This is a genomic window from Streptomyces sp. NPDC060028 (assembly GCF_042736725.1).
Taxonomy (GTDB): Bacteria; Actinomycetota; Actinomycetes; order Streptomycetales; family Streptomycetaceae; genus Streptomyces.
Genome location: NZ_JBHWVJ010000003.1, coordinates 52,737 through 133,758, shown reverse-complemented (window position 1 = coordinate 133,758; position 81,022 = coordinate 52,737). Strand labels below are relative to the sequence as shown.

At 73.3% G+C, this 81,022-nt stretch carries 72 protein-coding genes, 1 tRNA gene and 7 pseudogenes (1 of these 80 running past the window's edge); 35 read left to right on the top strand and 45 right to left on the bottom strand.

The window, feature by feature from the left end; genetic code table 11:
- Nucleotides 1-141: 141 nt before the first annotated feature.
- Nucleotides 142-363 (bottom strand): annotated as a pseudogene (rpsN, locus tag ACFWBF_RS02895) (30S ribosomal protein S14); the annotation flags it as partial.
- On the opposite strand from rpsN, the pseudogene ACFWBF_RS02890 reads away from it, so the two are divergent.
- Nucleotides 359-610: pseudogene (locus tag ACFWBF_RS02890) on the top strand (GTP-binding protein); the annotation flags it as partial. The pseudogenes rpsN and ACFWBF_RS02890 sit on opposite strands and share 5 nt — an antisense overlap.
- 77 nt (nt 611-687) lie before the next feature.
- Here ACFWBF_RS02890 and ACFWBF_RS02885 read toward each other — a convergent pair.
- Nucleotides 688-888: a hypothetical protein gene (locus ACFWBF_RS02885; RefSeq protein ID WP_385594152.1), complete on the bottom strand. Its 201-nt coding sequence runs from the start codon at nt 886-888 to the stop codon at nt 688-690.
- A 155-nt stretch (nt 889-1,043) separates the two neighbouring features.
- Between ACFWBF_RS02885 and ACFWBF_RS02880 the strand changes: the two genes are divergently transcribed.
- The 3 genes from ACFWBF_RS02880 to ACFWBF_RS02870 all read left to right on the top strand — a co-directional run bounded on the left by ACFWBF_RS02880 (nt 1,044) and on the right by ACFWBF_RS02870 (nt 3,250).
- Nucleotides 1,044-1,475, top strand: coding sequence for a GNAT family N-acetyltransferase (locus ACFWBF_RS02880; RefSeq protein ID WP_385594149.1), 432 nt, complete (start codon nt 1,044-1,046; stop codon nt 1,473-1,475).
- Between the two features lie 85 nt (nt 1,476-1,560).
- Nucleotides 1,561-2,415 (top strand): PhzF family phenazine biosynthesis protein, encoded by an 855-nt coding sequence (locus tag ACFWBF_RS02875; RefSeq protein ID WP_385594146.1) that lies wholly within the window; start codon nt 1,561-1,563, stop codon nt 2,413-2,415.
- Between the two features lie 100 nt (nt 2,416-2,515).
- Entirely contained in the window at nt 2,516-3,250 is a 735-nt protein-coding gene (locus ACFWBF_RS02870; RefSeq protein WP_385594143.1) for a hypothetical protein, read from the top strand.
- A 66-nt stretch (nt 3,251-3,316) separates the two neighbouring features.
- Here the strand turns inward: ACFWBF_RS02870 and ACFWBF_RS02865 are convergent, their stop codons facing one another.
- Nucleotides 3,317-3,994, bottom strand: coding sequence for a lysophospholipid acyltransferase family protein (locus ACFWBF_RS02865; RefSeq protein ID WP_385594138.1), 678 nt, complete (start codon nt 3,992-3,994; stop codon nt 3,317-3,319).
- Nucleotides 3,995-4,309: 315 nt separating this feature from the next.
- Between ACFWBF_RS02865 and ACFWBF_RS02860 the strand changes: the two are divergent.
- Together ACFWBF_RS02860 and ACFWBF_RS02855 are read left to right on the top strand one after the other, a co-directional pair.
- Nucleotides 4,310-6,364, top strand: a pseudogene (locus tag ACFWBF_RS02860) (discoidin domain-containing protein).
- Nucleotides 6,365-6,485: 121 nt separating this feature from the next.
- The gene (locus tag ACFWBF_RS02855) at nt 6,486-7,346 is read left to right on the top strand and encodes an NAD(P)-dependent oxidoreductase (RefSeq protein WP_385594133.1); all 861 of its coding nucleotides are present in this window, start codon (nt 6,486-6,488) and stop codon (nt 7,344-7,346) included.
- A 56-nt stretch (nt 7,347-7,402) separates the two neighbouring features.
- Here the strand turns inward: ACFWBF_RS02855 and ACFWBF_RS02850 are convergent, their stop codons facing one another.
- Nucleotides 7,403-8,113, bottom strand: a complete 711-nt coding sequence (locus tag ACFWBF_RS02850) for a FadR/GntR family transcriptional regulator (RefSeq protein WP_385594128.1) — start codon at nt 8,111-8,113, stop codon at nt 7,403-7,405.
- Nucleotides 8,114-8,251: 138 nt separating this feature from the next.
- On the opposite strand from ACFWBF_RS02850, the gene ACFWBF_RS02845 reads away from it, so the two are divergent.
- Nucleotides 8,252-8,758, top strand: a complete 507-nt coding sequence (locus ACFWBF_RS02845) for a gluconokinase (RefSeq protein WP_385594124.1) — start codon at nt 8,252-8,254, stop codon at nt 8,756-8,758.
- A 40-nt stretch (nt 8,759-8,798) separates the two neighbouring features.
- Entirely contained in the window at nt 8,799-10,196 is a 1,398-nt protein-coding gene (locus ACFWBF_RS02840; RefSeq protein WP_385594121.1) for a gluconate:H+ symporter, read from the top strand.
- On the opposite strand, the gene ACFWBF_RS02835 is transcribed toward ACFWBF_RS02840, so the two are convergent.
- The 6 genes from ACFWBF_RS02835 to ACFWBF_RS02810 form a co-directional block, all read right to left on the bottom strand.
- Complete coding sequence (locus ACFWBF_RS02835; RefSeq protein ID WP_385594118.1) at nt 10,182-11,855, bottom strand: FAD-dependent monooxygenase; 1,674 nt, start codon at nt 11,853-11,855, stop codon at nt 10,182-10,184. The two genes, ACFWBF_RS02840 and ACFWBF_RS02835, sit on opposite strands and share 15 nt — an antisense overlap.
- 39 nt (nt 11,856-11,894) lie before the next feature.
- A complete protein-coding gene (locus ACFWBF_RS02830) occupies nt 11,895-12,866 on the bottom strand; it encodes a hypothetical protein (RefSeq protein ID WP_385594115.1) in 972 nt (323 codons plus the stop codon).
- Nucleotides 12,867-12,924: 58 nt separating this feature from the next.
- On the bottom strand, nt 12,925-14,187 hold the full coding sequence (locus ACFWBF_RS02825; protein ID WP_385594113.1) for a cytochrome P450: 1,263 nt from the start codon (nt 14,185-14,187) through the stop codon (nt 12,925-12,927).
- A gap of 85 nt (nt 14,188-14,272) precedes the next feature.
- The gene (locus ACFWBF_RS02820) at nt 14,273-14,788 is read right to left on the bottom strand and encodes a protein phosphatase (RefSeq protein ID WP_385594110.1); all 516 of its coding nucleotides are present in this window, start codon (nt 14,786-14,788) and stop codon (nt 14,273-14,275) included.
- 53 nt (nt 14,789-14,841) lie between these two features.
- Entirely contained in the window at nt 14,842-15,579 is a 738-nt protein-coding gene (locus ACFWBF_RS02815; protein WP_385594107.1) for a hypothetical protein, read from the bottom strand.
- A 114-nt stretch (nt 15,580-15,693) separates the two neighbouring features.
- Complete coding sequence (locus ACFWBF_RS02810) at nt 15,694-19,263, bottom strand: S8 family serine peptidase (protein WP_385594104.1); 3,570 nt, start codon at nt 19,261-19,263, stop codon at nt 15,694-15,696.
- 159 nt (nt 19,264-19,422) lie between these two features.
- Between ACFWBF_RS02810 and ACFWBF_RS02805 the strand changes: the two genes are divergently transcribed.
- The 5 genes and pseudogenes from ACFWBF_RS02805 (at nt 19,423) to ACFWBF_RS02785 (ending at nt 24,691) form a co-directional block, all read left to right on the top strand.
- On the top strand, nt 19,423-20,955 hold the full coding sequence (locus ACFWBF_RS02805; protein ID WP_385594102.1) for an MFS transporter: 1,533 nt from the start codon (nt 19,423-19,425) through the stop codon (nt 20,953-20,955).
- 417 nt (nt 20,956-21,372) lie between these two features.
- Nucleotides 21,373-22,512, top strand: coding sequence for an agmatine/peptidylarginine deiminase (locus ACFWBF_RS02800; RefSeq protein ID WP_385594099.1), 1,140 nt, complete (start codon nt 21,373-21,375; stop codon nt 22,510-22,512).
- 20 nt (nt 22,513-22,532) lie between these two features.
- Nucleotides 22,533-22,607, top strand: a pseudogene (locus ACFWBF_RS02795) (DUF6629 family protein); the annotation flags it as partial.
- A 58-nt stretch (nt 22,608-22,665) separates the two neighbouring features.
- On the top strand, nt 22,666-22,947 hold the full coding sequence (locus ACFWBF_RS02790; RefSeq protein ID WP_385594096.1) for a DUF6629 family protein: 282 nt from the start codon (nt 22,666-22,668) through the stop codon (nt 22,945-22,947).
- A gap of 91 nt (nt 22,948-23,038) precedes the next feature.
- On the top strand, nt 23,039-24,691 hold the full coding sequence (locus ACFWBF_RS02785; RefSeq protein WP_385594093.1) for a GMC oxidoreductase: 1,653 nt from the start codon (nt 23,039-23,041) through the stop codon (nt 24,689-24,691).
- Between the two features lie 83 nt (nt 24,692-24,774).
- Here ACFWBF_RS02785 and ACFWBF_RS02780 read toward each other — a convergent pair whose 3' ends face one another.
- The 4 genes from ACFWBF_RS02780 to ACFWBF_RS02765 are packed head-to-tail and all read right to left on the bottom strand — an operon-like array spanning nt 24,775 to nt 27,252.
- Entirely contained in the window at nt 24,775-25,254 is a 480-nt protein-coding gene (locus ACFWBF_RS02780) for a carboxymuconolactone decarboxylase family protein (RefSeq protein WP_385594090.1), read from the bottom strand.
- Nucleotides 25,251-26,333, bottom strand: a complete 1,083-nt coding sequence (locus ACFWBF_RS02775; protein WP_385594087.1) for a dihydrodipicolinate reductase — start codon at nt 26,331-26,333, stop codon at nt 25,251-25,253. Before ACFWBF_RS02775 ends, ACFWBF_RS02780 begins: the two co-directional genes overlap by 4 nt.
- Nucleotides 26,334-26,387: 54 nt before the next feature.
- Nucleotides 26,388-26,606 carry a DUF6126 family protein gene (locus ACFWBF_RS02770; protein WP_385594084.1) on the bottom strand — a complete coding sequence of 73 codons (219 nt, stop codon included), beginning with the start codon at nt 26,604-26,606 and terminating at the stop codon, nt 26,388-26,390.
- A gap of 16 nt (nt 26,607-26,622) precedes the next feature.
- Complete coding sequence (locus ACFWBF_RS02765; protein ID WP_385594081.1) at nt 26,623-27,252, bottom strand: helix-turn-helix domain-containing protein; 630 nt, start codon at nt 27,250-27,252, stop codon at nt 26,623-26,625.
- Between the two features lie 83 nt (nt 27,253-27,335).
- On the opposite strand from ACFWBF_RS02765, the gene ACFWBF_RS02760 reads away from it, so the two are divergent.
- The gene (locus ACFWBF_RS02760; protein ID WP_385594078.1) at nt 27,336-27,710 is read left to right on the top strand and encodes a DUF1801 domain-containing protein; all 375 of its coding nucleotides are present in this window, start codon (nt 27,336-27,338) and stop codon (nt 27,708-27,710) included.
- Between the two features lie 18 nt (nt 27,711-27,728).
- Here the strand turns inward: ACFWBF_RS02760 and ACFWBF_RS02755 are convergent, their stop codons facing one another.
- Nucleotides 27,729-29,258 (bottom strand): ATP-dependent DNA ligase, encoded by a 1,530-nt coding sequence (locus ACFWBF_RS02755; protein ID WP_385594075.1) that lies wholly within the window; start codon nt 29,256-29,258, stop codon nt 27,729-27,731.
- Between the two features lie 201 nt (nt 29,259-29,459).
- Here ACFWBF_RS02755 and ACFWBF_RS02750 point away from each other — a divergent pair, with 201 nt between their 5' ends.
- Entirely contained in the window at nt 29,460-32,180 is a 2,721-nt protein-coding gene (locus ACFWBF_RS02750; protein ID WP_385594071.1) for an alpha/beta fold hydrolase, read from the top strand.
- Nucleotides 32,181-32,236: 56 nt separating this feature from the next.
- On the top strand, nt 32,237-33,100 hold the full coding sequence (locus ACFWBF_RS02745) for an ABC transporter permease (RefSeq protein WP_385594068.1): 864 nt from the start codon (nt 32,237-32,239) through the stop codon (nt 33,098-33,100).
- Nucleotides 33,101-33,156: 56 nt separating this feature from the next.
- Here the strand turns inward: ACFWBF_RS02745 and ACFWBF_RS02740 are convergent, their stop codons facing one another.
- The gene (locus ACFWBF_RS02740; RefSeq protein ID WP_385594065.1) at nt 33,157-34,104 is read right to left on the bottom strand and encodes an aldo/keto reductase; all 948 of its coding nucleotides are present in this window, start codon (nt 34,102-34,104) and stop codon (nt 33,157-33,159) included.
- A gap of 120 nt (nt 34,105-34,224) precedes the next feature.
- Nucleotides 34,225-34,377, bottom strand: coding sequence for a hypothetical protein (locus ACFWBF_RS02735; RefSeq protein WP_385594062.1), 153 nt, complete (start codon nt 34,375-34,377; stop codon nt 34,225-34,227).
- A gap of 23 nt (nt 34,378-34,400) precedes the next feature.
- Here ACFWBF_RS02735 and ACFWBF_RS02730 point away from each other — a divergent pair, with 23 nt between their 5' ends.
- Nucleotides 34,401-35,507, top strand: coding sequence for a substrate-binding domain-containing protein (locus ACFWBF_RS02730; RefSeq protein WP_385594059.1), 1,107 nt, complete (start codon nt 34,401-34,403; stop codon nt 35,505-35,507).
- Between the two features lie 47 nt (nt 35,508-35,554).
- Here the strand turns inward: ACFWBF_RS02730 and ACFWBF_RS02725 are convergent, their stop codons facing one another.
- Together ACFWBF_RS02725 and ACFWBF_RS02720 are read right to left on the bottom strand one after the other, a co-directional pair.
- Entirely contained in the window at nt 35,555-36,349 is a 795-nt protein-coding gene (locus ACFWBF_RS02725) for a sugar phosphate isomerase/epimerase family protein (protein ID WP_385594056.1), read from the bottom strand.
- Complete coding sequence (locus ACFWBF_RS02720) at nt 36,346-36,630, bottom strand: hypothetical protein (protein ID WP_385594053.1); 285 nt, start codon at nt 36,628-36,630, stop codon at nt 36,346-36,348. The genes ACFWBF_RS02725 and ACFWBF_RS02720 overlap by 4 nt, the downstream gene beginning before the upstream one ends.
- 132 nt (nt 36,631-36,762) lie before the next feature.
- Here ACFWBF_RS02720 and cpt point away from each other — a divergent pair, with 132 nt between their 5' ends.
- The 3 genes from cpt (at nt 36,763) to ACFWBF_RS02705 (ending at nt 39,532) form a co-directional block, all read left to right on the top strand.
- A complete protein-coding gene (gene cpt, locus ACFWBF_RS02715; protein WP_385594050.1) occupies nt 36,763-37,296 on the top strand; it encodes a chloramphenicol phosphotransferase CPT in 534 nt (177 codons plus the stop codon).
- 90 nt (nt 37,297-37,386) lie between these two features.
- Nucleotides 37,387-39,009, top strand: a complete 1,623-nt coding sequence (locus ACFWBF_RS02710; RefSeq protein WP_385594047.1) for a N,N-dimethylformamidase beta subunit family domain-containing protein — start codon at nt 37,387-37,389, stop codon at nt 39,007-39,009.
- 124 nt (nt 39,010-39,133) lie between these two features.
- A complete protein-coding gene (locus ACFWBF_RS02705) occupies nt 39,134-39,532 on the top strand; it encodes a VOC family protein (RefSeq protein WP_385594044.1) in 399 nt (132 codons plus the stop codon).
- A 77-nt stretch (nt 39,533-39,609) separates the two neighbouring features.
- Here the strand turns inward: ACFWBF_RS02705 and ACFWBF_RS02700 are convergent.
- Nucleotides 39,610-39,843, bottom strand: a pseudogene (locus ACFWBF_RS02700) (histidinol phosphatase); the annotation flags it as partial.
- Between the two features lie 37 nt (nt 39,844-39,880).
- Between ACFWBF_RS02700 and ACFWBF_RS02695 the strand changes: the two are divergent.
- Nucleotides 39,881-40,093 (top strand): hypothetical protein, encoded by a 213-nt coding sequence (locus ACFWBF_RS02695; protein ID WP_385594041.1) that lies wholly within the window; start codon nt 39,881-39,883, stop codon nt 40,091-40,093.
- A 55-nt stretch (nt 40,094-40,148) separates the two neighbouring features.
- On the opposite strand, the pseudogene ACFWBF_RS02690 reads toward ACFWBF_RS02695, so the two are convergent.
- The 4 genes and pseudogenes from ACFWBF_RS02690 to ACFWBF_RS02675 form a co-directional block, all read right to left on the bottom strand.
- Nucleotides 40,149-40,457 (bottom strand): annotated as a pseudogene (locus ACFWBF_RS02690) (HD domain-containing protein); the annotation flags it as partial.
- Nucleotides 40,458-40,471: 14 nt separating this feature from the next.
- A pseudogene (locus ACFWBF_RS02685) lies at nt 40,472-40,979 on the bottom strand (transcriptional regulator); the annotation flags it as partial.
- 101 nt (nt 40,980-41,080) lie between these two features.
- A tRNA-Trp gene (locus ACFWBF_RS02680) sits at nt 41,081-41,154 on the bottom strand.
- A 54-nt stretch (nt 41,155-41,208) separates the two neighbouring features.
- Nucleotides 41,209-41,943, bottom strand: a complete 735-nt coding sequence (locus ACFWBF_RS02675) for an ankyrin repeat domain-containing protein (protein WP_385594038.1) — start codon at nt 41,941-41,943, stop codon at nt 41,209-41,211.
- Between the two features lie 73 nt (nt 41,944-42,016).
- Between ACFWBF_RS02675 and ACFWBF_RS02670 the strand changes: the two genes are divergently transcribed.
- The 3 genes from ACFWBF_RS02670 (at nt 42,017) to ACFWBF_RS02660 (ending at nt 45,079) form a co-directional block, all read left to right on the top strand.
- Entirely contained in the window at nt 42,017-42,547 is a 531-nt protein-coding gene (locus ACFWBF_RS02670; protein ID WP_385594035.1) for a hypothetical protein, read from the top strand.
- A gap of 152 nt (nt 42,548-42,699) precedes the next feature.
- Nucleotides 42,700-44,013, top strand: coding sequence for a glycoside hydrolase family 18 protein (locus ACFWBF_RS02665; RefSeq protein WP_385594033.1), 1,314 nt, complete (start codon nt 42,700-42,702; stop codon nt 44,011-44,013).
- A 181-nt stretch (nt 44,014-44,194) separates the two neighbouring features.
- Nucleotides 44,195-45,079 (top strand): aldo/keto reductase, encoded by an 885-nt coding sequence (locus tag ACFWBF_RS02660; RefSeq protein WP_385594029.1) that lies wholly within the window; start codon nt 44,195-44,197, stop codon nt 45,077-45,079.
- A 30-nt stretch (nt 45,080-45,109) separates the two neighbouring features.
- Here ACFWBF_RS02660 and ACFWBF_RS02655 read toward each other — a convergent pair whose 3' ends face one another.
- Nucleotides 45,110-46,102: a PfkB family carbohydrate kinase gene (locus tag ACFWBF_RS02655; protein ID WP_385594026.1), complete on the bottom strand. Its 993-nt coding sequence runs from the start codon at nt 46,100-46,102 to the stop codon at nt 45,110-45,112.
- Complete coding sequence (locus tag ACFWBF_RS02650; RefSeq protein WP_385594023.1) at nt 46,099-46,725, bottom strand: bifunctional 4-hydroxy-2-oxoglutarate aldolase/2-dehydro-3-deoxy-phosphogluconate aldolase; 627 nt, start codon at nt 46,723-46,725, stop codon at nt 46,099-46,101. The genes ACFWBF_RS02655 and ACFWBF_RS02650 overlap by 4 nt, the downstream gene beginning before the upstream one ends.
- A gap of 147 nt (nt 46,726-46,872) precedes the next feature.
- On the opposite strand from ACFWBF_RS02650, the gene ACFWBF_RS02645 reads away from it, so the two are divergent.
- Entirely contained in the window at nt 46,873-47,655 is a 783-nt protein-coding gene (locus ACFWBF_RS02645) for an IclR family transcriptional regulator (RefSeq protein ID WP_385594021.1), read from the top strand.
- Here the strand turns inward: ACFWBF_RS02645 and ACFWBF_RS02640 are convergent.
- Nucleotides 47,652-49,760, bottom strand: a complete 2,109-nt coding sequence (locus ACFWBF_RS02640; protein WP_385594018.1) for a tetratricopeptide repeat protein — start codon at nt 49,758-49,760, stop codon at nt 47,652-47,654. The genes ACFWBF_RS02645 and ACFWBF_RS02640 overlap by 4 nt on opposite strands.
- A 458-nt stretch (nt 49,761-50,218) precedes the next feature.
- On the opposite strand from ACFWBF_RS02640, the gene ACFWBF_RS02635 reads away from it, so the two are divergent.
- Both ACFWBF_RS02635 and ACFWBF_RS02630 read left to right on the top strand, forming a co-directional pair.
- Nucleotides 50,219-51,886 carry a sigma-70 family RNA polymerase sigma factor gene (locus tag ACFWBF_RS02635; RefSeq protein WP_385594015.1) on the top strand — a complete coding sequence of 556 codons (1,668 nt, stop codon included), beginning with the start codon at nt 50,219-50,221 and terminating at the stop codon, nt 51,884-51,886.
- A gap of 149 nt (nt 51,887-52,035) precedes the next feature.
- Nucleotides 52,036-54,456 (top strand): Helicase associated domain protein, encoded by a 2,421-nt coding sequence (locus tag ACFWBF_RS02630; protein ID WP_385594011.1) that lies wholly within the window; start codon nt 52,036-52,038, stop codon nt 54,454-54,456.
- A 6-nt stretch (nt 54,457-54,462) separates the two neighbouring features.
- Here the strand turns inward: ACFWBF_RS02630 and ACFWBF_RS02625 are convergent, their stop codons facing one another.
- On the bottom strand, nt 54,463-55,854 hold the full coding sequence (locus tag ACFWBF_RS02625) for a glutamate decarboxylase (protein ID WP_385594008.1): 1,392 nt from the start codon (nt 55,852-55,854) through the stop codon (nt 54,463-54,465).
- A gap of 256 nt (nt 55,855-56,110) precedes the next feature.
- Here ACFWBF_RS02625 and ACFWBF_RS02620 point away from each other — a divergent pair, with 256 nt between their 5' ends.
- Nucleotides 56,111-56,515 (top strand): tyrosinase family oxidase copper chaperone, encoded by a 405-nt coding sequence (locus tag ACFWBF_RS02620; RefSeq protein ID WP_385594005.1) that lies wholly within the window; start codon nt 56,111-56,113, stop codon nt 56,513-56,515.
- Nucleotides 56,512-57,357, top strand: coding sequence for a tyrosinase family protein (locus ACFWBF_RS02615; protein ID WP_385594002.1), 846 nt, complete (start codon nt 56,512-56,514; stop codon nt 57,355-57,357). The genes ACFWBF_RS02620 and ACFWBF_RS02615 overlap by 4 nt, the downstream gene beginning before the upstream one ends.
- On the opposite strand, the gene ACFWBF_RS02610 is transcribed toward ACFWBF_RS02615, so the two are convergent.
- Both ACFWBF_RS02610 and ACFWBF_RS02605 read right to left on the bottom strand, forming a co-directional pair.
- Nucleotides 57,315-58,019 (bottom strand): response regulator, encoded by a 705-nt coding sequence (locus ACFWBF_RS02610; RefSeq protein WP_385593999.1) that lies wholly within the window; start codon nt 58,017-58,019, stop codon nt 57,315-57,317. The genes ACFWBF_RS02615 and ACFWBF_RS02610 overlap by 43 nt on opposite strands.
- Entirely contained in the window at nt 58,016-59,632 is a 1,617-nt protein-coding gene (locus ACFWBF_RS02605; RefSeq protein WP_385593996.1) for an ATP-binding protein, read from the bottom strand. Before ACFWBF_RS02605 ends, ACFWBF_RS02610 begins: the two co-directional genes overlap by 4 nt.
- A 105-nt stretch (nt 59,633-59,737) precedes the next feature.
- Between ACFWBF_RS02605 and ACFWBF_RS02600 the strand changes: the two genes are divergently transcribed.
- Together ACFWBF_RS02600 and ACFWBF_RS02595 are read left to right on the top strand one after the other, a co-directional pair.
- On the top strand, nt 59,738-61,117 hold the full coding sequence (locus ACFWBF_RS02600) for a cation:dicarboxylate symporter family transporter (RefSeq protein WP_385593993.1): 1,380 nt from the start codon (nt 59,738-59,740) through the stop codon (nt 61,115-61,117).
- Between the two features lie 284 nt (nt 61,118-61,401).
- A complete protein-coding gene (locus ACFWBF_RS02595) occupies nt 61,402-63,168 on the top strand; it encodes a S8 family serine peptidase (RefSeq protein ID WP_385593990.1) in 1,767 nt (588 codons plus the stop codon).
- A 5-nt stretch (nt 63,169-63,173) separates the two neighbouring features.
- Here ACFWBF_RS02595 and ACFWBF_RS02590 read toward each other — a convergent pair whose 3' ends face one another.
- From ACFWBF_RS02590 to ACFWBF_RS02575, 4 genes are all read right to left on the bottom strand, one after another.
- Nucleotides 63,174-64,598, bottom strand: a complete 1,425-nt coding sequence (locus tag ACFWBF_RS02590; protein ID WP_385593987.1) for an alpha/beta hydrolase family protein — start codon at nt 64,596-64,598, stop codon at nt 63,174-63,176.
- Nucleotides 64,599-64,679: 81 nt separating this feature from the next.
- A complete protein-coding gene (locus ACFWBF_RS02585; RefSeq protein ID WP_385593984.1) occupies nt 64,680-65,348 on the bottom strand; it encodes a (2Fe-2S)-binding protein in 669 nt (222 codons plus the stop codon).
- A gap of 45 nt (nt 65,349-65,393) precedes the next feature.
- Nucleotides 65,394-66,623, bottom strand: a complete 1,230-nt coding sequence (locus ACFWBF_RS02580) for an MFS transporter (protein ID WP_385593981.1) — start codon at nt 66,621-66,623, stop codon at nt 65,394-65,396.
- Nucleotides 66,624-66,710: 87 nt separating this feature from the next.
- On the bottom strand, nt 66,711-67,511 hold the full coding sequence (locus ACFWBF_RS02575; RefSeq protein ID WP_385593977.1) for an alpha/beta fold hydrolase: 801 nt from the start codon (nt 67,509-67,511) through the stop codon (nt 66,711-66,713).
- Between the two features lie 140 nt (nt 67,512-67,651).
- On the opposite strand from ACFWBF_RS02575, the gene ACFWBF_RS02570 reads away from it, so the two are divergent.
- Nucleotides 67,652-68,338 (top strand): GNAT family N-acetyltransferase, encoded by a 687-nt coding sequence (locus ACFWBF_RS02570; RefSeq protein WP_385593974.1) that lies wholly within the window; start codon nt 67,652-67,654, stop codon nt 68,336-68,338.
- A gap of 42 nt (nt 68,339-68,380) precedes the next feature.
- Here the strand turns inward: ACFWBF_RS02570 and ACFWBF_RS02565 are convergent, their stop codons facing one another.
- From ACFWBF_RS02565 to ACFWBF_RS02555, 3 genes are read right to left on the bottom strand one after another with little or no spacing between them, the layout of a single operon-like run.
- Nucleotides 68,381-69,409 (bottom strand): TolB family protein, encoded by a 1,029-nt coding sequence (locus tag ACFWBF_RS02565; RefSeq protein ID WP_385593971.1) that lies wholly within the window; start codon nt 69,407-69,409, stop codon nt 68,381-68,383.
- A 40-nt stretch (nt 69,410-69,449) separates the two neighbouring features.
- Entirely contained in the window at nt 69,450-70,745 is a 1,296-nt protein-coding gene (locus ACFWBF_RS02560) for an MFS transporter (RefSeq protein ID WP_385593969.1), read from the bottom strand.
- 2 nt (nt 70,746-70,747) lie between these two features.
- A complete protein-coding gene (locus ACFWBF_RS02555; protein WP_385593966.1) occupies nt 70,748-71,629 on the bottom strand; it encodes an alkaline phosphatase family protein in 882 nt (293 codons plus the stop codon).
- A gap of 263 nt (nt 71,630-71,892) precedes the next feature.
- Here ACFWBF_RS02555 and ACFWBF_RS02550 point away from each other — a divergent pair, with 263 nt between their 5' ends.
- Nucleotides 71,893-73,149 (top strand): alpha/beta hydrolase, encoded by a 1,257-nt coding sequence (locus ACFWBF_RS02550; RefSeq protein ID WP_385593963.1) that lies wholly within the window; start codon nt 71,893-71,895, stop codon nt 73,147-73,149.
- On the opposite strand, the gene ACFWBF_RS02545 is transcribed toward ACFWBF_RS02550, so the two are convergent.
- Nucleotides 73,127-74,590: a carboxylesterase/lipase family protein gene (locus ACFWBF_RS02545; RefSeq protein ID WP_385593960.1), complete on the bottom strand. Its 1,464-nt coding sequence runs from the start codon at nt 74,588-74,590 to the stop codon at nt 73,127-73,129. The two genes, ACFWBF_RS02550 and ACFWBF_RS02545, sit on opposite strands and share 23 nt — an antisense overlap.
- Before the next feature lie 124 nt (nt 74,591-74,714).
- On the opposite strand from ACFWBF_RS02545, the gene ACFWBF_RS02540 reads away from it, so the two are divergent.
- Nucleotides 74,715-75,074, top strand: coding sequence for a hypothetical protein (locus tag ACFWBF_RS02540; protein WP_385593957.1), 360 nt, complete (start codon nt 74,715-74,717; stop codon nt 75,072-75,074).
- A gap of 103 nt (nt 75,075-75,177) precedes the next feature.
- Nucleotides 75,178-75,465 (top strand): chaplin, encoded by a 288-nt coding sequence (locus tag ACFWBF_RS02535; RefSeq protein WP_385593954.1) that lies wholly within the window; start codon nt 75,178-75,180, stop codon nt 75,463-75,465.
- 103 nt (nt 75,466-75,568) lie between these two features.
- Here the strand turns inward: ACFWBF_RS02535 and ACFWBF_RS02530 are convergent, their stop codons facing one another.
- The 7 genes from ACFWBF_RS02530 to ACFWBF_RS02500 all read right to left on the bottom strand — a co-directional run.
- Nucleotides 75,569-76,432: a tyrosinase family protein gene (locus ACFWBF_RS02530; protein ID WP_385593952.1), complete on the bottom strand. Its 864-nt coding sequence runs from the start codon at nt 76,430-76,432 to the stop codon at nt 75,569-75,571.
- A gap of 6 nt (nt 76,433-76,438) precedes the next feature.
- Nucleotides 76,439-76,819, bottom strand: coding sequence for a tyrosinase family oxidase copper chaperone (locus ACFWBF_RS02525; protein WP_385593949.1), 381 nt, complete (start codon nt 76,817-76,819; stop codon nt 76,439-76,441).
- 71 nt (nt 76,820-76,890) lie between these two features.
- Nucleotides 76,891-77,427, bottom strand: coding sequence for a GNAT family N-acetyltransferase (locus ACFWBF_RS02520; protein WP_385593946.1), 537 nt, complete (start codon nt 77,425-77,427; stop codon nt 76,891-76,893).
- Between the two features lie 161 nt (nt 77,428-77,588).
- Nucleotides 77,589-78,389 (bottom strand): hypothetical protein, encoded by an 801-nt coding sequence (locus ACFWBF_RS02515; RefSeq protein WP_385593943.1) that lies wholly within the window; start codon nt 78,387-78,389, stop codon nt 77,589-77,591.
- A 30-nt stretch (nt 78,390-78,419) separates the two neighbouring features.
- On the bottom strand, nt 78,420-79,595 hold the full coding sequence (locus ACFWBF_RS02510) for an acyl-CoA dehydrogenase family protein (RefSeq protein ID WP_385593940.1): 1,176 nt from the start codon (nt 79,593-79,595) through the stop codon (nt 78,420-78,422).
- Complete coding sequence (locus ACFWBF_RS02505; protein ID WP_385593939.1) at nt 79,592-80,791, bottom strand: acyl-CoA dehydrogenase family protein; 1,200 nt, start codon at nt 80,789-80,791, stop codon at nt 79,592-79,594. The genes ACFWBF_RS02510 and ACFWBF_RS02505 overlap by 4 nt, the downstream gene beginning before the upstream one ends.
- Nucleotides 80,788-81,022, bottom strand: the 3' portion of a protein-coding gene (locus tag ACFWBF_RS02500) for an NADPH:quinone oxidoreductase family protein (protein ID WP_385593937.1). Its footprint extends 770 nt past the window's final position; 235 of the gene's 1,005 nt are visible here — the last part of the coding sequence; its start codon lies off the right edge, out of view — the gene reads right to left on this strand; its stop codon occupies nt 80,788-80,790. The genes ACFWBF_RS02505 and ACFWBF_RS02500 overlap by 4 nt, the downstream gene beginning before the upstream one ends.

Genomic DNA, 81,022 nt, shown 5'->3' with positions numbered 1-81,022 from the left:
CGCCCCGGGGGGCGGCCCCCCCCCCCCCCCGCGGGGCCCGGGGCGGGTGGCGCGGGGTCCCCGTCCGGCGGCGGGGGGGGGGGGGGCCCCCCCCCCCCCGGGGGGGGGGGCCCGCCTGCATTCCCGGGTGGTACGCGGGTGCTACCAGGACGACTTGGTGACTCCGGGGAGGTGTCCGGCGTGGGCCTGCTCGCGTATCCGGACCCGCGAGAGCCCGAACCTGCGCAGAGACCCGCGGGGGCGGCCGTCCACACCGTCGCGGTTGCGCACCCGGGTCGCGCTGGCGTCGCGGGGCTGCCCGCGCAGCTGTGCCCAGGCGGTGCGGCGCTCGGCCTCGGTCGAGGACGGCCGCCGCACCGCCTGGGACGCCGCGGGCGGGGCCCTGTGCGTGGAGAATGCCGGGCCCTGGCTGCCGGACGCCGCCTGGGAGTTGGTGCCGCCCATGCGCAGGGCGGCCGCATCGCTGGACTGGCACCCCGAGCACGGCGACTGCTGCCAGCACCTCGTCTTCACCTCGCCGGGCCTCGACCGGCAGGGCCTGGCGCGGCTCCTGGAGTCCTGCCTGCTGACCGACGCCGAGTACGGCTCGGGACCGGAGGCCTGGAAGAGTCCCGCCCCAACCCGCTGGACGCGGCGACCCGGCCCTCCGGCAGCGGCTGCCGGAGGGGCGGGGGCCGCCGCGAGGGCTCAGTTGTTGGAGCCGACCATGTTGTCGTGGCCCGCGTTGAAGATGTCGTCGAGGGCGAACTGGGACCAGTCGCCGAAGACGATCACGTACGAGTTCTCGGCCGGGGCGTTGACGGTCACGTCGGCAACGGCCGCGGACGCGCCACCGAGGACGATGGCGCCGACGGCCAGGACGGTGAGCACGGAACGCACGGAACGCATGGATGCACCTTTCGCGGAGGGAGGGGGCATCCCCGAACCTAGAGAGGAGTCCGCGCGCTGTCCCGCAGCACGGCCGGGCGCGCTCAACACCAAGCCGATTGGCCGACGCCCACCACGGGCCCGGCCACCCCGCACGGGCACATTAGGCTGACGCCATGAAGATCATCGACCTTGAGCCCGGCGACCCCCGGCTGACCGGCGACCTGCTCCCCGTACTGCTGGAGCTGCGCACCCACCTCGACGAGGAGCTGTTCCTGCGGATCCTGGAGGAGGGGCACGGCCAGGGGCTGCGCTTCACCGCCGCCTACGACGACGCCGGCGTGTGCGTCGGCGCGGCCGGCTGGCGGATCGTCGCCAACACCTACCTGATCCGCAAGCTCTACGTCGACGACCTCGTCACCGCCGCCGCCTCCCGCTCCACGGGTGTGGGCCACGCGCTGCTCGCACACCTGGAGCGGCACGCCCGGGCGGCCGGCTGCACCGCGCTGACGCTCGACTCCGGCACCCAGCGGACCGACGCCCACCGCTTCTACTTCCGTGAGCGGATGGCAGTGACCGCCTTCAACTTCGAGAAGCCGCTGGTCTGACACCGGACGGCGGGCGCATCGGGGTAGTCCACTTTCATGGAATTGGCCTTGCCGCGGACATGATTGGCCTCGGTACCTTCGCCGCATGCGCATCCAGATCGTAGACGCCTTCACCACGAGCCCCTTCGCCGGAAACCCCGCCGGCGTCTGTCTGCTCCCCGCCGGACAGTGGCCGGACGACTCCCGGTTGCGGCAGGTCGCGGCCGAGCTGAACCACTCGGAGACCGCCTTCGCCCTGCCCCTCCCGGCCGGGGTGGAAAGCGGCGGGGAGATGGTGGAGGGGACCGACTGGGAGATCCGGTGGTTCACTCCGCTCGTCGAGACCAATCTGTGCGGCCATGCCACTTTGGCCACGGCCCACACACTGCGCCGTGAGGGGCTGCTGACCGGACCGGTGAGGTTCCACAGCAGGTTCAGCGGCGTCCTCACCGCCCGGGGCGAGGACGACGGGTCCATCACCCTGGACTTCCCCGCCGCACCGCCCACCGAGGTGCCCGTACCGGCGGGACTGGCCGAAGCCCTCGGGGTGCGGCCCCAAGCCGCTTACCGTACGGGCGCCCTGGGCGACCTGCTCACGGTGCTGCCCGACGAGGCGGCCGTCCGGGCGGTGCGGCCGGACCTCGGGGCGGTGGCCGCGCTGACCCGTCGTGAGGGGCTGCGCGGGGTCATCGTCACCGCGCCGGCCGCCTCGGCGGGGCTGGAGTACGACTTCGTGTCCCGCTTCTTCTCCCCCGCCGAGGGCATCCCCGAGGACCCGGTCACCGGCAGTGCGCACACCGCTCTGGCCCCCTACTGGTCGGCGCGGCTGGGCCGCCCCGACGGGGTCACGGGCCTGCAGGCATCGGCTCGGACCGGCCTGGTCGCCACCTCGCTCCACGGTGACCGCGTCCATCTGTCCGGGCACGCGGTGACGGTGCTGGAGGCGACCCTGCACGCCTGACCCGTGACCGAACCGTCTCCGCCCCGACGCCCGCCCGAACTCGTCCGTGGGTCGGCTGCTTGCTACGTTCTTGCGACAGCCGACCTCGGGGGACCCGCTCATGCCTGCACCTGCCAGACCCGGCCGGGTCCTGTCCGCCGTGGCCGTGGCCGCCGTCCTGCTCGCCGGGTCCACCGGGTGCGAGGACGAGGACGGGACCGCTGCGAAGGCGTCGGCGACCGTCTCGCCGTCGGCTTCGACGGCGCCTTCCGCGTCGGCTTCGGTGTCGCCTCCACCGTCGGCTTCCGCTTCGGCTTCGGCTTCGGCTTCGGCCTCCGCGTCCGCCACCCCCGCGGCTGCCGTCTCATCCTCCGCGCCCCAGCCGCCGGCCGCGGCCCCGCCGCCCGCTCCGACCCGGTTGCAGGCGTCGGTCGACACCCGGGGCGGGGGGCTCGCCCTGGTACGGGGCGGGGCCGCACAGGAGTTCACCGTCACCCTGCGGAACGGGAACTCCGCCGCGTACGGGCACCTGCGGGTCGCCTTCCAGATGGAGTTCCTCGTCGGCGAACCCGGCGACGCGCCGGGCAGCGGGCCGGGCTTCGCCCTGGAGCACTTCGACGCGCCCTCGGGCACCTGGAAAGCGGCCGCACTGCGCATCGCCAACGACCACGAGCCCGAGTCCATGTACACGGGGGGTGCCCCGCTCGCCCGCGAGGCCGTGCGCGTGGAGCGCTACCGGCTGCGCGCGACGGCCGGCGGGCCGACCGGCAGCACCCCGCTGATGGTGTACTTCATCGACACGGACGCCGACGGGTCGGCGGCCACCTCCGTGTACCTTCCGCACGCCACCCGCTGAGGCTCGCTCAGCCGGACGCCGCTGGTGCTCGGTGGAACGCTGCGGGAACCCCGCGAAGATCGCCGGTTACCGATCCCGCGCCCTCGGCGGCTCCTGACCGGGCTCGGACAGGGCGAGCACCGCGGTCCGCCACGCCGCGGTGACCGCCGAGCGGGCCCGGTCCGTGGCCTGCGGCACCCGGTCGGGGAGGTGGAGCGGTGCGCCGATGTGGACGTGCAGGCGGGGCCGCCGCAGCGGGGCGGTGACGGCTCCGGCGAGCTGCTTGCCCCGGCTGCCGGAGCACAGTCGGCGGGCGCCGGCCTGGCCGACGGGCACGAGGGGGGCTCCCGTCGCGGCCGCGAGCCGGGCGAGCCCGCTACGGAAGGGTCCGGGGGCGGACTCCCCCGAGTCGAGGCGGCCCGGCAGTCGGCCTTCGCCGTAGATGAGCACACTGTGGCCGGCGGCGAGGACCGCGGCCGCGGCGTCCAGGGACTCGCGGGCGCGGGAGGTGCCGCGGTGGACGGCGATGTGCCCGTCGCGGCGCAGCGCGGCCCCGAGCAGGGGCACCCGCCAAAGGCCTCCGGTGGCCAGGATGACGGGTTCGATCCCGTACCGCCGCAGGGCCGCGACCACCACGACGGGGTCGGCGAGCGAGGTGTGGTTGGCGACGATGATGCTGCCGGCGGCGGGCCGCGCCACGGCGTCGGCGGTGACCGTCAGCCTCCCGACGGCGGGCAGGACGGCGGCGGCGATTCGGCTGAGCATGGACGGCCCCGTTCGGGTGGCGCTGCGGTGATGCGGTGGTGCTGTCCATGGTCGGGCCGGGCGGCTTCGCGGGCATGAGTAGCCGTACTCACCCCGTATGGGGACCGGAACCGGGTCGCGGTCCCGCTGGACCGGCAGCGGCGGATGCTCCGATTTTCGGCGGCGCGGAACCGATAGACGTCACGCTACGCATATATTGCGGACTCACGTCTGGTTCTTGCGTCGGTTCATAAACTTCCTTCCATCGGAGTCGTAGCCTCCTGCGTTGAGCCGACTCACTCCCCCGCCGATCGAGCCGCAAGGACGTGCGTGCCCGTGTCACATCTGCCGCAAAGCCACGCCCCGACCCCCGAGCAGGTCCACGGGATCAGACGGCGCGGCGCCGCCGTCTTCCTGGCCCTGGCCCTGACCGCGCTGACCCTCGGCAGCGCCCCCGCCGCGTACGCCGCCGGGGTGCCCGCCCCTTCGCCCATCGGCATACCGGGGCGCGGCGCGGCCGTGCCGTTCACGGAGTCGGAGGCGGAGTACGCGGCCTCCAACGGCACGCTCGCAGGCCCCGACCGTTACTACGGCCCCGGCCACCGCCAGGCCGGCCGGCGCGCTCGACGCGGTGGCGGACTTCGGCGCCGACCCCACCGGCGCCACCGATTCCACCGCCCGGATGCAGGCCGCGGTCGACGCCGGACACGCCCAGGGCAAGACGGTCTCCGTCCCTCCGGGCAACTACACGCTCTACGACCACGTCGTGGTGGACGGGGTCACCGTCCAGGGCGCGGGCCCCTGGCACAGGGTCTTCGGCGGGCGTGACGCGGTGAACCGCAACCGCGCGGCCGGCTTTTACGGCAAGTACGTCCCCGGTGGCGGCTACACCGGCCCGGTACGGGCGCACGAGGCGAACGGGCCGAGCAGAAACGTGACGCTGAAGGACTTCGCGATCATCGGCGACATCCGCGAGCGGATCGACGACGACCAGGTCAACGCCATCGGCGGCGCGATGTCGGACTCGACGGTGGACAACCTGTGGGTCCAGCACGTCAAGGTCGCCGCGTGGATGGACGGCCCGATGGACCGCTTCACCATCAAGAACAGCCGGTTCCTCGACATGACGGCCGATGGCGTGAACTTCCACACCGGTGTCACGAATTCGCGCGTCACCAACACCTTCGTGCGCAGCTCCGGTGACGACGGACTCGCTTCCTGGCCCCTGGACAGGCCGAACACCGACATCAGCTTCGACCACAACACGGTCGTCCTGCCGATCCTGGCCAACAACATCGTCACGTACGGCGGCAGGGACTTCACCCTCTCGGACAACGTCATGTCCGACACCGTCAGCAACGGCGGCGGGCTGCACATCGCCAACCGCTACCCGGGGGTGAACTCCGGCAAGGGCACCGCGGTCGCGGGTACCATCACCGCCGCGCGCAACACCCTGATCCGGGCCGGGAACAGCGACTTCAACTGGAACTTCGGCGTCGGCGCGATCTGGTTCTCCGGCCTCAACGAACAGACGTCACCATCGACGGCGCCGGGACCTACGCCATCCAGGCCCAGGCCGGCATCGCGATGAAGCTCACCAACGTCACCGCGAAGAACATCGCGCAGGCAGCGACCCCGGTCCACAACTGCATCGGCACCGGGCTCCAGATCACCGACGGCGGCGGCAACTCCGGCTGGAACACCGGCCAGACCTGCTCGGGCGTGTGGCCGGCGCCGGTGTGGACCAACGGCGGCGTGCCCTCCGGCGGCGGCACCACGCCTCCCACGACCCCTCCGACCGGCAACCTGGCTGCCGCCGTCCACGGACTGGGCGACGCGCACTGAGACCCTCTCGGTCCTCGGCTCCGCCGACAACGACACCTGGTCCACCCTGAAGGGCTCCGCCGCGGTCACCTTCAACCCCGCGTCGGGCAACAGCGCGACGCTCACCTTCGACGCGGCCTCCGCCCGTTACGTCCGGCTGAACATCACCGGAAACACCGGCTGGGCGGCGGGCCAGGTCTCGGAGTTCGAGGTCTACGCGCCCGACGGCGGCCCGACGACCCCGCCGACCACTCCCCCTACGACGCCTCCGACGACACCTCCGGCGAACTCCAACCTCGCCGCCGAGCGGACCGTCGGCCGCCTGGTGCTGAAGCTCCCGCCCGCATGGGGCACCCGTACCCAGACCCTGTCCGTACTCGGATCGGGCGACAACACCGGCTGGTCGACGCTGAAGGCCTCTGCCGGTTACACCTTCACGGAGGGGACCAACACCGTCACCGTCTCGCTGCCCGCCGCCGGAGCGCGCGCTATCTGCGCCTGGTCTTCACCGCCAACACCGGCTGGCCCGCGGGCCAGCTGTCCGAGCTGGAGGCGTACGCCTCGTAACGCGGACGCGGCCATCCCCGTCGGCGCGAAGGCCCCGCCGGCCATCGCGAGTTGAACCCCCTTGCCGGGTCCGGCAGTCGACACTGGGCGTACTGGACTCTTCCGGAAGGGAAGTGACGCCGTGAGCGCAGTCGCGCTGCTGGGGACCGGGATCATGGGCTCGGGGATGGCCCGGAACCTGCTCCGAGCCGGGCACGGGCTACGGGTGTGGAACCGGACCCGGGAGAAGGCGGCTTCGCTGGCCGCCGAGGGGGCGGTGGTCGCGGACACGCCGGCCGAGGCGGTGGCCGGGGCCGAGGTGGTGCTCACCATGCTCAACGACGGGGCCGCGGTGGCCCGGGCCATGACCGCGGCCGTACCGGGGCTGCGCGCCGGGCAGGTGTGGGCCCAGATGGGCACGGTCGGCGTGGCCGCGCTCGACGAACTGGGCGGATTCGCCCGGGAGCAGGGGCTCGTCTTCGTGGACGCCCCGGTCCAGGGCACCCGGCAGCCCGCCGAGGCGGGGACCCTGGTGGTGCTGGTCTCGGGGCCGGCGGAGCCACGGCTGGACCCCGTCTTCGACGCCGTCGGCAGCAGGATCGTGCGCGTCGGGGACGAGGCGGGCGCGGCGACCCGGCTGAAGCTGGCGACCGTCGGGTACGCGATCACGGTGACTGCGGCGGTCGGCGAGGCCCTGGCGCTGGCGGAGGGCCTCGGGGTGGACCCGGAGCTCTTCGCGCAGGCGGTGACCGGCGGCCCGATGGACAGCCCGTACCTCCAGGCCAAGATGCGGGCGGTCCTGGACCGGGACTTCGCCCCGAACTTCACGGTCCGCGGCGCGGCGAAGGACACCGCCCTCATCGCCGAGGCCGCCGGCGCGGCAGGCGTCGCGGTGGACCTGGCGGTCGCCGCCCGGGCCCGCTTCGAGCGGGCCGACGCCCAGGGCCACGGCGCCGAGGACATGGCGGCGGGCTACTTCGCGGGCTTCTCCGACACCCCGTAGCCGGGCCGGTCGCCCGGTCGCTCGGCCTGCGGGTCGGCCGGCCGGTCGGCCGGTCCCTACGGAGCGAGGACGTCGAGCTCCTCAAGCGCGCCGGCCGCGATCCGCCGGGTCAGCGCCTGCGCGCGGGCCGCGTCCCCCTCCCGTACGGCCTCGGCCACCTGTACGTGCAGGGTGACGGCGGCGGGATCGGGGTCGTGGAACATCACCTCGTGCTCGGTGCGGCCGGTCAGGACCTCGGCCACCACGTCGCCGAGCCGGGCGAACATCTCGTTGCCGGAAGCGTCGAGCACGATCCGGTGGAAGGCGATGTCGTGCCGGAGGTAGCCCTCCAGTTGGTGGCCGCGCGAGGTGCGGACCATGCCGAGGGCCGCCTCCGTCAGCGCGGCGCACTGCTCGGGGGTGGCCCGGGCGGCGGCGAGCCCGGCCGCGACGGGCTCGATCGCGGAGCGCAGCACGGTGAGGGAGCGCAGCTGGCGCGGCCGGTCGCTCCCGGCGAGGCGCCAGCGGATGACGCGCGGGTCGTAGACGTTCCACTCCTCGGTGGGGCGCACGGTGACGCCGACTCGGCGCCGCGACTCGACCAGGTGCATCGATTCCAGGACCCGGACCACCTCCCTGACCACCGTGCGGGAGGCCTCGAACTCCTCGGCGATCTCGTCGGTGCGCAGCACGCTGCCCGGCGGATGCGCGCCCGCCGTGATGGCGAGGCCGAGGGTGTCCAGCACGCGGGAGTGAAGCCCCTGCACAGGACTGCCTTCTGTGGTCATGGCGTAAGCGTACGGTGACCGCCCGATCGAACAAAAGATGTGATTTTTTCTGACCAACCTCTTGAATAAGTACTACTTAATGGGCTTCAGTGGTGCCCGCACGAACCGAGGTCGACGAGGACAGCGAGGTGCGCGGTGATGCGCGTCATTGTGGTGATGGGCGTGGCCGGCACGGGCAAGACGACCGTGGGCGCACTGCTCGCGGACGCGCTCGGCATCCCGTACGCGGAGGGCGACGCCTTCCACCCGGCGGCCAACGTGGCCAAGATGTCCGCCGGAACCCCGCTGGACGACGCGGACCGCGGGCCCTGGCTCGACGCCATCGGCGAATGGATCCGCAACCGGGCCGGGGCCCGCGGCGGAGTGGTTTCGGCCTCCTCGCTCAAGCGCGCCTACCGCGACCGGCTGCGCGCCACCGCTCCGGGCGCGGTGTTCGTGCACCTCACCGGTGAGCGCCCGCTGATCGAGAAGCGGATGGCGGCCCGCCGGGGCCACTTCATGCCCACGACACTGCTGGATTCGCAGTTCGCGACGCTCGAGCCGCTCCAGCCAGACGAAGCCGGCGTCGCCGTGGACGTGTCGGGGACCCCGGAAGAGATCACCGAGCGGGCGCTGGCGGCCCTGCGCCGGCTCCTCACACCCTGACAGCCCTCACCCAAGACCGAACGAGAACGAAGGAACCACCGTGACCGGTCTCAGCGTCGAGACACTGGCAGCGGCCGCGACCGAACCGATCACCTCGGCAGGCACCACCCAGTTGGGCATCGCCGTCCTCGCGGGCATCGCCGTCATCGTCCTGCTCATCACCCGTTTCAAGCTCCACGCCTTCCTGGCGCTGACGCTCGGCTCGCTCGCCCTCGGGGTGTTCGCGGGCGCGCCGCTCGCCAAGACCATCGCCAGCTTCACCGCCGGGCTCGGCGCGACCGTCGCCGGGGTGGGCGTACTGATCGCGCTCGGCGCGATACTCGGGAAGCTGCTCGCGGACTCGGGCGGGGCCGACGAGATCGTGGACACGATCCTCGCCCGCGCCAAGGGCCGGGCCATGCCCTGGGCGATGGTGCTCATCGCCTCCGTGATCGGACTCCCGCTCTTCTTCGAGGTCGGCATCGTGCTGCTGATCCCGGTGGTGCTGCTGGTCGCCAAGCGGGGCAACTACTCGCTGATGCGGATCGGCATCCCGGCGCTCGCCGGCCTGTCGGTGATGCACGGGCTGGTCCCGCCGCACCCCGGCCCCCTGGTCGCCATCGACGCGCTCCACGCCAACCTGGGCGTCACCCTCGCGCTGGGCGTGCTCGTCGCGATCCCGACCGTGGTGATCGCCGGTCCGCTGTTCTCCCGGTACGCGGCCCGGTGGGTCGACATCCCGGCGCCGGAGGACATGATCACGCAGCGGCCGTCGGCAGAGCTGGAGCACCGCCCGCGGTTCGGGGCGACGGTCTTCACCGTACTGCTGCCCGTCGCCTTGATGCTGGTCAAGGCCCTGGTCGACATCGTGGTCGACGACCCGGCCAACGCGGTGCAGAAGGTCACGGACGTCGCCGGCTCCCCGCTGATCGCCCTGCTCGCGGCCGTGCTCGTGGGCATGTTCACCCTCGGCCGGGCCGCCGGATTCACCCGGGCGCGACTGTCCTCGACGGTGGAGAAGTCCCTGGCTCCGATCGCGGGCATCCTGCTGATCGTGGGCGCGGGCGGCGGCTTCAAGCAGACCCTGATCGACGCGGGCGTGGGCGGGATGATCCTGGACCTGTCGGAGAACTGGGCCGTCCCGGCCCTGCTGTTGGCCTGGCTGATCGCGGTGGCCATCCGGCTGGCCACGGGCTCGGCGACGGTCGCCACCATCTCGGCGGCCGGTCTCGTCGCACCCCTCGCCGCGGGCATGTCCACGACGGAGACCGCCCTGCTGGTGCTCGCCATCGGCGCGGGCTCACTCTTCTTCAGCCATGTGAACGACGCGGGATTCTGGCTGGTCAAGGAGTACTTCGGCATGACGGTCGGCCAGACCCTCAAGACCTGGTCGGTGATGGAGACCATCATCTCGGTGGTCGGCCTGGGCTTCGTGCTCCTGCTGTCACTGGTCCTCTAGTGCTGTGGCCGGCACCTCGCCGAAGGTCTCCGCCAGGTACGCCGCCAAGGCAGCGGACGTCGGCGGGGAGGAGCGGGCCCCCAGATAGCCGTCCGGGCGCACCGCGAACAGGGTCGGGCCCTGCGGCCGGTAGATCCTGCCGAACTCCCCGCGGGCGTCCCGGTACACGGGAAGCGGCCCCGCGGACCCGTCCGGTGCGCCGTCGGCGAGCAGGACGCAGGTCTCCACCCGGCCGCCCGACAAGGCCCGGGCCGTGGCGGCCAGTTCGACGGATCCCACCGCCCCGGCCTGGTCCGCGTAGAGCAGCAGCACATGGCCGTCGCGGTCGCGCAGCAGGTCGTGGAGCCGGAGCGGGTAGGTGCTGACGGCGCCGCTCAGTCCCTCGCAGTCCGGTGCCCGGTCACCGGCCTGCGGGCCCTGCGGCGCGACCCCCGCGACCGGGCCCACGATCGGGCTGCCGCGGTAGCCGACGAGGAGTTGCGCCTCCCGCATCGTCATCACCGCCGCGTCCGCCGGATCGGCCTGTACGCCGCCTTGCGTCGCGTGCCGGACGGTGCGGCCGACGACCTCCTCGCCGACCGGCCGGCGTTCCGCGTCGTAGCTCGCCGTCAGCTGCGGATGGGCGGCGCCCCCGACGGCGAGCGCCAGCTTCCAGGCCAGGTTGTACGCGTCCTGGATCCCGGTGTTCATGCCCTGCGCGCCCGTCGGCGGGTGGATGTGCGCCGCGTCCCCGGCGACGAAGACCCGCCCCTGCCCGTACCGGTCCACGATGCGGTGGCTGATGCGGAACACGGAGGACCAGCGCAGCGCGGAGGCGAGGGTCGGCTGCGGCGACAGACGGTCGAGCACCTTTTGGATGTCGGCCAGTTCGGGGCCGCGGCCCGTGTCCAGCCCGTGGGCGATGCCGTCCGCGGCCGCGCCGTCCTGCCCGCCGCGGACGGACAGCTCGGGGGCGACCAGCATCGACACCCGGTACCGGCCGGGGCCGGGCAGCGGGATGAACACCAGCACGTCGTCGACGACACCGTCCGCGTCGCGGTGCATGGCCCGTACGCCGTAGCCGCGCGGCATGTCCCAGTCGACCTGCACGTCCGCCAGCATGTACTCCTCGGGGAAGGCGCCGCCCTCGAAGGTGAGCCCGAGCCCCTTGCGGACCGCGCTGTGCGCCCCGTCGCAGCCCACCAGGAACGCGGAACGGACCTCCTCCTGCGCCCCGGAGGCCGTCGTCAGCAGGCTGGTGACGCCGGTGGCGTCCTGGGTGAAGGAGACGAGCTCGGTGCCGCGTTCGATCCGCGCCCCGAAGCGGGCCAGGTGCTCCTCCAGGATCCGCTCCGTCTCGTACTGCGGCAGTGCGGCGAAGCCGTACGGCACCTCGGCCGGGAGCGGCATGTCCATCCGCGGCTGCTCGACGCCGTTCACGTACACCAGTTGCCCGAGCATCGGAACGGCGGCTTCCAGGGCGGTACGGATCAGGCCCATCCGGTCCCAGATCTCCAGGGTGCGGGGCATGATGCCGACGGCCTTCGCGTACGGCAGCCGCGCCGGGAGCCGGTCGACCAGGCGGCAGTCCACGCCGCGACGGCTCAACTCCACCGCCGCGGTGAGGCCGACCGGGCCGGCGCCCGCGATCAGTACGCTCCGAGTGTCGGTGTGCGTCATGGACGTCGCCTCCGCATCCATCCTCGCGTGGCGTTGCCCTTACGGCGACCCGGCCGCGTCGAGCTGGTTCGCGGCCAGCGCGAAGCCGTTCGCGGCGACGGCGCAGCGGTCGGCGAAGCCGCGCACCTCGCTGCGGAACGCCTCGCCCTTCGGACCCGGCCAGCGCAGGTGGACCACGGCCGCGCGCAGCCGTACGGCGTGCGAGCGCAGACCGGCGGCGTGCGAGCGCAGCGCCGAGGCGGGCGCCTGAACGGGGGGCCGGGTGGGCGCGGGGGCGGGGGCGGGGGCGGGCGCCGCGGCCAGGACGACGGTGGCAGCGACCCTCCGGGCGGGCGACGGCGGGGCGGGCTCGCCGCGGCCCGGGCCGCGGTCGAAGAAGGCCAGGCAGGCGGCGCCGAACCCGAGGAGCGGGTCCGCGGTCATGACCCGGCCGGTGGCCACCTGCCAGCCGGCGTGGTCGTTGAACGGGTTCTCGTCGGTCAGCGCGTGCCAGGCGAGCAGGTCGGCGAAGGCCGGGGAGAGCAACGCGAAGGCGTACGCGGAGCCCCGGCTGCGCATGAGCGCGCGGAACGCGCGGACGGCCTCGCCCTGCCGGTCCTCCTCGACGGCCTTGAAGACGGCGGCGGCGTCCGGGTGCGCCGCCAGCTCGGGGCGGCCGGCGCTCGCGGCCCGGATCCGGGCCTTGAGCCCGCACACGGCGATGCTGACGGCGAGGCTCTCCCGGCCGGTGAGGATCCCGGCGAGCCGGCCCGCCGCCGCGACTCCCCGGCCACGCGGGGCCCAGCCCAGGCCCGCCGGGTCGGTGAGCGTGCGCAGCAAGGTGCGCCAGGCGGGTCTGCGGCGCCCGCCCCGGGCGAGGGCGGCTGCGGGCAGGCGGGCGCCGAGCGCCAGTGCGGAGGCGTGCCGGGCGGCTTCGCCGACGGCGTCGGCGGCCTCGGCGAGCTCGCGGCACACGGCGCCCAACAGGGCGACGTCCGGGTCGGTGGACGCGGAGGTCACGGCGTCGGACATGGCTTCCTCGCCTTGCATCGGGGTTTCGGGGGCGGCGGTCAGCGGGGGCGGCGGGCGGTCAGCGGTGGCCGAGCAGGAGCCGGATGCCCTGCGGGTCCAGCGTCATGGGCAGCGGGCCCGTCGGGTTGAGAACCGGCCGGGCCGACTCGACGCGGTGGCCGCGCAGCACCTCGGCGCAGAGCGCGGAGGTGAGCAGCAGCCCGAGCCGGCTGCCGGGGCAGCGGCCCGCGCCGTGGCCGAAGGGGGCCATCCGCATGTCGTGGTCGGATGCGGGGGCCTTCCAGCGGCCCGGTACGAAGACGTGCGCGGCCGGTACGTGCTCCGGATCCCGCTGATGGAAGGCTGCGGGCGCCAGGAGGGTGGTGCCCGGCGGGTGGCGCTCGCCCTGCCACTCGGTCTCGGTACGGGTGACGCGGACCAGGTCGGGCACCACCGGGAAGAGCCGCAGCGACTCCCGTACGCAGGCCCGCAGCCGGGGCAGTTCGGCGCGGGCATCGCAGGCTCCGCCTCCGGCTTCGGCGGCGGCCGCGTCCTGCTCGGCGGGGTGGGCGCCGAGGAGCAGCAGGGTGCGCAGCAGGGTCGCGGGGACGGCGTCCATGGCCGCCAGCCAGTCCTGGGCGGGGCCGACGGGGTCGCCGTGGCGGGCGGCCCGGCCGACGAGGGTGTGCGGGGCGGCCTGCGCGGCGTACTGCCGGATCCGGGCCACGGCCTTGTCGTGCAGGGTCCGGACGGTACGGGCGTTGCGGGCGCGGCCGCCGCGCAGCTGGCCGAGCAGGGAGGTGAGTTCCTCGTCGCCGGCGGCGGCGTCGCCGAGCACGATGCGCCGCCCGATGCGGGCCACGGTGTGGCGGGCGCGGGTGAGTTCGAGGCTGCCGGCGGCCGTCAGGAGCGGGGCCTCGGCGGCGACGGCGGCCAGGAAGGGCCCGCAGGAGGGGTGCACGGGGGCCTCGGCGGCCAGTACCTCGTCGTGGATCCACCGGCGTGCCCCACGGGGCTCGCCGGACGGTTCGGTGTGGAAGCGGCGCAGGTCCTGCGGGTCCAGCAGGAGCAGTGCGGTCCCGGCGGGGCCGCGTACCTGGACGGGCGCGCTCCCGTGCCGTTCCCGCAGCGCACGCAGCGCGGCGGCGGACCAGCGCGGCCGGGCGGGGGCGGCGCAGGGGTGCGTGCCTTGGCCCCGGGCGCCGCCGCTCACGAAGCCGCGGACGAGGACGGGCAGGGTGTGGGTGGCGGCGAAGCGCACGGCCTCGGCCCGCCCGCCGCCGCCCCGGGCGCCGGAACCGCTTCGCAGGGGGTCGAGAGCGGCCTCGTGGACCGTACGCATCGGGGTACCTCCGCGCAGCCGTGGACGACGTTCGGTGACATCGGGATCACCGTACGTCGCTCCCGCGGGGCGCGCGCCCCGAGGACTACGGCAGGGGGTCGAGCTCCGCGAGCAGGGCGGCCGTGTCCAGTCCGGCGGCGAGATAAGCGGCGAAGGTCTCGTTGTGCAGGGCCCACGGGGAGCGCCGGCGGCGCACGAGCGCGATCGCCTCGGCGGCCGGGAGTCCACGCTCGACGAGGCACTGGGCGACGACGAGCCCGGACCGGTTGTACCCGGAATGGCAGCGCACCAGGATGACGAGCCCGGAGTCGAGGCCGAGCGAGGCGGCCCGGGCGAGCCGCTGGACCGTACGGAGCTGATCGGCCGTGAGCGCGGCGTCGGGCACTTCACCGACGACGTGCTCCGCACGCGGGCCGGGCCCGTGACCGGAGCGGGTGAAGAGGCTGATGACGAGGTCGAACTCGTCCTCGACCACGACGGGGCGCAGCTCGCCGGCGGCATCGGTCCAGTAGTGGCCGCCCATCCAGAGCCCGGGGGCGATCTCGTCCCAGGGACTTTGCGGGCCGGGTACGTCGCGGTCCCGCCGGCGCGTCTTCCTCATTCGGAGCCACGGCTCCCCTGGTCGCGCCGACGCCTCGACACGTCAACTGGGGCTCAAGGATAGGCAGTCGCGAAGAGCGCCGCGTCGCGGAAGGTCTTGCGGAGCGGGCCGGGGGGGCGGGTGGGGAGGAGGAGGGCCCAGCGGTGGTGGCGGGGGGCGATCCACAGGGCCGGGGTGTCGCCGTGGGACCAGGCGCCGTGCGGGGCCGGGTGCCAGAGGAGGCCGCGGGCGGGGGTGAGCTCGCCGGTGCGGATGCGCAGCGAGTCGGCGGTCCAGGAGCGGGTGATGGGGCGCTCCGCCGGGGAGAGCAGGTGGTGCGCGAAGCGGACGAGGTCGGCGAGGGGCGCGTGCAGGGTGCCGTCGGCGGCGAAGCGGGTCCGGGTCATGCCGAGCGGGGTCCAGATCCGGTCGGCGGCGCACTGGGCGAGCGGGCTGCCGGTGAGGTGTTCCGCGAGGCGGGTGAGCGTGCCCGGTGGCGCCGCCGTGTCCCGGGTGAGCAGGTGGTGGGCGGTGGTCCCGGCGGGGGCGGCTTCGGCGAGGCCGTCGCCGTAGGCGGACAGCGGGGTGTGCAGGCTCAGTTCCCCCGCCTCGACCAGGGTCCCGATGACGGGCCACAGCGCCAGCACGGCCGCGAGCCCGCCCACCTCGTACGTGCGGTCGGGTGGGGCGTCGGCGCCTTCGGAGGACGCGTGCACCCCGTCGGGGCCGCCGACCGCCCAGGCGGCGCCGGGGTCGGTGGACCGTACGAGTGCGTGGATGGGGTCGGTCCGGTCGTCGCTCTGGAGCGTCATGTTCAGCCACGCTACGACGCTCCGTGCGCCGTCCGCCGCGCGTCGCACGGCGTAGTCACCCCGCGCCACCCGATTGCCGGTACGACAATCCGAGTGGAGCGGGGTGACGTCCGGCTAGCTCTTGTCGGGGCGGTCCGTCACGCGCAGGGTGTTCAGCAAGGGCTTGCCGAAGCCGCTGTGGGTGACGAAGCGGATGTTGAGCACCCCGTCCGTGACCGTCACCGTGTACGTACGGTTCACGGCCGTGTACGGGCCCGCCTCCAGGGAGATGTCCAGGGAGGGCAGGACCTGCGCACCCTCCGCCAGGACGTCGAAGACACGCTTGTTCGGCTTGGTGGAGGAGAGCTCCGCGAAGCCCAGCTCCACCGTGTAGGTCCCGTTCGGGACGTTGTCGAAGCGGTACTCGTACATGCCCTCGCGGGCGTTGCGGAACAGCCGCTGGTCGTCCGTGCCCGCGATCGTGCGGCCGGTGGACTGGACCGAGCTGCTGCCCTGGTAGCCGTACGAGCCGGCCGTGTACTTGCGGTCAGGGGACCAGCCGTCCCCGAGCACGTCCGTGCCCGCGTAGTCGGAGCCCGCGTCCAGGGCGACCTGGTAGCGCGGGACGACGACCTTGACCGGGACGCTGAGCACCGGCGAGCGGCCGCTCGCGGACGCGATCTTCAGATCGGCCGTCAGTACCGTCCCCGGGGTGAGGCCCGCGGTGTCCACCGTGAGGGTGATCGGGGACTTGCCGCCCGTCGGGAGGTTCCCGCTGCCGGGCGTGGCCGTCAGCCAGGCCGCGTCCTCGGTCACCGTGAAGTCCGTGCCCAGCCCGGGGTTGGTGAGTTCCAGGGTCCGGGTCCGCTTCTGGTTCGGCGGGAGGACCGCCTCCACGGCGGGCTTGGAGGCCGTGACCTTGCCGGTGCGCAGGGACTGCGTCACCGCCGTGACGTCGGCCGGCTTGATGTCGACGGTCGCGGTGGCGGACTCGTACGAGGGCGCCGACAGGGCCACCGCCCGCGAGCCCGACGGGCTCTGGACGACGTAGCCGCCGTCCGCGGCCGTGGTCGCGGACACCGCCGTGTCGCCGGCGCCGACTGTGACCGTGGCGCCCGCGACGCCCTTGCCGTCGTTCGCGTCGAGGACGCGTCCGGCGACGACACCGCTCTTGGTGGTCCGGAAGGCGACGGACAGGCCGTCCGTGATGACCGCGGTGTTGAAGGAGTACTTGAAGGCGTCGCTGCCGGTCGCGTTCTCGACGCCCACGGTGGCCGTGGAGCCGCCCTTGATGCCGGTGCCGCCCGTCCCCTTGTAGGAGTACGTCACGGTGCCGTCCTCGCCGATGGCCGCCGAGAAGGAGAACTTGTCGTTCTGCGCGGACCAGTGGGCGACCTCGCGCCACTCGATCACGTAGCTGCGGTGCGGCGCGGTGCCGGTGACCGCCGTGAAGACGCCCGAGCCGCTGCCGGCCGCGCCGACGACGAGATCGTCCCAGAAGGGGTAGAGGGCCGCGTTCGGCGTACCGGCGCTCGGGATGTCCCCGTTGATGTCACCGGTGTTGTTGCCGCCGAAGCTGACCGTGCCGTTCGTGCCGATCCACGCCTGGCCGTACGTCTTGCCGTACAGCGGCAGCGGGAAGGGCAGCTCGACGCGCTCGGTGGTGTTGTCACCGGTCAGGGCGAGCTGCCGGTCCCCCGCCGGGTACGGGCGGTCGCCCGCGGCGGCGCAGGCGTAGCCGTAGCCGTCCGTGCGCTCGGGCAGGTTCACCGCGACGGTGGTGTCCCCGGCGACGGTGACCTTGGCCGTGCCACCGGTGAGGCAGCGCGAGGAGTGGGTGGCGTTCACGTCGTACGTGCCGTACGGCAGCGTGACCTCGAAGCGGCCCTGCGCGTCGGCGGTCGCGGTCACCGGGGTGTCCGCGATGGTGACGGCGGCGCCCGCGGCGGGTCCTGCGGCCGAGGAGACCGTGCCGGTCAGCTTGCCGGAGGCCGCCTGGGCGAGGGTGAAGTCACCCGTGGCGGTGGCGTTCTCGGTCACCGTGGCCGTTGCGGTCTGCTGCCCGAAGCCGAACTTCGACGCGGTCAGGGCGTACGCGCCCACCGACAGGGAGCGGAAGCTGTACGTGCCGTCGGCCGCGGTGGTCGTCGTACGGTCGATCGGGCCGTCCGCGGTGATCTTGACGCCGGCGACGGGGTCGCCGGAGCCGGAACGGACGGTGCCGCCGAGGGCGCCGATCGCGCCGCGCGGGGCGCCCGTCACGGCGGCCAGCGCGTCGAGCTTGCCCTCGCCGAAGACGTTGTTGTCGGCGGCGGTGCCGCCGCACTGGCTGCTGTCGGTGTCCTGCGCGGTGCCGTCGAGCAGCGCCTCGGTCTGCGCGATGTCCCCCTCGAGGGCGGGGGCGGCGGACCAGAGCAGCGCCACGGTCGCCGCGGTGTGCGGCGAGGCCATGGAGGTGCCGGAGAAGGACTCGTACCCGCCGCCCGGGACGGAGGAGCGCACGTTCACGCCGGGGGCCGCGATGTTCGGCTTGACGATGCCGCCGGGGCCGGCTCCGCGCGAGGAGAAGGAGGCGATGGCGCCGTTGACGTCGAAGGCGCCGGAGCTGTAGGAGCTCGCGTAGTCGCCGGGCGAACCGCTGGTCGCGCAGCTCGGGCCGGAGTTGCCGTTCGAGAAGGCCGGGAAGATGCCGGCCGCGCGCCAGGCGTCGACGATCTGCTGGTACCAGTCGTCGTGCGCCGCGCTGCCCCACGAGTTGTTCACGACGTGCGGGGCGAGGTCGGGACGCGGGTTCTGGCCGTTCAGGTCGGTCGGGGCGACGATCCACTGGCCGGAGGCGAGCAGCGAGGCCTCGGAGCAGGAGCCGGTCTCGCAGCCCTTGGCCGCGATCCACTTGGCCCCCGGGGCGACGCCGGTCTTGTTGGCCCCGCCGTCGTCACCGACCATGGTGCCCATCGTGTGGGTTCCGTGGTCGTTGTTGTCGCAGGGCGCCGCGGTGGGGCAGACGCCGCCGGGGTCGAACCAGTTGTAGTTGTGGTCGTACGACCCGTCCGCGTTCTTGCCGCGGTACTGGTTGTTGACGGCCGGGTGCGTGTAGTCCACGCCGCTGTCGATGTTGGCGACGACGATGCCCTCGCCGCGCACCCCGAGCTGGTCCCACACCTGCGGGGCCTTGATCCGGTCGATGTTCCACTCGACCGCGTCGGCGCCGACCTGCTCGCGCCGGCCCTCGGCGGGCTTGGGGAGGGTGACCTTGTCGTCGGCGTCGATCCGGGAGACCTCGGGGCGCTGGGCGAGGGTCCCGGCGAGCTTCTCGCTGCCGACGACGCGCACCGCGTTGACGATCCAGTACGAGGTGTACTCGGCCTTCGCACCGTCCAGGGCCTTGATCACCTCGGCCTGGGTGCGTGCGGCGTGGTCCTTCTTGAGCCGCAGCACCGTCTCGGCCTTCGCCGCGCGGGTCTGCTGCCTCTCCGCGGAGCCGAGGTCGGCGGCGCTGTCGAGGTAGACCCAGAAGACGGCTTTGGCGGAGTCGTCGAGCTGGGCGCGGAGCTTGGGCTCGATCTTGCGCGCGGCGGCCGCGCCGGGGGTCGGGCCCGGTTCCGGCGCCGCCGCGGCGATGCCCGCGCCGAGGGGCAGGAGCAGGAGCGAGGTGAGCGCGGCGAGCGCCGTGCGTAAGGATCGTCGTCTGTTGCGTTGTGCCACGTGTGGTCTCCTCGTACGCCGTGTGCAGGTTGTGCGGGAAGGGAGTGCGTGACGTGCGCGGGTCATGGTGAAGGAGTAGTCATGGCCATTACAAGAGGGCCTCATGAGCCACGCCCCCGTCCGGTGGCCCTTCCCGGCCGCGCACCCCAGCCTGGAGGCATGACCGCGTCACCCGGCGAGCCCGCGTCAACCCCCGACGAGCCCGCGTCCACCCCCGGCAAGCCCGCGTCCACCCCCGACGTGCGGCTCGGTACCGCGCAGGGCCGCTGGATCGTGCTGACCACCGTGCTCGGGTCGAGCATGGCGCTGCTCGACTCGACCGTGGTCAACGTGGCCCTTCCCCGGATCGGGCGGGACCTCGGCGCCGATCTGGCCGTCCTGCAATGGACGGTCAACGCGTACTTGCTGACCCTGGCCGGGCTGATCCTGGTCGGCGGGGCGCTGGGCGACCGGTTCGGGCGGCGCCGGATCTTCGTACTCGGTGCGGTGTGGTTCGCGGTGGGCTCGCTGCTGTGCGGAATCGCCCCGAACGCCGGGGTACTGGTGGCCTCCCGCGCCCTTCAGGGCATCGGCGGCGCGATGCTGACGCCCGGCTCGCTGGCGCTGATCCAGGGCTCGATCCACCCCGACGACCGGGGCCGTGCGGTGGGCCTGTGGTCCGGGCTCGGCGGGGTCGGCGCGGCCGTGGGGCCGTTCCTGGGCGGCTGGCTGGTGGACGGGCCCGGCTGGCGCTGGGTGTTCCTGCTGAACGTACCGGTGGCCGCGCTGTGTGTGCCGGTCGCGCTGCGGCACGTACCGGAGTCGCGGGATCCGCATGCGCACGGCCGGTTCGACGTGCTCGGCGCCGTGCTGGGCGCGGCCTCGCTGGCGCTGCTGACCTATGCGCTGATCGAGGCTCGCTCCGGGGCCGCGCTGGTGGCGGTGGCGGCCGTGGGCGGCGTCCTGCTGGGTGCCGCATTCGTGTACGTGCAGCGGCACCGGGCCGATCCGATGGTGCCGCCGGACATCTTCGCCTCCCGGCAGTTCACGGCCGTCAATCTGGTCACCCTGTGCGTGTACGCGGCCTTCGGCGGCTTCTTCTTCCTCGTCGTGCTGCAGTTGCAGGTGGTCTGCGGATACTCGGCGCTGGCCGCCGGGGCCGCGCTGCTGCCGACCACCGCCCTGATGCTGCTGCTGTCGGCCCGGTCGGGGGAGCTCGGGGAGCGGATCGGGCCGCGCATCCCCCTCACCGTCGGACCGCTGCTGTGCGCGGCCGGAATGCTGCTGATGCTGCGCGTGGGGCCGGGCGCCTCGTACCTGCGGGACGTGCTGCCCGCGCTGGTCGTGATGGGGATGGGCATGGTGACCCTGGTGGCTCCGCTGACGGCTACCGTGCTCGCCTCGGTGGACCCCGGGCGGGCCGGCCTGGCCAGCGGCATCAACAACGCCGCCGCCCGGGCCGCCGGGCTGCTCGCGGTGGCGGCCCTGCCGCTGCTGTCCGGGATGGGCCCGGACGCGTACCTCTCGGCGGACCTGTTCGACACCGCCTTCGGGCGGGCCATGCTCTGGTGCGCGGGCATGCTGGTGGTCGGCGCCGCGCTCGCCTGGGCCACCGTACGCACCCCCGCGCCCGGGGCCCCGCACCCGCAGTGCCGTACGCAGTGCGCGGTCACGGCTCCGCCGCTCGAACCCCAGCGGGCCGCGGAGCGGTGAGATCCGCCCCGGGGGTTCCGCCGCCGTCGTTGCCTCCGTGGTCGAGAAGCATGAACTCCGAGCCCGTCGCCGGGAAGTCGAAGGAGCCGCAGTGCCCGTCGTGGCCGACGCCGTCACCGTGCGCTACAGCCTCCCCGACGCCCCGGCCGGCGGCGGCACGCCCCGCTCGACGTCACCATCGGCGGCAAGAACCGCCGCACCATGACCCTGACCTCGGTGCGAGCGCGGCATCGAGAACGTCCACTTCAAGGACACCCGCGCGCCGAGATCGAGACCGAGACCGAGCGGGGACGCGGTGGCATCGCGGACCTCTATCACGAGATCTACGGTGAGGAAGACGGAGGGAAATCTTGACTGAAAATTCAGTCAATGCCACAGTGCCGGTACCGCTCACCCACCCTTCCTTCGGAGGTTCACATGAACCCAAGCCGCAGAACCGTGCTGCGCTCGGCGGGCGCCGGAGCCGCCGGCCTCGCCCTGGGGACCCTCGCCACACAGCCTGCGCAGGCCGGGCCGGCCTCGCCGGACGGGCCGGCGACGGCGGCCGCCCGGCGGATGACCGTGCCGCTCGACGACGTACCGCACCTGCGCACCTGGATGGCCTGGCCGTCCAACCGCTCGATCTGGGGCCCCGACCTGGCGGGGGTGCAGCAGGACATCGCCCTGATCGCCAAGACCGTCGCCCGCTACGAGCCTGTGCTGATGTGCGCGGCCGACGAGAGCGCGGCCGCCACCGCCCGGGCCCGGTGCGGGTCCACCGTCACCGTCATCTCCACCATCCCGGTGGACGACCTCTGGATGCGGGACACGGGCGCGGTCTTCCGCCGCGACGGCGCGGGCGCCGCCGACGCGATCGGCCTCAACTTCAACGGCTGGGGCAACAAGCAGACCCACCGCAAGGATGCCAAGGTGGCGCAGCTGCTCGCCGCGCGCGAGTCGTTGCCGTTCACCTCCGCCACCTTCACCGGCGAGGGCGGCGCGGTGGAGACCGACGGCGACGGCACCCTGATGGCCACCGAGAGCAGCCTGGTCAACAAGAACCGCAACCCGGGACTCAGCCGCGCCCAGGTGGAAGCCAAGGTGCTCGCCGCCTACGGCGCGGACAAGATGATCTGGGCCCCGGGGCTCAAGGGCCAGGACATCACGGACGACCACATCGACGTCACCTCCCGGTTCGTCCGCCCCGGCGTGGTGATGGTGCAGGTACCGCCCGCCGGCCGCACCGACATCTGGGCCAAGGACGCCCGGGAGCAGCTCGCGATCCTGTCCGCCGCCACCGACGCCAAGGGCCGCCGGCTCCAGGTCCTCACGGTGGCCGGTCCCGACACCCTGCGCTCGGACAACCCCGACTTCGTCGACTCCTACCTGAATTTCCACCTGGTCAACGGGGCGGTCATCACCTCGCAGTTCGGCGACCAGGCCAAGGACGCGGGGGCGAAGCAGGCACTGGCGGCCGCCTTCCCGGGCCGCACCGTGGTCCAGCTCGACGTGGACCGCCTGATGGGCGGCGGCGGGGGCATCCACTGCTCGACCATGCAGCAGCCGACCGCGCAGTGACCGTGGGGTGAGGTGGCGCCATGTGCTGGAGCGCCACGGCCGATCTGACGGCGGCTACGGTCATCACCGCCGTCGGGGTCGTGTGCGTCATGCGCGTGCGACGGGTCCGTGACCTGCCCGTCGCCGCGCTTCCCCTGCTGCTCGGCGCGCACCGTGAGCGCCGAGATCCGCGGCCACATTGTTGGCTACGGTGTGAATATTCCGTGGACACCGCTGGTTCTTGCGGGCTATTTGTTCGCCACTCTCGGCGCACTACTGATCTCCGCCGACCGGCGCCTGCGGGCACTCGGCCGGGTGCCGGCCGTCGGGGCCCTGGCCTGCTCAGCGATGTGGAGGCTGGAATTCGCCTCCACCTGGTGCACCTTCGCGGCGGTCGCTTCGCTGCTGGTCCTGGGGTGGACAGGGCGCCCGGAAGCGGCCTCTCCTGCTACGTGATCGGCCAAAAGTTACCTAGACGTATGTAGTGACTTCACACGCACTCGGCAGTAGAACTCGTTCTCATTCCGCCGAGAGTGAGGAACGTCACATGAGTGACAAACCCCTGCACCGAAACGGCTCCAACGGCATTTCGCGCCGCGGATTCATAGCTAGAACGAGTTCTATTGTCGGGGCCGTGGCCCTCGCGGGTCAGATCGCTCCGACGCAGGCGCAGGCGCAAGCAGCCGTGGCCGCCGCAGGTGCGATCGACAACGGCGCCCACGTGCCGGTCCTGGTGATCGGCACCGGGTACGGAGGTTCCGTCGCCGCCCTGCGCCTCGCGCAGGCGGGCGTCAATGTGCACATGATCGAGATGGGCATGGCCTGGGACACCCCGGGCACCGACGGCAAGATCTTCGCCAACACCACCAAGCCGGACTACCGGTCCTACTGGCTGCGCACCAGGACGAAGGCGCCGCTCAGCAACTTCCTCGGATTCCCGATCGACAAGGACGTTCCCAAATACACGGGCATCCTGGACGCCGAGGAAATGGGCGGCATCGTCGTCTACCAGGGCCGCGGCGTCGGCGGCGGTTCGCTCGTCAACGGCGGCATGGCCGTCACCCCCAAGCGGCAGAACTTCGGCGCCATCCTGCCCACGGTGGACGTGGACGAGATGTACAACACCTACTACCCGCGGGCCAACGCCGGGCTCGGAGTGGGCCTCGTCGACCCGAACTGGTTCGAGACCGTCGACTGCTACCAGTTCGCCCGCGTCGGCCGCAAGCACGCCCAGCGCTCCGGCTTCCCCTTCGTCTTCGTGCCCGACGTGTACGACTGGGACTACATGAAGGCCGAGGTGGCCGGCACCGTTCCCAAGTCCGCGGTGGACGGGGAAATCCTCTACGGCAACAACCACGGCAAGAAGTCGCTCCAGCAGACCTACATCGCGGCCGCCAAGGCCACGGGCAAGGTCACCATCTCCCCCCTGCACCGGGTCACCTCGGTCTCCCCCGCCTCCGGCGGCGGCTACACGGTCTCCATCGAGCAGCTGAACACCGACGGCAGCGTCACGGCCACCAAGAGCGTGACCTCCGACCGGGTCTTCTTCGCGGCCGGCAGCGTCGGCACCAGCAAGCTGCTGGTCAGGCTGAAGGCGACCGGGGCACTGCCCGACCTGAACGAGGAGATCGGCAAGGGCTGGGGAGACAACGGCAACGTCATGTGCGGCCGCGCCAACCACATGTGGGACGCCACCGGCAAGGTCCAGGCCTCCATCCCCTGCGGTGGCATCGACAACTGGGACGCGGGCGGCGCCTTCGCCGAGGTCGCGCCATTGCCGACCGGCATCGAGACGTACGCCTCCTTCTACCTGTCCATCACCAAGAACCCGAACCGCGCCCGGTTCTCCTGGAACGCCGCCGCGAACAAGGTCGACCTGGACTGGCAGACGGCGTGGAAGCAGCCGTCCATCGACATGGCCAAGACCATCTTCGACAAGATCAACTCGAAGGAGGGGACGATCTACCGGACCGACCTCTTCGGCACCAACAAGATCTGGGGCGACCACCTCACCTACCACCCCCTCGGCGGCGCGGTCCTGGGCAAGGCCACCGACAACTACGGCCGTCTGCACGGCTACACCGGCCTGTACGTGATCGACGGCGCGCTGATCCCCGGCAACACCAGCGTCAACCCGTTCGTCACCATCACCGCACTCGCGGAGCGCAACATCGAGAAGATCATCGCCACCGACCTCTAGTGCTGTGGCCGGTGCGGACCGCGCGACCGCAGAAGTACGAGAACCCGGGGCCGTCGGATTCGCCGACCGGCCCCGGACCCACCTCAGTGGCCCGGCAGCATGCACACGCTGTCGAGGCCGAGCACGTGGTTCAGCCGGCCGAAGGCCAGCCAGGAGCCGATGCTCATCGTCAGCTCCACGATCTCCAACTGGCTGTAGTGCGCCGTCATCCGGTCCCAGAACTCGTCGTCGAGCCCGTGGTGGTCCAGCGTGTACCGCTCCGCGTACTCCGCCGCCAGCCGGGTGCGGTCGTCGAAGCGGTCCGTGGTGCGCCAGTCGGTGACAGCATCGGAGAACTCCTCCTCGACCTTCTCCCCGTCCCGGTCGGTACGCCAGTCCAGGCAGAAGATGCACCCGTTGATCTGCGCGACCCGCAGCCGCGCGGCCTCGAACTCGCGCAGCCCCAGGGTGGTGTGGGCGTACACCGACAGGGAGAAGTTGGCAGCGGCCATCCCGATGCCGGGGACCATGTCGCCCCACACGTATTCGATCGGGTGCTGACCTTCGGGAATGTCGATGTTCACGGCTGTTTCCTTCCGAGTTTGCCGATGGCGGGGCGCAGGGGGATGTCCAGGGCGTCGTAGAGTCCCGGTTCGGCATCCACCAGCCAGTCGATCGCGCCGACCAGCCGGCCGACCGCGGTGGCGTTCCCGCCCGCGGAGCGGTTCTCTCCTTCGTCGGTCGCCTCGATGGTGACCTCGATGCGCGGGCGGCCCTCGATGACCACCCGGTGCGCGCCGTCGCCTCCGTCGGGCGGCGAAGGCCAGTCGGGGGCACAGGAGGGGTGGATGCGGGTGACGTGCTCGATGACGATGCGGGGCTTGCCCTCGACGATGCCCTGCACCTCGAAGCGGATGGCGCCCTGGGTCCCGGCCTCGAACTCGCCCATCGTGCGGGTGGTCACGGCGGCATCGAGGGCCCGGCGGTCGACCGTCTCCAGGATGTCGTCCAGCTCGACCCCCAGGGCGCGGGCCATCATCCGTATCTGCCCGCCCCACACCATGGTCGGGATGGACGGCATGAGCATCATCGGCTCGAAGTCCATGGGCTGGCCCATGCCCACGAGGAGCCGGACCGAGTCCGGCTGGTCGTAGGTGGAGTAGTCGAAGATCTCCTGGCAGCGGATGACGTCAATCCGGGTCCCGAGTCCGCTGAGCAGGAGCGGGAGCACGTCGTTGCCCCAGCCCGGGTCCACTCCGGAGGCGAAGAGCGAGCCGCCGCCCTCCGCGACGGCCAGGGTCACCGGATCGCGGAACTCCGGCGGGGCGTTGCGGTGGTCGTAGAGCGGGTACAGCGCGGGGCTGACGACGACCGCCCCGGCCCTGATGGCCCGGGTGATGTCGGCGAGGGCGTCGTCGGGGCGGATGTCGCCGGAGGCCGCGTAGACGACCGCCTGCGGACGAGCGGCGAGGACCGCCTCCACGTCGTCCGTGGCCGCGACCCCGACCACGTGGTCGAGGTCGCCGAGTTCGCCGGCGTCGCGGCCGACCTTGTCGGGATTGTGGACGATGACGGCAGCCAATTTCAGCGCCGGATGGGCCTCTACGGCACGGATGGCCAAACGGCCGACGTTGCCGGTACCCCAGACAACCGTGGAAATCATGCGCGGAGGGTAGCGACAGGACCTGCAGGTTTCCAGAGTCGCGGACCCCCGTCATCACTGGTTGCGGGCGCCCAGGACGAAGAGGAGGTAGACGAAGAAGGCGAAGAGGTGGCCCACGAACAAGTAGGCGATCAGCCTGATGACGAGACCGCGGGGGAACTTCGACTCCATCCGCCGCGATCCGGTCGGCGCGACGGCCGGGGCGGTCGGTTCGGTCGGCTCGGTCGGCTCGGTCGGCTCTGCCCCGGAACGCAGCGTCTCTGACTGGGACATGGGTACGTCTCCTCGGCTATCGGTGGTGCGCGGTTGCCCCGCCGCCCAGGCACAGCCCGGCGAGGCTGCTCTGGAGCAGGGTGTGGACGAACAGCAGGTCGGCCCCGGCGGCGGTGGCCGCGCCGATCCGGTGCGGGGTGAGCGAGTCGAAGTGCGCGCTGTCCCCCGGCTCCAGCAGGTGCTCGGTCTCCCCCAGGTGCAGCCGCAGCCGTCCCTGCAGCACGTACAGCCACTCCTCACCGGGATGTACGCGGACCAGCTCGCCCGCGCCCCGGCTCTGCGGCACGTGCACGCGCAGTGCCTGCATCCCGCGGCCGGAGCCGCCGGCCGGCCAGTAGGTCCAGCCGTCCGACTCGCGGGCCCCCGGGCCACCGCCCCGTACGATGGGATCGGCCACGGCCGGGGTCTCCCCGAGCAGCTCCGAGACCGTCGTGCCGTAGGTGCGGGCCAGCCCGAGCAGCAGCGGCAGGGACGGCATCCGCTGTCCGGTCTCCAACCGCGACAGGTGGGCCGGCGAGAGCTGGGCCCGCGTGGCGGCGGCCTCCAGGGTGAGCCCGGCGCGGCGGCGCAGCTCGCGAAGCTGCGGGGCGACGGCGGGGAGTTCTCCCGTCGCTTCGTCGGGGCCGGGGGCAGGACCGGTTGTCATGCCCCGATTGAGCCAGATTCTTGCCTGCCTGGCAAACCATCTTGCCTCTGAGGCAAATCACGGCTTCCGGGTAGCCTCGTGGAATGGTGCGGAGCGAGGCGAACGACGTGACCGGCTATCTGGCCGAGGCGGCTGAGGCGTCCAAGGGCCGCGAACAGGCCCTGACCCGGTTGCGCGACCTGTGCCGCGCGGAGCTGGCGGGCTTCGAGGAGGTCATGGCCTACGGAATGCCCGTGTACCGGCGCGACGGCGCCGCCGAGATCGCCTTCGCCTCCCAGAAGCAGTACATCTCCTTCTACCTGATGCGCAGCGACGTGCGCGAGGCCTTCGCGGAACGCCTGGCAGGACAGGACATGGGCAAGGGGTGCCTGCGGTTTCGCAAGCCCGGGGCCATCGACTTCGGCCTTCTGCGGGACCTCCTGCGGGCCACCGCGGCCCGGCCGGGCACGGTCTGCTGACGTCGCGGAGGCGGAGCCTCAGGCCCCGTCCGCCAGCACCGTCTCCACCGTGTCCGCCTGGTCCGCGCTCTTGTCCGGGCGGTGGCGCAGCACCCGCGCGAACCGCAGCGCGACCCCGGCCGGATAGCGCGGCGAGCGCTGCAGGCCGTCGTAGGCGATCTCCACGACCAGCTCCGGCCTGACCCGCACGGTGAACCCGTCGTCCGAGGTCGCCAGCTCGCCCAGCCGGGCGGTCTGCCAGCGCAGCATCTCGTCGGTGAGCCCCTTGAAGGTCTTGCCGAGCATGGCGTACGAGCCGTCGGCGGCCCGCGCGCCCAGGTGCAGGTTCGACAGCAGCCCGGTGCGCCGCCCGTGCCCCCACTCGACGGCGAGGACCACCAGGTCGAGGGTGCGGACCGGTTTCACCTTGAGCCAGTGTTTGCCGCGCCTCCCGGCCGCATAGGCAGAGTCGAGCCCCTTGACCATCACGCCTTCGTGGCCGCGGCGCAGGGTCTGCGTCCAGAACTCCTCGGCCTCTCCCGCCTGCCCCTGCGGATCCTCGACGATCAGCCGCCGGACGCGGTGGGTCTCGGGCACGAGCGCGGCCAGGGCCGCGTACCGCTCGCGGACGGGCAGGTCGAGGAGCACCCTGTCGCCCTCGGCCAGCACGTCGAAGAAATAGGGGACGACGGGGAGGGTCTGCCGGGCGGCGGCGACGTCGACGCGCGAGCCGACCCGGCTCGCTAGCTCCTGGAAGGGCACCGGTCGGCCGTCCGGCGAGTGACCGATCACCTCGGCGTCGAGGATGAACCGCTCCCCCGGCAGCGACCGGGCCAGCTCGGCCACCTCCGGCAGCCGGTCGGTGATCTCGTCCAGGGAGCGCGTGTACAGCCGTACGTCGTCCCCCTCGCGGTGGACCTGTACGCGGATCCCGTCGAGCTTCTCCTCCACCGCGCAGGGCCCGAGCGCCGCCAGGGCCTCCGCCACCGACTTGGCGGTGTTCGCCAGCATGGGCTGTACGGGCTGCCCGACGCGCAGGGTGACGTCGCGCAGCGCCCCCGCCCCGTCGGCGAGGACGGCGGCGGCGACCCGGGGCAGCGAGCCGTCGAGCATCACGGCCCGGCGCAGCTCCGCGGCCGGCACCCCGGCAGCGGCGGCCACGCCCTCCAGCGCCACCGCGTCGAGGGCGCCCTGGCGCACCTCCCCGGAGAGCAGGCTGCGCAGGAACCGCTGCTCGGCTTCGGTGGCCGCGCCGAGCAGGCCGTCCAGGATCCGGCGCCGCTCGGCCTGCGCGCCCGCGCCCGCGACGGCGGCGAACTCGGTCACCGCCGCGTCGACGGCGGCCACGGTCAGGGTGGGCTCGGCCGCGGGTTCGCTCTCCCTGGCCAGCGCGCGCCAGCCGATTCCCGGGCGGCCCTGCGGGAGCCGCCCGGCGAGGTACGAGATCACCAGCGCGGCCTCGTCCGCGGGGGCGGCGGCGAAGAGCTCCGCGAGCAGGGCGCTCTTGCGGGACCGGGCGGAGGTTTCGGCGACCTCCCGGGACACGCACGCGACCTCGGCCAGCAGCATGCGGCCATCCTCCCGCCGGTCGGCGGCTCGCGCCAGGTCGGGCGGCGCGCGCAGGTCGGGCCGGGCGCTCCGCCCACCCTGTGCCGCGGGCGGGTGTACCGCAGGCGCGGTATGCGCGGGCCGCGGCGTACTCCTCGAGAAGGTCCGGAGTTCAGCCTTCGGGAGCGCGATCGGCGGGGGCCGGGCGTTTAGGGTTCCCGTATGAAGCTCCGACTGCCCCGGCGCCGCCGAAGCCGCCTGCTCGCGGGCGCGGCCGCTCTCGCCGTCGTCGCGGGGGCCGGCACGCTGACGGCCACCGCCGCGGCCGGTGACTCCGCGTCCGTGCACCGTCAGGACCAGGTGCTCGACATGCCCGGTGCCGCCATCGACACCTCGTACTTCACCACCGGCGGCGGGGAGAGACGCCCCGCCGTCCTCATCGGGCACGGCTTCGGCGGCAGCAAGGACGACGTCCGGGCGCAGGCCGAGCGGCTGGCCCGCGACGGCTACGCCGTCCTGACCTGGTCGGCGCGCGGCTTCGGCCGCTCCGGCGGCCGGATCGGGCTGAACGACCCCGACCACGAGGTCAAGGACGTCTCCCGGCTCATCGACTGGCTGGCGACCCGGCCCGAGGTGCGGCTCGACGCGAACGGCGACCCGCGCGTCGGCGTGACCGGCGGCTCCTACGGCGGGGCCATCTCCCTGCTGGCCGCCGGACACGACCCGCGCGTGGACGCCATCGCCCCGCAGATCACCTACTGGAACCTCGCGGACTCCCTCTTCCCGAACGACGTGTTCAAGAAGCTGTGGGCCGGCCTCTTCTTCACCACCGGCTCCGCGGGCGGGATGATGCAGCCGGGTCAGGCCGGGGCCCAGGCGGGCCCCGGGGCCGCCGACCCGCTCGCCCCGCCCGGCCGCGGGCGGTTCCAGCCCGAGCTGTGCGCCATGTACGAGCGGGTCGCGGTGGCCGGCAAGCCCGACGCCGAGGCCCGCGCCCTGCTGGAGAAGCGCAGCCCGTCGGCGGTCGGCGACAAGATCAAGGTCCCGACCCTCATCGTGCAGGGCCAGGACGACTCCCTCTTCCCGCTCGACCAGGCCGACGCCATGGCCAAGGCCATCGCCGCGAACGGCGCGCCCGTCTCCGTGGACTGGGCGGCCGGCGGACACGACGGCGGGATGCGCGAAGCCGACCGGGTCGGGAACCGGGTCAAGGCCTGGTTCGACCGCCACCTCAAGGACGACGAGGGGGTGGCGACCGGACCGGCGTTCCGCGTCACGCGCTCCGGCGGCATCGACTCCACCGACGGCGAGGTCAAACTGCGCGGGGCGAGCGGCGACAGCTACCCGGGTCTGCGGTCGGACCCGCGGGAGTTCGCCCTGGCCGGCCGGGAGCAGAGCTTCGGCAATCCGGCGGGCGGGGCCCCGCCCGCGCTGTCGTCGCTGCCCGGCATCGGCGGACAGCTCGCCGCCTTCGGAGCCGGGCTCTCGATGGACTTCCCCGGGCAGAACGCCCGGTTCGAGACGGAGCCGCTGGACGCCGGGCTGCGGATCACCGGGACCCCGACCGTCACCCTGAAGGTGAGGTCGACGGCTGCGGACGGTTCGGCCGTGCTGTTCGGCAAGGTCTACGACGTCGGGCCCGACGGCCGCCGGCAGGTGCTGCCGAATCAGCTGGTCGCCCCGGTGCGGGTGCAGAACGCCGGACAGGACACCACCGTCGAGCTGCGGCTCCCGGCGATCGACCACGCCGTCGAGGCCGGGCACCGGCTGCGGCTCGTGGTCGCCGCGACCGATCTCGGGTACGCGTCCCCGGCCGCGCCCGCCACGTACACCGTCTCGGCGCAGGGCCCGCTGGCCGTCCCCGTCGCGGACGGGGTACGGGCCGCCTCGGCGGGGCTGCCCGCCTGGACCTGGGGGCTGCCGCTCGCGGCGCTGGCGCTGGCCGCGGGGCTGTTGGGAGTCCGGAGGACCGGCGGGGGTCGCGGGCGGGTGCGGGCGGGAGAACCGCAGCCCGAACCCGCACTGGCCGACGTACCACTGGAAATCACCGGGCTGACGAAGCGCTACGCGAAGGCGCAGGACCGCTACGCCGTGCGGGACCTGTCCTTCCGGGTGGAGAAGGGCCAGGTGCTCGGTCTGCTCGGGCCCAACGGTGCCGGCAAGACCACCACGCTGCGGATGCTGATGGGTCTGATCTCTCCGGACGCCGGGGAGATCCGGGTGTTCGGGCACGCGGTACGGGCCGGGGCGCCGGTGCTGTCGCGGGTCGGGGCCTTCGTGGAGGGCGCGGGCTTCCTGCCGCACCTGACGGGGCGAGCCAATCTGGAGCTGTACTGGCAGGCCACCGGCCGCCCCGCCGAGGATTCGCACATGGCGGAGGCGTTGGAGATCGCCGGGCTCGGCGACGCGCTGGAGCGCGCGGTGCGCACGTACTCGCAGGGCATGCGGCAGCGGCTCGCCATCGCGCAGGCCATGCTCGGCATGCCGGACCTGCTGATCCTCGACGAGCCGACGAACGGTCTGGACCCGCCGCAGATCCGCGAGATGCGGGACGTGATGATCCGGTACGCGGCGGGCGGGCGGACGGTCATCGTCTCCAGCCACCTGCTGTCGGAGGTGGAGCAGTCGTGCACGCACCTGGTGGTCATGGACCGCGGGCAGCGGGTGGCGGCCGGTGAGGTCGCCGAGATCACCGGAGGCGGGGACACCCTGCTGGTGACGCTGGCCGGGCCGGTGGACGAGGGGGTCGTGGAGAAGGTGGCGGCGCTGGAGGGAGTGGGTTCGGTGGTGTGTGCCGAGGACGGGCTGCTCGTACGGCTCGAAGGCGCGACGGCCGCCGGGCTGATCGCGGAACTCGTACGGCTGGAGGTGCCGGTGAGCGGAGTCGGTCCGCACCGCCGGCTGGAGGACGCCTTCCTCACCCTGATCGGAGGTCCGGCGTGAATACGTCAGACGTGAGTACGTCAGGCATGGGTACGTCGGGCATGGGTACGTCAGGCATGAGTACGGTCCAGGAGGTCGCCCCGGGCTACCACGCGAGCCGGACGCTGCCACTGCGCGTGGAGGCGCTGCGGCAGTGGCGCCGGCGGCGGACGCTGGTGATGGGCGGGGTGCTGGCCGCGCTGCCGTTCGTCCTGATGATCGCGTTCGCGGTGGGCGGGGGTCCGGGCGGCGGCCCGGGCGGCGACGGCCGCATCACGCTCATCGACACGGCGACGGCCTCGGGCGCGAACTTCGCCGCCACCTGCCTGTTCGTGTCGGCCGGGTTCCTGCTGGTGGTGCCGGTGGCGCTGTTCTGCGGGGACACGGTCGCGTCCGAGGCCGGCTGGTCCTCGCTGCGCTACCTGCTGGCCTCGCCGGTGCCGAGGGCGCGGCTGCTGTGGAGCAAGCTGGTGGTCGCGCTCGGCTTCAGCCTGGCGGCGATGGTGCTGCTGCCGGTGGTGGCGCTGGCGGCGGGCACGGCCGCGTACGGGTGGGGGCCGCTGAAGCTGCCGACGGGCGGTTCGCTGGCGGCCGGGGACACCGTGTCGCGGCTCGCGCTGGCCGTCGCGTTCGTCTTCGTGTCGCAGCTGGTCACGGCCGGGCTGGCGTTCTGGCTGTCGACCCGTACGGACGCGCCGCTGGGCGCGGTGGGCGGGGCGGTCGGGCTGACCATCGTGGGAAACGTGCTCGACGCGGTGACCGCGCTGGGGTCGTGGCGGGAGTTCCTGCCGGCGCACTGGCAGTTCGCCTGGGCCGACGCCTTGCAGCCGCAGCTGGAGTGGGGCGGGATGATCAAGGGGGCGGCGGTGTCGGTGTCGTACGCGGTAGTGCTGTTCGCCCTCGCGTTCCGGGGGTTCTCCCGCAAGGACATCGTGTCCTAGGGGCACGTCACGTCCTGCGGGAGAACCCGGAGCTGGTGTCCGCCGAGGCACTGGTGTCAGGCGACGCCCGGTGCCACGGCGTCGATCTCGGCCAGCAGTTCGGGCTCCAGCGGGCGGTCGGCGACGGCCGCGTTGGCACGGACCTGCTCGGCGGAGGTGGCGCCGGCGATGACCGAGGCGCAGCCGGGCTGCGCGGAGAGCCAGCCGATGGCGAGTTCCAGGACGGTGCGGCCGTGCTTCTCGGCGATGACGGCCAGCGCCTCGACGGTGTCGAGGCGCTCCTCGGTGAGGTACGCGTCGCGGCCTTCGAGGCGGGAGCCGGCCGGTACCGGCGCGCCCCGGCGGATCTTGCCGGTGAGCAGGCCGTTGGCGAGCGGGAAGTACGGGAGCACGCCGACGCCGTAGTTCAGGGCGGCCGGGACCAGCTCGCGCTCCGCCGACCTCTGGAGCAGTGACCACTCGTTCTGCGCGGAGACGAAGGGCACCGAGCCGGTCTCCCGGGCGACGTGGGCGGCTTCGGCGAGCTGCCAGCCGCTGAAGTTGGAGTGGCCGATGTAACGGATCTTGCCCTCGGCGACGAGCTCGGTGAGCGCGGCCAGGGTCTCGGCGACCGGGACGGTGGGGTCGGGGCTGTGCAGCTGGTAGAGGTCGATGTGGTCGGTCACCAGGCGGCGCAGGGACTCCTCGACGGCGCGCCGGATGTAGGCGCGGCCGCCGCGGGAGCCGGCGGCGGCTCCGTAGCCCATGTCCATGCCGGCGAAGCCGAACTTGGTGGCGAGGACGACCTGGTCCCGGCGGCCCTTGAGGGCCTGGCCGAGGTGGGTTTCGGAGCCGCCTGCTCCGCCGTAGATGTCGGCGGTGTCGAGGAGGGTGATGCCCGCGTCGAGGGCGGCGTCGACCACGGCGCGGGTGGCCCGGGCGTCGAGGCGGCCGCCGAAGTTGTTGCAGCCGAGTCCGACGGCGGACACCTGCAGACCTGAACTGCCAAGGGGGAGATGGCGCATGGATTCCGTTCCTCCACTCAGGACACTCATGAACACGCACGAACGATCACAGCGAAGTTACCCCGCCGCGCCGCCCATGCCGCCCGGCGGCCGTGAGCGCCCGGCGGCCGTGAGCGCCCGTCACTGGAGGGTGAGCACCGTGGGGCGGCCGAGGTCGGGCTGGTCGCGCAGGGGCAGTGCGGTGCCGGGGCGCTCCAGTTCGAGTACGACGATCTCGTTCGCGCCGGACCGCCAGAGGGGCGCGGGAGCGTACAGGGTGCGCTGCGGGACCACATGTAGACCAGCGTCAGGCACAGGTGCTCGCGCTCGTCCAGGAGCGGGGCACCGCGCGCGTCACGGACCTGGCCCAGGAGCTCGGCGTCTCCCCGGTGACCCTGCGGCGGGACATCGAGGCGATGACGGCGCGGGGCGAGATCCTGCGGATGCACGGGGTGATCAGCCGGGTGGAGCCGGGCCGGCCGCGGTTCGCCGCCACATCGGCCGCTTCGGCGCTGTCGGCCGCGTCCGGGACGCGGGCCCGCACCACGGCCGGCGCGACGGGGGCGTCGGCCGAGGGGCTGGTGGTCGGGATGGTGGTGCCGACGACCGACCACTACTACGCCGAAGTCGTACGGGGAGCCCGCGAGGTGGTCGAGGCGCGGGGCGCGCGGCTGAGGGTGGGACTGACCCGGTACCTGTCGGGCGAGGACCGGACCCAGGCGGACCGACTGCTGTCCACCGGGGCGGACGGGCTGCTGCTGACGCCGAACTGGGACTCCGGCTCGCCCGGTCCCGACGAGGGGGCATGGACCGCGGAACTGCCGGTTCCGACGGTGCTGGTGGAGCGGTGGGCCCCGCCGGGGCATCCGGCGGCGGGGCTGGACCGTGTGACGTCGGATCATGCGCACGGCGCGGCGCGGGCGGTGCAGCACCTGGTGGATCTGGGGCACCGGCGGATCGCGCTGGCCAGCCGGGAGACGCCGACGACGGCGCGGCTACGGGCCGGGTACGAGGCGGCTGTCGCCGTGCTCGGACTGGAGCCGGCGCCCGCGTGGCCGGCGGCCGGGGCGGGGCCGCTCTCGGACGCGGACCTGTTCGCCCGGACGCTTGACCACCTGCACGAGGCGGTGGCCAAGGGCGGGGTGACCGCGGCCCTGATCCACAGCGACACCGACGCGATCATGCTGATCCCGCGGCTCCAGGCGCGGGGCGTGCGGGTGCCCGAGGACCTCGCGGTGGTCACGTACGACGACGAGGTGGCCGGGCTGGCCGACGTCCCGCTGTCGGCGGTGGCGCCGGCCAAGGGCGAGGTGGGCGCGCGGGCCGCGGGCCTGCTGCTGGACCGGCTGACGGCGGCCGGGACGGCGCAGGAGGGCCCCCGGCAGCACCTGGAGCTGCTTCCGCGGCTGACGATCCGCTCGTAGGGCGCGGGCGGGTCGGGACGAGTGACCGTTTCGATCGAGCCGCGCGTTCACTCGCGGCGACGGGCACGCACCAGCCCCGCCAGGTGCTCCCGGCCCCCCGCGAGCTGGTCCGGCAGCTCGGCGGCGCCGGGGTGCCAGCGCTTCTCGTACTCCCAGCACAGCCAGCCGTCCGGATCGGCGACGGCCACGGCCTCGGCGAGCGGCAGCACTCCGGCGCCGAGCCCGAGCGGGGTCGTCTCCCCCGCCGACGCCACGTCCTTCACCTGTACGTAGCCCAGGTGCGCGGCAAGGGTCCGCCGCGATTCGGCCGGCGGCTCGCCACCGAGCCAGGTGTGCAGTACGTCCCACAGCGCGCCCGTACTCGGATGGGCGACCCGGTCGAGCACCCGGGCGGTGGCGGCCGCGGTGCGGTGCGAGTCGTGGGTCTCCAGCAGGATCCGCACCCCGTGCCGCTCGGCGAACGGGGCCGCGGCCAGCAGTCGGCGTACGGCGTGGTCGTCGGCGGCCGGGGCGGGCTGGTCACCGCCGCCGGGGAAGACCCGGACGTAGGGTGCCCGGAGGTCGGCGGCGAGCCCGATCAGGGCCCGGATCTCGGCGAGTACCGGCTCGTCCGGGCCGGCGGCCGCCACCTGCGCGTATCCCGCGACCCCCAGGACGGCGACTCCGGCTGCGGTCAGGGTCCGCAGTCCCGCGGAGCGGTCGCCGGCCGGGCTGCCGGGGTGCAGGGGCTCCTCGGGGTGGGCGCGCAGTTCCAGGCCGTCGTACCCGTGGGCGGCGGCGAGTTGGGCGCTGCGTGCGAGCGGCGTGCCGGGCAGGCCGAGCGTGGCGAACGCGTACCTCACGGACGGCTCCCCCCGGGCCGGGGCTGCGGCGCGGCGGAGCCGCGTTCCGTCAACTCGGCGGGCAGCATGGTGATCCCGCCGGGCGGCAGCGGTCTGCGGCCGGTGACGAACCGCGCGGCGAGCGCGCCCGCCGCGCGCAGCGGCACACGGCCCTCCGGGAGCGCGAGGTGGGCGAGGTCTTCGACGGCCTGTTCCACAGGGGTCCGGGTGGCGCCGGCCACCGGGTGTCCGCCGTTCAGTACGCGCGAGACCGCCGCGACCTCGGCGCGGGCCACCGCCATCCGTACCCTCTTCTCTCTCGTCTGTCTGGTCTGCTGGTCTGTGAAAGCATTTTTCACACGCCGCGTGAGGTGGGCGCGGCCTCGGCAGGAAACACGTTTCGTCTCCTGCCGCGACGCCCCTACTGTGGCGCGGTGACGACTCAGGTGATCGTGCTCAACGGCGGCTCCAGCTCGGGCAAGTCCGGCATCGCCCGGTGCCTGCAGGCGGTTCTGCCGGATCCGTGGCTGACCGTCGGGGTCGACACGCTCATCGACGCGATGCCCGCGTCCCTGCGCAATTCGGACGCGTGGATCGAGTTCGCCCCGGGCGGCGAGGTCGTCGTCGGGCCGCAGTTCCGGGCGCTGGAAGCGGCATGGATCGAGGGGATCGCCGCGATGGCGCGCGCGGGTGCCCGGGTCGTCGTCGATGAGGTGTTCCTCGGTGGAGCGCAGTCCCAGCAGCGCTGGCAGCACGCTTTGGGCGGGCTGCGGGTGTTGTGGGTCGGCGTCCGTTGCGAGAGCGCGGTCGCGGCGGCCCGCGAGGCGGCACGGGGCGACCGGGACATCGGGATGGCCGTGTCGCAGGCGGACCTGGTCCACACGGGCGTGCTCTACGACCTGGAGGTGGACACGACGCACACCGAGTCGATGGAGTGCGCGCGGGCCATCGCCGCACGGGCCGGGTAGCTCGGCGACGCCCGGTGGCCGGCACGGGCCGACGGCACGAAGTCCGGGGCGGTAAAAACCTGGGCCTAAGCGTGACATAGCGTGCCCTCCATGGATCAGGAGTACATGGCCGGGGACGGCGAAGGCGCAGGCAGACGGCGGTTTCTCGCCATCGCGACGGGCGCGGCCACGGCAGCCGGGCTCGGTACGGTGGCCGGCTGCGCGAGCGGCGACGCCGGCGGGGCGAACATGGCGGACGGGGCGGGGTCCGCCAAGAACCCGAAGCCGTCCGGGTCGCCGGGCAAGGACGGGCAACACGGCTTCGACGCCAAGGCCGAGAACGCCCGCCCCGGAAACGCCGACTGGCACGTGACCAAGGCCGGACCGGCGCGGGCCATCGAGGGGTTCGCGGACAAGGTCAGCGTGCTGCCCGGCGAGTCGTTCGGACTGCACGTGTCCACCACCGCGCCCCGGTTCACGGTCTCCGCCTACCGGATGGGCTGGTACGGCGGCGCCCGCGCCCGCCTGGTGTGGCGCTCCGAGGCGCTGCCCGGCGTGCGCCAGCCCGAGCACACCGTGGACTCCGGGACCCGGATGGTCCGCACCCGCTGGGCCCGCACCACCACCGTCGAGACCAAGGACTGGCCCGAGGGCTGCTACCTGCTGCGGCTGGACGCGCAGGGCGGCGAGGGCCAGCGGTTCGTGCCGGTGACCGTGCGCTCGGCGGCCACGGCAGGACGTACGGTCGTGGTCAACGCGGTGGCCACCTGGCAGGCGTACAACCGGTGGGGCGGCTACGGCAGCTACGACGGCCCCAGCGGCGGCTACGCCTCGCGCTCGCTCGCCGTGTCCTTCGACCGCCCCTACGAGTACGACGACGGCGCGGGCCTGTTCCTCGTGTACGAGGCGCCGCTGCTCGCGCTCGCCGAGCGGCTCGGCATACCCCTGGCCTACACGACGACCACCGATGTGGCCCGGGAGAAGCGCCTCCTGGAGGGTGCCTCGGCGGTGCTCTCGCTCGGCCACGACGAGTACTGGTCGCCCGAGCAGCGCGCCCACTTCACCGCCGCCCGCGATGCGGGGACGAACATCGCGATCCTGGGCGCGAACTGCTGCTTCCGCCGCATCCGGCTGGAGCCCTCCGACCTGGGGCCCGACCGTACGCTGGTCTGCTACAAGTCCTCCTATGACCAGGACCCCGGTTTCAAACGCGGCCATCCGGCCACCGTCGACTTCCGCTCGCCGCCGGCCGCGGACCCGGAGAGTTCGCTGCTGGGCGTGATCTACGACGGCTACCCGGTGGACGCCCCGTACGTCGTGACGAACCCGGGCCACTGGCTGTTCGAGGGCACCGGGGCGAAGGCGGGCGACCGTTTCGCGCACCTGGTCGGTGTGGAGTACGACAAGGTCAACACCGGTTTCCCGACGCCCCGTCCGATCGAGATCCTGGCCCACTCCCCCGTGGTCTGCGAGGGCCGGCCCAGCCATCAGGACACGGCGTACTACACGGTGCCGAGCGGCGCCGGGGTCTTCGCGACCGGGACGATGCGGTGGGTGGAGGCCCTCGACGCGACGGGCGACGGCCGCAGCGGCGCCAACCACGGCCTGGACGCACGGTCGGGGGCGCTGACCACCCGGGTGACGGAGAACCTGCTGCGGATCTTCGCCGCGGGCCCGGCCGGCCGCACCCACCCGGCACAGGACAACGTCAAGGCGGTTTACGGGGGTTCGTGATGGCGCGAATCCGGTGGACTCCACCCGGAAGGGCTGTTTAGGATCACGTCACGGCGTCGCGTGTCGGTCACCGACCGGGTGAGGCATGGAGGCGCCGTGACGTGCCTTTCGGAGGCATCCACACATGTCGGTACAGCTGAACCACACGATCATCCACTCCCGCGACAACCGGGAGTCCGCCGAGTTCCTGGCGCACATCCTCGGCCTCGAGGCCGGCGCGGAGTGGGGTCCGTTCATCCCCGTCGAAACCGCGAACGGCGTCACCCTGGACTTCGCGACCGTCCCGGCCGCGTCCATCAGCGTGCAGCACTACGCCTTCCTGATCTCGGAGGCGGAGTTCGACGCCTCGTTCGAGAAGATCCAGGCCGCCGGGATCCCGTACTACGCGGACCCGCACCGCAAGCACCCGGGCGAGATCAACCACAACGACGGCGGCCGCGGGGTCTACTTCCTGGACCCGAGCGGTCACGCGATGGAGATCATCACCCGCCCGTACGGCTACCAGCCGGACCCTGCCGAGTAGACCGAAGGCCGGTCTCCCCTTCGCCCCGGGCGCGGGCAGCGCCCGTCCTCGGCGTACTCCAGGGGCCCCGGACCTCGTCAGTTGCCCACTCGTGCTCCATCCGCCGGAAGGTAGACGATGTTGGCCGCGCCGGTGTCCGGGTGGATCGCGATGCGCGTCCGCACGCCATAGACCTCGCGCAGCAGTTCCTCCGTGAGGACCGCGTCCGGCGTCCCGGAGGCGGCCACCCGCCCGTCGCGGAGCACGTACAGCCAGTCGCAGAAGGCGGCGGCGAGGTTGAGGTCGTGCAGGACGATCAGCCCGGACGAGGGCGCGGGCACAGCGGCGCCCGGTGAGTACTACGTGGCGATGCTGCTGAACGGGACCTGGGCTACGAACTCGCTCACGTTCAAAGCGACGGGCGCCGGCATCACCGTGAACTGCGGCTTGGTCGCGCCGCGGCTGCGCTACTCGAACATGCTGTCCGGCCAGACGTCCCTGCCAGCCTCGCTCGACCTCACGCAGCGGACCACCACCCTCATCAACGCCGGTTGGGCCAGCCGGTGGTACGGGGTCTCCTGAACGACATCGCCCCCTCTCGCCTTCGGGCGGGAGGGGGCGATTTCGTGCGTCCGGGTCAGCTCTTCTCGCCGATGGCCGCCCGGAGCCAGTCGAGCGGGCCCTGACCAAGCAGTTCCTCGACAAGCCGCTGTCCGGTCTCGGTCGTCAGCCGGGACCGGCTGTTGTCGATCCACCGTTGTGCGGCCTCGTACCCCTGGGCTCGGTACTCGATGCCTTGGAGCATGCACTCCAGCTTGTCCGCGTCGCGCGCGCAGATGGCTTCCGCCGAGTCCTTCCCTTCGTACTCGGCGACCAGCTCTTGAATCGTGGCTGCCAGCAGCTCAGGCATCCCCGCCGTCTGGTCGGCGGTCACCGCCTCGGGGTCGGCACCGGTCGAGCTCACGCCTCGGCAAGGCGGATTGCGTATCGGATGCCTTCGAGTTCGGGACGGGCGCGCGTCGATGGCTCGGTGCTATCCAACAGCACGGGCAGGCGGTCGCGCAGGGAACGCCCGGCGGGTGACGTGCGCAGGAGTCCGGGGCGCGCGGCGAGCAGGGCCCAGAGGGTGTGGATGTTGAGGTCGAAGAACCCGCGGTCGGGGGCGAGTCCAGTGACGAGGTGCTGAAGCAGCTTGTGTCCATGCCAGGTGGGCGTGCCGGGGGTGGCAATGAAGTCGTCCGAGAGCTGGAGGTGGGTGCTTTCGCCGATCCAGTACGCCCAGTAGTTGAGGTTCGCGGCCTCGCCTGCGTCGTCATCGTCCAGGGTGGTGGTGATGAAGTTACAGGGCCTGGCGCCGGAGGAGGAAGTCTCCGCCCCGCGCCTCCTCGGCCGTGCGGCGCATCCGTCGGAAAAACCGGCGCCGGTCGTCCGGCGTCAGCTCGGGCCGCGCCGGGGCGGGACCTCGACGGGCCGGCAGGAGGCCATGGAAACGCGAGAGCCCCGCCGGGCTACCGGCAGGGCTCTTACCTTTTCCCAGTACAGAAGCCATTGGCTTCACGTACAGCGTTGCAGGGGCGGCAGGATTCGAACCTGCGGCCTTCGGTTTTGGAGACCGGCGCTCTGACCAGCTGAGCTACACCCCTTCGGTGAGACCAACCATGGCATGGCGCGGGCCGAAGATCCACCGAATTGGGGGGTCAACTCACGGGAATCTCGGCGCCGGTGTGCGCGCCGGCGGACCGCAGCCAGGCGATCAGGGGACCGTCTTCGCTGGTCAGAGCGATATCGAGGGGTGTCAGACCGCCGTGGCCGATCCAGTCGACGTCCGCGCCTTGAGACAGCAGGTATTGGGCCGTGGACAGCCGGCCTCCGTGACAGGCCCCCCAGAAGGCACTCGTGACGTCTTCCCGGGACACGCCGGCGGCGAGGAACTCCTCGACGCGTTCCAGGAGTCCGAGGGCCGCGGCGTCCTCGAGGCCGGGGCGGGCGCCGTGCTCGAGGAGGCGGCGCGCGGCGCGCCACTGGCCGAAGCCCGTCGCGTCGGCGAGCGGGGTGCCGCCGCCGAGGAGGGCGCCCGGGGCCTCGATGTCGGCGCCCACCGCGACGAGGGCGTCGACGGCGGCCACGTCGTCGTTGCTGGCGGCCCAGTGCAGCGGGGTCTCCGTGTGCGCCCCGACGAACCGGGCTCCGGGGTCCGCCCCGGCGGCGACGAGGGCGTGGATCACCTCCGTGGTCTGCGGGTAGTGGCCCGGCCAGTCGGTCGCGACGTGCAGCAGGCTGCGCTCCCCGGCGGCCGCGCCCCGCCGCACGATGCGGCAGGTCGCGAGTCCGGGGTGCGCGTCCAGGAGTCGCCGCAGCTCCGACAGGTCACCGGCGCGGATCGCGGCCGAGACGGAGACGGCGAGCGGGTCGCCGGATTCGAGGGAGAGCATGGGGTCAGGCTACGAGGGCCCGCGCCGCCAGGGCGGGTGGCGGGACCGCAGGACGCGGAGGATCGTGGGCAGGGTGATCCGTGGAACAGCAGGTTCCGCCCTGCCCCGACGCGGGCGGCCCGGCCCCGGGACACGGCGCGGGACACGGCCGCGGGCGCCCCTGGCCGCCATCGCCCTGCTGATCCCCGCCCTGCTGGGCGCGGCCGGCCCCTCCGGCGAGACCGTCCCGCTCTCCGGCAACGGCCCGGGCGAGCGGCTCGACGTCACATTGGGCCAGGTGGTGGATCCGGCGAGCCCCGCGCCCGGGGACTCCGAACGGCTGGTCTCCGTACAGTTCCACCTGGAGAACACCGGGACCGCCGTGTACAAGGACTCCCCGGCCCCCGCCGCGCACCTGCTGGACGCGTACGGGCAGCGGTACGCCGGCTTCAACGCCTCGACGGAGGCCGGTGCGGCCTTCCCCGACACCGTAACGCTCAGCCCCGGCGGCACGGCGCGCGGCTTCGTCACCTTCCGGCTGCCCGAGGACGCCCCGCTCGCCGCGGTGCAGTTCGCCCTCAACGGCGGCCTCTCCGACGACGTAGGCCAGTGGAGCCTGTCCTGATCCCTACGCCTGTCCTGATCCCTGCGTCCGGGTCCGCCCCGCCCACCCCACCCCCTTGACCCGCTCTGGTCCAGACCAATAGTTTCCGCATGCACAGCGCACGCACAGCACGGCTCAGGAGCACCACTCCCCCGCGTCCGTAAAGGAAGCCCATGCGCCGCAGCACGCTCGGCAGGCTGGCCGTCGCCGCCTGTTCCCTCTCCCTGCTCACCGCCTTCGCGCCCGCCTCCGCCGCCCACGGCGCCACCCCGTACAAAAGGGTCGGATACTTCACCCAATGGGGCGTCTACGGACGGGACTTCCAGGTACAGGACCTCGAGGCGAACGGCAGCGCCGGCAAGCTCACCCACGTCAACTACGCCTTCGGCAACATCGGCGCGGACGGCAAGTGCTTCACCGGCAACGTGCCCGGCGAGGCCGACGCCTGGGCCGACTACGTCCGCCCGCTCGACGCCGAGAACTCCGTGGACGGTGTCGCCGACGACGGGGATCAGCCCCTCGCCGGCAACTTCAACCAGCTGCGCGAGCTCAAGGCCAGGCACCCCGGCCTCAAGGTCCTGCTGTCGCTGGGCGGTTGGAGCTGGTCCACGCACTTCTCCGACGCCGCGCTCACCCCGGCGTCCCGCAAGGCCCTCGTGGCCTCCTGCATCGACCTCTACATCAAGGGGAATCTGCCGCAGGACGGCGCCCGCGGGGGCCCGGGCGCGGCCGCCGGCGTCTTCGACGGGATCGACCTCGACTGGGAGTGGCCCGGATCGGCCGGCGACACCGACACCACCCACCGGCCGGAGGACAAGCGCAACTTCGCCGAGCTGGTCAAGGAGTTCCGCACCCAGCTGGACGCGTACGCCCGCAGCCAGAAGAAGCGGACCACGTACGAGCTGACGGCCTTCGTCCCCACCGCCCCCGCCAAGATCGACGCGGGCTTCGACGTCCGCCGGATCATGCGCGACCTCGACTTCGTGACCCTCCAGGGCTACGACTTCCACGTCTCCGGCGAGAAGACGACGGCGCAGCAGTCCGCGCTGTACGCCCGGGACGACTTCAGCGTGGCCGGCACGGTCGAGGCCTGGGAGCGGCGCGGCGCGCCCGCGCGCAAGCTGGTGATGGGCATGCCGTTCTACGGACAGGGCTGGACCGGCGTCAGCGGCGGCGGAGACGGCATGGGCCAACCGGCCACGGGCCCGGCGCCGGCCACCTGGGCGGCCGGGTACGAGGACTACAAAGCGCTGAAGAAGCTCGCCGACGCGGGCACGTACCAGGTGTACCGCGACCGGCGCGGCGGCCACGCCTGGCTGTTCGACGGCAGCACGCTGTGGACGTACGACGACCCGCAGGTGCTGCGTACCAAGACCCGGTACATCCGCGAAGAGGGCCTGGGCGGCGCCATGTTCTGGTCCCTGGACGCCGACACCGCCGACGGCGAGCTGATGACGGCCGTCGACCAGGGCCTGCGCGGCCACTGAGGCCCCCGGGCGCACCCCCGACAGCGCCGCCGGGCCGTGGAACCGACCGGCTCGGCGGCGCGCAGGCTCTCGCCCAGCCCCAGCCCCAGCCCCAGCCCCACCCCCAGCCCCAGCCCCGGCCGAGCCCGTGGCCGGCCCGTACCCGGACGGACCGGCCGCCGGGGCCGGTTACCCTCACCGGATGACTTCTGACAAGATCAACGCCGCGGACGCGGGCACGTGGCGGCTCGGCGACCTGAGCGTCAACCGCATGGGATTCGGCGCGATGCGCCTCACCCATCTCGCGGACGGCTCCCCCAGCGACCGGGAGCGGGTCACCGGCGTACTGCGGCGCGCCGTCGGGCTGGGGGTCAACCACATCGACACCGCCGCTTTCTACTTCTCCCCGACCCGCTCGGCGAACGAGCTGATCAACCGCGCCCTCGCCCCGTACGGTGACGAACTCGTCATCACCACCAAGGTCGGGCCCGGCCGGGACCCGTCGGGGAACTGGTGGTGGGCCGAGCCCGGACAGCTGCGCGGGCAGGTCGAGGAGAATCTGCGCCAGTTGGGCCGGGACCACCTCGACGTGGTCAACCTGCGCCTGCCTCGCTCGGCCGCCGAAAAGCCGCTCGCCGAGCACTTCGGGGTCCTCGCCGACCTGCGTACGGCCGGGCTCATCCGGCACCTCGGAGTCTCCAACGTCGCCGCCCACCACCTCGCCGAGGCCCAGGCCATCGCGCCGGTGGTGTGCGTGCAGAACGCGTACGGGATCGGGGCCCCGGCCGAGGAGAACGCCCTCCTGGACGCCTGCGGGGAACAGGGCATCGCTTTCGTGCCGTTCTTCGCCATCGCGGGCGCCGGCCGGGAGGCCGGCGCCGTCGCGGCCGAGGACGAGCGGGTACGGCGAGTCGCCGGGGCTCACGGGGTTTCGCCGGCCCAGCTGCGCCTGGCGTGGACGCTGAACCGCGGCCCCCACGTGCTGGCGATCCCCGGCACCGGGAACCCGGAGCACCTCGTCGAGAACATCGCCGCGGGTGCGGTGCGCCTGTCGGCGGCGGAGATCGCCCTGCTCGAAGCCGTGTGACGGCGTAGCCTCCCGACGCGACGGCCGCGGTCAGCGGCGTACGGCGGCCAGGGCGGCCGTCTCGGCGAAGGCGGGGATCCCCCCGGTGCCCCCGCGCCCGGACACCGAGAGGGAGGCGGCCGCCAGCCCGTACGCGACGGCGTCCGCGAGGGTGTCGCCGAGCGCGAGCCGTGCGGTGGTGGTGCCGGTGAAGCAGTCCCCGGCGCCGGTCGCGTCGACCGGGCGGGGGTTGACGGGCACGGGGTGGTACGCCGCCGCCGCGCCGTCGTCGAGCAACAGCCGGTCGGCGCCCGCGGTGACGGCGACGGTACGGGCGCCGAGCGCGCGGTAGCGGGCGGCGGCGGTGGCCGGATCGCAGGTGTCGACCAGGGCCAGCGCGTCGGCCGGGCAGGAGGACTTGAGCAGCCCGGTCAGCGGCGCGATCCGGGCCAGCAGCTCCCGGGCCTCGCTCCGACCGGTGAGCCGGGGGCGGAAGTTCGGGTCGTACGAGAGGTGGCCGCCGCACTCGTGCACCAGCCGGGCGGCGGCCAGCACCGCGTCACGACTGCTCGGGGACAGGGCGCCCGCGATACCGCTGGTGATGAGCGCCCCGGAGCGGGCGAGCAGCTCGCGCCAGGACTCGATGTGCTCCACGCTGAGCGTGGAACCGGCACTGCGGGCGCGCCAGTACACGAACTCCCGGTCGCCCTCGGTGTCGGCGCAGAGCAGGTAGGCGCCGTTGGGGTACGGGGCGCGGCGTACGTGGGAGACGTCCACGCCGAGCTCGGCGGCGCGGGCCAGCAGCGGGACGCTGAGCTCGTCGTCGCCGACGACCGCGAGCAGCGCGGTGCGGGCCCCGGCGGCTGCCGCGGCGGCGGCGGCGTTGAGGGCGTCGCCGGAATAGGAGATGCGGGCGGGGGTGCCGTCGGCGGCGTCCCGCAGGGTGGTGTCGGCGTGGATCTCCACGAGGACCTCGCCGAGCACGAGGACGTCGTACATGGCGGGCACGGTCGCGGTCACGGGCAGGGGCCCGGCCGCGGTCACGGTCGCGGCCCCCGGTCCGCACAGGCACCGAGCCCGCAGCAGGGCAGGGCCAGTTCGGCGAACACGGCGGCCAGTTCGGCGGGATCGGCCGGCAGGCCGCTGCCGATGCCGACGGCGGCCGCCCCGGCGGCGAGCCAGTCACCGACCTCGCCGGGCGCGATGCCGCCGGTCGGGATGATCAGGGCGTCGGGGAGGACCGCCTTGAGGGAGCGGACGAAGCGCGGGCCGCCGACGTGGGCGGGGAAGACCTTGGCGGCCCCGGCGGACCGCGCGGCGGAGGCGATCTCGCCGGGGGTGAAGCCGCCTTCGACGAAGACGGCTCCGCGCTCCGCGGCGACTTCGCGGACCTCGGGGGCCGGGTAGGGGGAGACGAGGAAGGCGGCGCCGGCGTCGAGCGCGGTGTGCGCGTGTCCGGCGGTGGTCACGGTGCCGACGCCGATCAGGGCGGGGCGGCCGTGTGCGTCGGCGAGCGGAGCGGTGCGGGCGACGGCCTCGGCCCAGCCGGGCGTGGAGGTGGTGAGCTCGACGGCGCGGCAGCCGGCCGCGAGCAGGGCCGTGGTCCGGCGGACGGCCTCGTCCGCGTCGGCGTCGCGCAGCACGGGGAGCAGGCGCTGGGCGGCCATGACCGCGTACGGATGGCAAGGCGATGCGGACGACGACACAGGTGATGCGGAAGACACGGCAGCCCCCTCCATTTGTTCCACGTAGTGGAACTTGGTATCGTGTACCGGAACGATCTGGTCTAGACCCTACACAGGCTGGGAGACCCCGTGTCAACGGAAGAAGCCGCCGACGGCGCACGCGGGGGCCGGACCTCGGCGGCCGGCTCCGCGCTGGAGAAGTCCCTGCGGATCCTGGAGGCGGTGGCCGCGCCCGGGGGCCCGCACCGGCTCACCGATGTGACGGCGGCCGCCGCGGTGCCGAAGTCGAGCACGTTCCGGATCCTGGCCTCGTTGGTCGAGCAGGGCTTCGTACGTCCCGAGGGCGACGGCCGGTACGGGGTCGGACCCCGGCTCCGCGCACTGTCCGCCCTGGTCAGCGGCGGGGAGCCGGAGAGCATCGAGGGGATCTTGTGCGAGCTCCGGGAGGCCACCGGCCAGGCCGTGCACCTCGCCGTGCACAGCGGGGAGAGCATCACCTACATCCGGAAGCTGGAGAGCGCGCAGCCCTTCCGGACGGCTTCCCGGGTCGGCATGCGGATGCCCCTGCACACGACGGCCATCGGCAAGAGCATCCTGGCCCACCTGCCGGCCGCGGAAGCGGCGGAGCTGATCGCCGCCACCGGACTGCCGCGCCGGACGCCGAACACGCTCACCACCCCGCAGGCGCTGCACGCCGAGCTGGCGGCCGTACGGGACCGGGGGTTCGCGCTCGACGACGAGGAGAACGAACCCACGATCCGCTGCGTCGGCGCCGCGATCCTGGGCCCGACGGGCCGCCCGCTCGGCGGCGTCAGCGTCACCACGGTCACCTTCCTGGTCTCCCGCGAGGAGATCGAGTCCTACGTCCCGGCCCTGCACGCGGCGACCCGGGCCCTGGCCCCGCTGCTCTAGTACCCGGCCGCCGGTCCGCCGGCCAGGAGTTCGCGGGCGGTCCGCAGGTGTCGGTGGCCCGGCTCCAGGACGGGCTCGGCCTGTGCCAGGACGGCGGTCAACAGTGCCCCCGCCTCGGCCGGGCGGCCTTGGGCGATCAGGGCCCGGGCCCACTCCAGCCGGGAGTGGATCACGTGCGGGTGGCCCTCGCCGAGCACCCGGGCCCGGTCGGCGGCGAGTGCGCCCCAGGCCTCGGCCGCCTCGGCGGTGGTCCCGGCGCGGGCGGCCAGTGCCGCCAGGCTGCCCCGGATGGCCAGGGTGTGCGGGTCGTCGGGGCCGATGCGCTCCTCGGCCTCGGCCAGCAGCTCCTCCAACGCCCTCTCGGTCTCGGCCGGTTCGCCCGGGCGGAACCAGATCAGGCTGCGTCGGGTGGCCAGTACCTGCGGGTGCCCGGCGCCCTGGACGCGCAGCCGGTCGGCCAGCAGCGCCTCCAACTGCCGGGCCGCCGTGCGGGGGTCGCCCGCCTCGCCGGTGAAGTAGGCCAGCTGGTGCCGGGTCGCCAGCGTGTCCGGATGGTCGGGACCCAGCACCTCCCCGGTGTCCGCAGCCAGGGCCGCGAATTTGGCCGCCGCGGCCCGGGGGTCGCCGGCCTCCCCGGTGAAGAAGGCCAGTTGGTGCCGGGCGGCCAGGGTGTCCGGGTGCCGGGGGCCGAGCCGGTCCGTGCGCCGCCGGACGATTCCGGCAAGGTCCGCGGCGGCCCGGCGCGGCTGCCCCGAGTCCCCGATCGCGGTGGCCAGTGGCAGCTCGGCGCCGGGGACTGCGCCGCGCCGGGCGAAAGCGAGTGCTTCGACGGCCCGGGCGAGGCGCCCCTCCTGGTGGGCGACCAGGCCCATGTCGTAGGCGTCCGCGGGCTCCACCCGGGCCAGCAGACCCCGCCACAGATGGTCGGGAACCGCGCCCTGGCCCGGCGCGTTCAGCAGGTAGTCGAAGGCCGTGAAGCCGGCCCCGTAGTTGCCGACGAGCAGCCCGCTCGTGGCGTAGGCGGCCGCGCAGGCCCACTCCATCGCCGCGGCGAAGGGCTCCGGCTGGAGGTCACCGCCGCCGCGCGCCGCCAGGTAGGGGGCGTGCAGTTCGCGCAGCCACTCCCGGGTGACGGGGCGGCGCAGCCCCGCCCGGCGGCAGTCCACCGCCGCCGTCACCACGGCGGCGCCGCGCGGATTGGCTCCGGGCGCCCAGGCGTTGTCCCAGGAGGCCAGCAGCTCCGGCCCGGCGGCCAGCACCTCCGCGACCCCGAACCGCTCCCCGGCGCGCAGCGCGGCCCCGATCCGCGGGTCGCCCCGGTGGGCGGCGGCCCGGTCGCGCTCGCGCGGGGACCAGTGCCGGGGCAGCCGGATGACGGCGGCGTGCTGGAGCAGGTCCCGCTGGGCCCGCCAGGCGTCCCGGTCGGAGCCGGTGAGACGGCTCTCCTCGCGGGCGTCGTAGCGGCGGTATTCCTGGACCCGCATCGTCGCGATCACCACCGCCCGGTGAAGCGAGGCCAGTTGGGCTGCGGTGAGCCCGCCCGCGCCGAGGTGGTCCTCCAGGTCGTCGAGCCACAGCACGGCGCGGCGCCGCCGCGCGGCGATCCGTACCGCCTCGGGCAGCGCGGCGCGGGACATCGGCCGGACGAAGGCGTGGCGGGGGTAGCGGGTGCGGGCCACCTCGTAGGCGAGCCGGGTCTTGCCGGCCGTGGACTCCCCGACCACGAGCACGAAGCGGGCCCGGTCCAGGGCCTCGCGCAGCCGCGGTTCGGCGTCGCGCTCGATGTACGCGGGCGGCGGGTGCCCGGGGCCTTCGGCCGGGTGGGCACCGGCCAGTTCGGGCCGGTCCACGCTCCGCAGCCGCGGAATCCGCCCGGCCGCGGTGCGCAGCACCTCTCCCGGGGCGGCGCCGTCCGGCTCCGCGGGGCTCATCCGTTCCGCGACGAGTCCGGAGAGGGTGGTCACCGCCGCGCCGATCCCGGCGGCCCAGGCCCCCGAGGTCCACACGGCCGCGAGCGCCACCGCGCCCGCGCCCAGCCCGACCGCACCGAGGTAGCCGATCCAGGCCCTGGCCCGGCCGGAACCCCGTAATGGCAATGCCGACATGCCGCCCCCCACCCGCCCCGTGGTCCTCCCCATTGTGACCCCGGCCGCCCGTTCGGACACCCCAACGGAGAGCGGCGGTCTCCCAGTTCCCCGCAGCCGTCGCCTCCTCGTCGCCGGTCGAGCCGCGGTTCGACCGCCGCGGCCGGGACCGGCCGGCGGAGCGGGCGGTGTGACAGGCGGAGCGGGCGGTCATGGGGGCCGGCGGAGCAGGCGGTGACGGGCGGTGGCGGGCACCGGGCTGGGGGATGCGATGCTGGCTGCCCTGCGGCGGCTCGCCCGGATGGACGCCTCGGCACGGGGCTTCACCCTGGCGGCCGATCCCGCGCAGGAGCGTCCCTCTCACGGCCACCCGCCGCAGGCCGGGAACTCGTTTTGCGGATAAGTGTTATCGGGGCCCCTCTCGACGGTCTCCCAGGTATTGGGCACCATCGACCGCCGGCACGGACAGGGAACATCACATGACTACTGAGCACACGGCAGCGCTGGTCGCCGCGGCCCGCGCGGGCGATCCCCGTGCGCAGGACGAACTGGTCGGCACCTATCTGCCGCTCGTCTACAACATCGTGGGGCGGGCCCTGAACGGGTCCTGCGACGTGGACGACGTGGTGCAGGACACGATGCTGCGGGCGCTCGACGGCCTGGGCGGCCTGCGCGCGGACGAGAGCTTCCGGTCCTGGCTGGTGGCGATCACGATGAACCGGGTACGGGCGCACTGGCAGGCCCGGCAGAGCGCCCCCGGCGAGAGCGGCCTGGAGGCCGCGTGGGAGCTCGCCGACCCGGGCGCCGACTTCGTGGACCTGACCGTCACACGGCTCCAGCTGGAGGGGCAGCGGCGCGAGACGGCGCGGGCCACGCGCTGGCTGGAGCCGGACGACCGGGCGCTGCTGTCGCTGTGGTGGCTGGAGTGCGCCGGTGAGCTGACCCGGGCGGAGATGGCGGCGGCGCTGGAGCTGTCCCCGCAGCACACGGCGGTACGGGTGCAGCGGATGAAGGCGCAGCTGGAGGCGGCCCGGGTGGTGGAGCGGGCGCTCGACACGCAGCCGCCCTGCGAGGGGCTGCGGACGGTGGCGGCGAGCTGGGACGGCCTGCCTTCCGCACTGTGGCGCAAGCGAATAGCCCGGCACGCCCGGGAGTGCGTACGGTGCTCCGGGCTGTGGGGCGGTCTGATGCCGGCCGAGGGGCTGCTGGCCGGGCTGGCGCTGGTGCCGGTCTCGGTGGCCCTGCTGGCGGGCGTACGCTCCGCCGCGGCGGCCGGCTTCGACCTCGCGGGCGCCGGCTTCGACCTCGCGGGCGCGGGCTTCGCCGACGGCGCTGCCGGCGGGGGCCCCGCCGATGCGCCGACGCAGCTCACCCCGGTCCAGAGCTCGGCCGAGAGCCCCGCCGGCGGCCGCGGCGCGCAGCGCAGGCGGCGCAGGTACCGGCGCCGGGTGATCGGCGGCGCGGTGCTCGCCGCTTGCGTCGCGGGCGGCGGTCTGGTGTACCTCGGCACCCTGCCCGGCAGTGGCGACTCCGAGGCGGGCGGCGCGCCCGCGGCCCCGCTGGCGGCGCTGTCGACCACGGGCGGCGCCGGGCTCCCCTCCGAGTCGGCTTCCGCGTCCCCGTCCGCGACTCCGTCCCCGTCGGCCTCCGCCTCGCCGAGCCCGTCGGCCGCGAGTCCGAGCCCCACTGCGACGCCGACCCCGTCGCAGACCCGCTCGACCCCGCCGCCCAGCCGCGCCCCCGCCCCGGCCCCCGCGCCGCAGGGCGGCACCGCGGCCCAGGTCGTGGCACTGGTCAACTCCGAACGGGCGGCGGCCGGCTGTGGTCCGCTCAAGGAGGACTCGCAGCTGCGTGCAGCCGCCCAGGGGCACTCCGACGACATGGCCAAGCGGAGCTTCTTCTCGCACACCAACCCCGACGGCGCCGACCCGGGGCAGCGGACGACGGCCGCCGGGTACCGCTGGTCGACGTACGGGGAGAACATCGCGCAGGGCCAGCAGACTCCCCAGCAGGTCATGGACGCCTGGATGAAGAGCCCGGGGCACCGCGCGAACATCCTCAACTGCTCGTTCAAGGACATCGGCGTCGGCATCCACCAGGGCGCGGGCGGCCCGTGGTGGACGCAGAACTTCGGGGCCCGCCAGTGACCCGCCGGTAACCTGACGGCAGCGCGTCACCGACGGTCTGCCCCGCCGCCTGCGCCCGGTGGCGCACCCCGCCTCCCGCCCCTGCTTCAAAACCGGGGCAAGATAGGTGCTGGAGGCAAACGGGCAGATCACGGGGTGAGGTGACGCGCATGGCTCGCAAGAAGCTCCGCCCCCACCAGCGCGAGGCCGTCGACGCCGTGGTGCGGGCGCTCCAGCTGCCCGCCGGGGGCGAGGTCCCCCGGGCGGGTCTGCGGACGCAGGTCATCATGGCGACGGGCTCCGGCAAGTCCCTGGTCGCGGTGCACGCTGCCGAGCAGATGCGGGCGGGCCGGGTCCTGGTGCTGGTTCCCTCCCTCGACCTGCTGGTGCAGACCGCGACGGCCTGGCGGGAGGGCGGCAGGACGGGGCGCGCCTTCGCGGTGTGCTCGCTGCGCGGTGAGGACGCGGGGGTGCCCACCACCACCGATCCGGCCGCGCTGGCCCGCTGGGCCGGGCGGGGGGTGGACCGGGTGACGGTGTTCGCCACGTACGCCTCGCTGGGCCTGGGCACCGTCGAGCGGGCCCATCGCGAAGGGCTGCCGGGCTGGGACCTGATCGTGGTCGACGAGGCGCACCGCACCTCGGGGCGGATCGGCAAGCCCTGGGCGGTGGTCCACGACAACAGCCGGATCCCGGCGGTCCGGCGGCTGTACATGACGGCCACGCCCCGGGTGTGGCAGGACGGCGAGGAGACGCAGGAGGGCGACGGCCCGGCGCCCAAGGGGCGGGGCGACCTCGTGGCGTCCATGGAGGACGACGCGGACGGGCCGTTCGGCGCGCGCTGTTACACCCTGACCCTCGCGGAGGCCATCGACCGGGGGATATGCGCCCCGTACCAGATCGTCTGCGTGGACGTCACCGATCCGGGGTTCCAGGCGGCCGTGCTGCTCGGTCCGGACGGGCGCTCGGACGCGGTGCGCGGGGCGCGGCTGGCCGCGTTGCAGACGGCGCTGGTGAAGGCGGCTGCCGAGCAGGGGTTTCGGCGGACGCTGGTCTTCCACCACCTGACGAGGGAGGCCGAAGCCTTCGCCGCCGGGCTGCCCGCGGTGGCGGCGCGGCTGCGGGCCGCGAACCGCTCCCCGCAGCCGGTGTATCCGCGTACCGTCTGGGCGGACTGGCTGTGCGGGCAGCACACCCCGGCGCACCGGCGGCGGGTGCTGGACGCCTTCGCGGCGTACCGGGTCGCCGACAAGGCGTTCCTCGGGAGTGTGCGGGTGCTGGGCGAGGGCGTGGACACCAAGGAGTGCGACTCGGTGTACTGGGCCGACGTACGCGGATCCATGCCCGACCTGGTCCAGGCGGTGGGGCGGGCGCTGCGGATCCGGCCCGGCGAGGGCAAGATCGCCTCGCTGGTGGTGCCGGTGCTGCTGGGGCCGGGGGAATCCCCGGAGACGATGCTGACCTCCCGTGCGTACGGGGACCTCGCTCGGCTGCTGGAGGCGCTGCGGGCGCACGACACCCGCATGGTGGAGTCGCTGGCGCAGCCGCAGGCACCGAGCCGGCGCGGGGTGCGGGGCGCGGCGGACACGGGCCTGCGGGCGGGGGCGCGGTCCCTGCTGAGCTTTTCCAGTCCCCGCGATCCGGCGCTGCTGGCGGCCTTCATCCGGCTGCGGGTGCTGCGCCCGGAGCGCGAGCACTGGCGGCGCGGGGTGGAGGCCTCCCGGATCTACGCGGGCGCGTTCGGGGACCTGAAGGTGCCGTTCGCGTACAAGGTGCCCGCGGCCGGGGAGGAGTGGCCGCCGGGGCTCGCCGGGTTCCCGCTCGGCCAGTGGATCGCGGACGCCCGGCGTACCAACCGGCGCGGGGCGCTGGGCCGGGAGCGCCGGGCGCAGCTCGACGAACTGGGAATGGTGTGGAGCCACTTCGACGTGACCTTCGAGGAGGGGCTCGCGGCGGCCCGCGGCTGGGCGGCGGAGCACGGGCACCTGCTGCCGCCGGTGGACGCCACCTGGCGCGGCTCCCCGGTCGGGGTGTGGGTCAAGAACCAGCGGGCCGCCGCCCGCCGGGAGGGGCCGGGCGCGCTGTCGGCCGAGCGCCGCGCGGCGCTGGAGGCGGTGGACCCGGCCTGGTGTCCGGCCTGGGAGATCTCCTGGCAGCGGGCCTTCCACCTGACGCGGGTGCACTTGGAGGCGGGCGGCCGGCTCCCGGGCGGACCCGGTGAGACCGTGGTGCAGGGCGAGGACCTCGGGGTGTGGCTGCGGTCCCAGCGGCAGTCGTGGGACCGGCTGACCGGGGTCCAGCGCTGGATGCTGGAGCACACCCTGGGCGTGGCCCCGGACGCCGGGGGGCCACGGCCGCGGCAGCGGCTCGGCCACGGCGCCGCGTGGGCTGCGCATCTGGAGGCGGCCCGGCGGTTCCATGCCCGCGAGCGGCATCTGTCGGTCCCCCGTACGCATGTGGAGCGGGTCGGCGACCAGGAGTTCCGCCTGGGCTCCTGGATCGCCAACCAGCGTTCCCGCGCCGCCTCCCTCAGCCCGGAGCGCGCCGGGGCGCTGACCGCGTTGGGCATGCGGTGGTCGGCGTCGGGGTGAGCGTCCTCAGTGGTGGAAGCCGGAGCGGGGTTCGGTGGCGGGCGCGGGCGGCGGGTTCACGGTGAGGTGTTCCACCGCGCGCCGCAGGTCGGCGACGAGCAGGGCGATCTGATCGCGGGTCACCCCGTGGCGGATCAGGACCCGCTGGATGACCGTGTCCTGCCGGTCGGCCGGCAGCGGGTACGAGGGCACCTGCCAGCCGCGCATGCGCAGCCGGTCGGAGAGGTCGTAGAGGCTGAAGCCGGCCGCGGCCGGGTCGGTGAGGGTGTAGGAGACGGCGGGCAGTGCGCCCTCGCCGTCGTAGAGGAGGGTGAAGGGGCCCGTCGCGGCGATCTCGCGGGCCAGGTAGCGGGCGGTGTCGGCGCAGGCCTGCTGGACGCGCCGGTAGCCGCCGCGGCCCAGGCGCAGGAAGAGGTAGTACTGGGCGATGACCTCGCCGCCGGGCCGGGAGAAGTTGAGGGCGAAGGTGGGCATGTCGCCGCCCAGGTAGTCCACGTCGAAGACGAGGTCGGCCGGCAGCAGGTCGGCGCTGCGCCAGACGATCCAGCCGACGCCGAGCGGGGCGAGTCCGTACTTGTGCCCTGAGGTGTTGACGGAGGCCACTCGCGGGAGCCGGAAGTCCCACACCACGTCGGGGTGGAGGAAGGGGGCCACGAAGCCGCCGCTCGCGCCGTCCACGTGGATGGGGACGTCCCAGCCGTGCTCGGCCTCGATCAGGTCGAGGGCGGCGGCGAGTTCGGCGACGGGCTCGTAGTCGCAGGTGTAGGTGACGCCGAGGATGGCGACGACCCCGATGGTGTTCTCGTCGACGTGCGCGGCGAGCTGATGGGGCCGCAGGCCGGTGGCGCCGGGTTCCAGGGGGACCTGACGCAGTTCGACGTCGAAGTAGCGGGCGAACTTCTCCCAGCAGATCTGGACCGGCCCGCACACCAGGTTGGGGCGGTCGACGGGGAGTCCGGCGGCGCGGCGGCGCTCGCGCCAGCGCCACTTGAGGGCGAGGCCGCCGAGCATCGCGGCCTCGCTGGAGCCGGTGGTGGAGCAGCCGGTGGCGGCGTTCGTGGCCGGGGCGTTCCACAGATCGGCCAGGATGTTGACGCAGCGGGCCTCGATCTCGGCGGTTTGCGGGTACTCGTCCTTGTCGATCATGTTCTTGTCGAGGCAGTCGGCCATCAGGCGGCGTACGCCGTCGTCGGACCAGGTGGTGCAGAAGGTGGCCAGGTTCTGGGCGGCGTTGCCGTCGAGGAGCAGCTCGTTGCGGAGCAGTTCGTAGACCACTTCGGAGGGTGAGTGGTCGTCAGGCATCCGGTCTTTGGGGAGGATCTGACCGCTCAGTACGGACGCGAACACGTCCGTGTCGGCGTCGCGGGCGTGTGTGTCCTTCGTCTTATGGAGAGCCATATCAGGACTATAGGGGAATATCACCCTTGCACCACGATGCACCTTCCGGCCGACTCCGGGTATGTGATCCCCTCCATAGGGGTGGCGCGCCGCCGAAGAAATTACTGACGAGTAGGATGTTCGCAACAGATCTTCCTGTCCGAGCCGCTGAATCCGGCCTGAACGGGAAGATCATATAAATCGTTCTATATGAAACTTATCCGATGATGTCCGGATAGCGGTCAACTGGTGCCGCCGCCCTGATAGTTCTTCGGCCATGAAGAAGATCACCCGCCGGCAGGCCTTGGGCACCACTGCCGGTGCACTCACCGTCCTCGGCATCGCAGGCGCCACCGCGCACGCCGCCACGACCGCCGACTCCCGCGCGGCCACCACACCCGTCGGCACGGTCGACGAGGTGTACCAGGGCCGGCGCATCCAGATAACCCCCGCCGCGGCGGGCGGTGGCGGCCACCACGGCGGGCACCACTCCCCCGGCATGCCCACCGTCCGGATAGACGGCCGCGAACTGCACGTGATGCAGAACGCCGACGGCACCTGGATCAGCGTGGTCAACCACTACGAAACCTTTGCCAGCCCCGCCACGCTCGCCCGCGCCGCCGTGCGGGAGCTCCAGGGCGCGACCCTCCTCCCGTTCGCCCCCATGGGAGGCACGGCATGACCGTCCGCAAGAACCAGGCCACGCTCACTCCCGAGGAGAAGCGCGCCTTCACCAACGCGCTGCTGGAGCTGAAGCGCACCGGCCGCTACGACCGGTTCGTCACCACCCACAACGGCTTCATCATGGCCGACACGGACTCGGGCGACCGGGTGGGCCACCGCTCCCCCTCCTTCCTGCCCTGGCACCGTCGCTTTCTGCTCGAATTCGAGGCGGCGCTGCAGGCGGTGGACGAGAGCGTTTCGATCCCGTACTGGGACTGGAGCGCCGACCGCACCACCCGCTCGTCGCTCTGGGCCGCCGATTTCCTCGGCGGCACCGGACGGGCCCGCGACGGGCAGGTCCTCGACGGACCGTTCGCGTACGCGACGGGCAAGTGGGACATAGCCGTACGGGTGGACGGGCGCGCCTACCTGCGCCGGGCGCTCGGCGCCGGCGTGGCCGAGCTGCCCACCAAGGCCGAGGTGGACGCGGTACTCGCCATGCCCGTGTACGACACGGCTCCCTGGAACAGCTCCTCCAGCGGCTTCCGCAACAACCTGGAGGGCTGGCGCGGAGCCAACCTGCACAACCGGGTGCACGTGTGGGTGGGCGGCCAGATGGCCACCGGCGTCTCGCCCAACGACCCGGTGTTCTGGATGCACCACGCCTTCGTGGACAAGCTGTGGGCCGACTGGCAGGCCCGGCACCCGCAGTCCACCTACCTGCCCGCCGCCGGCACCCCGAACGTGGTGGACCTGCGCGACACGATGCGGCCGTGGAACGACGTGACCCCGGCGGACATGCTCGACCACCGCAAGTTCTACACCTTCGACACCGAGCCGGCCGCGGCCAGCCAGCGGTAGTGCAGTTCGGGGCGGCCGACCTGGCCGTACCGGGGGGTCCGGCCCGCGCGGCCGGTGTCCACCAGGTGCTCCAGGTAGCGGCGGGCGGTGATCCGGGAGATCCCGGCCGCCTCGGCCGCCCCGGCCGCGGTCAGCCCCTCGGGGGCCGACCGCAGGAGCGCGGCGACCCGGTCCAGGGTCGGCGCGCTCAGCCCTTTGGGGAGTTCCGCCGGGCGCGGCGCGCGCAGGGCCGCCATCGCCCGGTCCACGTCGTCCTGCCCGGCCGCCTCGCCCGCGGCCGTCGCCCGGAACTCCGCGTAGCGCAGCAGCCGTTCGCGCAGCGTGGGGAAGGCGAAGGGCTTCAGTACGTACTGGACGACGCCCAGCGAGACGCTCTCGCGGACCACGCCCAGATCCCGCGCCGAGGTCACCACGATGACGTCGGCGGGGTGTCCGGCGGCCCGCAGCCCGCGCGCGAACCGCAGCCCGTGCCCGTCGGGCAGGGTGAGGTCGAGCAGCAGCAGGTCGACCCGGGTCCGCTCCAGGACGCGGGTGGCCTCGGCGAGCGAGTGGACGGCGCCGACGGCGGTGAAGCCGGGCACGCGGCCGACGTACAGCGCGTGCGCGTCGGCGGCGACGGGATCGTCCTCGACCACCAGCACCCGCACCTCGGGCGCACTCACGCGGACCCGCCTTCGCCCCGCGCGGCGGACTGCGCCATCGGCAGCCGTACGGTGAACTCCGCGCCCCCGCCCGGGCCTTGGGCGGCGACCACCGCTCCACCGTAGCGCTGGACCACCTGACGGACCAGTGCCAGGCCGAGGCCGCGGCCCTCGCCCTTGCCCGACCAGCCCCTGAGGAACACGTCCACCCCCTCGGGCAGCCCGGGGCCGTTGTCGGCCACCCGCAGCAGCAGCTCGTTCCCCTCGGGCCGCAGGGTCACCGCGATCCGCGCCCCCGGCACGGCGGTGACCGCGTCGGCGGCGTTGTCGATGAGGTTGCCGAGCACGGTGACCAGGTCGCGGGCCGGAGGCAGCCCGGAGCCGTCGGCGAGGCTGCGACTGTCCGGGGTGACGACCAGCTCGACGCCCCGCTCGTGCGCCTGGGCGGCCTTGCCGAGCAGCAGCGCCACGAGCACCGGCTCGCCCACGGCGCTGACGACCTCGTCGGTGAGCGCCTGGGCGAGCCTGAGTTCGGCCGTGGCGAAGTCCACCGCCTCCTCGGCGCGGCCGAGTTCGATGAGGGAGACGACGGTGTGCAGCCGGTTGGCCGCCTCGTGGGCCTGCGAGCGCAGGGCTTCGCTGAAACCGCGCTCGTGGTCCAACTCGCCGGCGAGTGACTGTAGTTCGGTGTGGTCCCGCAGGGTGACCACGGTGCCCCGGCGGCCGCCGCCGGCCACGGGCGAGCTGTTGACCACCAGGACCCGGTCGGCGCTCAGGTGCACCTCGTCCACCCGGGGCCGGTCGGCGAGCAGCGCGCCGGTGAGCGGGGCGGGCAGCCCGAGGTCGGCGACGCCGGCGCCCTTGAGCTCACCGCGCAGGCCGAGCAGTTCGCGTCCGGCGTCGTTGATGAGGGTGATCCGGCGCTGCCCGTCGAGCATCAGCAGGCCTTCGCGGACCCCGTGCAGGGCCGCCTGGTGGTAGTCGTACATCCGGCTCAGCTCGGCGGCGTTCATGCCGTGGGTGTGCCGGCGCAGCCGGGCGTTGACGACGTACGTGCCGAGGCCGCCGAGGGCGAGCGCGCCGCCCGCGACCCAGATCAGGGCGGTGAGCTGCTCGGCGAGCCGGGCACTGATCGCCCGCACCGTGATGCCGGCGCTGACCATGCCGATGACGCGGCCGCCGTCCTTCAGCGGGGTGACCACGCGGATGGAGGGGCCGAGGGTGCCGGTGTAGGTCTCGCTGAAGGTCTCGCCGCGCAGGGCGGGGGCGGTGTTGCCGAGGAAGCGCTCGCCGATGCGCCGCGGGTCGGGGTGGGTCCAGCGCCGCCCGTCCGGGGCCATGATCGTCACGAAGTCCACGCCCGAGTCGGTGCGCACCCGCTCGGCATAGGGCTGGAGCGCGGCCGAGGGGTCGGCGCCGCGTACGGATTCCCGTACGGCCGCCAGGACCGACGGGGAGTCGGCGACCGCGCGGGCCACCGCCCGGGCCTGGCGCCGGGCGGCCTCCTCGGCCTGGCCGCGGGCGGTCGCGTAGGCGAAGACGGCACATCCGGCCACGACCACGGCGACCAGCAGCACCTGCATGGCGAAGAGCTGGCCGGCGAGGCTGCGGGGCGGTCGGGGGAAGCGGAGCATGGCGTTCAGTGTGCACCCGGCCGTGAACTCAATGAACGCAAGGGTGACCGGGGTCACAAGCTCGGGCGATGGTCTCCCCGAACGTATTCACCACCAGGAGGCACCGTGGCCGCCAGGCGCGACAAGACCCACTATCTCTACATCGCTGTGATCGGCGCGGTACTGCTCGGCATCGCCGTCGGCTTCACCGCTCCCGGCGTGGCCGTGGAGCTCAAGCCGCTGGGCACCGGCTTCGTCAACCTCATCAAGATGATGATCTCGCCCGTGATCTTCTGCACGATCGTGCTGGGCATCGGATCGGTGCGCAAGGCCGCCAAGGTGGGCGCCGTCGGCGGACTCGCCCTCGGCTACTTCATGGTCATGTCCACCGTCGCGCTGGCGATCGGCCTGGTGGTGGGGAACCTGCTGGAGCCCGGCAGCGGGCTGCACCTGACCGAGGCCGTGCGGCACGCCGGCGAGGCGCAGGCCAAGGCGGGCGCCGCCGAGAGCACGCCCGAGTTCCTGCTGGGGATCATCCCGACCACCATGGTGTCCGCCTTCACCGGGGGCGAGGTGCTCCAGACCCTGCTGGTGGCGCTGCTGTGCGGGTTTGCGCTCCAGGCCATGGGCACGGCGGGCGAGCCGGTGCTGCGCGGGATCGGGCACGTGCAGAAGCTGGTGTTCCGGGTGCTCGCGATGATCATGTGGGCGGCGCCGGTGGGTGCCTTCGGGGCCATGGCGGCCGTGGTCGGGGCGACCGGCGTCGACGCGCTCAAATCGCTCGCGGTCATCATGATCGGCTTCTACACCACCTGCCTGCTCTTCGTGTTCGTGGTGCTCGGCACGCTGCTGAGGGTCTGCACCGGGATCAGCGTGTTCGCCCTGCTGCGCTACCTGGGCCGGGAGTTCCTGCTGATCCTGTCCACCTCGTCCTCGGAGTCGGCGCTGCCGCGGTTGATCGCGAAGATGGAGCACTTGGGGGTGTCGAGGCCGGTCACCGGGATCACGGTGCCGACCGGGTACTCCTTCAACCTGGACGGGACCGCGATCTACCTGACCATGTCCTCGCTGTTCGTCGCCGAGGCGATGGGCAAGCCGCTCGCACTGGGCGAGCAGATCTCCCTGCTGCTGTTCATGATCGTGGCGTCGAAGGGCGCGGCCGGGGTGACCGGCGCGGGCCTGGCCACGCTCGCGGGCGGGCTCCAGTCGCACCGGCCGGAACTGGTGGACGGGGTCGGGCTGATCGTGGGCATCGACCGGTTCATGAGCGAGGCCCGGGCGATGACGAACTTCGCGGGCAACGCCATCGCCACGGTGCTGATCGGCACCTGGACGAAGGAGTTCGACCGGGAGCGGGCCGGTGACGTGCTCGCGGGGCGGCTGCCGTTCGACGAATCCACGCTGGTCGACGACGGAGACGAATCCCCGTTGGCCGACGACGGGCACGAGGCCCCCGCCCCCGTGCCGGTCCGGTCGGCCGACGCCAAGGACGGCGTACCGGTGTGAGCGCGCGGTAGCGCAGCCGGTACGCGGCGGCGACCGGCCGGGCAGGGCTCGCCCCCACGGTGCCCCACCCGGCCGGTCTTCACATGTGCACGCCATGGTCGAGTTTCGGCCAAGCCCGGTCTGACTCTCGTGCTGTAAAAGGTACTTCCATACCGTGGCATGCATCTGACATCTTGCGTCCACCACTCGTTTCGTACGGCCCGGTAGGTGCCACCCGCACCGCCGGGTCGTCTTCGGAGGACGCATTGATACCCCACATATCCAGCCGACCTCGACGTACTCTCGTGCTGGCCGCCGCCCTCGGCGCGGCGCTGGCCTTCGGGGCTCCCGCCGCGCTCGCCGGCACGGCGCCGGTCTCTCCTTCCGGCACGGTCGTCCCGTCCGCCCCCGCCAAGGCCTCGGCCGCGGCGCCGACTTCCCAGAGTGCGACCTGGGCTGCCGGCACCCGCGCCTACCTGGTGATCACCGCCCCCGGTGACAGCTCGGCCGTCCGTTCGGCCGTCGCCGCCAACGGGGGTTCGGTCTTCTCGTACTACGACGCCATCGGCGTGATCGTGGCCCACTCCACCTCCAGCACCTTCGCGACGACCATGCGCGGGGTCAGCGGGGTCCAGAAGGTGGGTGCCACCCGCACCTCGGACGTCCCGGCCGACGCCTACAACCCGGCGCTGCCCGCCAACCCGGCGCAGTCGAGCACCGCCGCCGGCGAGCCGGTCCGCGTCGACATGAGCCAGATCAAGGCCGACCAGGCCTGGGCCGTCAACCCCGGTTCCGCCTCCGTCAAGGTCGGCATCCTCGACACCGGCGTGGACGACCAGCACCAGGACCTGGCGCCGAACTTCAACGCCGCCGACTCCGCGTCCTGCGCGTACGGCAAGGCGGACACCCGGGTCGGCGCCTGGCGGGACGTGGACACCCACGGCACCCACGTGGCGGGCACCGTCGCCGCCGCCAAGAACGGCAAGGGCGTCGTCGGCGTGGCGCCGGGCGTGAAGATCTCCTCGGTCCGCGTGGCCGAGCCCGGCAACTCGTTCTTCTTCGCCGAGAACACCATCTGCGCCTTCGTCTGGTCCGGCGACCACGGCTTCAAGGTCACCAACAACAGCTATTACACGGACCCGTGGCAGTTCAACTGCCCGGACAACATCGACCAGGCCGCCATCATCGAGGGCGTCAAGCGCGCCCAGGAGTACGCGGAGAGCAAGGGCTCGCTCCAGGTCGCCGCGGCGGGCAACGAGGACTACGACCTCGCGCACAAGACGACCGACTCGGCGAGCCCGAACGACTCGACCCCGGTCACCCGCACCATCACCAACGCGTGCATGGACATCCCGACCGAGCTCCCGGGCGTGGTCACGGTCGCGGCGAACGGCACCGGCGTCACCAAGGCCTCGTTCTCCAACTTCGGCCAGGGCGTCATCGACGTCGCGGCGCCCGGCAGCAACATCTACTCCACCGCTCCGGGCGGCGGGTACAGCACCAAGAGCGGCACCTCGATGGCCACCCCGCACGTGGTGGGCGTCGCCGCGCTCATCGCGAGCGCCAACCCGGGCATCACCCCGGCGCAGATCCGCGACAAGCTGGCCACCCAGGCCAACGACGTGGCCTGCCCGTCGGACAGCCGCTGCACCGGGACGACGGCCAACAACGGCTTCTTCGGTGAGGGCCAGGTCGACGCGCTGAAGGCGGTCGGCGCCACCCCGCCGCCCGGGAAGTACTTCGAGAACCTCGGGGACTTCGCGGTCAACGACAACGCGACCGTGGAGAGCCCGATCACCGTCAGCGGTGTGACCGGCAACGCGCCGGCCACCCTCAAGGTGGGCGTGGACATCAAGCACACCTACATCGGCGACCTCAAGGTCGACCTGGTGGCGCCGGACGGCACCGTCTACACCCTGCACAACCACACGGGCAGCGGCACCGACAACATCGCCCAGACCTACACCGTCAACGCCTCCTCCGAGGTCGCGAACGGCGTCTGGAAGCTGCGTGTCAACGACAACGCCAGCCAGGACACCGGCAAGATCGACGCCTGGAACCTGACCTTCTAGTCACGTCAGCGCCGCAGGACGTCGGCCAGCCAGTCGAAGACGACGTCGCAGTGCTGTTGTGGGGCCATCGGGGAGCAGTGCAACTGCGCCCCGGTGGCCGCCGTCAGTTTCACGTACTCGCGCCGCGAGCGGAGCAGGTCGTACATCTGCCGTGGCTGGCCCGGGTAGAACTGCTCGAAGTCGTAGTCCAGGACCAGCGTCGGAACCTTGATCCTCGGGACCACCGCGGTGACGTCGAGGCCGATCGCCGTCCGGGCCGGGGTCCACAGGTCCTTGAAGAGCCGGCCGGCGCGCGCCTCGCGCAGGGCCTCCTTCGAGAAGATCTCGAAGCGCTTCTTGACCGTGTAGGCGAGCTGCGGCGTGAGCTGCGGGACGACTTCCTCGTTCCAGGTGCGGTTGGTCCGCGCCTTGTCGGCGGTGACGACGTCGCGCAGTTCCTTGTCGAAGCCGAGCCACGGACTCAGGCATCCCGGCATGCTCACCACGGCCGCGAGGCGCGGTTCGAAGGCGGCGGCGCGGGCGACCAGGTTGCCGCCCATGCTGAGGCCGGTGAGGGCGATCCGGCTGCTGTCCACGTCCACCCGCCGCTCCAGCCAGTCGATCAGCGGGCCGACCACCTTCTCCCAGCGTGTGGTGAAGGGCAGCTCCTCCACGAAGAGCAACTGCCCCTGTCCGGGGCCGTCGTACACGAGGGCGTTCCAGCCCCGGTCCAGCGCCGCGGCCACGCCGTAGGTCCACATGTCGACGTTCTGGCCGTCACTGCCGTTGGTGAGGATCACGGTGGGGCGGGGCTCGACCGGGCCGTCGGGGTGGAAGAACCAGACCGGCAGACGGGTCGTGCCGTACGGGACCTTCGCGCGGACGGCGGCCGGGGAGCAGAGCTGGGTGAAGGTGTCCCAGGCCTCCCGTCCCGCCAGGTACAGCTCCTTCTCGTCGCCCGGCTCCGTGGTGCCCAGGACGTGGAAGAGGGCCTGGGCGTAGTACTGCGCGGCCCGCAGCGAGCGGAAGCGGCGGGTCTGCGACGGGGGTTCGTGGCCGTGCCGGCCGGCCGCCGGGAGCGCGGCGAGGCGCTCGCCCCACGAGCGGAAGGTGTCGGTGAACGACTGCTCGGACGCGCCGGCCGTGTTGATCTCGTTGACGGCGCTCAGCACCTCGCCGACCTCGGAGGCGCGCATCCCGGCGGCGCCCAAGGCGAAGAGGCCGGCGAACTCGAACCCCGGATCGGTGAAGAGCCGCATGGCTCCGGGGGCGGGATCGGGAGCCGTGGTGGAGCCCGTGGGCGCGGCCACGGCGGGCGCGGCGGCCGCGGTTCCTGCGGCCGCGGTGCCCGGGACGGCGAGGGCGCCGGCCCCCGCCGCGAGTCCGGTCAGGGCCGCCCGGCGGGAGATCCCGGACGGCCGCGGCCGGTGCGGTGTGCGAGCGTGCGTCATGGCAGGGACCGTAGAAGGCCCCCCGGCGGCTCGCCCGCCGCCACACCCGCCACTGCCCCGAACGGACCCGCGGCCCGGCCGCTACCGGGTCCGCAGTACGCAGTCCCCGCAGAAGCCGCCGCCGGGGACCTTGTAGTAGAGGCAGCAGCTGCGCCGCACGAAGGCCACGCCGAGCCCCTCCTCGTGGAGGAAGGTGCCGGTGCCCCCGAGCGGGCCGCCGTCGGCCAGCAGCCCGGCTGCCGCCTCCACCGCCGCGCCGCCGGGGACCCGGTCGATCAGCACCCGCAGCGCCCCGACGAGTGCGGAAGCGGTGTTCCCGCGCAGCACTTTGGGCGAGACGCCGAACCGCTCCCGCAGCGCCGCGTCGAGTACTTCGAGGTTGCCCAGCACGTTCTCCCCGAGCTCCCGGGCCGGGAGGTACGCCGGCTCCGGCAGCCAGAGCTGGAGCGACCCCGCGGCGGGCAGCCGCCACCACACCCGGTCGGCGGCGAGGTCGGGCACGCTCCCCGACAGCGCCGCGCAGCCCAGCCCGAGCGACCAGAGCCGGGAGGCGATCCCGAGCTGCGCGGTCGAGCCGGCCACCCGGCCCGGCCCGCTCCCGATCCGCCGCCCCACCTCGGTGACGTACGGCGCGAGTCGCCCCCCGTACAGCTCCGCCAGCGGCCGGAAGCCGGGACCGGGCGGCTCCTTCCCGTACGGCACGGCGAAGAAGGGCCCTACGGCGGCCACCTGCCCGAGCACCTCGTCCATGCCCGGATGATCTCAGGCGGTGGAGTCCCGGCGGCCCGCGGGGCCTCAGCTCCGGACGCCGGGCGAAAGGCCCTGCTTCGACGCGCCGGCCAGCCGCACCGCCGGACCCATCCCGTACGAGGCGGCCAGCAGCAGCGCCCCGAGCAGCAGCCAGCCGGGGATGCCCCACAGCAGGAGCAGCGAGGTCAGCACCAGCGGGCCCAGGGTCCGGGCGACCGGCACGCCCGTGCCGAAGAAGCCCTGGTACTGGCCGATCCGCTCGGGCGGGGCCAGCTCGAAACCGATCTGCCAGGAGCCGGCGGACTGCCGCATCTCGGCGTCCACCTGGAGCGCCGCACCCACCACGAGCACGGCCGCGGCCGCCCAGCCCGCCTCGGGCAGCGCGGAGAGGGCGAACACGGCGCACGAGGCGGCCATCACCAGCCCGGAGATCCGCAGCGCGCGCCGGGCGCTGTCCAGGTCGGTCACCGGCCGGGCGGTGCGCACCTGGAACAGCATCACGACAACGGTGTTGAGCACGAACAGCGCCGACACCAGCCAGCCGGGGGCGTTGGTACGCTCCACGATCCACAGGGGGATCGCGAGGCTGAGCAGCGGCATCCGCAGCAGCAGGACCGCGTTCAGCAGGGTCACCAGCGCGTACGGCCGGTCCCGCAGCACCGCCAGCCGCGGCTCCCCCGCCGCCCGCTCCGGCACGGGAGCCACCACCGGCAGCGACAGCAGTACGGCGGCGCAGACGAGGAAGCCGGCGGCGTCGAGCACGAACACCGCGAGGTACGCCCGCTCGGTGTCGGCGCTCAGCGCGAGGCCGCCGAGGGCCGCGCCCAGGGCCAGGCCCGCGTTGAGCACCGCCTGGAGGTGGGCCAGTACGCCGGTCCGCTCCTGCGGGGTGACGATTCCCGCGAGCAGCGCCTGCCGGGCGGCCGCCAGCCCGCACTGGGCGGTGGCGTACACGACGACGGCGGCGAGGAAGGCCCAGAAGGAGCGGATGAACAGGAAGGACGCCACCGACGCGGCGGTGGCCACCGCCAGCGCCACGGAGGTGCCGCGCGGGCCCCGCCGGTCGGCCAGCGCCCCCAGCGGCACCCCCGCAACCGATCCGATGGCCCAGGCGACCGTCAGGCCGAGGCCGATCTGGGCGGGCGAGAGACCGACCACCCGGGTGAAATAGAGCGCCGAACAGACGTAGTAGGCACCGTCTCCGACGGAATTGCTGAGCTGGGCGGCCGCCAGTCGGCGCGGCGCTCCGGGCGGGGGCAGGATCCGTATCGTCACGGCCTCATTTGATCAGCCGCAGTGGCCCCCCGGACAGGTCCAATGAAGACCGTCTCAGGTGGGCCACTCGCCGTGCCGGGCGGGCGATCAGAGCGTCGCGAGGAACTCCAGGAGCGCCTGGTTGAAGGCCTCCGGCCGCTCCACGCCCGGCAGGTGCCCGGCCCGCTCGATGACGCGGAGCACCGAGTGCGGCATCAGGGCGTGCAGGGCCTCGGCCTCCGCGACCGGGGTGTAGACGTCGTCCCGTCCGACCAGGACGAGGCAGGGCTCGGTGAGCGCGGCGAGCACCGGCCGGTAGTCGGGGCGCTCCGCCCGCCCGCGCAGGGCGGCGGCCGCGCCCTCGGGGTCGGTCGCGAGCATCATGGCGCTCACGTGCGCCGCGGCCCGCGGGTTGCCGGTCACGTTGTAGGGCGCGAGCATCTTGTCGATGGACTCCCGCGCGTACGGCCCCATGCCCTCCGCGAGCAGCCGGTCGGCGAGCTCCCGGCGGAACTTCTTGCCGTCTTCGGTCTCCGGCACGGGGGAGGTGTCGGCGAGCACCAGGGCCCGAATCCGACCCGGGTGGCGCAGCCGCGTCTCCATGGCGATCTGCCCGCCCATGGACACTCCGCCGACGACCGCCTGTTCGATGCCCAGGCGGTCGAGGAGCGCGGCGAGATCGTCGGCGAACACGGCGAACGGAGTCTTGCCGGGCACAGCCGGGTTCTCCCCGTATCCCCGCAGGTCAGGGGCGATGACGCGGTATCCGGCGGCCGTGAGGGCGGCCGTCTGGGGGGCCCACATCGTGCGGTTGAACGGATGTCCGTGGATCAGGATTACGGCCGCTCCGTCGCGGGGACCCAAGTCATCGAAAAACAGTGCCGCGCCATTGCCAAATTGGGGGTTCATGAGAGGACTTTAAGGGGCTACATTGAGCCACTCGCGTTCACCTGACAGCCCGTTGCCTTTCACCCGTGTTTTGCACGGGGGGCGACGTCAGGGACGCAGACTGTGCAACCACCCCACCGCCCAGAAGGACCGAAGGCTCCGTGCCCGTACCCGTACTCCTCGCCGGCCGCAGCGTGCGGCTCGAGCCCCTCGCCCCCCACCACACCGAGGCCCTGGCCCTGGCCGGGGCCGAGGATCGTACGACTTACGCCTTCACCCCCGTACCCCACGGCGTGCAGGCGTCCCACGAGTACATCGACCGTGCCCTCGCCGATCAGGCGGCGGGTCGATCGGTCCCGTTCGCGGTGGTCAGAGCCACCGACGGGCGGGTTGTCGGTTCGACCCGGTTCCTGGAACTGGACTACTGGCAGGGGCCGCTCGTGTGGCCCGCCGTGCCGGGGGTCCCGTTCGGCGATCCGGCCACGTCGATCCCCGATGCCGCCGAGATCGGCAATACCTGGCTGTCCCCGGGCGCCCAGGGCACCGGCATCAACACCGAGGCGAAGCTGCTCATGCTCCGCCATGCCTTCGAGACGTGGGGCGTGCGGCGCATCTCGCTGCGCGCGGACGCCCGCAACGGACGCTCGCGGGCCGCGATGGAACGGCTCGGGTTCACCTGTGAGGGGGTCCGCAGGGCCCATTCGCGGGGGCTCGACGGAGCGGTCCGCAGTACCGCCTTCTACTCGATCCTCGACGAGGAGTGGCCGGCCGTACGGTCGATCATCGAGCTGAGGCTGTCGGCGGGTGCGCAGCGCAAGCGCCGCCGCAAGACGCTCATTCCGGCGTAACGGTCCTGCGCCGGCGGCCCTCGTCCCCCGCCCTCCCGGGTGTCATCCCAGGAAGGCGGGGGCGAGGGCCGATGCCATCAGCCGGGCGGGGGCGCCGCTGCCGTCGGCCGGCACGGAGTACAGGTCGGCGCCGAAATCCCCGGGCAGCGAGTAGACCACCGTGTGGTCGTCCGTCCAGACCACCTGGTCGTCGACGCTGCGCTCCTCCGCGAGCGGGGTCTCCCGCATCGAGGCGAGGTCCAGGACGTGGAGCCGCCAGGGCGCGTCGGCCGACAGGCCCGGTACGCGCTTCTTGAACACCAGCCGGGTCCCGTCGGGCGACAGGGACGGGCATTCCAGGTTCTCGCGCAGCGTGGTCACCGTGCGCCCGGTCAGGTCTCCGCGGACCAGGTAGGTCTGGCCGCCGGTCGCGAGGGTCGCGTAGAAGGTCTTCTCGTCGGCGGCGAAGGTGACCCCCCAGAAGTTCACGTCGGCGTTGCGGTACGTCTTGCCGTCCTTGCGGATCGTGAAGTCCTCCAGGGAGGCGTCGTACTTCCCGGTGCGCAGGTCGAGCAGCGAGGTCCGGGTGGAGAAGTTCGTGCCGGCGTAGCTGTCCCCGCCCACGAAGACCGTCCAGGCGGCGAGGTGGCCGCCGGGCGAGACCCGTGCCCGGGTGGGGATGCCGGCCAGCGGGTGGCTGGCCACCTCCTTGAGGCGGGCGTCGAGGACGACGGCCTTGTAGCCGTCCTGGACCCCGCCCTTGTCGGCCTGGAGACAGACCCCGGTGCCCGCGGCGGAGTGGAAGCGCAGGCAGCTCACCCCGGAGGCGGTACGGGGCCCTTCGGGCGCGTCGGCCGGCACGCTGGCGAGCTCGTCTCGGTGCGGACCCCAGGCCATGTTCCGGAACACGATCCGCCGGCCGCCCTCGCCGGGGGTGAGCGTGAGCCCGCCCCGGGTGATCTGCGGTCCGCCGGCCTGGGGCCGGTCCTTCTCGTCGGCCCGCGAGGAGGCCCGTACGACGGCCAGCACCCCCACGGCGGCGAGCAGGACGACGGCGCAGGTGAGGATCAGGATCCGGCGGCGGAGGGTCATGGGCGGCCTTTCGGTCGGACGGGGATCGAGGCGTCGGGGATCAGGCGTCGGCAGCGCTGTCCGCGCCTGCCGGGCGGAGCCGTACGCACAGGGCGGTGGCCGCGGCCAGCAGGGCGGCGGCGACGGCGAGCGCGGGGCGGGCGCCCCACACGGTCCAGGCGGCGCCGAAGCCGATCGAGGCGGTGAACCGGGCGAGGGCCTGCCCGGTCTGGACGAGGGCGAGCCCGCCGCCGCGGTGCTCCTCGGGCACGGCTCCGGCCGCGGTGGCCATCAGCACCCCGTCGGTGGCGGCGTAGAAGCCGCCGTGGAGCAGGAGCACGGCGTAGGGCAGCGCGGGGTGGTGCCCGCCGGCGAGGAGGATCGCGTACGCGGCGAGCAGCGCGAGGTGGCCGCCGAGGAAGACGCGCCAGCGGCCGATCCGGTCGGCGAGCCGTCCGAGCGGCAGCGCGAGCAGGAAGAACGCGGCGGCGGTACCCAGCGGCAGCAGGGCGAACCAGCGGTCGGTGATCCCGGTGGTGTGCTGGAGCAGCAGGAAGACGAAGGCGTCGCTGACGGTGCACAGGCCGAGCAGCAGCGCGCACAGGCCGATCCGGCGCAGGTCGCGGCGGCGCAGCAGCCCGAGGGAGGCCCGCAGGGAGACGGGCCCGGTGCCGGAGGCGGCGGGTGTTCCCGGCGGGGGTCCCGGCCGGCGGCCCGGTACGAAGAGCACCAGCACCAGTACGCCGAGCGCGGCGACGCAGGCGCTGACGGTGAACACGGCGTCGTATCCGTCGGCGGCGCCGCGCAGGATGAGGAAGGCGAGGATCGGCCCGATCAGCGCGCCGGCGGTGTCCATGGCCCGGTGCACGCCGAAGGCCCGGCCGCGTTCCCCGGGGGCGGCGGAGAGCGAGATGAGCGCGTCGCGGGGGGCGGTGCGCAGGCCCTTGCCGGTGCGGTCGAGGGCAAGGACGGCCCCGATGGCGGGCAGGGTGTGCGCGAGGAGCAGCAGCGGCTTGCACAGCGCGGAGAGGCCGTAGCCGATCCCGGCGAGGGCCTTGTGGCGGCCGAAGCGGTCGCCGAGGTGGCCTCCGGTGAGCCGGACCAGGGCGCTGACCCCGTTGTAGAGGCCGTCGAGCAGTCCGAAGCCGAGCGGGGTGAGCCCGAGTCCGGCGACGAGGTAGAGCGGGAGCACGGCCGTGACCATCTCTGAGGAGACGTCGGTGATCAGGCTGACCGTGCCGAGGGCGAGCACCGTGGGGGCGAGGGCGGCGCGCCGCCCCGGGCGGGTGCCCGGGGCGACGGCCGTCTCGGGGGTCACGGCGGGCGCGGGTGTACCGCGACTGTCCGCAACGTACATGGTCAGGAGGCCCAGATCCCGGTGATGTCGGTGGCGGTGGCGGCGTTCCCCGCGTGGGTGGTCAGGCCGGCGAGGCCCTCCAGGGTGCGCAGCATGTCGTAGTGGTTGTAGGTGGTGCTCGACGTGGAGCCCGGGGTCACCGGCTGCCCGTAGAGGACGGTCGGGATCTTGTTGCCCGCGAGCCGGTTGTCCTCGTCGAAGGTGACGACGAGGAGGCTGTTGTGGGTCTTGGCCCAGTCCGCGTAGGCCTTGAGGTTGTTCTTGAGCCAGGTGTCGCCGGTGCCCACCGAGCAGTCGTGCATGTCACTGCACAGGTTGGGGACGACGAACGACATCTTGGGCAGGGTGGTGAAGTCCGTGGGGAACTGCGTCATGGTCTTCGCCGTGCTGGTGGGCACGTTGGAGAAGGCGAACCACGGGTTGTGCTTGCGGGCGTAGTTGCCGCTGGAGCAGGTGGTGGAGCCCTGGCTGGGCAGGGTCTCGTTGTAGCTGGCCCAGCTCTTGCCGGCGGCGATCAGCTCGGAGGCCAGGTTGGGCGCGGAGCTGAAGCCGGGCGTGTAACAGCTGTCGCCGGTCACGCCCTGGTTGGAGCCCGAGAAGAGCTGGAGGTAGTTGGGCTGGCTGGGGTGCGTGATGCCGAAGGAGTTGGTGAGGTTGGCTCCCCCGGTCTTGAGGGAGTTGATGTAGGGGGCGCTGGAGCTGCCGATGACCTGGTTGTAGGCGTGGTTCTCGAAGACCACGACGACCACGTGGTCGGGGGCGGGCAGGCCGGCCGCGTGCGCGGGCTGGGCGGCACCTGTGCCTGCCCACAGCGCGGCGCCCACGGCGCTGAGGCCGAAGGCGGTGGCGAGGGCCGTCTTACGGCGGGGCCGTGAAAGGGACATGCCAAACACGGAAGATACCTCCAGGCAGGGGGGTTTGGGGGCGGCGCGGACGCACCATACCCAGGGGCATGTGCACTGGCCAGAGATACTTGGCGAACGGAACGGGAACTCCGAAGGCCCTTTTCACATCGGGCAACGTCCTTCTCCAGGGAACGTCAAGAGAAGGAAAAATACGGAACCCATGGGCACGTACGATCATCCTTCGAACGAAAGCATGTCGACCCCGCCCCAACGGGGCAGCACCAAGCCGGAGACAACCCCACATGTCGTACTCACCCGACGGACAGCATCAGCCGTACCGGTCGGAAGGGCAGTACCAGCAGCAGCCCTACGGCGAGCCGTACGGACAGTCGTACCCGCCCCAGGGCCACCAGCACCCCTACGGGCCGCCGCAGCCGCCTTACGGTGAGCCTCCCCTTTACGGTGAGCCTCCCCTGCCCGAGGAACCCCGGCGTCGTCCGTCGCGGGTCCGGCGCTGGGTGATCGCGGGTGTCTCCGTCATCGCGCTCGCAGGCATCGCGGCGCTCGTGATGAACCACTACGAAATACCGCCCTTCACCGACAAGGGCCAGGCCGTCTCCTTCGGCAAGGCCCCCGGCGGCGCGGGGGGCACCGGAGGCGGGAGCACCGACTCCAAGCCGCCGGCCAACTCCAAGGCCCTGATGCCGACGGGTCCGATGGCCACCTTCAAGAACTCCATGACCCTGGCCGACGGCACCCACGTCGCCGTCGCCACCCTGGACGGCAAGAAGTCCGGCTTCAAGGGCCAGGTCTGGGTCTGGGCGCCCAAGGAGTACAACGACCCGAAGTTCGCCAAGAGCGGCTTCCCGGTCATGGTCGCCCTGCCCGGCGGCGCCGGTTACCCCAACAACTACTGGATGGGCACCGACCTGGGCCTCCAGAGCAGCATCAGCAAGTGGTACGGCGAGGGCAAGAGCAAGCCCTTCATCCTGGCCATGCCGGTGCTGAACCCGGCACCCGACGACAAGGGCATCTACTGGGACGGCTCCGACATCCCCGGCCAGCCCAAGATGGGCACCTGGCTGACCGATGACGTGCCGGACTTCATGAAGGCGAACTTCCGCACGGTCAAGTCCCGCGACGGCTGGGCCTTCATGGGCTCCTCCACCGGCGGCTTCGCAGGTCTGAAGGCCGTGCTGCAGCACCCCGACAAGTTCAAGGCCGTCATCGCCTCCGGCCCGGACATCGTCCCGGACTCCCCGCTGTGGAAGGGCCACGACAAGGAGAAGGCCGAGAACAACCCGGAGCTGCTCGCGAAGCAGCTCATCGACAAGAAGGGCCCGGACGTCTACCTCGCCTTCCAGGTCGGCACCGACGAGAGCAACAAGAACACCCTGCCGAACGTGCAGAAGTTCATCGCCACCTACGGCAAGGGCCCCATACACACCGACCTGAGAGTCATCCAGGGCGGCAAGCACAACGCCAAGACCTACGTGCCCAACATGGGCGAGGGACCGATCCAGTTCATCAGCAAGGTCATGGAAGGACCCGTGGAGTAACCGCCGCCTCCCACGCCTGCTTCAGCTCCGGCCCGCCGAACACCTTCGGCGGGCCGTTGCCGTCCCAGGGCGCCCAGCCCGGCTCCCCCGCGACGGCGAACCGCACCCAGGCCGCGTGCATCTCCTCGGCCAGCGACTGCGGGGCGTCCGGCCCGGCCAGCCACGCCGACTCGGGCACGGCCAGGTTGTCGAAGATGAACCCGAGCTCCAGCGCGTGGCAGGAGCCGAGGCCCGTGACCCCGGACGGCCACGCGAACTCGTACAGGAAGCTCGGCGCCGTCCGCCGCGCGCCCGCGAGCCGTCGCAGCGGGTCGCGCAGCAGCCGGTCGGTGAGCAGGTGGCCGGCCAGATCGGCCGGGCCCGCCCCGGGCAGCCCGTCGCGCAGCGCCCGTACGGCGGCCCGGTCCTTGCCGCTGCGCAGGCAGGCCAGCGCCACGGTGAGCGGGCCCAGCCGGTCCAGCAGCCGCATCCCGCCGGTGGGGGCGAGCCAGAGCCGGTACTCCTCGGTGGTCCAGCCCAGCAGCAGCGCCACGCCGCTCCCCGTGGCCGCCTCGAGCGGGTCGGCGGGGAGCGTGTCCGGGTCGGTGACCAGGCCGAAGGCCGGACCGCCGACCAGCGGGGAGGAGCGGCGCGCCGCCGCGGCCTGGGCGGCGAGCAGGTCGGGCAGGGCGGTCGCGGCGAAGGCCCCGGCGGTCGCGGGCACCTTCAGCAGCGAGGCCATCCGCCGGACCATGGTGCGCACCCCGTCGCGCGGCAGCACCTCGGGGGCCCCGCTCTGCAGGACGGCCCGGGCGAAGAGCCCCTCGGCGCGCGGGGCGGCGAGCAGAGCGCCGATGCTGATGGCCCCGGCGGACTCGCCGAAGACGGTGACGCGGGCGGGGTCGCCGCCGAAGGCCGCGATGTTGTCCCGGACCCATTGCAGGGCGGCGATCTGGTCCAGCAGGCCACGGTTGGCGGGGGCGTCGGGGAAGAGCCCGTAGCCGAGGACACCGAGCCGGTAGTTGACGGATACCAGCACCACGCCGTCGCGGGCGAAGGCCGAGCCGTCGTAGACGGGGACCGCCGAGGAGCCCCGGGTGAGGGCCCCGCCGTGGATCCACACCATGACCGGCAGCCGGGCCGCGGGGTCCGGGTCCGGGGTCCACACGTTGAGGTTCAGGCAGTCGTCCCCGGGGATCTCCGGGTCGGGCAGCAGCGCCGCGAACGTGTCCGGGTAGGGCACCTTGGGCGCGGTGGGCCCGTACGCACCCGCGTCGCGTACGCCGTCCCAGGGCTCGGGCGGAGCAGGCGCGGCGAAGCGGCGGGGCCCGACGGGCGGGGCGGCGTACGGGATGCCGCGGAAGACGGCGATCCCACCGGGCCCGGTGCGGCCCTCGACCACGCCCTGCCCGGTACCGGCCCGGGGCCGGCCGTGGTGCCTGCCGCCGACCGCTGCGCCCATCGCGTCCTCCGAGACTGAATCCTGCGCTCCGCGCCCCACACTCCGCGCTCCGCGCACCGTCGCACAGGCGTCCATGGGGTGACAAGGCGTGACCCGGTCAGGGGCGCGGCGGGTTGGAGCGGGCATGCGATCCATGGGTATCCCCCTCACCATCCCCGCCCTGCTGCTGGCGGCCGTGGCCACCGGCGCCTGCGCCGGTGCCGCGCACGCCGGCGAAGGCCCCGTCATCGGCCAGGGGACCGTCGTCGGTCCCGACTTCCAGTACGTCGGCCAGGACGACAAGGTCCACGCGGTCCCCTCCCACAAGGGCTGCGCCGAGGCCGAGGGCGGCGGTTCGCGGGGTGTGACGAACAAGACCCGCGAGCCGGTGGCCCTCTACCGGGAGCCGGGCTGCAAGGGCGCTCCGGTGCAGGTCATGCGTCCGGGTGAGGTCACTCAGGTGCAGCCGGCTTTCGCTTCCGCGCGGTTCGGGATCACTGGGTAGGCGCAATGCCCGTGACCCCTGGGCGGCCGGTGCGTTGTATGCCATGTCAAACGCCGCAGCAGCTTTGCGGCACCCCCCCCCATTTTCTCAAGAGGAGATCTTGATGTCGCGTATCGCGAAGGCATTCGTCATCACCGCTGCCGCCGGTAGCGCCCTGGTCGCCGGCGCGGGTCTGGCGGCTGCCGATGCCGGCGCGCACGGTGCGGCGGTCGGCTCCCCCGGTGTCCTGTCGGGCAACCTGGTGCAGGTTCCGGTGCACATCCCGGTCAACGTCTGCGGCAACACGGTCAACGTGATCGGTCTGCTCAACCCGGCGTTCGGCAACACCTGCATCAACCAGTCGGGCGGCGAGCACCACACCGAGCACCACACCGAGGGCTACGGCGGCTGATCACCCGCATCACCTGCATCGCTCGCATCACCTGCTTCACCCGAAGGGCCCCCGCCGTACGGCGGGGGCCCTTCGCCACGGAACAGGGAATCCCGGCGGGTCGTCATTCGTAGCGGTAGACGCCCTGGTGGCCGAGCATCTCGCGCGGGGTCAGGTCCCACGGCGGCATCGGCTCGTCGAGGGCGATCACCCGGCCGCGCTGGAGGTCACCCGGTGGGAGCGGGGCGGCGGGCAGGTAGCCGGAGCCCGGGTGCCGCTGCTGCCAGCGGTCCCAGAGCAGGTCCACGAAGGCGTGGTGCAGCCAGAACGCAGGATCGTTGGGCGCCGTGCCGCCCGTCATGTGGCCGCCGATCCACTGGTGGACCTTGTTGTGGTTGCGCCAGCGCTCGCTCTTCGGGGCCGCCCAGCCCTCCAGCTTGTTGCGGAAGCCGCCGTCGGCGGATGTGGAGTCCCAGGGCGAGGTGTCGTAGGTCGGGTCGTCCATCGCCCACTTGAGCTCGGCCGCGGTCGGCAGTTTGATCGGGTTCTGCGGCCGGCCGAGGTTGCGGGTGAGGAAACGGGCCTCCGTGATGCCCACGGTGACCGTCCAGTTGCCCTTCTCGTAGGCGAAGGGGCCGGTCATCACCTGCCGGTCGCTCTCGCGGCCGGTGCCGCCCAGGAAGTCGTCGGCCCAGAGCGAGGAGACCGGACTGCTGTCGGTGGTCCAGTCCCAGTACGGGACGCAGACGCCGGGGTCGACCCTCTGCAGATGCCTCTCGAACTCGAGCAGGTAGCGGCGGTGCCAAGGGAAGAAGGAGGGGGACATGTGGCCGACGCGGAGCTTGCGGTCCCGGTCGGGCACGAAGTACTTGTCGTGCGTGCGCACGAGGCTGTCGTAGACGCCGCTGCGCTTGAGCTCCAGCACGGCGGCCGTGAACCGCTTCTTCTGCGCACTGGTCAGGTTCCTCTGGTTCTGCCGGGTGTACAACGCGGACTACTCCTGTCCACCGTGGTGGGGGGCCGCGAACGCCAACTGGTTGGTGCCCAGCTCGTCGACGGCGGCACGGGCGAGCTCCAGCGGGGTCGCGTAGGACTGGAAATGGTTGATCCCGCTGAGGTAGCTGCCGTCGGCGCGGCGCATCACGTGCAGCGGACGGCCGTCGATGCGGACCGCGGCCGTCGCGAGGTCCACCGCGATGTGCCGGCCGCGGTACGTCTCCTCGGTGAGCGGGGCCGGGGTGAGCGTCTGGCGGGGTCTGCGGGCGCGCAGTACGGGGGCCAGGACCGCGGCCGTGCCCGCGCACACGGCCGCGGTGAAGGCCGTACGAAGGACCGCGCGGCGGGTGAGTGGTGCGGCGGCGGGTGCTGCGTACATACGGTCTCCCTCGCTCGGTGCCCGGTGCCGGAGCCGGTGCCTACGGGTCTAACGCGGCGCGGCGGGCGAGGTCACCTGTGCTGGTTCGGGCGCTTGTAGAAAAGGGTGGTGGGGTGCAGACGGCCCGCCGGGTCGGTGGCGTAGTCGGGGATGGTGCCGGCCTCGGTCCAGCCGGCGGAGCGGTAGACGTGTTCGGCCCCGCTGCCGGTCTCGGTGTCGAGGAACAGCAGCACCACCCCGGCGCGGGCGGCGGCCTCTTCCGCCCCGGCGAGCAGCGCGCGGGCGGTACCGCGGCCGCGGGCGGCGGGGTGGACCATGAGCTTGCGCAGCTCGGCGCGGTGGCGGCCGTTGGGCTTGGACTCCCGGTACCAGCTGACGGTGCCGTCGATCCGGCCGTCGGCTCCGGTGCGGGAGACCCAGAGCGCGAGGGAGCCGTCCTCGACGGCGGGCAGCAGGGAGTCCCACCAGGCAGCGGCGCCCGCGTGGTCGAGGCCGGCGAGGAAACCGAGGGAGGAGCCGTCGGCGACCACGGCGAGGAGCAGCTCGGCGAGCTCGTCCCGGTGGGAGGCCAGTGCGGCGGCGTCGAGGGGAGTGATGGCATCGATCATCCCGCGAGGATAGGAACCGCCGACAACCCCGCCGCAGGCGGGCCAGCCCCAGATGGCGGCAAGACGAGCCGCAGCCCCGCCGGCGTTTGAGGCGCGGGCCCGGGCGCGCCCGGGTGGGGGGCGGCTTCGCCAGCGGTGTGGCCGGGGGCGCCCGGGAGGGCTCAGGGGGCCCAGGGGAGCCGGACCGCCTCGATCTCGGTGTCGGCGAGCAGGGCTTCGATGAGCGGCGCCGGTCCGGCGACCTTGGTGGCCCACAGGTCGTAGTCCGTGCAGAGGACCCAGGAGTGGTCCTCGGCCCACAGGTTGGACGGGGTGAAGTCGGCCTCGGGGTTGTCGTACAGCGCGGCGGCGTCGCCGAGGCGGCCGGCCCGGACGTGCAGGTTGGCCTGGTTGAACCGCCGGACGAGCATCGGGTTGTAGTAGGCCAGGCAGCGGGTGTCCGGACCGGCGGAACCGTGCGCGGTGAGCAGTTCGACGAGCCGGTTCCAGGTGGGCCGGTCGAGGCTGCCCTCGGTGGGCGGTTCGATGCCGAGGGGCCAGCTGCCGTTGGTGCGGGCGCCCGGCAGGCACCGGTACGAGGGCAGCAGCCCTTCGGGGACGACCGCGTCGCCGGTACGCCGGGCCAGCTCGGCCCAGCGCAGCCGGCGCCAGCCGGCGCCGGGGTGCTCGGAGCGGCCGAGTCCACCGCCGGTGGTGGTGAGCCCTTCGAGGCTGTGGTCCCCGACCGTGAGCGGTGTGGTGCTCCCGTCGGCCGGGCCGCCCCGGCGGTGCTCGTCGTGGGTCACGTCTCCCGGAGCGCCCTGGTACTCGTACATCGCGTTCAGCACCCAGGCCGCGTCCGGCAGCGGCGGCGGCATGAAGCCCGTCAGACCGTCGTCGTCGGCGAGCTCCCGCAGCCAGTCGGTGGTGCGGGACGGGGCGAGCGGCCAGCGGGCTTCGATCATGGGGGATGTCTCGGACATTCCGCCATGATCGCAGCCCGTCGGCCGGTACTACGGCGTCGGCAGCTCCGCGAAATCGGCGACGAGTGCGCGGTGGTGGCCGGCCGTCCCGAGCGCCAGCGAGTCGGCCTTGGCGCGCTTGAGGTAGAGGTGGGCCGGGTGTTCCCAGGTCATGCCGATGCCGCCGTGCAGCTGGACGCACTCCTCGGCGGCGCGTACGGCGACGCCCGAGCAGTAGGCCTGGGCCACCGCGACCGTCAGCGGCGCGTCGGCAGCGCCGGTGGCGAGCGCGTCGGCGGCGGCCCGGGCCGCGGCGCGAGCCGAGGCGACGTCGAGCCAGAGCTGCGCGAGCCGGTGCTTGACGGCCTGGAAAGAGCCGACGGGCCGGTTGAACTGGTGGCGGCCCCGGACGTGTCCGACGGTCTCCGTCAGGCACCACTCGGCCAGCCCGAGCTGCTCCGAGGCGAGCAGCCCGGCTCCGCAGAGCAGTGCTCCGGCGATGGCCGCCCGGGCGGTGGCCGGGTCGGCGAGCCGGGTGCCGGCGGCCGCGTCGAGGGTGACGGTGGCGAGCGGCCGGGTCAGGTCCAGCGGGACCAGCGCGGCCACCGCCGCGGACGCGGCCGGCACGGCGTACAGCCCGGTGTCGGCGAGGACCAGCAGCACATCGGCGGCCACCGCGTCGGCCACGGAGGTGACGGCGCCGGTCAGCACCCCGCCACCGGAGTCCCGTACCGCCGCGGGCAGCGGCGCGCCGGGAGCCAGTGTCAGCGGCACGGCCGGTACGCAGATCTGCCGCCCGGCGGCCAGCTCGCGCAGCAGCGCGCCCACTTCGTCCGTTCCGGGGTCGCAGCCGAGCAGGATCTCGGTCGCCAGCACGGCGCTCGTCAGGTACGGGACGGGCGCGACGGCCCGGCCGAGCTCCTCCAGGACCACGGCCGCCTCCCGGTGGCTCGCGCCCTGGCCGCCGAGCTTCTCCGGTACGAGGAGTCCGGCGGTGCCGATCCCGGCGGCGAGGGTGCCCCACAGGGCCGGGTCGTGCGGGCGGCCGGTCTCGGCCCGGGCGAGGATGCCCGCGGGGTCGCAGCGGTCGACGAGCAGGGAGCGTACGGCGGACCTGAGCTCTTCCTCGGTCTCGGAGTAGAGCAGGTCGAGGGTCGCACTCGGCACGGTCGGCTCCGTCGCCTCTGTCGACTCTGTCAGCCCTGTCGGCTCTGGCAGCTTTGTCATCGGGCCAGGTCCTTCCATGCGAGGTCCTTGTCGTCGCGCGGCTCGGAGGGCAGTCCGAGGACGCGTTCGGCGACGATGTTGAGGAGGATTTCGCTGGTGCCGCCCTCGATGCTGTTGCCCTTGGCGCGCAGGTAGCGGTATCCGGCGTCGCGGCCGGTGAAGTCGACCAGTTCGGGGCGGCGCATGGTCCAGTCCCCGTACAGGAGGCCCTCCTCGCCGAGGAGTTCCACCTCCAGCCCGCTGATCTGCTGGTTGAGGCGGGCGAAGGTGAGCTTCATCCCCGAGCCCTCCGGGCCGGGCTGGCCGGCGACGAGCTGTTGGCGCAGCCGCTCGCCGGTGAGCCGGGCCACCTCCGCCTCGACCCACAGTTCCAGCAGGCGCTGGTGCAGCGCGTGGGTGCGCAGTTCGGGCCGCTCGCGCCAGGCGGCGACGACGGGTGCGATCATGCCGCCCTCGCGCGGGATCCGCATGCCGCCGATGGAGACGCGCTCGTTCATCAGGGTGGTGCGGGCGACCGCCCAGCCCTGGCCGACGGCGCCGAGGCGCTGGGAGTCGGGGATGCGGACGCCGGTGAGGAAGACCTCGTTGAACTCGGCCTCGCCGGTGATCTGGCGCAGCGGCCGTACCTCGACGCCCGGGGCGTGCATGTCGCAGAGGAAGTACGTGATGCCCTGGTGCTTGGGGAGCGCGGGGTCGGTGCGGGCGATCAGGATGGCCCAGCGGGCGGTGTGAGCGCTGGAGGTCCACACCTTCTGCCCGTCCACGATCCAGTCGCCGGTCGCCTCCTCGCGCACGGCGCGGGTACCGAGGGCGGCGAGGTCGGAGCCGGCGCCGGGCTCGCTGAAGAGCTGGCACCAGACCTCTTCGCCGGTCCACAGGGGGCGCAGGAAGCGGCGCTTCTGCTCCTCGGTGCCGTACGCGAGGATCGTGGGCGCGGCCATGCCGAGGCCGATGCCGATGCGGCGCGGGTCGTTGTCGGGGGCGCCGGCCGCCGCCAGCTCGGCGTCGACGACGGCCTGCAGCGAGCGGGGGGCGCCGAGGCCGCCGAGGCCCTCGGGGTAGTGGACCCAGGCGAGGCCGGCGTCGAAGCGGGCGCGCAGGAAGTCGGTACGGGCCGCGTCCGCTCTCGAACGGGGCCGGTGGGCGGCGAGCAGTTCGGTTGCGCGGGCGCGCAGTTCCTCGGCGGTGACGGTCATCGGGCACCGCCGTCCGGGGCCGGGGCCGGGGCGGGGGTCCGGGTCAGGGCCGGTACGACGACCAGCCGGCCGGTCGTGGTTCCGTCGGCGAGGCGCTGGACGGCGTCGGCGGCCCCGGCGAGCGGGACCCGCTCGCTGACCAGCGGCTTGATGGCGCCCTCGGCGGCGAGCCGGGTGAGCTCGGCGTGGCAGGCGCCGATCGAGGCGGGCTCCTTGATGGCGTAGAGCCCC

Coding starts and splice junctions, on each gene's coding strand:
- ACFWBF_RS02805 (WP_385594102.1), top strand. CDS start 19,423: ATGACCGCGTCACCCGGCGAGCCCGCGTCAACCCCCGACGAGCCCGCG.
- ACFWBF_RS02505 (WP_385593939.1), bottom strand. CDS start 80,791: ATGACCGTCACCGCCGAGGAACTGCGCGCCCGCGCAACCGAACTGCTC.
- ACFWBF_RS02630 (WP_385594011.1), top strand. CDS start 52,036: ATGGCTCGCAAGAAGCTCCGCCCCCACCAGCGCGAGGCCGTCGACGCC.
- ACFWBF_RS02510 (WP_385593940.1), bottom strand. CDS start 79,595: ATGACAAAGCTGCCAGAGCCGACAGGGCTGACAGAGTCGACAGAGGCG.
- ACFWBF_RS02585 (WP_385593984.1), bottom strand. CDS start 65,348: ATGGACGAGGTGCTCGGGCAGGTGGCCGCCGTAGGGCCCTTCTTCGCC.
- ACFWBF_RS02520 (WP_385593946.1), bottom strand. CDS start 77,427: ATGATCGATGCCATCACTCCCCTCGACGCCGCCGCACTGGCCTCCCAC.
- ACFWBF_RS02845 (WP_385594124.1), top strand. CDS start 8,252: ATGCGCGTCATTGTGGTGATGGGCGTGGCCGGCACGGGCAAGACGACC.
- ACFWBF_RS02545 (WP_385593960.1), bottom strand. CDS start 74,590: ATGGGCGCAGCGGTCGGCGGCAGGCACCACGGCCGGCCCCGGGCCGGT.
- ACFWBF_RS02775 (WP_385594087.1), bottom strand. CDS start 26,333: ATGATTTCCACGGTTGTCTGGGGTACCGGCAACGTCGGCCGTTTGGCC.
- ACFWBF_RS02885 (WP_385594152.1), bottom strand. CDS start 888: ATGCGTTCCGTGCGTTCCGTGCTCACCGTCCTGGCCGTCGGCGCCATC.
- ACFWBF_RS02755 (WP_385594075.1), bottom strand. CDS start 29,258: ATGCTGCTGGCCGAGGTCGCGTGCGTGTCCCGGGAGGTCGCCGAAACC.
- ACFWBF_RS02675 (WP_385594038.1), bottom strand. CDS start 41,943: ATGCTCTCCCTCGAATCCGGCGACCCGCTCGCCGTCTCCGTCTCGGCC.
- ACFWBF_RS02605 (WP_385593996.1), bottom strand. CDS start 59,632: ATGCTCCGCTTCCCCCGACCGCCCCGCAGCCTCGCCGGCCAGCTCTTC.
- ACFWBF_RS02830 (WP_385594115.1), bottom strand. CDS start 12,866: ATGTCCGACGCCGTGACCTCCGCGTCCACCGACCCGGACGTCGCCCTG.
- ACFWBF_RS02850 (WP_385594128.1), bottom strand. CDS start 8,113: ATGACCACAGAAGGCAGTCCTGTGCAGGGGCTTCACTCCCGCGTGCTG.
- ACFWBF_RS02565 (WP_385593971.1), bottom strand. CDS start 69,409: ATGACCCTCCGCCGCCGGATCCTGATCCTCACCTGCGCCGTCGTCCTG.
- ACFWBF_RS02635 (WP_385594015.1), top strand. CDS start 50,219: ATGACTACTGAGCACACGGCAGCGCTGGTCGCCGCGGCCCGCGCGGGC.
- ACFWBF_RS02555 (WP_385593966.1), bottom strand. CDS start 71,629: ATGTCCCTTTCACGGCCCCGCCGTAAGACGGCCCTCGCCACCGCCTTC.
- ACFWBF_RS02620 (WP_385594005.1), top strand. CDS start 56,111: ATGAAGAAGATCACCCGCCGGCAGGCCTTGGGCACCACTGCCGGTGCA.
- ACFWBF_RS02740 (WP_385594065.1), bottom strand. CDS start 34,104: ATGCGCCATCTCCCCCTTGGCAGTTCAGGTCTGCAGGTGTCCGCCGTC.
- ACFWBF_RS02590 (WP_385593987.1), bottom strand. CDS start 64,598: ATGACGCACGCTCGCACACCGCACCGGCCGCGGCCGTCCGGGATCTCC.
- ACFWBF_RS02875 (WP_385594146.1), top strand. CDS start 1,561: ATGCGCATCCAGATCGTAGACGCCTTCACCACGAGCCCCTTCGCCGGA.
- ACFWBF_RS02815 (WP_385594107.1), bottom strand. CDS start 15,579: ATGACGCTCCAGAGCGACGACCGGACCGACCCCATCCACGCACTCGTA.
- ACFWBF_RS02760 (WP_385594078.1), top strand. CDS start 27,336: ATGGTGCGGAGCGAGGCGAACGACGTGACCGGCTATCTGGCCGAGGCG.
- ACFWBF_RS02835 (WP_385594118.1), bottom strand. CDS start 11,855: ATGACGCACACCGACACTCGGAGCGTACTGATCGCGGGCGCCGGCCCG.
- ACFWBF_RS02705 (WP_385594044.1), top strand. CDS start 39,134: ATGTCGGTACAGCTGAACCACACGATCATCCACTCCCGCGACAACCGG.
- ACFWBF_RS02665 (WP_385594033.1), top strand. CDS start 42,700: ATGCGCCGCAGCACGCTCGGCAGGCTGGCCGTCGCCGCCTGTTCCCTC.
- ACFWBF_RS02820 (WP_385594110.1), bottom strand. CDS start 14,788: ATGAGGAAGACGCGCCGGCGGGACCGCGACGTACCCGGCCCGCAAAGT.
- ACFWBF_RS02535 (WP_385593954.1), top strand. CDS start 75,178: ATGTCGCGTATCGCGAAGGCATTCGTCATCACCGCTGCCGCCGGTAGC.
- ACFWBF_RS02650 (WP_385594023.1), bottom strand. CDS start 46,725: ATGGCCGCCCAGCGCCTGCTCCCCGTGCTGCGCGACGCCGACGCGGAC.
- ACFWBF_RS02615 (WP_385594002.1), top strand. CDS start 56,512: ATGACCGTCCGCAAGAACCAGGCCACGCTCACTCCCGAGGAGAAGCGC.
- ACFWBF_RS02720 (WP_385594053.1), bottom strand. CDS start 36,630: ATGGCGGTGGCCCGCGCCGAGGTCGCGGCGGTCTCGCGCGTACTGAAC.
- ACFWBF_RS02540 (WP_385593957.1), top strand. CDS start 74,715: ATGCGATCCATGGGTATCCCCCTCACCATCCCCGCCCTGCTGCTGGCG.
- ACFWBF_RS02765 (WP_385594081.1), bottom strand. CDS start 27,252: ATGACAACCGGTCCTGCCCCCGGCCCCGACGAAGCGACGGGAGAACTC.
- ACFWBF_RS02865 (WP_385594138.1), bottom strand. CDS start 3,994: ATGCTCAGCCGAATCGCCGCCGCCGTCCTGCCCGCCGTCGGGAGGCTG.
- ACFWBF_RS02575 (WP_385593977.1), bottom strand. CDS start 67,511: ATGAACCCCCAATTTGGCAATGGCGCGGCACTGTTTTTCGATGACTTG.
- ACFWBF_RS02625 (WP_385594008.1), bottom strand. CDS start 55,854: ATGGCTCTCCATAAGACGAAGGACACACACGCCCGCGACGCCGACACG.
- ACFWBF_RS02770 (WP_385594084.1), bottom strand. CDS start 26,606: ATGTCCCAGTCAGAGACGCTGCGTTCCGGGGCAGAGCCGACCGAGCCG.
- ACFWBF_RS02640 (WP_385594018.1), bottom strand. CDS start 49,760: ATGTCGGCATTGCCATTACGGGGTTCCGGCCGGGCCAGGGCCTGGATC.
- ACFWBF_RS02525 (WP_385593949.1), bottom strand. CDS start 76,819: ATGTACGCAGCACCCGCCGCCGCACCACTCACCCGCCGCGCGGTCCTT.
- ACFWBF_RS02880 (WP_385594149.1), top strand. CDS start 1,044: ATGAAGATCATCGACCTTGAGCCCGGCGACCCCCGGCTGACCGGCGAC.
- ACFWBF_RS02560 (WP_385593969.1), bottom strand. CDS start 70,745: ATGTACGTTGCGGACAGTCGCGGTACACCCGCGCCCGCCGTGACCCCC.
- ACFWBF_RS02825 (WP_385594113.1), bottom strand. CDS start 14,187: ATGCGTACGGTCCACGAGGCCGCTCTCGACCCCCTGCGAAGCGGTTCC.
- ACFWBF_RS02750 (WP_385594071.1), top strand. CDS start 29,460: ATGAAGCTCCGACTGCCCCGGCGCCGCCGAAGCCGCCTGCTCGCGGGC.
- ACFWBF_RS02800 (WP_385594099.1), top strand. CDS start 21,373: ATGAACCCAAGCCGCAGAACCGTGCTGCGCTCGGCGGGCGCCGGAGCC.
- ACFWBF_RS02745 (WP_385594068.1), top strand. CDS start 32,237: ATGAGTACGGTCCAGGAGGTCGCCCCGGGCTACCACGCGAGCCGGACG.
- ACFWBF_RS02660 (WP_385594029.1), top strand. CDS start 44,195: ATGACTTCTGACAAGATCAACGCCGCGGACGCGGGCACGTGGCGGCTC.
- ACFWBF_RS02695 (WP_385594041.1), top strand. CDS start 39,881: ATGCTGCTGAACGGGACCTGGGCTACGAACTCGCTCACGTTCAAAGCG.
- ACFWBF_RS02515 (WP_385593943.1), bottom strand. CDS start 78,389: ATGTCCGAGACATCCCCCATGATCGAAGCCCGCTGGCCGCTCGCCCCG.
- ACFWBF_RS02550 (WP_385593963.1), top strand. CDS start 71,893: ATGTCGTACTCACCCGACGGACAGCATCAGCCGTACCGGTCGGAAGGG.
- ACFWBF_RS02710 (WP_385594047.1), top strand. CDS start 37,387: ATGGATCAGGAGTACATGGCCGGGGACGGCGAAGGCGCAGGCAGACGG.
- ACFWBF_RS02870 (WP_385594143.1), top strand. CDS start 2,516: ATGCCTGCACCTGCCAGACCCGGCCGGGTCCTGTCCGCCGTGGCCGTG.
- ACFWBF_RS02785 (WP_385594093.1), top strand. CDS start 23,039: ATGAGTGACAAACCCCTGCACCGAAACGGCTCCAACGGCATTTCGCGC.